102 protein-coding genes, 7 tRNA genes and 2 riboswitches are annotated in these 105,874 nt (G+C 52.6%); of the genes, 24 read left to right on the forward strand and 85 right to left on the reverse strand.

What is annotated here, in order from left to right:
* The 4 genes from ACE99V_RS05390 to ACE99V_RS05405 all read right to left on the reverse strand — a co-directional run.
* A partial coding sequence (locus ACE99V_RS05390) for a transposase (RefSeq protein WP_400489240.1) occupies positions 1–322 on the reverse strand: 322 nt, incomplete at its 3' end.
* 151 nt (positions 323–473) lie between these two features.
* Entirely contained in the window at positions 474–1,409 is a 936-nt protein-coding gene (gene coaA / locus ACE99V_RS05395) for a type I pantothenate kinase (RefSeq protein WP_400489241.1), read from the reverse strand.
* A gap of 73 nt (positions 1,410–1,482) precedes the next feature.
* Positions 1,483–2,139 (reverse strand): response regulator, encoded by a 657-nt coding sequence (locus ACE99V_RS05400; protein WP_400489404.1) that lies wholly within the window; start codon positions 2,137–2,139, stop codon positions 1,483–1,485.
* A gap of 4 nt (positions 2,140–2,143) precedes the next feature.
* Positions 2,144–3,745 (reverse strand): ATP-binding protein, encoded by a 1,602-nt coding sequence (locus tag ACE99V_RS05405; RefSeq protein ID WP_400489242.1) that lies wholly within the window; start codon positions 3,743–3,745, stop codon positions 2,144–2,146.
* Positions 3,746–3,871: 126 nt separating this feature from the next.
* Between ACE99V_RS05405 and ACE99V_RS05410 the strand changes: the two genes are divergently transcribed.
* Positions 3,872–4,918 carry a TRAP transporter substrate-binding protein gene (locus ACE99V_RS05410; RefSeq protein ID WP_400489243.1) on the forward strand — a complete coding sequence of 349 codons (1,047 nt, stop codon included), beginning with the start codon at positions 3,872–3,874 and terminating at the stop codon, positions 4,916–4,918.
* A gap of 552 nt (positions 4,919–5,470) precedes the next feature.
* Entirely contained in the window at positions 5,471–6,733 is a 1,263-nt protein-coding gene (locus ACE99V_RS05415; RefSeq protein WP_400489244.1) for a dicarboxylate/amino acid:cation symporter, read from the forward strand.
* 37 nt (positions 6,734–6,770) lie between these two features.
* Here ACE99V_RS05415 and ACE99V_RS05420 read toward each other — a convergent pair whose 3' ends face one another.
* The 26 genes from ACE99V_RS05420 to ACE99V_RS05545 all read right to left on the reverse strand — a co-directional run bounded on the left by ACE99V_RS05420 (position 6,771) and on the right by ACE99V_RS05545 (position 31,029).
* Entirely contained in the window at positions 6,771–7,637 is an 867-nt protein-coding gene (locus ACE99V_RS05420; protein WP_400489245.1) for an HpcH/HpaI aldolase/citrate lyase family protein, read from the reverse strand.
* 14 nt (positions 7,638–7,651) lie between these two features.
* A complete protein-coding gene (locus tag ACE99V_RS05425) occupies positions 7,652–8,206 on the reverse strand; it encodes a Fe-S-containing hydro-lyase (protein WP_400489246.1) in 555 nt (184 codons plus the stop codon).
* A gap of 12 nt (positions 8,207–8,218) precedes the next feature.
* Positions 8,219–9,061, reverse strand: a complete 843-nt coding sequence (locus tag ACE99V_RS05430) for a fumarate hydratase (protein WP_400489247.1) — start codon at positions 9,059–9,061, stop codon at positions 8,219–8,221.
* Positions 9,058–9,801 (reverse strand): succinate dehydrogenase iron-sulfur subunit, encoded by a 744-nt coding sequence (sdhB, locus tag ACE99V_RS05435; protein WP_400489248.1) that lies wholly within the window; start codon positions 9,799–9,801, stop codon positions 9,058–9,060. The genes ACE99V_RS05430 and sdhB overlap by 4 nt, the downstream gene beginning before the upstream one ends.
* 24 nt (positions 9,802–9,825) lie before the next feature.
* Positions 9,826–11,616, reverse strand: coding sequence for a succinate dehydrogenase flavoprotein subunit (gene sdhA, locus ACE99V_RS05440; protein WP_400489249.1), 1,791 nt, complete (start codon positions 11,614–11,616; stop codon positions 9,826–9,828).
* Positions 11,617–11,636: 20 nt separating this feature from the next.
* Positions 11,637–12,254, reverse strand: coding sequence for a succinate dehydrogenase/fumarate reductase transmembrane subunit (locus tag ACE99V_RS05445; RefSeq protein WP_400489250.1), 618 nt, complete (start codon positions 12,252–12,254; stop codon positions 11,637–11,639).
* The gene (locus ACE99V_RS05450; protein ID WP_400489251.1) at positions 12,251–13,603 is read right to left on the reverse strand and encodes an MmgE/PrpD family protein; all 1,353 of its coding nucleotides are present in this window, start codon (positions 13,601–13,603) and stop codon (positions 12,251–12,253) included. The genes ACE99V_RS05445 and ACE99V_RS05450 overlap by 4 nt, the downstream gene beginning before the upstream one ends.
* Entirely contained in the window at positions 13,604–14,515 is a 912-nt protein-coding gene (locus tag ACE99V_RS05455; protein WP_400489252.1) for a succinate--CoA ligase subunit alpha, read from the reverse strand.
* A 27-nt stretch (positions 14,516–14,542) separates the two neighbouring features.
* Positions 14,543–15,760, reverse strand: coding sequence for a succinate--CoA ligase subunit beta (locus ACE99V_RS05460; RefSeq protein WP_400489253.1), 1,218 nt, complete (start codon positions 15,758–15,760; stop codon positions 14,543–14,545).
* Positions 15,761–15,835: 75 nt separating this feature from the next.
* A complete protein-coding gene (locus ACE99V_RS05465; RefSeq protein WP_400489254.1) occupies positions 15,836–16,504 on the reverse strand; it encodes a GntR family transcriptional regulator in 669 nt (222 codons plus the stop codon).
* Between the two features lie 96 nt (positions 16,505–16,600).
* Positions 16,601–17,875 carry a TRAP transporter large permease gene (locus ACE99V_RS05470; RefSeq protein WP_400489255.1) on the reverse strand — a complete coding sequence of 425 codons (1,275 nt, stop codon included), beginning with the start codon at positions 17,873–17,875 and terminating at the stop codon, positions 16,601–16,603.
* Positions 17,863–18,354, reverse strand: a complete 492-nt coding sequence (locus tag ACE99V_RS05475) for a TRAP transporter small permease (protein ID WP_400489256.1) — start codon at positions 18,352–18,354, stop codon at positions 17,863–17,865. Before ACE99V_RS05475 ends, ACE99V_RS05470 begins: the two co-directional genes overlap by 13 nt.
* 95 nt (positions 18,355–18,449) lie before the next feature.
* Positions 18,450–19,472, reverse strand: coding sequence for a TRAP transporter substrate-binding protein (locus tag ACE99V_RS05480; RefSeq protein WP_400489257.1), 1,023 nt, complete (start codon positions 19,470–19,472; stop codon positions 18,450–18,452).
* 113 nt (positions 19,473–19,585) lie between these two features.
* Positions 19,586–20,101, reverse strand: coding sequence for a MaoC family dehydratase (locus ACE99V_RS05485; protein WP_400489258.1), 516 nt, complete (start codon positions 20,099–20,101; stop codon positions 19,586–19,588).
* Between the two features lie 117 nt (positions 20,102–20,218).
* A complete protein-coding gene (locus ACE99V_RS05490; protein ID WP_400489259.1) occupies positions 20,219–21,691 on the reverse strand; it encodes an SLC13 family permease in 1,473 nt (490 codons plus the stop codon).
* A gap of 82 nt (positions 21,692–21,773) precedes the next feature.
* On the reverse strand, positions 21,774–22,388 hold the full coding sequence (locus tag ACE99V_RS05495) for a precorrin-2 dehydrogenase/sirohydrochlorin ferrochelatase family protein (protein ID WP_400489260.1): 615 nt from the start codon (positions 22,386–22,388) through the stop codon (positions 21,774–21,776).
* Between the two features lie 149 nt (positions 22,389–22,537).
* On the reverse strand, positions 22,538–23,449 hold the full coding sequence (locus tag ACE99V_RS05500) for an ABC transporter substrate-binding protein (protein WP_400489261.1): 912 nt from the start codon (positions 23,447–23,449) through the stop codon (positions 22,538–22,540).
* A gap of 74 nt (positions 23,450–23,523) precedes the next feature.
* A complete protein-coding gene (locus ACE99V_RS05505; RefSeq protein WP_400489405.1) occupies positions 23,524–24,162 on the reverse strand; it encodes an ABC transporter permease in 639 nt (212 codons plus the stop codon).
* A gap of 4 nt (positions 24,163–24,166) precedes the next feature.
* Positions 24,167–25,306 carry an ABC transporter ATP-binding protein gene (locus ACE99V_RS05510; protein WP_400489262.1) on the reverse strand — a complete coding sequence of 380 codons (1,140 nt, stop codon included), beginning with the start codon at positions 25,304–25,306 and terminating at the stop codon, positions 24,167–24,169.
* Positions 25,307–25,417: 111 nt separating this feature from the next.
* Positions 25,418–25,563, reverse strand: a riboswitch (cyclic di-AMP (ydaO/yuaA leader).
* 76 nt (positions 25,564–25,639) lie between these two features.
* Entirely contained in the window at positions 25,640–26,503 is an 864-nt protein-coding gene (locus ACE99V_RS05515; RefSeq protein ID WP_400489263.1) for a MurR/RpiR family transcriptional regulator, read from the reverse strand.
* Positions 26,490–27,299 (reverse strand): nitrilase-related carbon-nitrogen hydrolase, encoded by an 810-nt coding sequence (locus ACE99V_RS05520; protein WP_400489264.1) that lies wholly within the window; start codon positions 27,297–27,299, stop codon positions 26,490–26,492. The genes ACE99V_RS05515 and ACE99V_RS05520 overlap by 14 nt, the downstream gene beginning before the upstream one ends.
* 32 nt (positions 27,300–27,331) lie before the next feature.
* Positions 27,332–28,057, reverse strand: a complete 726-nt coding sequence (locus ACE99V_RS05525) for an amino acid ABC transporter ATP-binding protein (protein ID WP_400489265.1) — start codon at positions 28,055–28,057, stop codon at positions 27,332–27,334.
* Positions 28,054–28,722 carry an ABC transporter permease subunit gene (locus tag ACE99V_RS05530; protein WP_400489266.1) on the reverse strand — a complete coding sequence of 223 codons (669 nt, stop codon included), beginning with the start codon at positions 28,720–28,722 and terminating at the stop codon, positions 28,054–28,056. The genes ACE99V_RS05525 and ACE99V_RS05530 overlap by 4 nt, the downstream gene beginning before the upstream one ends.
* 77 nt (positions 28,723–28,799) lie before the next feature.
* A complete protein-coding gene (locus tag ACE99V_RS05535) occupies positions 28,800–29,210 on the reverse strand; it encodes a transporter substrate-binding domain-containing protein (protein ID WP_400489267.1) in 411 nt (136 codons plus the stop codon).
* Positions 29,211–29,265: 55 nt separating this feature from the next.
* Positions 29,266–29,631, reverse strand: a complete 366-nt coding sequence (locus tag ACE99V_RS05540) for a transporter substrate-binding domain-containing protein (protein ID WP_400489268.1) — start codon at positions 29,629–29,631, stop codon at positions 29,266–29,268.
* A gap of 33 nt (positions 29,632–29,664) precedes the next feature.
* Positions 29,665–31,029, reverse strand: coding sequence for an aspartate aminotransferase family protein (locus ACE99V_RS05545; RefSeq protein WP_400489269.1), 1,365 nt, complete (start codon positions 31,027–31,029; stop codon positions 29,665–29,667).
* A 400-nt stretch (positions 31,030–31,429) separates the two neighbouring features.
* Between ACE99V_RS05545 and ACE99V_RS05550 the strand changes: the two genes are divergently transcribed.
* Positions 31,430–31,648: a type 2 periplasmic-binding domain-containing protein gene (locus ACE99V_RS05550; protein WP_400489270.1), complete on the forward strand. Its 219-nt coding sequence runs from the start codon at positions 31,430–31,432 to the stop codon at positions 31,646–31,648.
* A 93-nt stretch (positions 31,649–31,741) separates the two neighbouring features.
* Here the strand turns inward: ACE99V_RS05550 and ACE99V_RS05555 are convergent, their stop codons facing one another.
* Both ACE99V_RS05555 and ACE99V_RS05560 read right to left on the reverse strand, forming a co-directional pair.
* A complete protein-coding gene (locus ACE99V_RS05555; RefSeq protein ID WP_400489271.1) occupies positions 31,742–33,163 on the reverse strand; it encodes a SpoVR family protein in 1,422 nt (473 codons plus the stop codon).
* A 319-nt stretch (positions 33,164–33,482) separates the two neighbouring features.
* Positions 33,483–33,665 (reverse strand): hypothetical protein, encoded by a 183-nt coding sequence (locus ACE99V_RS05560; protein WP_400489272.1) that lies wholly within the window; start codon positions 33,663–33,665, stop codon positions 33,483–33,485.
* A gap of 172 nt (positions 33,666–33,837) precedes the next feature.
* Between ACE99V_RS05560 and ACE99V_RS05565 the strand changes: the two genes are divergently transcribed.
* Both ACE99V_RS05565 and ACE99V_RS05570 read left to right on the forward strand, forming a co-directional pair.
* Complete coding sequence (locus ACE99V_RS05565) at positions 33,838–34,212, forward strand: DUF423 domain-containing protein (RefSeq protein WP_400489273.1); 375 nt, start codon at positions 33,838–33,840, stop codon at positions 34,210–34,212.
* A gap of 14 nt (positions 34,213–34,226) precedes the next feature.
* Positions 34,227–34,793 carry a lysophospholipid acyltransferase family protein gene (locus ACE99V_RS05570; RefSeq protein WP_400489274.1) on the forward strand — a complete coding sequence of 189 codons (567 nt, stop codon included), beginning with the start codon at positions 34,227–34,229 and terminating at the stop codon, positions 34,791–34,793.
* Between the two features lie 221 nt (positions 34,794–35,014).
* Here the strand turns inward: ACE99V_RS05570 and ACE99V_RS05575 are convergent, their stop codons facing one another.
* The 3 genes from ACE99V_RS05575 to ACE99V_RS05585 all read right to left on the reverse strand — a co-directional run bounded on the left by ACE99V_RS05575 (position 35,015) and on the right by ACE99V_RS05585 (position 37,615).
* Positions 35,015–36,244, reverse strand: coding sequence for an MDR family MFS transporter (locus ACE99V_RS05575; RefSeq protein WP_400489275.1), 1,230 nt, complete (start codon positions 36,242–36,244; stop codon positions 35,015–35,017).
* A gap of 10 nt (positions 36,245–36,254) precedes the next feature.
* The gene (locus ACE99V_RS05580) at positions 36,255–37,169 is read right to left on the reverse strand and encodes an ArsR/SmtB family transcription factor (RefSeq protein WP_400489276.1); all 915 of its coding nucleotides are present in this window, start codon (positions 37,167–37,169) and stop codon (positions 36,255–36,257) included.
* Positions 37,170–37,240: 71 nt separating this feature from the next.
* Entirely contained in the window at positions 37,241–37,615 is a 375-nt protein-coding gene (locus ACE99V_RS05585) for a DoxX family protein (protein WP_400489277.1), read from the reverse strand.
* A 118-nt stretch (positions 37,616–37,733) separates the two neighbouring features.
* Between ACE99V_RS05585 and ACE99V_RS05590 the strand changes: the two genes are divergently transcribed.
* Positions 37,734–38,225, forward strand: coding sequence for an arsinothricin resistance N-acetyltransferase ArsN1 family A (locus ACE99V_RS05590; RefSeq protein ID WP_400489278.1), 492 nt, complete (start codon positions 37,734–37,736; stop codon positions 38,223–38,225).
* Positions 38,226–38,353: 128 nt separating this feature from the next.
* Positions 38,354–38,683, forward strand: coding sequence for an ArsR/SmtB family transcription factor (locus ACE99V_RS05595; protein WP_400489279.1), 330 nt, complete (start codon positions 38,354–38,356; stop codon positions 38,681–38,683).
* A gap of 39 nt (positions 38,684–38,722) precedes the next feature.
* On the opposite strand, the gene ACE99V_RS05600 is transcribed toward ACE99V_RS05595, so the two are convergent.
* A complete protein-coding gene (locus tag ACE99V_RS05600; protein WP_400489280.1) occupies positions 38,723–39,037 on the reverse strand; it encodes a hypothetical protein in 315 nt (104 codons plus the stop codon).
* Here ACE99V_RS05600 and ACE99V_RS05605 point away from each other — a divergent pair.
* The 3 genes from ACE99V_RS05605 (at position 39,018) to ACE99V_RS05615 (ending at position 41,385) form a co-directional block, all read left to right on the forward strand.
* Positions 39,018–39,884 (forward strand): permease, encoded by an 867-nt coding sequence (locus ACE99V_RS05605; protein WP_400489406.1) that lies wholly within the window; start codon positions 39,018–39,020, stop codon positions 39,882–39,884. The genes ACE99V_RS05600 and ACE99V_RS05605 overlap by 20 nt on opposite strands.
* A 15-nt stretch (positions 39,885–39,899) precedes the next feature.
* Complete coding sequence (locus tag ACE99V_RS05610) at positions 39,900–41,156, forward strand: M28 family metallopeptidase (RefSeq protein WP_400489281.1); 1,257 nt, start codon at positions 39,900–39,902, stop codon at positions 41,154–41,156.
* A 64-nt stretch (positions 41,157–41,220) separates the two neighbouring features.
* Positions 41,221–41,385, forward strand: coding sequence for a hypothetical protein (locus ACE99V_RS05615; protein ID WP_400489282.1), 165 nt, complete (start codon positions 41,221–41,223; stop codon positions 41,383–41,385).
* Between the two features lie 351 nt (positions 41,386–41,736).
* Here ACE99V_RS05615 and arsC read toward each other — a convergent pair whose 3' ends face one another.
* The 3 genes from arsC to ACE99V_RS05630 are packed head-to-tail and all read right to left on the reverse strand — an operon-like array spanning position 41,737 to position 43,848.
* Positions 41,737–42,162 carry an arsenate reductase (thioredoxin) gene (arsC, locus tag ACE99V_RS05620; RefSeq protein ID WP_400489283.1) on the reverse strand — a complete coding sequence of 142 codons (426 nt, stop codon included), beginning with the start codon at positions 42,160–42,162 and terminating at the stop codon, positions 41,737–41,739.
* A 35-nt stretch (positions 42,163–42,197) separates the two neighbouring features.
* The gene (locus ACE99V_RS05625) at positions 42,198–43,496 is read right to left on the reverse strand and encodes an arsenic transporter (RefSeq protein ID WP_400489284.1); all 1,299 of its coding nucleotides are present in this window, start codon (positions 43,494–43,496) and stop codon (positions 42,198–42,200) included.
* Positions 43,497–43,515: 19 nt separating this feature from the next.
* Positions 43,516–43,848 (reverse strand): ArsR/SmtB family transcription factor, encoded by a 333-nt coding sequence (locus ACE99V_RS05630; RefSeq protein WP_400489285.1) that lies wholly within the window; start codon positions 43,846–43,848, stop codon positions 43,516–43,518.
* Between the two features lie 190 nt (positions 43,849–44,038).
* Between ACE99V_RS05630 and ACE99V_RS05635 the strand changes: the two genes are divergently transcribed.
* Together ACE99V_RS05635 and ACE99V_RS05640 are read left to right on the forward strand one after the other, a co-directional pair.
* Positions 44,039–44,464 (forward strand): hypothetical protein, encoded by a 426-nt coding sequence (locus ACE99V_RS05635; protein WP_400489286.1) that lies wholly within the window; start codon positions 44,039–44,041, stop codon positions 44,462–44,464.
* The gene (locus ACE99V_RS05640) at positions 44,452–44,751 is read left to right on the forward strand and encodes a YxcD family protein (protein ID WP_400489287.1); all 300 of its coding nucleotides are present in this window, start codon (positions 44,452–44,454) and stop codon (positions 44,749–44,751) included. The genes ACE99V_RS05635 and ACE99V_RS05640 overlap by 13 nt, the downstream gene beginning before the upstream one ends.
* 55 nt (positions 44,752–44,806) lie before the next feature.
* On the opposite strand, the gene ACE99V_RS05645 is transcribed toward ACE99V_RS05640, so the two are convergent.
* The 19 genes from ACE99V_RS05645 to ACE99V_RS05735 form a co-directional block, all read right to left on the reverse strand.
* The gene (locus tag ACE99V_RS05645) at positions 44,807–45,484 is read right to left on the reverse strand and encodes an MgtC/SapB family protein (RefSeq protein ID WP_400489288.1); all 678 of its coding nucleotides are present in this window, start codon (positions 45,482–45,484) and stop codon (positions 44,807–44,809) included.
* A 72-nt stretch (positions 45,485–45,556) separates the two neighbouring features.
* Positions 45,557–47,137: an MDR family MFS transporter gene (locus ACE99V_RS05650; protein WP_400489289.1), complete on the reverse strand. Its 1,581-nt coding sequence runs from the start codon at positions 47,135–47,137 to the stop codon at positions 45,557–45,559.
* Entirely contained in the window at positions 47,124–47,576 is a 453-nt protein-coding gene (locus tag ACE99V_RS05655; protein WP_400489290.1) for a MarR family winged helix-turn-helix transcriptional regulator, read from the reverse strand. Before ACE99V_RS05655 ends, ACE99V_RS05650 begins: the two co-directional genes overlap by 14 nt.
* 137 nt (positions 47,577–47,713) lie before the next feature.
* Entirely contained in the window at positions 47,714–48,289 is a 576-nt protein-coding gene (locus ACE99V_RS05660; protein ID WP_400489291.1) for a nitroreductase family protein, read from the reverse strand.
* A gap of 19 nt (positions 48,290–48,308) precedes the next feature.
* On the reverse strand, positions 48,309–50,096 hold the full coding sequence (locus tag ACE99V_RS05665; protein WP_400489292.1) for a M3 family oligoendopeptidase: 1,788 nt from the start codon (positions 50,094–50,096) through the stop codon (positions 48,309–48,311).
* A gap of 91 nt (positions 50,097–50,187) precedes the next feature.
* The gene (locus ACE99V_RS05670) at positions 50,188–51,462 is read right to left on the reverse strand and encodes a Zn-dependent hydrolase (RefSeq protein WP_400489293.1); all 1,275 of its coding nucleotides are present in this window, start codon (positions 51,460–51,462) and stop codon (positions 50,188–50,190) included.
* Positions 51,425–52,786 carry an amidohydrolase gene (locus tag ACE99V_RS05675; RefSeq protein WP_400489294.1) on the reverse strand — a complete coding sequence of 454 codons (1,362 nt, stop codon included), beginning with the start codon at positions 52,784–52,786 and terminating at the stop codon, positions 51,425–51,427. The genes ACE99V_RS05670 and ACE99V_RS05675 overlap by 38 nt, the downstream gene beginning before the upstream one ends.
* Positions 52,787–52,788: 2 nt before the next feature.
* The gene (locus ACE99V_RS05680; protein ID WP_400489295.1) at positions 52,789–53,979 is read right to left on the reverse strand and encodes a M20 metallopeptidase family protein; all 1,191 of its coding nucleotides are present in this window, start codon (positions 53,977–53,979) and stop codon (positions 52,789–52,791) included.
* Between the two features lie 17 nt (positions 53,980–53,996).
* Entirely contained in the window at positions 53,997–55,523 is a 1,527-nt protein-coding gene (locus tag ACE99V_RS05685) for an AbgT family transporter (RefSeq protein ID WP_400489296.1), read from the reverse strand.
* A gap of 148 nt (positions 55,524–55,671) precedes the next feature.
* On the reverse strand, positions 55,672–56,970 hold the full coding sequence (locus ACE99V_RS05690) for a hypothetical protein (RefSeq protein ID WP_400489407.1): 1,299 nt from the start codon (positions 56,968–56,970) through the stop codon (positions 55,672–55,674).
* A gap of 132 nt (positions 56,971–57,102) precedes the next feature.
* Entirely contained in the window at positions 57,103–61,038 is a 3,936-nt protein-coding gene (locus ACE99V_RS05695) for a S8 family serine peptidase (protein ID WP_400489297.1), read from the reverse strand.
* A gap of 155 nt (positions 61,039–61,193) precedes the next feature.
* Positions 61,194–62,024 (reverse strand): MetQ/NlpA family ABC transporter substrate-binding protein, encoded by an 831-nt coding sequence (locus ACE99V_RS05700; protein WP_400489298.1) that lies wholly within the window; start codon positions 62,022–62,024, stop codon positions 61,194–61,196.
* A 30-nt stretch (positions 62,025–62,054) separates the two neighbouring features.
* Entirely contained in the window at positions 62,055–62,717 is a 663-nt protein-coding gene (locus tag ACE99V_RS05705; RefSeq protein WP_400489299.1) for a methionine ABC transporter permease, read from the reverse strand.
* Positions 62,710–63,726: a methionine ABC transporter ATP-binding protein gene (locus ACE99V_RS05710; RefSeq protein WP_400489300.1), complete on the reverse strand. Its 1,017-nt coding sequence runs from the start codon at positions 63,724–63,726 to the stop codon at positions 62,710–62,712. Before ACE99V_RS05710 ends, ACE99V_RS05705 begins: the two co-directional genes overlap by 8 nt.
* A 190-nt stretch (positions 63,727–63,916) precedes the next feature.
* A riboswitch (SAM riboswitch) is annotated at positions 63,917–64,026 on the reverse strand.
* A 34-nt stretch (positions 64,027–64,060) separates the two neighbouring features.
* The gene (gene mobB, locus ACE99V_RS05715) at positions 64,061–64,567 is read right to left on the reverse strand and encodes a molybdopterin-guanine dinucleotide biosynthesis protein B (RefSeq protein WP_400489301.1); all 507 of its coding nucleotides are present in this window, start codon (positions 64,565–64,567) and stop codon (positions 64,061–64,063) included.
* Between the two features lie 4 nt (positions 64,568–64,571).
* Complete coding sequence (locus tag ACE99V_RS05720) at positions 64,572–65,831, reverse strand: molybdopterin molybdotransferase MoeA (protein ID WP_400489302.1); 1,260 nt, start codon at positions 65,829–65,831, stop codon at positions 64,572–64,574.
* A gap of 22 nt (positions 65,832–65,853) precedes the next feature.
* Complete coding sequence (locus ACE99V_RS05725; RefSeq protein ID WP_400489408.1) at positions 65,854–68,202, reverse strand: FdhF/YdeP family oxidoreductase; 2,349 nt, start codon at positions 68,200–68,202, stop codon at positions 65,854–65,856.
* 204 nt (positions 68,203–68,406) lie between these two features.
* Complete coding sequence (locus ACE99V_RS05730) at positions 68,407–68,772, reverse strand: Na-translocating system protein MpsC family protein (protein WP_400489303.1); 366 nt, start codon at positions 68,770–68,772, stop codon at positions 68,407–68,409.
* Between the two features lie 47 nt (positions 68,773–68,819).
* Complete coding sequence (locus ACE99V_RS05735) at positions 68,820–70,094, reverse strand: L-lactate MFS transporter (protein WP_400489304.1); 1,275 nt, start codon at positions 70,092–70,094, stop codon at positions 68,820–68,822.
* Between the two features lie 548 nt (positions 70,095–70,642).
* On the opposite strand from ACE99V_RS05735, the gene fdhD reads away from it, so the two are divergent.
* Entirely contained in the window at positions 70,643–71,464 is an 822-nt protein-coding gene (gene fdhD, locus ACE99V_RS05740; protein ID WP_400489305.1) for a formate dehydrogenase accessory sulfurtransferase FdhD, read from the forward strand.
* 4 nt (positions 71,465–71,468) lie between these two features.
* Here the strand turns inward: fdhD and mobA are convergent, their stop codons facing one another.
* A complete protein-coding gene (gene mobA / locus ACE99V_RS05745) occupies positions 71,469–72,083 on the reverse strand; it encodes a molybdenum cofactor guanylyltransferase (protein ID WP_400489306.1) in 615 nt (204 codons plus the stop codon).
* Positions 72,084–72,240: 157 nt separating this feature from the next.
* Between mobA and ACE99V_RS05750 the strand changes: the two genes are divergently transcribed.
* The 6 genes from ACE99V_RS05750 (at position 72,241) to ACE99V_RS05775 (ending at position 79,947) form a co-directional block, all read left to right on the forward strand.
* Entirely contained in the window at positions 72,241–73,944 is a 1,704-nt protein-coding gene (locus ACE99V_RS05750; RefSeq protein WP_400489307.1) for a methyl-accepting chemotaxis protein, read from the forward strand.
* A gap of 164 nt (positions 73,945–74,108) precedes the next feature.
* Complete coding sequence (locus ACE99V_RS05755) at positions 74,109–75,929, forward strand: sigma-54-dependent Fis family transcriptional regulator (RefSeq protein ID WP_400489308.1); 1,821 nt, start codon at positions 74,109–74,111, stop codon at positions 75,927–75,929.
* 146 nt (positions 75,930–76,075) lie between these two features.
* Positions 76,076–77,149, forward strand: a complete 1,074-nt coding sequence (locus ACE99V_RS05760) for an ABC transporter ATP-binding protein (protein WP_491624837.1) — start codon at positions 76,076–76,078, stop codon at positions 77,147–77,149.
* 107 nt (positions 77,150–77,256) lie between these two features.
* Positions 77,257–78,057: an ABC transporter permease gene (locus ACE99V_RS05765; protein WP_400489410.1), complete on the forward strand. Its 801-nt coding sequence runs from the start codon at positions 77,257–77,259 to the stop codon at positions 78,055–78,057.
* A gap of 1 nt (position 78,058) precedes the next feature.
* Positions 78,059–78,838: an ABC transporter permease gene (locus tag ACE99V_RS05770; RefSeq protein WP_400489309.1), complete on the forward strand. Its 780-nt coding sequence runs from the start codon at positions 78,059–78,061 to the stop codon at positions 78,836–78,838.
* Between the two features lie 26 nt (positions 78,839–78,864).
* Positions 78,865–79,947 carry a polyamine ABC transporter substrate-binding protein gene (locus ACE99V_RS05775; protein WP_400489310.1) on the forward strand — a complete coding sequence of 361 codons (1,083 nt, stop codon included), beginning with the start codon at positions 78,865–78,867 and terminating at the stop codon, positions 79,945–79,947.
* Here the strand turns inward: ACE99V_RS05775 and ACE99V_RS05780 are convergent, their stop codons facing one another.
* Together ACE99V_RS05780 and ACE99V_RS05785 are read right to left on the reverse strand one after the other, a co-directional pair.
* Entirely contained in the window at positions 79,948–80,346 is a 399-nt protein-coding gene (locus ACE99V_RS05780) for a phage holin family protein (protein WP_400489311.1), read from the reverse strand. It lies immediately after the preceding gene.
* Positions 80,347–80,492: 146 nt separating this feature from the next.
* A complete protein-coding gene (locus ACE99V_RS05785) occupies positions 80,493–80,936 on the reverse strand; it encodes an ArpU family phage packaging/lysis transcriptional regulator (protein ID WP_400489312.1) in 444 nt (147 codons plus the stop codon).
* A 274-nt stretch (positions 80,937–81,210) separates the two neighbouring features.
* On the opposite strand from ACE99V_RS05785, the gene ACE99V_RS05790 reads away from it, so the two are divergent.
* Both ACE99V_RS05790 and ACE99V_RS05795 read left to right on the forward strand, forming a co-directional pair.
* Complete coding sequence (locus ACE99V_RS05790) at positions 81,211–81,648, forward strand: helix-turn-helix domain-containing protein (protein ID WP_400489411.1); 438 nt, start codon at positions 81,211–81,213, stop codon at positions 81,646–81,648.
* Between the two features lie 74 nt (positions 81,649–81,722).
* Complete coding sequence (locus ACE99V_RS05795) at positions 81,723–82,259, forward strand: ImmA/IrrE family metallo-endopeptidase (RefSeq protein ID WP_400489313.1); 537 nt, start codon at positions 81,723–81,725, stop codon at positions 82,257–82,259.
* A gap of 17 nt (positions 82,260–82,276) precedes the next feature.
* On the opposite strand, the gene ACE99V_RS05800 is transcribed toward ACE99V_RS05795, so the two are convergent.
* From ACE99V_RS05800 to ACE99V_RS05820, 5 genes are all read right to left on the reverse strand, one after another.
* Positions 82,277–83,515 carry a hypothetical protein gene (locus ACE99V_RS05800; RefSeq protein ID WP_400489314.1) on the reverse strand — a complete coding sequence of 413 codons (1,239 nt, stop codon included), beginning with the start codon at positions 83,513–83,515 and terminating at the stop codon, positions 82,277–82,279.
* A gap of 174 nt (positions 83,516–83,689) precedes the next feature.
* Positions 83,690–85,171 carry an aldehyde dehydrogenase family protein gene (locus ACE99V_RS05805; RefSeq protein ID WP_400489315.1) on the reverse strand — a complete coding sequence of 494 codons (1,482 nt, stop codon included), beginning with the start codon at positions 85,169–85,171 and terminating at the stop codon, positions 83,690–83,692.
* 12 nt (positions 85,172–85,183) lie between these two features.
* The gene (locus tag ACE99V_RS05810) at positions 85,184–86,548 is read right to left on the reverse strand and encodes a putrescine aminotransferase (protein WP_400489316.1); all 1,365 of its coding nucleotides are present in this window, start codon (positions 86,546–86,548) and stop codon (positions 85,184–85,186) included.
* A 499-nt stretch (positions 86,549–87,047) separates the two neighbouring features.
* Entirely contained in the window at positions 87,048–88,118 is a 1,071-nt protein-coding gene (locus ACE99V_RS05815; protein WP_400489317.1) for a phosphodiester glycosidase family protein, read from the reverse strand.
* Positions 88,108–88,620, reverse strand: a complete 513-nt coding sequence (locus ACE99V_RS05820) for a hypothetical protein (protein ID WP_400489318.1) — start codon at positions 88,618–88,620, stop codon at positions 88,108–88,110. The genes ACE99V_RS05815 and ACE99V_RS05820 overlap by 11 nt, the downstream gene beginning before the upstream one ends.
* 329 nt (positions 88,621–88,949) lie before the next feature.
* Between ACE99V_RS05820 and ACE99V_RS05825 the strand changes: the two genes are divergently transcribed.
* On the forward strand, positions 88,950–89,444 hold the full coding sequence (locus ACE99V_RS05825; RefSeq protein ID WP_400489319.1) for a DinB family protein: 495 nt from the start codon (positions 88,950–88,952) through the stop codon (positions 89,442–89,444).
* 33 nt (positions 89,445–89,477) lie between these two features.
* Here ACE99V_RS05825 and ACE99V_RS05830 read toward each other — a convergent pair whose 3' ends face one another.
* The 7 genes from ACE99V_RS05830 to ACE99V_RS05860 all read right to left on the reverse strand — a co-directional run bounded on the left by ACE99V_RS05830 (position 89,478) and on the right by ACE99V_RS05860 (position 98,502).
* Positions 89,478–90,686: a Ger(x)C family spore germination protein gene (locus tag ACE99V_RS05830; protein ID WP_400489320.1), complete on the reverse strand. Its 1,209-nt coding sequence runs from the start codon at positions 90,684–90,686 to the stop codon at positions 89,478–89,480.
* Positions 90,683–91,813 carry a GerAB/ArcD/ProY family transporter gene (locus tag ACE99V_RS05835; RefSeq protein ID WP_400489321.1) on the reverse strand — a complete coding sequence of 377 codons (1,131 nt, stop codon included), beginning with the start codon at positions 91,811–91,813 and terminating at the stop codon, positions 90,683–90,685. Before ACE99V_RS05835 ends, ACE99V_RS05830 begins: the two co-directional genes overlap by 4 nt.
* 33 nt (positions 91,814–91,846) lie before the next feature.
* Positions 91,847–93,451, reverse strand: coding sequence for a spore germination protein (locus tag ACE99V_RS05840; protein WP_400489322.1), 1,605 nt, complete (start codon positions 93,449–93,451; stop codon positions 91,847–91,849).
* 139 nt (positions 93,452–93,590) lie between these two features.
* Entirely contained in the window at positions 93,591–94,751 is a 1,161-nt protein-coding gene (gene yhbH / locus ACE99V_RS05845) for a sporulation protein YhbH (RefSeq protein WP_420998299.1), read from the reverse strand.
* A gap of 86 nt (positions 94,752–94,837) precedes the next feature.
* Complete coding sequence (locus ACE99V_RS05850) at positions 94,838–96,736, reverse strand: PrkA family serine protein kinase (RefSeq protein ID WP_400489394.1); 1,899 nt, start codon at positions 96,734–96,736, stop codon at positions 94,838–94,840.
* Between the two features lie 525 nt (positions 96,737–97,261).
* Positions 97,262–97,990 carry an HAD family hydrolase gene (locus ACE99V_RS05855; protein ID WP_400489395.1) on the reverse strand — a complete coding sequence of 243 codons (729 nt, stop codon included), beginning with the start codon at positions 97,988–97,990 and terminating at the stop codon, positions 97,262–97,264.
* Positions 97,991–98,031: 41 nt separating this feature from the next.
* Positions 98,032–98,502 (reverse strand): tRNA (cytidine(34)-2'-O)-methyltransferase, encoded by a 471-nt coding sequence (locus tag ACE99V_RS05860; RefSeq protein ID WP_400489396.1) that lies wholly within the window; start codon positions 98,500–98,502, stop codon positions 98,032–98,034.
* Positions 98,503–98,623: 121 nt separating this feature from the next.
* Here ACE99V_RS05860 and ACE99V_RS05865 point away from each other — a divergent pair, with 121 nt between their 5' ends.
* The gene (locus ACE99V_RS05865; protein WP_400489397.1) at positions 98,624–99,316 is read left to right on the forward strand and encodes a ferric reductase-like transmembrane domain-containing protein; all 693 of its coding nucleotides are present in this window, start codon (positions 98,624–98,626) and stop codon (positions 99,314–99,316) included.
* 42 nt (positions 99,317–99,358) lie between these two features.
* Here the strand turns inward: ACE99V_RS05865 and ACE99V_RS05870 are convergent, their stop codons facing one another.
* The 4 genes from ACE99V_RS05870 to rnhA form a co-directional block, all read right to left on the reverse strand.
* Positions 99,359–100,312 (reverse strand): amidase domain-containing protein, encoded by a 954-nt coding sequence (locus tag ACE99V_RS05870; protein WP_400489398.1) that lies wholly within the window; start codon positions 100,310–100,312, stop codon positions 99,359–99,361.
* Positions 100,313–100,401: 89 nt separating this feature from the next.
* The gene (locus ACE99V_RS05875; protein WP_400489399.1) at positions 100,402–100,944 is read right to left on the reverse strand and encodes a methylated-DNA--[protein]-cysteine S-methyltransferase; all 543 of its coding nucleotides are present in this window, start codon (positions 100,942–100,944) and stop codon (positions 100,402–100,404) included.
* A gap of 68 nt (positions 100,945–101,012) precedes the next feature.
* Positions 101,013–102,173, reverse strand: coding sequence for a tRNA epoxyqueuosine(34) reductase QueG (gene queG, locus ACE99V_RS05880; RefSeq protein WP_400489400.1), 1,161 nt, complete (start codon positions 102,171–102,173; stop codon positions 101,013–101,015).
* Positions 102,170–102,604 carry a ribonuclease HI gene (gene rnhA / locus ACE99V_RS05885; protein WP_400489401.1) on the reverse strand — a complete coding sequence of 145 codons (435 nt, stop codon included), beginning with the start codon at positions 102,602–102,604 and terminating at the stop codon, positions 102,170–102,172. The genes queG and rnhA overlap by 4 nt, the downstream gene beginning before the upstream one ends.
* Before the next feature lie 110 nt (positions 102,605–102,714).
* Between rnhA and ACE99V_RS05890 the strand changes: the two genes are divergently transcribed.
* Positions 102,715–103,389, forward strand: a complete 675-nt coding sequence (locus ACE99V_RS05890) for a B3/B4 domain-containing protein (RefSeq protein ID WP_400489402.1) — start codon at positions 102,715–102,717, stop codon at positions 103,387–103,389.
* Positions 103,390–103,514: 125 nt separating this feature from the next.
* Here ACE99V_RS05890 and ACE99V_RS05895 read toward each other — a convergent pair whose 3' ends face one another.
* The 8 genes from ACE99V_RS05895 to ACE99V_RS05930 all read right to left on the reverse strand — a co-directional run bounded on the left by ACE99V_RS05895 (position 103,515) and on the right by ACE99V_RS05930 (position 105,614).
* A complete protein-coding gene (locus ACE99V_RS05895; RefSeq protein ID WP_400489403.1) occupies positions 103,515–104,843 on the reverse strand; it encodes a purine/pyrimidine permease in 1,329 nt (442 codons plus the stop codon).
* Positions 104,844–104,962: 119 nt separating this feature from the next.
* Positions 104,963–105,045, reverse strand: a tRNA-Leu gene (locus ACE99V_RS05900).
* Positions 105,046–105,113: 68 nt separating this feature from the next.
* Positions 105,114–105,188 (reverse strand) — tRNA-Cys (locus tag ACE99V_RS05905).
* 9 nt (positions 105,189–105,197) lie between these two features.
* Positions 105,198–105,273 (reverse strand) — tRNA-Gly (locus ACE99V_RS05910).
* Between the two features lie 7 nt (positions 105,274–105,280).
* Positions 105,281–105,355 (reverse strand) — tRNA-Gln (locus ACE99V_RS05915).
* 12 nt (positions 105,356–105,367) lie between these two features.
* Positions 105,368–105,443, reverse strand: a tRNA-His gene (locus ACE99V_RS05920).
* A gap of 16 nt (positions 105,444–105,459) precedes the next feature.
* Positions 105,460–105,533 (reverse strand) — tRNA-Trp (locus ACE99V_RS05925).
* A 5-nt stretch (positions 105,534–105,538) separates the two neighbouring features.
* A tRNA-Phe gene (locus tag ACE99V_RS05930) sits at positions 105,539–105,614 on the reverse strand.
* Positions 105,615–105,874: the final 260 nt, after the last annotated feature.

Here is a 105,874-nt window from a genome sequence, read left to right on the forward strand (position 1 = left end):
TTTGAGCAAACACACGACTAAACGTTGCAATGGATGGAACGGGTCGATCGATGGGAAACCCACATTGGTAACGAAAGCGTAAATCACTGGTAAGTCTCAGATGAAGAGCAGAAAATTGAGAAATTCCTTCGAGAGGAGCCACCAACAAAGCCCGTAAAATAGCTTCGCGGCTGTGTCCCGTTGCACCTTGGGGCGTAATGCTTCTCAATTCTTTGGCGTACGGACGTAAGTCCAAAACCGAAAAAAACAGGGGAAGGCGTTCTTTGGATTCAAGTTTTTGCAGTTCCTCAAAGGAAAATAACGATGGCTGGAGAATATACAAGTGACTTCACCTTCCTCGAAAAGTTTTCGTGCGTGGTTGCTTGAAAACTTCTCCTTCTTGGGGTGAAGTCCTTTTTTTATGTTCGCAAACCCTTGTAGTGCAACGGGTCAGAAATCTGCAAAAGGCTCATTTAATAAATAGTTTCTCTGCTTTACAGCTTGCGCAGCTTGACGCTTTGCACGTAATGATTGGCTCCCTTTTCCAATATCAGGCGAGCACGGCCGCGCGTCGGCAGAATGTTTTTACACAAGTTGACACCGTTGATCTCATTCCAGATGCCCGTGGCCACTTCCGTCGCTTCCTCGTCGGACAGACCGGCATAACGATGGAAGTATGAGGCGGGATTGGAGAAAGCCGTTTTGCGCAGCAGCTTGAACCGTTCCACGTACCAGGTCATGATATTCTCTTCGTCAGCGTCGACGTAAATGCTGAAATCAAAGAAATCAGAGACGAACACCTCGGACACCTGCCGCTGGTTTTCGTCAACGGGTATTTGCAGGACATTCAAGCCTTCCACGATCAGAACGTCAGGCTGCCGCACCACCTGCACCTCGTTGGGAAGAATGTCGTAAGCCAGGTGAGAGTATACGGGGGCAACCACTTCCGGCAGACCCGACTTCACCCCTGCCAAGAATTGAATCAGTCTGCGTGTGTCGTAGCTCTCGGGGAAGCCCTTTCGTTTCAAGAGACCCCGTTCCTCCAAAATGCGGTTGGGAAAAAGGAAGCCGTCGGTCGTGACCAAATCCACTTTCGGATGATTCGGCCAACGTGACAGGAGGGTCTGCAAAATACGCGCCGTCGTGCTTTTTCCTACGGCCACACTTCCGGCGATCCCGATGATGAACGGCACCTTGGCAGTCTGATTCCCCAAAAACGTGTTGGTCGCCTGATACAGCTCCTGTGTAGCCCCTACGTGCAGATTCAACAGACGGGAAAGAGGCAGATAGATATCGGTTACTTCTGCCATCGACAGCGTTTCGTTCAAGCCCTGCAAACAGGCAAGCTCCGTGTCGGTAATGGTAAGCGGGGTAGAGGCACGTAAGCGTTTCCACTCCTCGCGATCAAATGTTACGTATGGCGATGCCATTTCTGGTGACACACCCTTTCTCCGGTTGTTGCCGTGACCCATTCAGTGTAGCACAAGAGGATGGCGATCGGCGTCAATTTTTCACAAAGACGTAGCGGTTGGTCGGCCTGCCTACTCCTCCGTATTCAATCGCTCTGTGGACCGTCCCGCTCTTCTCCAGATACTCGAGGTAACGGCGCGCAGTGACTCTGGCGATCCCTACTTGTTCCGCCACTTCTTCCGCACTCAGGGAACGATTTTGCTGCGTCAGGTATTGAATCACTTGCTGCAAGGTCAACGCGTTGAGACCTTTTGGCAGTTCTTCGGCAACGGAGGGGGACCCGGCAGATGTCTTCCGACGCAAAAGCAGCAGATCCACTTCCGTTTGCGATACGGTTCCCTCCTGCTGCAGCTGTATCCTGAAACTGCGGTAGTTTTCCAGTGCCTGCTGTATGCGTTCCAGTTTAAACGGCTTGATGATATAATCCATCGCGCCGTGACGAAGCATGGTTTGGATCGTCGCTTTGTCTTTGGCCGCGGTGATCACGATGACGTCAACTGCTTCGTTGTCCGAGCGCAGCTGCTGGATGGTTTGCACCCCGTCCAAAGCAGGCATAAAAATATCGATGACGACAAGATCAGGCTTCAGTGCTTTCACCAGCTTTACACCCTCTGCGCCGTTTCCCGCCATTCCTACGACTTCAAAACCAGGCACGCTTTCAATAAACTGACGATTTACCTCCTGCACCATCGGGTCATCCTCGATGATGATGACGCGAAACGATTGCTTGGCCACTTGCGCTCTCCCCCTCCTTCATCGGAAACGTAATCATAAAGCTTGTCCCGACTCCCAGCTCGGACTCGCACACAAGCTCGCCGTTCCCCTTTTTCACAAGCTGATGAACCAAATGAAGCCCGATGCCCCTGGTGGACCCACCCTTCGTGGAAAAGCCGCGTTCCAGCATCCGCTTCTGTGTTTCCTCACTCATGCCGATCCCGTTGTCTTCCACGAGAATGGAGCAGGTTTCTTCATTTTGCTCCACACTGATATAAACCTCTTTCTTCTCTCGTTCTGCCTGTTTAAGGGCATCGAACGCATTTTCAATGAGATTCCCGAGAATCAGGACAAAGTTGTGGCGATCCATGTAGGGAGGAAATCGTTCCATCTCGCTTCTTCTGTCAATCAACACGTCGATCCCCAGCTCTTTTCCGCGGCTTACCTTGCCGAGCAGCAATCCTGATATGCTTTCGTCGGAAAATTTACTCGATAAAAAGGACGACAGTTCCTCCTGCCGTTCACTCACATCGAGCAGGTACTGGAGCGCTTTTTCCGTTTGATTCAGCTGGAGCAGACCGGCGATCGTATGCAGCTTGTTCATGTGCTCGTGATTTTGGACGCGCAATGCATCGACGAAAGCTCTCACCCCGGTAAGTTCCTCTGCCATACGCGCTACCTCGGTCCGATCCTGAAAGATGGCGATGGCCCCGACCGTTTTCTCCCCCACCTTAATCAATAAGCGATTGGACCAGATTAACTTGTTTCCCACATGCAGCTCCTGGTTGATAAATGGCTGCTGATGCTCCAACACCTCAGGCAGTCGGGTATCGGGAATCACCTGCCGGATGGGCTGTCCGAGCACGTCTCCTTCAATTTCGAAGATTTGCTTGGCCTTGTCGTTAAAAATCGTAATCCTCTCTTCGTTGTCAATCGCGATCACGCCTTCGTGCATGGCATGGAAGGTTGCCGTCCGTTCTACCAGAATCCGGGCGATCTCCTGCGGCTCCAGATTCAGCATCTGCTTCTTCAAGTGTCTGGCCAGTTGATAGGAGCCCCATACACCAAACAGCGAGGACAGGATCAGGGTGATCGCGATGTTGTTACGATGCCTCAACACCATTTCAGAGATGCCCGGCATGACGTGTCCGACCATCACCACACCCACCTGCTGATGTTCGTTGTTCATGATCGGCGCATAGGCGCGGATCGCGGTGCCCATTTCACCTTTTACCTTTTGCACGTAGGTATGCTCTGTAAATGCCAGCTCTGCATTCCGATCGGTAAAGACGGTGTTCACGCGATCCTCCAACGGATCGGAAAAGCGGACGCGCCTCATGTCCATCACGACGACATAGGTGACGTCGTTGGCGATTCGAATGCGATTGGCCGTCGGATTAATGGTTCGCCATCCGTCAGGCTCCTCAATGCTTTGTTGGATCAGCGGAATTTCTGCCACCGTTCTCGCCGTGGTCAGAAGCCGCTGCCCCAGCTCCGCCTCTTCTAATTCAATCATGCTTCCCAGGACGATAATACCGCCGATCACGAGCGAGAAAAGGACAATGCCCACGGAGAGCAGCATAATTTTCCATTGGATTTTCAGAGTCTTGATCAGTGATTTACTTCCTTTCGCGATAGATTCCCTGCTACCATATATTTTAGGAACAGACAGTGAGGTAAATCAACCAGATTAGAGCAGGTGGAAATCATGAGGTCCTTTGTCAGCATCGGATTGTTTATCGTTGTCGGGCTGCTTGCCGCTTTGGCGACAGGCTTTCGCTCAGACTTGTTTACCCAGCTTGGGTACGACCAGGAGCAAGAAAAACTGCAGCAGCGCATTATCATCAAATTCAGCCACGTCGTCGCAGAAAATACGCCAAAGGGGTTGGCCGCTGCAAAATTTTCCAGTCTGGTCAACGAAAAAACCGGCGGCAAGGTGGAGGTACAGGTGTTTCCCAACGGCATTCTGCATTCCGACGAAACGGAAATTCCTGCCCTCCAGCGCGGCGATATCCAGATGATCGCGCCCGCCTTTTCCAAACTGTCCAATCTCATACCGGCTTGGCTGGCATTGGATCTTCCCTATGTCTTCCTCGATCAGCAGGACGTGGAGCGCGCCTTCCGCGGCGAAATTGGCGAGATGCTGTTTCAAACCCTCGAGCCGCACAACATGAAGGGACTCGCCCTTTGGAGCAACGGATTTAAACAGATGACGAGCAATAAGCCGATTCGCACCCTGGAAGACTTTGCGGGGCAGCGTTTCCGCATCATGCGAAGCCATGTTTTGGAAACCCAGTTTCAAGCCCTGAACGCCAAAGCAGTCCCCATTCCCTTCAACGAGACCTACTCCCAACTGGAAAAAGGCGTGATCGACGGCGGGGAAAATACCATTTCCAATATCTATACCAAGCGGCTCTATCAGGTGCAAAAATACATGACAACCAGCAATCACGGCTATTTGGGGTACGCGGTCATCGTGAATCAAGACTTTTGGAACAAGCTTCCAACCGACATCCAAGACAAGATTCTGGAAGCGATGAAAGAAACGACCGAGTGGAACTACGATCAGGCGGCGGCGATGAACGAACAGCAGCTCAAGCTGTTGAAGGAGAACTCCCGCCTGCAGATTTACGAGCTTGCTCCTGAAGAGCGTACGGTCTGGAAGCAAGCCTTGTACCCGATCTATGATCAATACACCCCTGTCATTGGAGAAGAAATCGTGTCCAAACTGAAACAGCTTCAAGAGCAGAGGTAATGCTCCGCTCCTTTAAGGTGTGGGGAAAGTTTCTGTAATGTAAGAAGCAAGTTTCCGATCTTCGCTCCGGTCTACGTCCTGCAATGAAGATAGAACTGTCCGCTCCGCAGGATTCGCAGGGGAGCGTCAAAGCCGTGTCGCTACGCAGCCTATCAGAGGTGACGGTGGTTTTTCAACAAGTTTAGAGCAGCTAGCCCACTGATGAGTTTGTCGATAAAGTGGATTGCGTATGATGAGGCGGTTTTTCCAGCCAAGCGACTTATGTAGCCCATCTTAGTGCCGCGACGTGGACGCAGGGAAAACGCAGCGCTACTCTGAAAAAACCTCATCGTGACGCTACTTTAGCGCTGCCCCTGCGATCGTCGCAAACGGACAGATTCACTTCCCTGCAGGGCGAAGTACGGAGCGCAGGTGGAAAAACCGCCTCTAGTAATTTTGAACGAAATCAGACCAAAATGAACAATATGACCGCATTCTTCTCATTCGTTCACAGAACTTTTACAATTGATCCATAACTAAAGCGCTTACAACTTATCAAGAGGGTGTGTAGAGATGCGGGTCAATTTTCGTAACCTGACCGTCCAGGTCGTCATCGCCATTGTCATAGGGATCCTGGTCGGCCACTTTTTCCCCAAATTCGGTGCAGAACTGAAGGTGCTGGCTGACGTTTTCGTCAAGCTGATCAAAATGATCATTCCACCGATCGTCTTCTTTACGGTTGTAAACGGAATCGCCGGAATGGGCGACATGAAGAAGGTCGGAAAAATCGGCGGAAAGGCCTTGATCTATTTTGAAATCGTTACCACGATTGCTCTCGCGATCGGTCTTCTCGTCGTGAACCTGGTGAAGCCCGGAGTCGGCTTTGACAAGAGCGCCGTGAGCGGCGGTGATATCTCCAAATACACCAAAGCGGCGGAAGAAACCAGCCACGGGTTTGTCGACTTTCTCGTCAACATCATCCCTGACAATGTCGTCGGCGCGATGGCAAAAGGAGAACTCCTGCCCATTCTCTTCTTCGCCGTCCTGTTCGGACTCTCGCTGGCAGCCATGGGTTCCAACGCTAAACCGGTTATTCAGCTGTTTGACAAGTTGACGCACGGCTTCTTCGGAGTCGTCAACATGATCATGAAGGTTTCTCCCATTGCCGCATTCGGTGCCATGTCTTACACCATCGGCAAATTCGGCCTCAAGTCACTGACTTCGCTGGGCATGCTGATGGCTTCCGTCTATATCACCATGTTCCTGTTCATCGTCGTGGTGCTTGGCCTCATCGCCAAATACTACAACTTCAGCATCTTTTCCTTCATCAAGTACATTCGCGAAGAGATTCTGCTCGTACTCGGCACGTCTTCTTCGGAATCCGCGCTGCCGCGCATGATGGAGCGGCTGGAGAAGTACGGCTGTTCCAAATCGGTCGTCGGTCTGGTTGTCCCGACAGGGTACTCGTTCAACCTGGACGGCACCTCCATTTACCTGTCCATGGCAGCCCTCTTCATCGCACAGGCATACGGCATTGATCTGACCATCTGGCAGCAGTTGACCCTTCTCGGCGTACTGATGCTCACGTCAAAAGGCGCAGCAGGGGTAACGGGATCCGGCTTCATTACACTGGCCGCGACACTGGCCGCCTTCCCGATGATCCCTGTGGAAGGAATCGCTCTTCTGCTCGGTGTCGACCGCTTCATGTCCGAAGCACGCGCCATTACCAACCTGATCGGAAACGGTGTGGCGACAGTGGTAGTTGCCAAGCAGGAAAAAGAGTTCCACCCGACAAGTACCGCAGATGTGAAAGATGTCTCGACCATGACAGCATAGGTAAAGGAGAAACGTGGAAACGCCTGATCGACGACGATCAGGCGTTTTTTGCTTTTCCCTGCCCCAGTATTCTCTTCGCGCGCTCCGCCACAGGATAATCAACCATTTTACCTCCGACCTGAACAGCAGCAAAACCGGAAGCCACTGCCTCGTCAAACGCTGCCGCTATTCTTTTCGCTTCCTCGATCTCCTCCTCAGTGGGGGAAAACACGTCGTTTACCACTTCGATCTGATGCGGGTGAATGACCAGCTTGCCTTGAAAGCCAAGCTGTCTGGCCAGTTTTGCATCAACCGCCAACCCTTCGGAGTCGTCCAAATGGATGTAGACGGCGTCTATGGGCGCTTCGATGCCGGCCGCTCTGGAGACGACGACCAACTGGGATCTCGCAAACAAGATCTCTGTCCCTTCTTTTGTCAGCTGTGCGCCGATGTCCAGGGTATAATCGACGGAGCCAAACGCCAGCCGCTTCACCCTGCTGTTCGCGGATGCGATCTCAAAGGCATGATAAAGTCCGAGAGCCGACTCGATCAGCGGAACCACTTCCATCGCACCTGTCTGAAGGCCGTGTTGATTCTCCCGCTTCGCAAGGAGGCAGTCTGCTAACGAAACATGTTCTTTGCTGGCCGCTTTCGGCAGCACGATACCGGCCAAATCGGGACCGGCAACAGCGCAGACGTCGTCCAAAAAGTAAGGTGTAGAAGGATCGTTCACTCTGACAAACTGAACCTTGCCGCGATTGTTGCGAAGCGCATGCGTTACCATGTCCCGCGCCTTCTCTTTTTCCTGGAGCGGGACGGCATCCTCCAAATCGTAGATGATCACGTCCGCCTGAAGTTCTTTTGCCTTTTCCAACCGCCGCTGATGATTGCCGGGGACAAACATCCAGGAGCGAAACAGAGACATTCTCCTCCCTCCATTCAATCTTCTCGATAGTTTTCAACGCCCTGCAAATAAAGGTCATTGCCGTAGATGTCATTGATTACAACCGCCGAAAACGAGTCTACGACAAGCTTTCGGATCGCTTCCGGGCCGAGGTCTTCATAGGCGACGATTTCCTGTGCCTGGATCGACTTCGCCAAAAGCGCTCCGGATCCGCCGACAGCGGCGAAATAGACGGCCTTGTTCCGGGCGATGGAGTCCCTTACTTCCTGATTTCGGTATCCCTTGCCGATCATGCCTTTCAGTCCAAGATCCAGGAGCTTTGGCGCGTACTTGTCCATCCGTCCGCTCGTAGTTGGACCCGCCGATCCGATTACCTGTCCGGGCTTGGCGGGAGTGGGGCCGACATAATAGATGACCTGCCCTTTTACGTCAAACGGAAGCGGTTCTCCCTTTTCCAAAAGCTCCATCATCCGCTTGTGAGCGGCGTCTCTGGCCGCATACACGACTCCGCTGATCAGGACCCGATCACCGGCACGCAAGCTTTCAATCACTTCATTCGACAAAGGCGTGGTGATGTGTTTACCCGACATAATCGATGCCCCCTAGAGTAGAACTTCCTTGTGCCGGCTGGCATGGCAGTTGATGTTCACGGCAACAGGGAGAGAAGCGATATGGCAGGGGTGTATCTCGATCTTCACGTCAAGCGCAGTCGTTCGTCCGCCCATCCCCTGAGGGCCGATGCCCAGCTTGTTGCACAACTCGGTCAACTCTTCTTCCAAAGCGGCGATCTCCGGCCGCGGGCTGCGCTCCCCAATCGGGCGAAACAGTGATTTTTTGGCCAGATAAGCGGACTTCTCAAACGTACCGCCGATTCCCACACCGACGATTACCGGCGGACAAGCATTGGGCCCCGCTTTTCGGACTGTGTCCAGGATAAAATCTTTTACCCCCTGCAGACCGTCAGACGGCTTCAGCATTTTGAGCGCGCTCATATTCTCGCTTCCTCCGCCTTTGGCGGAAAAGTGAATGGTGATTCTGTCTCCCGGCACCAGCTCCACATGTACGACGGCTGGTGCGTTGTCCCCTGTATTTACCCGCTCGAGCGGATGGCCGACGACAGAATTGCGCAGATAGCCTTCACCGTATCCCTTGCGTACCCCGTCGTTGATCGCGTCGTACAAGCTCCCCCCGACAATGCGGCAATCCTGCCCAAGCTCCACGAGAAAAACGGCATAGCCGGTATCCTGGCACATCGGCACCCGTTCCGTTGAAGCGATCTCGGCATTGTCTATCAACTGCTGCAACACGTCCTTTCCTGTCTCGGATACTTCCGTTTTCAGCGCGTTTTTGAACGCCTGCACGACATCCTCACCCAGGTCGTAGTTCGCCCGCTGGCACATGTCGGCCACCTTTTCCACAATCTCGTCATAAAGGACCTCTCTCATGTGAAAAACCACCTTTTCCATGCGTGTTTGTTGGCATCCCTGTTAAGCTCAGCCAGCGCATTCGTCAGCGGAATTCCTTTCGGGCATACCTGCACGCAGTTTTGCGAATTGCCGCAGTTCACAATCCCCGCTTCGCTGATCGCCACATCCAGGCGCGCCGCTTTGGACATGGCTCCGGTCGGATGGGCATTGAAGTACTTGATTTGCGCCATCGCCTGCGGACCGAGATAGGGAGAGTGGTCATTCACGTTGGGGCAGGCTTCCAGACAGCAGCCGCAGGTCATGCAAGTAGCGAACGCGTAAGACTCCTGCTGTTCATCCTGGGAAATTCTCGGTCCCGGACCCAATGCATAGGTTCCGTCTATGGAAACCCATCCCTTGATCGTTTTTAATCCTTCAAACATTTGCTTCCGGTCGACGCACAAGTCTTTTTCTACAGGGAAGGTGCCCATCGGCTCCAGGGTGATCGGCTGCTCCAGCTTGTCGACCAGTGCAGAGCAGGCCTGCCTTACTTTCCCGTTGATCACCATGCTGCACGCCCCGCATACTTCTTCCAGGCAATTGGACTCCCACACAATCGCCCGTACCTTTTTTCCCGACGTGTTTACCGGATTCTTTTGAATCTCCATCAAAGCGGAAATCACATTCATGTTTGCCCGGTACGGTACGGCAAACTCTTCCCAATAGGGGGCGCTGTCCGGGCGATCCTGCCGTTTCACTTTGATTTGAACCGTTATCATTCCCGCTTCCTCCTTCCTGCCAGTCTAATGGCGGGCAGCCGCCGCTTCCTCGGCAGAATCGGGACCGGCAGCTTCCTTGACGACGTCGTATCGGCGCTGACGCGGCTGAATGTAGGCGAGGTCGACCGGCTCGTAGTGGAATCGCGGGCCCTCCGGCGTATAGGAGGCAAGTGTCGTCTTCAGCCAGTTTTCATCGTCCCGCTCCGGAAACTCCGGCTTGTAGTGAGCTCCCCTGCTTTCGTTCCGGTTCAGTGCCCCCAGGGTGATCACCCGGGCCAGCTGCATCATGTTCCACAGCTGACGCACAAAAGTGACTGTCTTGTTGTTCCAGTCCGAAGTGTCATCCACGCCGATCCGCTGCCAGCGTTCCATCAGCTCCTGCAGTTTTTCATCCGTTTTTTGCAGGCGGTCGTTATAGCGGACCACCGTTACGTTCTCCACCATCCAATCGCTCATCTCCACATGCAGCTGGTACGGGTTTTCATTGCCGTCCATCCGGCAAATGCGCTGCAGGTACTCCTCCTGGCGCTTTCGTTCTGCGGCAAACACGTTGGGTGACAGGTCTTTGGCCGACTTTTTCAGGCCGCGTACGTACTCGATCGCTTTCGGTCCCGCTACCATTCCGCCAAAGATCGCTGACACCAGGGAGTTGGCTCCGAGTCTGTTGGCGCCGTGGTACTGAAAATCGCACTCCCCGCAGGCGAACAACCCGGGGATGTTGGTCATCTGATTGTAGTCCACCCACAAGCCCCCCATGGAGTAGTGCATGGCGGGGAAAATCTTCATCGGGAGTTTGCGAGGGTCTTCCCCGACGAATTTTTCGTAGATGTTTAAAATGCCTCCCACCTTTTGTTCCAGCACATTCTTCGGCAGATGGGACAAATCGAGGTACACCATGTTCTCCCCGTCAATCCCCAGCTTCAGATCGACACAGACGTGAAAAATCTCACGCGTCGCGATGTCACGGGGCACGAGGTTGCCGTACGCGGGGTACTTTTCCTCGAGAAAATACCACGGCTTGCCGTCCTTGTAGACCCAGACGCGTCCCCCTTCGCCGCGAGCCGATTCGGACATCAGGCGCAGCTTGTCGTCGCCCGGAATGGCGGTGGGATGAATTTGAATAAACTCTCCGTTGGCGTAGTGCACTCCTTGCTGGTACGCAATGCTGTGGGCGCTTCCGGTGTTGATGACGGAGTTGGTGCTCTTGCGGAAGATCATCCCGATCCCGCCGGTCGCCAGCAGCACCGCATCCGCGGGAAACTCCTTGATCTCCATCGACTTGAGATCCTGGGCGACGATCCCCCGGCACACCCCTTCGTCATCCAGGACGAGGGACAGCATTTCCCAATATTCAAACTTTTCCACTTGCCCTTCCACTTCAAAGCGGCGAACCTGCTCATCCAGAGCGTACAGAATTTGCTGTCCGGTGGTGGCGCCGGCGAATGCGGTGCGGGAATACTTGGCTCCGCCCAGGCGCCGAAAGTCGATCAGCCCTTCCGGCGTGCGGTTAAACGGCACTCCCATTCGGTCCAGCAGGTAGATAATCTCGGGAGCCGCTTCGCACATCGCCTTCACCGGAGGTTGATGGGCCAAAAAATCTCCGCCGTAGATCGTATCGTCAAAATGCTCCCAGGAGGAATCCCCCTCCCCTTTTGTATTTACCGCCCCGTTAATGCCTCCCTGCGCACAGACCGAGTGGGAACGCCGCACGGGAACGACAGAAAAGAGTTTGACTTTCCCTCCCGCTTCCGCAATCTTGATCACGCTCATCAGACCGGCCAGTCCGCCGCCGACAACAATGATGTTCTCGTTCATGTAACGCACCCTCCGTCTTTCTAAATAAATGCGAACAACGTACCGATCCCCACACCGGTCAGGACAACAAACAGAACGAGCCGGAGAGCGGAAGAGAGTCGCTGGGCAGCCCCCCCGCTGGTGATCCCCCAGGTAATCAACCCCGTCCACAGTCCGTTGGAGAAGTGGAAGGTCGTGGAGCTGACCCCCAGCACATAGAAGAGAAAGATCAACGGGTGCTGCAGATGGGCTTGCACCGCGTCGTAGTTGACCGGGGAGGCAAAGATCAGGCTGGACAGGCGAAAGACCCACAGGTGGTACAGCACAAACACCAGCGTGATCAGACCGCTTACCCTTTGCGCAAAAAACATCCAGTTTTGCGAATAGGAGTAGCGGTAGGGATTGTTTTTGGCCATCATGCCGATATAAATGCCATAGCCTGCATGGTAGAGCAGCGGCATGGCGATGAACAGCACCTCGATCACCGGCAAGAAAGGAATTCCCAAGAGCGCGCCTACATGACGGTCATACTCCGCTTTTCCCAGCATCGCGATGGCATTCGAGTAGAGATGCTCCAGCAAAAACAGGCCAAGCGGCACGATTCCGGCGAGAGAATGAAGGCGGCCGAGCAAAAAGCGGCGGCTGGACAGTTCTTTCACGACACCCGGCTCCTTTCGCTCCAGAAATCGGCCGCATCCGACAGGAATTCCAGCTGCAGGATCTGATTGATCCAACCGGCTCTTTTTTCCCCAGGCACATGAGCGGCCAATGCATTGAACTTCGCTGTCAGCTCCGCAGCCGTGACCGGATTTTCCGGGTCGCCTTTCGGATAATCGGTGCGCTGCCGCAGCACCTCACCTTGTTGTGTTTCCACCTCCAGAATGGAGCCCCATTGTTCCGGATAGGCGGCATCCACTTCGGGATCAAGTGTCAGCTCTACCCGTTGCATCAGCGAGCGAATGGCCGGATCGAACAATGCCTCTTCTGTGAAGTCGGTCAACCCTGCCGATCCTTTGACAAAAGCGAGGGCGACGCAGAACTGCAGGCTGAATTTGGAAGCGTACACGGTTTGCGGATTGGGATTGTCAGTGATGGCTACGACCGATTGATACCCGCCGACGCGAATGCAGCGGACATCCTGCGGAAGGATGCCGTGTTCTTTGCGCAACTGAAGTACCAGATCGACAGCCGGATGCGTGTGACGGCACGAGGCGTGAATCTTGAACGAGTTTTCCCGAATCTTAAAATGCTCGCCGAGTCTGTCAGTAATCCTGGATTCGTCAAAGGTCTCCGCCATCGCCCGGAAGAACCCGCGATCCCCTTCGAGGATTTTCGCGGGACCGGTGAAGCCTTTATGGGCGAGAAGGGAGGCCAGCAGACCGTTCATTGCCGCCTTGCCGGTGTGAAGCTGCTTCGACATCGCACCGTCCACTATAAACTCCCACAGTCCGGCTGCCTGCGTCCCTGCATTTCCCAGCGCATGCACGATCTGCCGCTCGTCAAGCTCCAACAGTTTTGCCACCGCCGCCGCCGCGCCAAACGTCCCGCACGTCGCTGTATTGTGCCAATAGTAGTAGTGGGAAGGACTCACCGCCTCACCGATGCGGAAACAGACGTCATAGCCGATCGCCACCGCGGCGATCAATTCCCTGCCGCTTTTGTGCAGCCACTCCGCCACCGCCAACGCTGCCGGAATCACGACCGTAGCGGCGTGGATAATCGACGCCTTGTGGATGTCATCCAGTTCCACCACATGGGACGCTGCACCATTGACAAGCGCCGCGTGTGCTACCGAGGTTTTGCCGCCGGTAACAAGCGATGCTTGCTCCGTGCCCCCCAGTTCCCTTGCCAGCTTGTCGATCATCTGAACCGGCGGTTTGTCAGCGCCCGCGACCGCCGATCCCAGCCAATCCAACAGGCACAGTTTGGTAAACTCCACTACTTCTGCGGGCAAATCATCATAGTGGGTATTCGCGATAAAATGAGCCAACCTGCTGCTGAGTGTCATTTATCTCGCCCCCTTCGCCGCCAAAACAGCCTGCAGGACATCCATCATCTCGTCGAAGCGATTGACCACGTGCGCCCCCGCTTCGCGAAGCTTTTCCGCCTTGCCGGAGGGACGTCCGACGCTGCCGGAGATGAATGCGCCCGCGTGACCGAAAACGGTTCCTTCCGGCATCTGTTCCGTAAAGCGGCCGGCGATATAGGAGATCAGCGGCTTGGTAAATCCACCCTGCTTGACGAAATCGGCCGCCTGCTCCTCGAACATCGTTCCCGGCTCCGAAAACGTCACCACCGCATGCGTCTCCTGATCTTGTTCAAAACATTCCAACAAATCGCGAATCGAGGTGCCGATCAACGCATCTCCTCCGATCCCGACGCTGGTGCTGACGCCGAATCCGGCACGTTTGACCATCCACGAAGTCTCTGCGGTCATTCCGCCGCTGCGGGAAATCACTCCTACATGCCCCGGAACGAAGCAACGGTCCGGGTTGTCCCCGCCGATTGAGCCCAGCTTCACGCGATCCTTCGGGTTAATCAGGCCCACGGTGTTGGGTCCAATGATGCGAACCTGATGCTGTCGCGCCAGATGCAGCATTTTGATCGTGTCCAGCTGCGGGATGTTTTCCGTGGTTACCACCATCACTTTGATCCCGTTGTCGATCGCTTCCCTGACCGCGTCCAATGCAAAGGCAGGCGGGACGACAATCAGACTGGTGTTGACCTGATGTTCTTCCACCGCTTCCCGCACGGTGTTGTATACAGGAACGCCGTGTACGTCCTGCCCCTTTTTTCCCGGTGTCACCCCCGCCAGGACCCTGGTTCCGTACTCCAGCGTATGCCGCGTCACCATGGTCGCCTCCCGGCCGGTAATGCCTTGAATAACGATGCGCGAGTGTTTGTCAATCAAGATTGCCATGGCACATCCCCCTTTCGATCGAGTCTCTCAGTACAAATCCGGATAGGCGGAGCGCATCCGCTCCATCATGATGGCTGCCGCTTCGCCAATGGTTACCTCTTCACCGTAATACTCTACTCCCGCCCCGATAAAAATTTGCTTGCCAACGGCGTCGTTCACACCCGCTTCCCGAACCACGACCGGAAACGTACTCAGATTGATATTAAGCTCCTCAAGCGCTCGCACGAGCCCTCTGGCCATCACGTCAATCTGCGTATTGTTCGTGATGTTGTGGGCGACGAACAGCCCCTTTACGCCGGGTTTGGAGACGATTCCCTTGGTCAGGCCGTACACTTTTTCTTCCGATGGATTGCCGCCTGTCTCCGTGTAGTTGGCCGGTCGTCCCCCAAGATCAACCAAAGCGTCGAAACTGAGCAGGCTGCCGCCGCCGCCTCCGCACATGAATCCGATGTCTCCGCCATCCATTTCGGTATAGCGAGCTGTGCCGCGATAGTCGGCATCGTTGACGGCAATCATCTGCTTTTCCAGCTCGGTGAGCGGGCGCCAGGTCCGTTCACTGCCAATCTCCACCATGCCCGCCAGCCCTTTCTGCCGGTACATGGCGGCATCGTCGACTGCCATGACGGAAGCCGCCGCCACGAGCCCCCCCTGTTTTGTGATCACCAGCGGGTTGATCTCCAACAGGTAGCAATCATAGTGCAGAAAGATGTGATACAGTTTGCTGAGAATGTCACCGGCAAGGAGCAGCTGTCTGCCGTTCAGGCCCAAACGGCTCCAGATCTCCTTTGCCTTGTATTCCGACAGCCCAAAGAGCGGATCGACGTGCTCGATCACAACCTTTTCCGGATACTCCGCTACGAGCTGCTCTACTTCCACTCCCCCTTCCGTCGTGGCAATGATGACAGGCATCTGGCGATTTTTATCGATCGCGATGGACAGGTACAGCTCTTTGTCGATGTCCACCTTCTCCTCAATGAGGAGTTTCTCTACGGGAAAATGGGAAACGGTCATCCCAAGCAGTGCCTGTGCGTGAGATTTTGCTTCTTCCGCCGTATCTGCAAATTTTATCGCCCCTGCTTTTCCCCGCTTGCCTACCGGAACGAGGGCTTTCAGTACGACCGGCCCTCCGTATCGTTGGACGATCATTTCCGCCTGCTCCGCGGTCTCCGCCACCCAATTCTGCGGGGTTGGCACACCCGCCTGGCAGATCAACTGCTTGCTGTGATGCTCCAGGATTTTTCCCACTTCGGCTCCCCCTCTTTGCTCAATATTATGGATTCAGGATATTGGATCCAATTTTAAAGCGTAAGGGATTGGAAATCAATCCCTAGCATCATGAAGGTGCTCTTTAAAAGCTTCACCCGTCCTCAAAATATGTTTGCGGATCACATTCTGGAGTTGACTCGCATCCCCTTTTTCAATGAGTTGCAGCATTTCCTTGTGCTCTGCGAGCGAACGTTCCATCTGGCCAGGCAGCATTCCTGGCGTGTGCGGCGGGAAGCCGTGCCACAGCATCTCGAGAATCATCTGAGCCCGCCGCCAGCGGCAACCCTTCCGCATCATGTGATGAAATTCCGCATTTTTCTGGATAAACTCTTCCACGTCATGTTTGGCTGCAGCCTGCTCCATGTCATCGGCCAACTGTCGCAGGGTCCGCTTATCTTCTGCGGTTAGATGGGGGAGCGAACGTTCGACCGCCATCGCCTCCAGCGTGGCCCGCAAATGGTAGATTTCCTCAATATCATCCGCCGTAACGGGTGTGACGATTGCTCCTTTGTGAGGCTCGAGGGTTACCAGCCCCTCTTTTTCCAGCTGCCGCAGCGCTTCTCGAATCGGCATCCGGCTTACCCCCATCGCTTCAGCCAACTCCTCTTGAACAAGCCGTTCCCCCGGTTTAAACTCTCTCTTCAGAATCGCCTCCCGCAGCCGGGAAACGACTCTCTCCAGTAATGTTGAACGGTCATTTAGTCGCAAGTGGCTTCGGTCCATGGGTGTCTCCTCCTGAAAATCATCAGCTTTCTTTTGTTCAGTTCAGCAACTATACCCCATTTTCTCTGACACACCTCGTACAAGTCAATTCCACAATCAATTGGACATGTTCTGCGGCAGCCAGAGAGACAGTTCCGGCCACACGACGATAATGGCGAGTACCACGATCATGAGAGCGACAAACGGCATGACTCCCTTGACGACTTCTTCCAGCTTCGCCTTGGTTATGCCGCTTACCACAAACAGGTTCAGCCCTACAGGCGGCGTCACCATGCCGAGCTCCATGTTGACGGTCATAATGATGGCAAAATGAATCACATCGATCCCAAGAAGCTTTAAAATCGGCAGGAAAATGGGGAGCGTAATCAGGATGATGGACGTCGGCTCGAGGAACATCCCCATGATAAAGAACAATAGATTCGCGGCGATCAGGAAGATCCACTTGTTGACCTCCCCTTCCATGATCCACCTGGCAATATCCTGCGGCACCTGTTCATTGGTCAGGTACAGGCCAAATACAGTCGCACCGGCGATAATCAAAAAGATCATCGAGCTGGTGTTTACGGTTTCCCGCAAAATGGTTCGCGTGTCCGACCATTTGATCTGCCGATAGATAAATACCGCTACCAGCAAGGAATAGACACACGAGATCACGGAAGCTTCCGTCGGGGTTGCAACCCCAAGATAGATCGTGCCAAGAATTAAAACGGGAAGAAAAGCCGCGGGAATCGCCTTTACGCTTAAAACAGCCCGATCCCGCCAGCTGGCTTTGGGCAGCCGGCCGAAGTTTTTGATTTTCGCATAGACGATAGCGACCACGACCAACACGGCGGTCAGGAACAATCCAGGCAAAAAACCGGCCATAAACAGCTTCCCGATCGATTCCTCCGCTACCGTCCCGTACACGATTAGCGGAATCGACGGGGGAATCAGGATGCCGAGTGTACCTGATGCCGCGACCAATCCCATCGCATAGCGCTTGCTGTACCCTGCTTCGACCATCCCGGGAATCATGATCGCGCCGATAGCGGCTGCCGTTGCCGGACTGGAGCCGGAGATGGCGGCAAATACCGCGCAGGCCAGAATCGTTACCACCGACAAACCGCCGGAAAAATGTCCCACCCACGACTTCAATGCGTCAATCAACGCATTGGATATTCCTCCGCGTGACATCAGTACGCCGGCGAAGATGAATCCGGGAATCGCCATCAGGGTGGAGACATTCAGCGAAGCAAAGATCTTCTGCGGCAACACATTGAGATTAAAGCCGCTCTCGAGCAAGGCGAGCGATGCCGAGATGACCAGCGCAACGGCCACCGGTACGCGAACCAGCAGCAGCAGGAAGAAGAGAAGAAAGATTATCCATTCCATTCGATCTTCACCTCTTTTTTCAGGCTGGCGAGCAGGCTGTCAAGGAAGCGGTAGCCGAGCATCAGACCGCTCAACGGAATGACGAGGTAGACGATCCAGAGATAAATCCCGGTGTCTGTCGACTGCTGCTGTGTTTCCAGATACATGGACAGCAGTTTTCCGCCGAAGAAGATGAAGAAAGCGCAGAACAGAACTCCCAACGCGTTGGAAAACAGGTTAAACGCCTTTCTCATACGAGGAGAAACGCGGTCATACAGGATATCCACCTGAATATGGTGACCCTCTCTCAGCGCCACGGCGGTGCCGATCAATGTCCCCCAAACGACAAAGTACGTTGAGATTTCATCCACCCATGCTTTTGGACTGTTCAAGACGTACCGGCAAACCACTCCGTAGAAAATCAGGCCTACACCAATGACGATCAGTGAACCGGAGAGATAATCTTCAAATGCGGCATATCGTTCACGCCATTTTGACATGCGCCTGCCCTCCCTGTTAATAATTGTTGAGCAAAAAAGGCACTTTCCGTAACGGGAAAGTGCCTGACCGTTCCTACGGAGCTGCTATACACCTGTTACAGTTTTTTAGCGCCGTCAATGATGTCCTTGCCCACTGTCTTTTCAAATTCACTGTAAACGGATTCCATCAGCTTCACAAAGCCTTCCCGCTCTGCTTCACTCAGTTCGATAATTTGAAACTTGCCGGACTTTCTCAGCTTTTCTTCCGAACCCTTATCCAGTTCCACGGCGAGTTGGCGTTCGTACTTCGTCGCTTCCGCCATCGCTTCATCAAACGCTTTTTTGATGTCTGCCGGAAGACCGTCATACCACTTTTTGTTGGTCAGAACGATATAGTCAATTCGTCCGTGGTTCGAGACAAGCAGGTTCTTTTGCACTTCCTCATATTTTTGGGTATCGATGTTGTTCCAGGTGTTCTCCTGACCGTCTACCGTACCTTGCTGCAGGGCAGTATAGGTCTCTCCAAACGGGATGGTCGCCGCTCCGGAACCGAGAGCCTTAAATTGAGCCTCCAGCACCTTACCCGCCTGCGTCCGGAACTTCTGCCCTTTAAAATCCTCAGGCTTGGAGATGGGCTTGTTTGATGTGAAAACCTTGAAGCCGTTTTCCCACATGGCGAGCCCCTGCATGTTTTTGCTTTCCAGGGAGTTCATCAGAGTTTTGCCCAGTTCGCCGTCCCAGAACTTCACCACTGAGTCATGATTTTTAAACAAGAACGGCATGTCGACAATCTGGAAGGAGGGGTTAAACCCTACCAGCTTCGTAGCGGATGGGGCAATCACCTGGACGTTGCCGGCCTGGAGTGCTTCGAGTTCATCCTTGTCGCCGTACAACTGGGAGGACGGGTATACTTCCACTTTCACTTTGCCGCCCGTTTTTTCCTGTAGCAGTTCGGCAAATTTGGTCGCTGCCTTGCCTTTCGGGCTTTCCGCAGTGGTTACGTGCGAGAATTTGATTACCAGCGGATTTTCCTTGGTATAACTTGCGCTTCCTTGTGTCTGTGAACTGCCGCATCCTGCCAATGCCAGGAGCGAAGCCGTTACGATTGTGGCCAACATCACTTTCATGCCTTTTTTCATGGAAAGTACCCCCTTCATCTAATTGGCTAATAAAATAAAATTTTTAGATAATTACAGTTGTAAAGCCCCCTTTCTTCCCCTGAATCGAGCTGCCCAACCATGTATGTAAAGGGTTACTGTTGCTTGACCAAACGTCGCACGCGATTGCTGATCGGCTCGGGACCGTGACCTCGTTTGTAGACCATAAAGGTCCGCGCAAACTGAATCACCACGTCATCGTTTTGGTTGTACCCGACGGTTTTCACTTTTACAATGCCTACATTCTGTCGGGACTTGGACTCGCGTTTTTCCAGGACCTCGCTGTAGGAGTAAATGGTGTCTCCTTCAAAAACGGGATGGGGAAGACGTATGTCATCCCAACCAAGATTGGCCATGACGTTTTGGGAGACATCGGTAACGGATTGGCCTGTGACCAGCGCCAAGGTAAACGTGGAATCAACGAGAGGGCGGCCAAACTCTGTCTTTGCGGAATACTCAGCGTCGAAATGTATGGGATTGGTGTTTTGGGTGAGCAGGGTAAACCAGATGTTGTCCGTTTGGGTTACCGTCCTGCCGAGCGGGTGAGGGTAAATATCGCCGACTTCGAAATCTTCGTAAAAACGACCGATCCAGCCTTCCTTGATCGCCATGCGCAACACCTTCCATTTCGTAAGCGTTTACATGGATATTGGATCCAGTTAACGATTACTATATTTTTCCTCAGCGGATTTGTCAACACTTTTTGTAAAGCGCTTACATTTTTCGAACTACAAGTATCCCAGCCACGACCACCAGGTAAATGACATCAAGTACGTTACGGCAGTGGTGACGATGGTCAGCCAAAAACCCGGCTTAAAAAAGTCCTGCTGGGTAATCCACCCGGTACCGTGCACCATCACGCCCGGAATGGTTTCCACAACCAGCAAAAAACCAAACAGGCAGGTCATCCCCGTGACAACCCCCAACAGCAGAACCGGCGCTTGCTCGGCGTGAGAAGAAAGGGCGATGACGACCGGAACCGTGGCGATCACCGCAGTAGAAACGTTGGATGTCACCTTGTGAATCAATTGGGTCAGGATGGCAACCGCCAGCACAGCCAGAGAAGGTGTGGAAAACAGGTACAGGATGAAATCGTTCTCCACCCATTTCGAAAGGTAGGCGATGACTCCCGTGTCGTACAACGCATACCCCAGGGACAACGTCACCCCCAGCATGATCAGCGGAGAGAACTTAATGTCCAGGATCCTTTCCCACTCGGCGACCTTGATCCCCGGCCATGCCATCAACACCGCGCCGATCAGAGCCGGAATGACCGGAGGCAAGCCGTGAATGCCCTCCAGTGCCCACATGAAACAGACAGTCAGAAGGATGGCCAACAAGCGCTTTTCCCTCGATGTGATCGGGCCCAACTCCGCAATCATTGCCTTCATCTGCTGCTTCAGTCCAATGGGTGCTTCCTCCTGCACGGGAAAACAGCGATACAGTACCCACCAGGAGGCGGGGATCAGGATCAGCCACATGGGAAAAGCCAGCACGAGCCAATCCACATAGGTGATGTGCTTATGTAAATAGGTATGGATCAGATCCACGGTGATCACGTTGCCAATCGCGGCCGGTAAAATCGCCGTACCGCTGATGCCGCACCCCACTACGACTGCCATCATCAATTGTTTGGCCCGTGTATCTCCAGCTTTCAAGCCCAGAATGGATGCGATGGAAAAAACAATGGGCAGCACCATTGCGGTCCTTACAGCGGCCGCCGGTATGAACAAGGCCATGACTTGCGGAATCAGGAGAATGCCGGCCAGGACACCGCCTTTTCTTTCTCCAAACCAATACAACAGCTGATAGGCCAACCGCTTGCCGAGCGCCGTCTGTTCTACCGCACTGGCAATCATCATGCCAGCCACGATGAGGAAAATGGCGGGGGAGGCAAATCCCGACAACACTTGTTCGGTTGATACCGCTCCCGAGATGGGGAGAAGAAACAAGACCAGGACAGCTGTCATGGAAAAGGGAATCGGCTCCAACACCCAAAGAACGATAACGCCAAGCGTGATGGCAAGCGTCACTCTGGGCTTGTATTCCATGTACCCCTCCAGCCCGAAAAACAGGAAGGCAAAGACGAGCAGAGACAAGCCAAAATAGAGGGTCTTCCTGGCCGACAGCCAGACGGACTTCCCCTTTGTCAGCGGTCGGGCTTCTTGTACATCCGTCTGTGGATTTCCCATCGTCTCCATAGACTCCCCCTAGAAAAAAATGCCTTTGCTCTCAGGATATTGTATCCAATTTCATTTGTCTATCTATTTCGACTTTTCTCTCTTATGTTTCCGAAAACAGCCGCTCTGCTTCCCGATTTCGCGCCTCGATTCTGCCTTCCATTGTCATCTGCAGAAAGCGGTCATCCAGCAGCTGCTCCAACAGCTTCCGCTTGCGCTCTTCGTTCAGAGGAAGGCCGAGCACTTTCGCTCTCATCCCGCCGAGAAATGAAAGGTAATCGCCGTATTCCTGGCCGACCCATGCTTCCAGTTGGCTGCGAAGCTTTTTTGCCAACCCCGGATTGTTTCCGCCGGTTGAGACGGCAATCTGCAGACTGCCCCTCTCCAGCGTGGATGGCACGAAAAATGTGCACAGGTCCGGACGGTCTGCGATGTTGATCCATTGCCACGGCTCCATCGCCTGATAGACGGATAGATTGACGGAAGGATCGTCTGTTGCAGCAATCAAAAGAGCGGCTCCCTTCACATCCTCGGGATGGAATCGGCGCCGATGAAGCGTTAGGCTTCCGTTATTCGCCCACTCTTCAATCCGGGAAGAGCAGGCGGGGCTCACCACCCATATGTCAGCCCCTGTGTCCAGCAAGGAGCTGATTTTCCGCTCCGCCACCTTGCCGCCTCCCACTACCAGGCAGCGTTTCCCTTTCAGCGATGTCATCATCGGATAGAGCCTCATCGTAGCCACCCCAGCTTGGTCAATCACTTCTTGTCTCAGTGTATGCTGATCAGACAGCTTTCCGCAAGAGATCCGCTCCGCGTCAGGCAGTGAAAAGGACGAAACAGGGATCTCCCGTCTCGTCCTTTCTCTTGTTACTGGATCAGTCCCTGTTCCTTCAGCCAGGCTTCCGCAACGTCTTTTGCCTTCTTTTTATCGACATCGACTTGCGCATTCAGCTGAGCCATCTGCTTGTCGTCTATCTTTCCGGCAAGCTTGCCCAGAACCTCTCTCAGCTCCGGATGCTTTTCCAGGGTTTCGCTGCGAACCAGCGGTGCCGCAAAGTACGGCGGGAAAAATTGTTTATCGTCTTCAAGCAAAACCAGGTTGTGCTTGACTAATTGTCCATCTGTTGAGAAGGCGTCAATCAGATCTACTTCTCCTTCGGAAAGCGCCTTGTACTTTAACCCGGGATTCATTGCTTTCTCATCCTGAAAGGAAAGCCCGTAGGTTTTCTCCAGACCCTTCAAGCCGTCTGACCGTTCCAGGAATTCCTGTTCGGTGCCAAATGTGAGCTTGCCGGCATGCTGCTTCAGGTCGGAGATCGTTTTCAGATTGTACTTCTGCGCTGTCTCCTGGGAAACAGCCAGGGCGTACGTATTATTAAATCCGATTGGCTCCAGCCATTCCAATTGGTATTTCTTTGAAAATTCTGTTTTTACCAGATCGTACACTTGCTGCGGATCGCTGATTGCTTCTTGACCCATGATGTTCACCAAACCCGTGCCGGTGTACTCCACGTACATATCGGCACTGCCGTTTTTGACGGCGTTGAAGCATACGTCGGTTCCGCCCAAAAACGACTTGATCTCAACCTTCAGGTCGGTACTTTTTTCAATCAATACTCCTACCAGATTCGCCAAGACGTCTTGTTCTGAAAAATCTTTTCCCACCACGGTTACCTTGTCAGACGCTGTAGTACCGGTTAGGGCGGAACAACCGGCCAATCCTGCCACAGCCAGTGCCAAAACCCCTACCCCAATCTTCTGCAGCCATCCTTTTCTCACAAAATCCTCTCCCTTCGAAAGTACACAATGATTTGTTTATGATGATGCGGCTCCATTCAGCTCTTCCCTTCCTGTCAGGATTGTTTACTGGTGCGGAGACCTTTTGGAGTGACGCGCCAATCCGCCCAAGCGAGCAGCATGTCGAACAAGATGGCCAAAACGGCGGCAGGTACGGCCCCGGCCAGAATGACTCCCGTATCGACCATGGAAATTCCCCGAAGGATCAGGTCCCCCAAACCTCCGGCTCCGATAAAGGCAGCCAGTGTCGCAACACCAATGATCATGACGGTCGCTGTCCGGATACCGGCAAAGATAATCGGACGGGCCATGGGCAGCTCCACCATCCGCAGCATTTGCGACTTGGTCATCCCCATTCCGCGTCCGGCTTCCAGGAGTGCGTCGTCCACGTCCAGAATTCCCGTGTAGGTGTTGCGAAGAATCGGCAGCAGAGCGTAAATGACCATCGCAATAATGGCTGGAACCGGTCCAATCCCAAACAGCGGAATCATAAATCCGAGCAGGGCAAGACTGGGGATGGTTTGAAAAACAGAGACGATACCCAGAACCGGTCCGGCCAAAAAGCGGTACCGAGTCAACAGGATTCCGGCAGGAACTGCGATCAGTGTCGCCCAAAACAAGGAGATGACGGACAAAATGATATGCTGCCGCGTAGCGTCCAAAATATCAGGCCAACGATCGATCAAGACATTCATGATTTCACTCACCCGATGTCCCTCCCTCCAAATACGGTTTTGCCAGTACATCGACCAGACTTGCCCTTGTGAGCAAACCGGCCAATTTGCCGTTTGGATGCACGACGGGAACATAGCCGTAGGAAGCCTCCTGAACCAGGGAAATCGCATCCGCCAAGGGCGTTCCGGTTGTTACCGCCACCGCGTCCGTTCGCATCACGTTTTGAATGGACAGCGACTCTTCCGGGTACCGGTTATGAATATCGCTGGTGTCTGCCATTCCCAGATATCGTCCCTCTCTATCAACGACGATCAGTCCTGTAACGCGCTTTCTGTGCATGATTTGAACAGCTTCCGCAAGACCTCTGGTCGGCAGGACGGTGACCGGATTTTGCAGCATGACATCATCCACCAACTGGCTCAAATGAGCGGACAATCGCTTCTCCCCAATAAAACCGCGAATGAATTCATTCGCAGGATGGCGCAGAATCTGGTCGGGCGTTCCTTGCTGGATCACTTTCCCGTTTTGCATCACGATAATTTGGTCAGCAATCTTCAACGCTTCATCCATATCATGCGTCACAAAAACGATCGTCTTGTTCAGCCCTTGATTCAGGCGAATCAATTCATCCTGCAGCTGTTCCCGGGTGATCGGGTCGAGAGCGGAAAAGGGTTCATCCATCAAAATGATCGGCGGATCACTCATCAAGGCCCGCGCAACCCCGACCCGCTGCTGTTGACCGCCGGACAGTTCAGACGGATAGCGATCACGGTATTGCGCTGGGTCGAGACCTACCCGTTCCAGCATTTCGTTCACTTTTCCGGTGTCAACCGCAGCTTTCCCTTTGCTCAGGCGCGGAACCAGCGAAATGTTTTCAGCGATCGTCATATGCGGAAAAAGACCGACTTGTTGAATCACATAGCCAATTCCTCTTCTCAATTGGACCGGGTCGATTTCCATCGTGTTTTTTCCGTTAATCAGGATTCTCCCGGCCGTCGGTTTGATCAGTTGGTTGATCATTTTCATCGTGGTGGTTTTTCCGCACCCTGACGGACCGACAAGCACCGCAATGTTCCCCTTCGGTATTTCCAGATTCAAATCTTCGATGACAACGGTTTGACCGTATTCCTTTCGAACATGGTCAAAAACAATGGCATTCGACAACTTCATCCCCCCTTCGAAAAAATAAATGACCCTACAAGCGCAGGGTCAAATAAAAAGAAAAGACCCTGCGAACATATAGGGTCAAAGAAGCATGTGGATAAAAAAACAGAAATTTGACCCATCTATCGCTGACGAGGTTAGCTGACGGACTCGGGAAAGATGGTTCCCTACGCTATCGATCGCGATAGCGATTCGCCCCAAAACGTGGTTCCCCCGCTTTCCGATATAAGCAATCGGAAATTAAGCGTTGTTTTATTATGTTCCAAATAGCTGGAAATGTCAAATTTGGTGAACGTCAGTCGTACATGGCCAACAATAAGGCAGTTGGCCCGATTATTTTTCTTTCATGTAAAAAATCCCGAACCGATCCCAGATCTCATCCAGTTTCTCAAGCCGTCCGTGAAACTCGTTGGTCTTTTCTTTTCCAACAAAAGTGATCAGGGCATTAATTAAACTAAGGGGAGCCACGAACGAATCAATGAACGTCGGCATTTGGCTGGAAGCCGTAAGAGAGATATCTGCATGTGCAATGAGTGGCGACAAGAGATTGTCCGTGATGGCGATGGTCGTTGCTCCTTTTTCTTTGGCATATGAGACGATGTTGATGGTACTGGCAGAGTATCTGGCAAAACTTATGCCTATCACAACATCGTTTTTGTTTAATTTGTACAACTTCTCCGCTATTGTCTCTACTGACTGAATCATTTCCGCATTACCCAAAATCATATTCAGGTAATACTGCAGAAAAATTCCGAGAGAAGCGGCGCTTCGATTTGCGACAATATAAACGTTTTCTGCATGAAGCAACAATTCAACCGCTTTTAGGAACGACGGAATGTCCAATTTTTCCATGGTCGATTTAATATTGGCGATATCATCCTGAAAGATTTCATAAACGCCCTTTTCTTCTTGCCCATACACCTGTATGGACATTTTCAGTCTTTCAGCGATCGTCAGCTGCTGCTTGACGGAGTCCTGCATGTACTGCTGCAGCTCGGGAAAGCCAGAATAACCGAGGAACATAGCAAATCGTACCACAGTCGCCTCGCTTACTTTCGCCATTTTTGCCAATTTGGCCACATTGAAAAACGGCACCGTATTCGTATTTTCCAAAATGTATCGGGCGATCTTTAGCTGCGATTTGCTCATCTGCGGCATCTGTTCAGCGATATGCTGATAAACATTAGAACGATTCATAGGCGATCTTATTTGTTTGCCCTCCCGGAATCAAAGTTTCATCGTAATCAGCCAGGTATGGAATATAGGCGCGAGTCTGCAAAATCAGAGAAGGATCTATGTCATGAAGCAGTACACACGCTTCTTCCCGCGGTGCTTCGCAAAGCACTTCTCCATTAGGCGCAACCAGCTTGCTTTTCCCACAGCTTCCCTCACCAACCGTATTTACGCCAAGTATAAATACCGTGTTATCCAAAGCGCGAGCAGGAAGTTGAATGTCCCACCTTGTTTCGGCACCGAAACTCCACACGGAAGGAACGACGATCAGCTCAGCCCCTTGCAGAGCAAGCAAGCGGGCAGGCTCGGGAAATTCAATGTCGTAACAGATCAACACGCCAATTTTGCCCAGCGATGTGCTAATTACATTGTATACTCTTTCACCTGGTAAAAAACTGTTCTTTTCCTTTCCCCACACAAAAGACTTTCGGTATGTTGCCGCCAACTCCCCTGTTTGCTCGATGACAGCTAATGATATATAGAGACGATCTTCTTCCTTCTCAGCGAAAGGCAGCACAATCACTGTACTCCATTTTCGCGCCAGTTCTTGAAACAGGCGAACAGTCTCTCCGTTCGGTGTCTCGGCCAGTTGTTCAAATTCATCTTTCTTTAAATGATAACCTGTCTTCCATAATTCGGGAAGAACGATTAAGTTGGCTCCCTCCTGCGCGGCCTGTTCAGCCATGAGAATCGCCTGTTGCAGGTTTGTTTCTGTCTGACCGGAAATTGGATTCATCTGAACAGCTGCTACCTTAAACAATGTTTCCACCTCAATTTCGCATTCTGTTTCTTCTACAGAACTTTTCGTAAAAACTCTTTCGTCCTTTCATTTTGCGGGTTCGAAAAAATGTGCTCAGGTTCACCTTCCTCCATTATGACGCCCCGATCCATAAAAATAATGCGGTCTCCCACTTCGCGGGCAAATCCCATCTCATGTGTAACCACTACCATCGTCATTCCTTCGTTGGCCAGATTTTTCATGACTTCCAATACTTCGCCAACCAATTCAGGATCAAGGGCCGATGTCGGCTCGTCAAACAGCATCACCTTGGGATTCATCGCCAATGCTCGGGCAATCGCAACCCTCTGCATCTGGCCGCCCGAGAGGTTGTCTGGATATACATCCGCCTTGTCCTCCAACCCAACCTTGCGGAGAAGCTCCATCCCTTTCTGAAAGGCGGCGTCCCTCGCTTCCCCACGTATCTTCATCGGGGCCAACATAATGTTTTCGATCACGGTCATATGGGGAAATAAATTGAACCGCTGAAATACCATTCCTACCTCAGCTCTCATCCGGTTGATGTCTGTTTTCGGATCGCTTACATCATAGCCGCTTATCACTACCTTCCCGCTGCTAATCTCCTCCAGTCGATTTAAACAGCGCAAGAATGTACTTTTTCCGGAACCGGAAGGGCCAATGACGCATACCACTTCCCGTTCCTTTATCTCACAATCGATTCCTTTTAGTACATGGAGTTCGCCGAACGACTTGTACAGCTCCTTTACCTCAATCATCAATTGACCTGTAACCTCCTTTCAAGGATTCGTAACACAATCGAGATCGTCAACGTCATGGTTAGATATAACAGGGCGACAATTGTATATATTTCTACGGCACGGAAATTCGCTGACACGACAATTGTCCCTTGTCGGGTAAGCTCTCCCACTCCAATCACTGTCAACAAGGAAGTGTCCTTCAAGCTGATGATAAATTGATTGCCAAGAGATGGTATCATTCTTCTGAATGCTTGGGGCCAAATCACGTAGCAAAACGTTTGTATGGAAGTAAGCCCAAGAGAACGACCGGCTTCCACCTGACCGCGATCAATGGATTGAATTGAGCCCCTGACGATTTCGGCGATATAGGCGCCTGCATTAATTGCGATTGACATGACTCCGGCGACGATTGGATCGATTTTGATGCCGAGCATCATCGGCAAGGCAAAATAGATGTACAACGCTTGAACCATGATCGGGGTTCCGCGGATCACTTCGACGTACACGGTGGCCAAGCCAAAAATGAATTTATTTTTGGCGGTACGAGCCAATCCCATAATGGTTCCTACCAGAAATCCAATAAGCAAGCCGGCTAATGCAATCAAAATGGTATACTGGATGCCCTCTAGCAATACGGGAATCGCTTCGACAGCATAACTCCAATCCAACGTAAAGTTATTGTTCATGAGCACCTCCCCTTTCTTCAGAAAAATGGTGTAACAATTACTGTTACACCTCTTCTCTCAAGCGTTTCAACTGAATTCTATTTTTTCGGCTTTTCGCCAAACCACTTTTCATACAATTGATCGTACGTTCCGTTTTGCATCAGCTTTTCCAAAGCTGCATCCACTTTTTGGCGCAACTCACTGCCCTTCGGAAACGCTATGGCAAACTGCTGACCCTGCAATAGATCTCCAACTGCCTTTACCTTTCCTTCACCCTTGGTTTTTATGTAATACTGGATATTGGGGGAATCAAAGATCACCGCATCGGCAGAGCCTTTTTCCAGCTCCATATAAGCCTGGTCGATATTGGGGAACGGAACCACTTTCCCAACGCCTTCTATTTTTGTGGAATAATCATAGCTTGCTGTTCCCTGTTTCGTTGCGATCACTTTTCCCTTCAAGTCTTCTACTCCTTTTATCGCCTGCTCGTCTGCGCGTACGAGAATCAAAGTTCCGGCATCATAATAAGGGCGGCTAAAATCAATGACTTGCTTCCGTTCCTCTTTAAATGACTTGCTTCCGTTCCTCTTTAATGGTCACTCCTGCAATGACCATGTCGAGATTGTTGGTTTGCAGGGCAGGAATGAGTCCACTAAAATCCATTGGCTTCAACTCGTACTCAAACCCGACCTCTTTGGAAATCGCGTCCAGCAGCTCGATATCAAAGCCGTCATATTTTCCCGTCTCCTGATTTAAGAATTCAAAGGGAACATAGCTTGTGTCGGTTCCAACTGTTATCTTGCCGGAAGTTTTCTGCGATGTTGGATTTGCCTCTCCTTGGCCTGCAGGATTTGCCCCGCACCCGGCGATGCCGAGACTGAGCAAAAACGCGAACAAGAACATGCCGCTTTGCTTCAAACGCTTTTTCATAAACAACTCTCCCTCCGTTCATCATTATGAATTTTATTTACGCTTTTTTACCCGCTTGATCGCCGCTTCGTGCGCTTCTACCGTTCGAATCAGATCTTCCCTGCTGTGAACGATGGACATCGAATAGCGATTCAGCGGCTTCGTGTAAATCCCCAGATTCAACAACTCGTAATCAATTTCTTTTCGAAGCTGGCTGTCGGAATGATTCATATCGCGGTAATTCTTGATCGGTTGATCAGTCAAGATCACATTAAAGATACTGCCAAGTCCCACCGTCTGCATAGTTACGCCATAATCTCTATACACGTCTTCCAGCATGTTTCGAAGCAGATGGGTATTCGCGATCAATTCCTCCATCTTGCCTTCTTCTTCCAAAACGTCAATCGTAGCCAAACCTGCCGCCAGTACGGTGGGATGACCGTTATACGTTCCGCTGTGGAACAACACGTCCGTCTTCATTCTCTGTTTACCGCCAAAGGTTAAAATATCCCGTCCCTCATTAGGAGCACTGACCAGCATGATCTCTTTTTTGCCGCCAATCGCTCCTACTGGAAAACCGCCGCCCAACACCTTGCCGAGTGCAGTCAGATCGGGCTTGATCCCATAAACTTTCTGTGCCCCGCCGATGGACAACCTGAAACCGGTCTTCACTTCGTCAAAGATAAGAAGGATCCCCAACTCCTCCGTGACTTTGCGCAGTCCATCCATGAACTCCTGGTCAGCTGGAATAAATCCTCCCTGAATCGGCTCCAGGATTACCGCTGCCAGCTCATCCGCGTGAGACTTTAGAATCTGTTCCGTCGCCTCCAAATTGTTAAACGGCAGGATGATCGTATTCTCTACGTAATAATCTGGTATCCCTCTTGAATCCGGCACGACCTGAGGCTTGTCCGCACTGCCGGCTTTTTCGATATCCGGATTCACACTGAGTAGAACCTGATCATATCCTCCGTGGTAATGCCCCTCAAACTTGGCCAGTTTTCTCTTGCCCGTATACGCCATTGCAGTACGGATCGCCAAAAGTGTTGCTTCCAGACCTGAATTGGTGAAGCGAACCATCTCGATACCCGGATAATGCTTGGTCAGTTTTTCCGCCATGACCAGTTCCAATTCATGCGGGGTCCCAAATATGGTCGTTCCCGCAGTTTGCATCTGGTTCCATACTGCTTCGTACACCCGCGGGTGTCCATGACCTAATATGAGTGCACCATAACAAAGCAAATAATCGATATATTCTTTCCCATCCACGTCGTAAAGCTTGCTTCCATTCCCCTTGCTCATGAAAAGAGGATGGGGTGAAAAATATTTGATATTTGCGGTCACGCCTCCCGGGATTAATTCGCAAGCTTTTCGAAACAATTCCGCTGATTTGATCGAATGCTCCGACAAAACGTTCATGCTTTGCCAACCTCCACATTAAATATTTTTTTCTTAATAAATTGTCTTTGAAATATTTATTTCATGAACTGCAAAAAAAAAATGATGCCAATGGTTACTTTTGACATTTAAAATATAATGTAATATTCAGAAAAAATCAATATTAATTTCATATTGAATTATAAATTGAATTTTTCATTTCAAAACTATTGTCCGTTCAACTTTCGAAAACCGAAAAAGGCAGTCCATAATCATCCCTGATTATATGTTGCTCGCCATCTATCCAGATCATCTTTTTCAAAATCGTCAGCACTTTACCATCGTGGATGTTTCCAAGGAACGATTCTTTTGTTACGCCGCGGTACTTTTGGATTGGACCTTGATCAACGGGGCCTTAAGCCATTACCAGGTGGAGAATACCGTGGTGATGGAAGCAGATAAAATCGAAGTCGAGAAAAAGGATCTCGAACTGTATGAGCTTAAAGAGGTCGACGTAGTTGATTTGCAAATCAACCGACATTTTAAACCCATCTTTTTGAAAGACGCTTCGATCAATGGTATCATGAAAGCTTTTAATGATTTCCTATGCAAAACCCAGCCTGACGTTTCGATTGAGAAGGATTCGGCAAGACAACCGTAAGTGGCTACTCCTGATTAAAGATGAGAAATTATTATTGTTAGTCTTTTGACCTAAAAAACCGCCAATATTTGGCGGTTTCAAGTCAAATGAAAGTCACAAAAACCTCCGATGCACTTTCTTCCCGTCGTAGGTAAACAGCACCGGCCGTTCCTCGACTACCGTTTCCAGATGGACGTTTTTGCCCCAGAGCGTGTAGATGTGTGGAACGGTTTTCTCCACGTACTTCACATCCAGCTCCAATCCTTCGAAATGGTGCTTCAAATACAACTCGCCGGCCCGCAGATGATCGCCGTCCTGGACGGTGACGTAGGGGAACCCGCCGTTGACCCGCGTGTTGGCCAGGCCGTCCCGCACCTGCTCCCACGCTTTTTCCGTCACCACCCATTCGTTGCCCTGCTTGCCAAACATGTAAAGATCGAGCTTGCTGACGAGATCTTGAGTCATGTAGTTGCGAATAAAGCTGAGGTCCGAGTCCAACTCGCGCACCTCAAAGATTTTGGCCCACCCCTGTCCCGGTTTGCGGCTGAAGCGCTCCTGCTCCTCCGGGGTCGGATTGTCCCAGCGCCGCTCGATGTCTTCGAATATCTTCAGTCCGAGATGATAGGGGTTAATACTCGTCGCCGATGGCTGAATGACCGACGAGTGCAGTTTGGCAAAGTCAATGGTCTCCGCCTCGTTCAAGTCCATTTCTCGCAAAATCCGCATATGCCAGTAGCTGGCCCAGCCTTCGTTCATGATCTTCGTCTCCAGCTGCGGCCAGAAATAGAGCATCTCGTCGCGAATGATGGTGAGGATGTCCCTCTGCCACTCTTCCAGTATCGTGCTGTACTCCATGATGAACAGCACCAGGTCTTTTTCCGGCTGGGGCGGAAAGCGCTTCGTTGTCTTCACCGGGTCGATCTCATCCTGTGCCTTGCTGTCCATACGCCACAAGTCGTCGTACGGAGTGCTTCTCTCCATTTTTCCTCGCTGCTGGCTGTCATCCGTTTCCCGTTTCCAGCGCAATTTCGGGCGCATCAGGCTTGGATCGATGTGCTCCTGGATCGCGAGGCAGGCGTCCAGAACGGTTTCCACCGCGTCCTTGCCGTACTTGATTTCGTACTGACGAATGCGCTCCGAGCTGGCCGCCATGCTTTCCACCATGTTCCGGTTGGTGTTGGCGAACCGCGCGTTGTTCTTGAAAAAGTCGCAGTGGGCCAATACGTGGGCGACGATGAGCTTGTTCTGGATCAGGCTGTTGCCGTCCAATAGAAAGGCGTAGCAGGGATTGGAGTTGATCACAAGCTCGTAAATCTTGCTTAAATTGAGATCGTACTGCAGCTTCATGCGATAAAAGGACTTTCCGAAGCTCCAGTGGGAAAACCGCGTCGGCATTCCATAGGCCCCAAACGTATAAATGATGTCGGCAGGACAGATTTCATAACGCATGGGGTAAAAGTCCAGGCCAAACCCTTTGGCAATTTCCGTGATCTCATCGATTGACTTTTCCAGTTCTTTGCGTTCGTCGTTGGTCATGCCGCTCCCCCTCACTTTCCACAACTCTTACCTTATGTATATGGGGGAGAAGGAAAAATGACGACCAAGAATTACCCACTCGTTCATTTGCTAACACTGCGCTCAGCTGGACCTCTTAGAAAACCCACCCGGCATGAGCTATCCTCAACCCACTCGGATAAAAGCTACAGCTGAGCCGAGTGGGGTCCCTTTCTTCGCCGGGCGGGGCCCCAAACACTTTCCAATTGGCTGTATGGGATGTCCAAATTTATAAATTCTTATACACTGAAAAAAGGCCGGGTCCCAGGAGAAGGACTCGGCCTGCCGTGTGCTGGATCCGTTATCGGTTGAAAAATTCGCGAACACCGTTATAAATAAGTGCGCCGGAAAACACAACCATGGATACTACGCCGATGAAGTCGACAATTGGATCGAGGCCGGTGAGGAACGATCCGTCCAGAGGCGCTTTCATCATAGCCCAACCGCCGAGCAAACCGCCAGCCCATGTCGTCAGTCTGTTCACGTTTGTTTCACCTCCGCTCTGGTGCAGCTGCTATATACTATGAAAAAGAGCTCCGGCCGGTTTGGACAGGAGCTTAAAAACGCTTTCCCGCAAGTAAAATTAGGCATTGGCCCCTTGAATGCGGTACAATAGCACTGCAGCCTCACACGTATGATAAAAGGAGAGATTCACGTTGCGGACTTTTTTGTTTCTCGGCAGCATCAACGGTCTTCTGGCAGTGGCGCTCGGAGCGTTTGCCGCGCACGGCCTGAAATCGAAACTGGACGAGTACCTGCTGGGCGTATTCCAAACCGGCGTCCACTACCAAATGGTCCATGCGCTGGCGTTGGTACTGGTGGCCATCCTTCTGAAGCTATCTCCCGGATCTTCCCAGCTCGCTTGGGCCGGCTGGTGTTTCTTCGGCGGGATCGTGCTTTTCTCCGGCAGCCTGTACGCTCTCAGCCTGTCGGGAATCAAACCGTTGGGGGCGATCACTCCGTTCGGCGGCGTTTTGTTTTTGGCCGGATGGCTGCTGCTCGCTCTGTACGCGTGGAAATCGGTATCGTAGAAAGGGGGCACCCAATGGTATACCACATCATTCGCTCACTGGTGGACTTGTTTCTGCGCATCCGTTTTCGCATGAAAGTGGAAGGAGCACACCACATTCCCGAGGGAAGCTGCATCCTCGCCATGAACCACACCAGCAACTTCGATCCGCTCATGGTTGGCACTCGTACACCGCGAAAAATGTACATCATGGCCAAGGAGGAGCTGTTTGCCAACCGCTTTTTCGCCTGGATAATCACCGAGATGGGAGCCTTCCCAATCAAGCGCGGACAGGCCGATCTCAAATCGCTGAAGCATTCGTTGAAAATTTTGGAAGAAGGCAAAATCTTCTCTATTTTCATTGAAGGAACCCGCTCCAAAACCGGAGAGATGCAGGAGCCGAAAAAAGGGATCGGGTTTCTCGTGAAAAAGAGCGGCGCCCCTGTCATTCCCACGTACGTCTACGGGGCGAAACGGGGATGGTTTCAGCCCGCAGGCGTCGTGTTTGGCCCGCCCGTAACCTTTGATGACGAGGCGGATTACGAGGAAATCGCCGCACAGGTGATGGAGTCCATCCAGCAGCTCTCCAGACTGGACCGGTAACAGGCGGGTGTATTTTTCCAAGAGGAACGGGGGAATCAGATGATGCAACATCGGGAACGGTTGCCGCTGTGGGCGACCCTTGGAGAACTGGGAGTGGACGCCTTCGCGCCTGCAACCGGTCCCAATTGAATGCATGCATCCTTTTGAGCCTGAGCAAGATTGGATCGAGCGACTTTAAAACGGCAAAACGCCTCCTTGCAATAGGGAGGCTCTCCTATTTTTCAGACCGAAACCGTCTGCCCGGCCTGCCCCGCCCTCAGCCGATGCAACTTGCGCCCTTTCCAGAAAAAGTAGAGACTGGCCACGGCAATGACCGCCATCGTCGTGAACATCGCTGGTCCGCCGTACACGGACAGAATCATCCCTCCCGCCCATGGCCCGAGGAAGCTGCCGAACTCGCCAAAACTCTGCGCCCCATAGTAGGTGCCGCGCATGCCCTGCGGGGTAATTTGATCGACCTGCGCGTACTCGGCGGGTACAATGAGGATTTCACCCAACGTAAATATGACCATGGCCACAATAAAACCGGACCAACCGGCGGAAGTGGCAAACCCAATCTCCCCCAGCGCCAAAAGCATGCTGCCAAGCACGATACGTTTAAACAGCGACAGCCTTTCGGACCAACGGGTGAGCGGTACCTGTACGAGAAAGACGGTTATCCCGTTGAGGCTCATCAAGAGTCCGAACAGTTTGACACCATCGGACAGGTTATCTGTCAGATATTGTGACAGCGTAACCGACATCTGTCCATGAACGGTCATCAGAAGTACGCCGCCAATGGTAAACAGAAACAGAACCGTATCGCGGCGGAGCACCTGCCAAATGCGGGAAACGGTGACCGCTTCCTCGCGATCCCCGGACATCGCCTCCTTTACCCTGAAGGCGCGGAAGCACAGGATCAGGGCTATGGCATAAACGACATACACGGCCGCCGCCAAAGCAAAGGCAAAGCTGCTGCCGCCGATCCCAAGAAACGCCCCAACCATCGGGCCGATGGAAAATCCCAGGTTGATCGCCATGTAGCGGTTGGAAAACACGCGAAACCGCTTCTCTTCTGGCGTTAGGTCTCCCATCAGCGCCTTGGAGATGGTTCCAAAAAAAGAGCCCGCCAGCCCCCTCAGGACGCTGATGATGAGCAGTGCAGCAGGATTTGCGGTGGAGACGAATCCGATGCAGGCGATCGCAAGCCCCAGCAGTGATAATATCATCAGCTTTTGTCTTCCGAGCAGGTCGGACAACACCCCGCCGACAAAACCGCCGATCGTGGCTGCCAAGGGTCCCGCACCGATGATCAAACCGATGGCAGGAATGCCAAGCCGAGTGGTTTCACTGAGGTAGATCGCGAGAAACGGCATGCTCATCGAGCTGGTCAACGTCACGAACACGGTTCCTGCCATCAACAGTTGCACAATAGGATGATAGGCCTGCAAATACCCGCGCCATTCTTTCATAGAGACACTCCTAGCTCCACAAAAATTGTTGTAATTCGGTGTTCAAGCGGTCGACAAACGGTTCGCGGAGGCTGTACCAGGCTGCAGTCGTACTATCGCTGTAATGGCTGCGAACCATACCCGCCCGACGCAGCGCGGTAAGATGGTGGTGCACCGTGCTTTTTGCCAGTTTGACCTGCTTCTGAATATCCGATAAAGTCTGCGGCTTCTGCGCAAGACAGCGAAGGATCTGGAGGCGCTTTTCGTCGGCCAGGCACTGTGTGACGGGAAGCAAGCGGGAAATCGAATCGTCCTCTCCGCCTCCCTCCTGTGAAGAAGGATACAAACAGGTGGCGATGCCGCGGTAAAAGTCCAGAATAGTCGCCGGACTGCAGTGATACTGAGGGGCGAGAATGACCTGCCGCAAATTCTCTGTCGGTTCAATTCGCAGTCCGTGCGTGGCTTCTTCCACGAGGTCAATTGGTGATACGGTTTGAGCTCGTTCGGCCAGCCGCTCGGCATCCCGCTCCAATCTCCGCAATATGTCTGCATCCAGCCGGGAGAAGTAATGTTCATGCCATTTTGATAACAGATACAAGCTGCGGTCGCGAACTTCTCCCAGGTTTAACGGGATGGAACTGACCCATGGAGCGAGCCGTTCGTAAATCTCTCCTGGGGGAAGCCTTTCCAACCAGGCGAGAAACTTTTCTACCGTGTCTTTCTCGGTAGACTGGGCGATCAGAAGGACGATCCGATGCATCACTTCCCATCGTTCGTCTTCCAGCTCGGCGGCGAATCCGGCCGGGAGTTTGCGGACTGTTTCCTTCCGCCAGTCGTTGCCCAGCCTGATGTTCTTTCGATCCCGTTGATGGATGTAAGCGTATAGGCTAAGGACCAATTCGTATGCAGGCGAGTATTCGATTGTCATAGAATATTGATTATTCATTCGATCACCATCGAACTTTCTGAGTAAGTATCTGTATTTTACTGATCCTCCCATTTTTTGTCAACGAATATTCATATCGTTTCGTCCTTCTTCGCCACACTGAGGTACACCGCGATCACCAGCAACGCCAGATCCAGCTCGTAGCCCGCAATCCTGCCGTCAGCCAGCAGCCCCGCTCCAGCCGGCAGCTTTACGGTCACAACGGCTCCCAGCATCAACACGGCCATGGCGAGAGAAACGTATCGCGTTGCCAAGCCGAGTACCAGGGCAATTCCGCCCGCAAGCTCCAGCCAGGTAACCGGATAGGCCAATAACTCCGGCAGACCGTAACCGCCAAATGAGCGGGCGACTTCGTCCACTCCCATTTTCCACTTCGCCAGGCCATGGGCAAAAAAAATGACGCCAAGCACGATGCGCAGTAGCGAAAACCCCATTTTTTCCAGCATGAGAGCATCCCTCCTCTCTTACCCTATGCGGAAGATGTCCCCAAAAATGAGAAAGCCCAGATTTTCAAAGTTTCTGATAAAATTAGTTGCAATCAGAACGAGTAAGGAGCTGATCAACATGCTTGTTCGCAAGGCAGCCGAACGGGATTTGCCTGACATCCTGCTGATCTACAATCAGGGAATTGAAGACAGGATCGCAACATTGGAAATGGACATGAAAGACATGCTGTTCATGTCAAAATGGTTCGAGCAGCACAAAGGGAGATATGCCGTATTGGTTGCTGAGATTGACAGTAACGTGGTGGGCTGGGCATCCATCAATCCCTATAGCAACCGGTGTGCTTATGACGGCGTGGGGGATTTGTCCGTCTACATCCATCGCGACTTTCGCGGGAAAGGGATCGGTCAGAGACTGCTTCAGGATTTGGAGGCTGTCGGCAAAGAAAACGGGTTTCACAAATTCGTCTTGTTTACCTTTCCGTTTAACGGCCTGGGGCAGGGATTGTATCGAAAAGCCGGCTTCCGTGAAGTCGGGATATTTCGAAATCAGGGAATGTTAGACGGAAAATTTGTAGATGTAATGGCAATGGAAAAGCTGCTTATGGATTGATTTCCAATAGGTTTAGGTGATACGGAAAAAATCAAAAAAATTTGATGAAACCTATTGCACATTTTCCATCCATGGAATATAGTGTTATTACATCAAAAAAATTTGATTATACAAAGAAGGTGACAATCTTGAAGAGTCTCCCCCTGCTGAATCAACCGACGGAAGAGGCCTTTTTTGAAGCCTATGAAGCCAAGTTTAAAGCGCTGGCTGATAAAAAGCGCCTCCAAATCATGTATGAGCTAACCCAACGGGGGAAGGTATGTGTCTGCGATCTTTGCGAAATTGTAGACATGGCACAGTCAAAGCTGTCCTACCACCTAAAGATCCTGCTGGATGCCAATTTGATTAAAAAAGAAGTCCTGGGCACCTGGAGCTACTACGAAATTAACCAGCAGGAAGTAAACCATCTGCTCTCCGAACAACTGTGCTGCATCTTCCGTCCCACCAACTGCTGCTAATTTTTTTAAAGGCTAAATCAAATTTTTTTGATGAATTGATTACAAGGAGGAATCGAAAATGACAAACTTCATCAAAAAACTCATCGGAGGAAGCTCCGACAAGAACCAGGGAAACTGCTGCGGGGTAGAGATTAAAGAAGTGACTACCGAAAACAAAGAGGCTGCTTCTGAATCCTGCTGCGGCACTGGTTCAAGCGACAGCAACTCATCTTGCTGCGGGTAAGGCTGAGGGATCCCCTCAGCTTTGCCACTCAACCGGGCTGCCTTGGAATCTATATCAATTTTTTTATACAATAAATCAAATTTTTTTGATGAAGAAGAAAGGTTGATGATGATGTGGTTTGAAGCAGCCAAGAGCTTTTTCTATATCGCTCTCGAACTTACGGTATTGTTTTTCGTGATCTCGTTTCTGATCAGCTTGCTGCAGGGAATCATTCCGTACGAAAAGCTGGAAAAGTGGATGTTTCACAAGAATCCGCTGCTGGGTGCCGGCTTTGCCCTTCTGCTGGCCTTCGTCACTCCATTTTGTTCGTGCTCCACCATTCCCATGGTCGTCAGCATGCTGAATAAACAGATGCGGTTTGGGATTGTCATGATCTTCTTATTCGCTTCCCCTGTGCTCGATCCAACCATCCTCAGTCTGATGACCGTTACCCTGGGATGGAAAGTGGCAGCGATCTACACGGCGGCGACCAGCATCTTCGCAGTGGCGATCGGGTTCACATTGGAGGCGCTCGGCTTTGAAAAAGCGGTAAAAAACGTCATTGTCAACGGCCTTAAGGAACCTGTCAAAAAACTCGATGCTCGTCTTGCCTGGCAGGAAACATTATCCCTGATGAAAACCGTATATCCGTACCTTCTCATCGGGGCCGCCATCGGCGCTGTGATTCACGGCCTCGTCCCGACGGAATGGATTGCCGGAACCTTTGGCGGAGATCAATGGTGGCTCGTACCGGTAGCAGCCATAGTCGGTATCCCGTTGTACATACGCCTCTCCACCATGATTCCGATCTCCCAGATGCTCATCGCGAAAGGAATGGCGTTGGGTCCCGTAATGGCGTTAATGATCAGCTCGGCCGGTGCCAGCCTGCCGGAGATTACGCTGCTCCATTCCATCTTCAAGAAAAAGCTGGTTTTCGCTTTTGTGGCTTCTGTTTTCACGATGTCCACCCTTTCGGGGCTACTCTTTACTCTCTTGTAAAAAGGAGATCTGCACATGCTCACCCTGGGTAACCTTTCAGAAACAATGGAACGGATCAAACAATATATCGCATTTCTTGGCGGTCCCGAGGCAGGAGGGCGATTATCAGGGACGGAAAGTGCCCGCAAGGCAGCCGACTATCTGGCAGCATTCCTGCAGCAAACCGGGTACTCCCCTGCGGGGATTGACGGGTATCTGACACCCGTCGAGGTTTCTGCTGCCAGGCTCACCGGTCCCGCTCAATTAACCATCGGGGAAAAAAGATTGCGGCACCGGATCGATTTTGCTGAAATGGCTCCCTTCTCCTCCGGCGGATCCGTAACAGGAACCCTGGTAACGATTCGGGACGGCGAAGAGATTGATAGCGACAATCTCGCAGGAAAGGTTGTTCTCATTCCGGAACGCCCGGATCGTTTTGATTTGAAAAAGACGGCGGAAGCCGCCGTCGTTCTTGGGGTCGCTGCGTTGTTAATCGAGTTCGGAGATCCGCACTGGTTCCCGAAAACGATTTTTGGCTCAAAAAACAACAAGATTCCGGTCATTCGGATCCGTCGTTCGCTGGCTCAAGAGTTCGCCGATCAGGAAGTACAAGTTCATCTTGAACTGCCATTGGAAACGGAAACAATGGTTTGTAACAACGTATATGGATTTCTTCCTGGGGCAAAAACAGACCGCACGCTCGTCTTAACCGCCCATTACGATCACCTTGGCGATGATCCGGGAGGGGTACGCTTCCCAGGCGCTATCGATAATGGATCCGGTGTCGCCGTCATGATGGAAGTGGCCCGAAGCCTGAAACAAAACCAAAGGTCTCTCCCCTTTCATGTCCTGGTTGCATTCGTCACAGGAGAAGAGTCCGGGTTGTGGGGATCCCGTCACCTGGCTGCGAATCCGCCTGTCCCGTTATCCGCCGTGATTAATCTGGATTGCCTGGGGTTTGAACCGATCCTCAACGCCATGCGGGTGGGTCACAAGTCTCCTGGTCTCTGGTTGGCAGATTTGGCTGCAGCCGTCATCTTGGATCACGGAGTTGAGCCAAAGTGGATTTACGGCGGAGAAGATTCCGTGGCATTCACGGAAAAAGGCATTCCTGCGGTCGGATTCGGGCAAAAACCCACTCTCTCCGACTCGATCGCCATTCATACCCCGAACGACAATCCAGAGAACCTGCATGACAAACCGATTGAACTGGGATTATCCATTGTTTCTGAACTGATCAACCGGCTTGCGATCCTGGAAAGTTGGGAACCAGAAATGGAACGAACCGGTTAGATGGTCACAAATCCGAAACGGTTTGGGATCTATATAACAAAAACCATTGAAGGAGGAATAAAGGATGGCAAACTTTATGAAGAAACTAGTAGAAGGAACGAAAAAGGAACAAGGCAGCTGCTGCGGAGTGGAAATCAAGGAAGTCGCAGCAGAGAAGCAGGAATCCGCCTCTGAATCCTGCTGCGGAACGGATACGAAGGATGGCAGCAGCTCTTCCTGCTGCGGGTAATGGTTGTAGGCAATGACAATAGGCAGGCTGGGACCTTTCAGTTCCAGCCTCTGTTTGTTGAGAAAACAATGGTTTGTAGAGGGACCGGTTTCTCCAGCTACCCGCGAGCTGTGACGACCTGCTAGCGCAGCGAGGTGGGCGCGGGCATAAAGCAGCGCCACCCTGAGAAAACTTCGTAGAGACGCGGCTTTGGCGATGCCCCCGCGAATCGTCGCGGAGCGGACAGTTGACACTTCCCTGTGGGGAGGAGGGCCGAGCGGAGGCGGAGAAATCGGTCCCGAATAGGCACGAATACCTTTTTCGACAGTCTCAGGCTGGGACCTTTCAATCCCAGCCTTTTCCCGTTCCTTCTTACTTTCCTTCCTTCAGGAATTGCTCGATACGACTCTTGATGGCATCACGCACAGTACGGAAGCTTGTCATGATCTCTTCCTCCGTACCCGTGGCTTTTGCCGGATCATCAAAGCCCCAGTGCCATTTCACCGCGTTTTTGTTCGGGATCGCCGGGCAATGCTCATCGGCATGGCCGCAAAGGGTAATCACGAAATCGGCACGATTCAAAATTTCAGGGTCAATTACGTCAGATGTTTGCGAGCTGATATCAACCCCGGCCTCGTTCATGGTTTGCACAGCACGCGGGTTCAGCCCATGCGCTTCCAGACCCGCACTCTTTACTTCATAGCGATCTTTGCCCAACGCTCTCAAAAAGCCCTCTGCCATTTGGCTGCGGCAGGAGTTTCCTGTGCAAAGGAAATATACCAACGGTTTTTTATCCATGTTCTTTCAGACTCCTTTTCATGTGTTATGTTTTGTCAGGCCACGATTTGCAGCCATACATACAATCCCGCCAAGGTGATAAACAAGGTGGGAATCGTAAGAATGATCCCTGTCTTGAAGTACTGTCCCCACGTAATCGATACGTCTTTGCGGGACAGGACATGCAGCCAAAGCAATGTCGCCAGGGAACCGATCGGGGTAATCTTCGGCCCGAGATCGCATCCGATCACATTGGCATAAACGAGTGCTTCGCGAATCACACCGGTCGTTTGGGTTCCCTGAATGGCCAACGCATCGATCATCACCGTAGGCATGTTATTCATAATGGAGGACAGGAAGGCAGACAAGAAGCCCATCCCGATGGTAGCCGCGAACAGCCCGTGATTGGCGAACGCTTGAATGACCTGGCCCAACATATCGGTTAAGCCAACGTTGCGCAGGCCGTACACCACGACATACATGCCGATGGAAAACACCACGACGGCCCAGGGAGCCTCCTTGATAATCTGCCTGATCTCAATCGCCTTGCTGTTTCTTGCTGCCAGCATAAATACAATCGCCGCAATTCCCACCGTAACCGATACGGGAATGGCAACCACTTCATTCAAGAGATATCCGGCTAACAGCACCCCAAGGATGATCCAAGACAGCCGGAACAACCTCACGTCTTTCAAGGCTTCGTGTGGTTTTTTCAGCTGTGACAGGTCATAGTCTTTGGGAATGTCCTCGCGGAAGAACCCATACAGCACAAGCAGACTTGCTCCCAGCGAGAAAAAGTTCGGAACAATCATGCGGCTTGCGTATTCCACAAACCCGATGTCAAAGTAGTCAGCGGATACGATGTTTACCAGGTTGCTCACAATGAGCGGCAGCGAGGTAGTATCAGCGATAAATCCGCTCGCCATGATAAAGGGGAGGATCATTCTGTCGGGCAGCTTCAAGGCTCGAACCTGCGCCAACACAATCGGTGTCAGGATCAACGCCGCTCCGTCATTTGCGAAGAATGCGGAAACCGCTGCACCCAAGAGAACGACATACACGAACATAAGTCGGCCGTTCCCTTTCGCCACCCTGGCCATATGCAAGGCGGACCATTCAAAAAAGCCGATGTCGTCGAGGATCAGGGAGATGAGAATGATCGCCACAAACGCCAAGGTCGCATTCCACACGATCCCCGTCACGGTGATTACATCAGAGAAGCTGACCACTCCAAACAATAACGCCAAAATAGCCCCGGCTGACGCCGACCAGCCGATGTTCAACCCTCTCGGCTGCCAGATGACAAACGTCAGCGTAACGGCAAAAATCAATACGGCACTCCATACTTGAAACATGTTCTCTCTCCGTTCCTTGTTACTCTTCGCAGGTCACGAGCAGTCCCTGCTCTTCCATTTTTGCAAACTCATCGGTGTAATCGGGCAGATTGCCTAATGCAGCCCTGACCCATTCCAGCTGCTCCCGATTCAACGAGTAGAAAACCCACTGCCCTTTTCTTGATTCCGTTACCAGGTCAGCATGCTTTAACCGGCTCATATGCTTGGAAATCGCCGGTTGCGATATCCCAAAGATCGGCACCAATTCACAAACACAGCAGCTGCGCGTGTTTAACAGCGCGATGATTTTCAGCCTCGTAGGATCCGCAAGTGCTTTTAACGCATTGACCAAAGGTTTCGTATCCGGTTCCATATCCTCACCTCACCCTCCTATAGTATAGCATAACATTATAACTATATGGTTATGTATTATTTCACAAAATGCACATTCGCCCAGTCATACACGTTCCTCGCAAAATGGGCCATGTTTGATTCCTGCGCAGCGTTATATTAGAATGGGCTTATATAGAGACTCGCAAAAAAGAGGAGGAACCAACACCATTATGAAAAAATGGATCATGCTGCTGATCGCTTTCGTTCTCGTCCTCGCTCCGAACGGCATGGGCTATGACCAGGCGGACGCGAAGAAAAGCTACAAATCCGGTCCCAAACCATTTGATTCCAACACAACTCCGAACAAAACCGACTCCCATGTAAACTCATCCACTCCGAATAACACGACCTCTCCGGTCAAGAATACGTCTGCCGCCGCTCCCGGCAAAGGCGGTTTTATAAAAGGGCTTCTGTTTGGCGGGCTGGCCGGCTTGCTCTTTGGCAGTCTGTTCAGTGATCTGGGAATCCTGGGGGCCATTTTTGGTTTCTTCCTTAACGTTTTGGCGGTTTGGGCTGTGGTGATTCTGATGCGAAAAGCGTACACCTATTTTAAAAACCAACGCAAAAAACAGGAATGGAACGCATGGAAACCATAAAAATCTCGGAACAAGAGCTGATCAATGCGATTTGTTTGCACGTTGCCCATAAAAAACAGATTCAACCTGGCGACGTAACCGTTGAATTAATGTGGGACGAAGACTATGGCTTTTCTGCCGAAGTGCACGCTCTCAACAGACAACAAATCCTCATCGAAGCCAACCTGCTGGAAGCGATTCGATTTTGGCTGCAAACCCAGCTGCATCGCGACCCCTTTTCCGCCGGTCTGAAACTTGTTCTGGACGATGACGAGGGAATTATCGCTTTCGCCACCTATCACCGGTAATCAAACAGCAAGCCAACCGTCTCCGAACGAGAGGGCGGTTGGCTTTTTCTTCTTTTTATCTGCTTTCCACTTCCACGGACACAACATTGCTTACAGATTTTAGAGAGGTGTATATATCGGTTGTGTATAGTTTTTCCGAAGCAGAAATCAACATTTCCAGACGCTGCTGTCCATTATCCAGATCCTTGACTTTCACCCGGTTGACTCGCATACCGAGGTGCTTGATCTGCTTGAAAACGTCATTGAGTTCTTGATTCTCTTTCACGACCATTTTGATCGACAAATCTCTGCGTCGCAATGTATGAGGTCCAACCAGCTTCAACACTAACGGAAACAGGTTAATGGCCAATATGATCAGGATCGTGGCTGTGATCGCCTCCATATAAAATCCCGCCCCGGTCGCAATTCCCAGACCGGATGCAGCCCAAACCATGGAAGCCGTAGTCAATCCGGAGATCACGTCATTGCTTCTTCGCAGAATGACCCCCGCGCCAAGAAAGCCGACTCCGCTGACAACCTGTGCCGCAAGACGCATGGGATCCATATTGGTGTGTCCAGGCAGCGAGTATCTGTTTACCGATTCGATGGAAACAATTGTGATCAAGCAACTCGCCACGGAAATCACCATGCTGGTTTTGACCCCGAGCGGCTTGTTTTTAAGCTGACGATCCATTCCAATAAACAACCCAAGAAAAAGGGATACTCCCAATTTGAATAAAAAATCGTACGTCACCGTTCACTCCTCCTTCCTTTTTGTATCATAAACGAAAAGAGCCTCACCGATAAAGAGAGGCTCTTTCCCATTTCATGATCTGCTGTTTGCCGGCTGGGGATTCACTTGCGGGTTACCTGCAGGAGGCATCTCCCGCTTGGTCATTTTGGCATTGCCGTAGAACAAAGCGACGATGATGCCGATCGCGGTAATGGCGAGGGCAACAAGAAAGACATGGTTGATCGACACTGTCAATGCTTGCTGCAGCAGCACCAGCAGTTCCTGGGGAATCTGCCCGCGTACGTCCTGGTTCAACAACAGCTGCGGATCGGTGAATTTTTCCAACTGCGATGCCAGCTGCGGCGGCACATGGGCAACCACTTTTTGCAGTTGGGCAGACAGTTCATGATTGAGGAATACCCCCATCACCGTTACTCCAACTGTACCGCCGATGGAACGGAAGAAGGCAAGCGAAGAGGTAGCAATGCCTCGGGTAGCCGCATCCACTGTCGATTGAACGGCGATGTTCAGTACCGGGTTCATCGGCCCCATTCCCAGTCCGATCATGACCATGCAGACAATTACCTGCCACATGGGCGTATCCACCTGTACAAGGGAGAGCAGGTAGAAGCTTGCAGACATCACGATCATGCCGTAGAGAACGATAGCTCGATAGGACACCTTGGTTATCATCCGCCCGGAGATAATGCTGCTCGCGATCATGGAGAGCATCAACGGGGTCAGGATGTATCCCGCCAACGATGCACTTACGCCGATTACCCCCTGAACGTAAAGCGGAATGTAGCTTACTGCAGCAAACATCGCCGCGCCTAACAGAAAACCGAGAACGGCACTAACGCTGACGATGCGGTTTTGGAACAGAGTAAGCGGCAACAGCGGTTCAGGCACCTTGGTCTGAACGAACAGGAACAGCCCGGTCATGATCACACTGGCTGCAAACAAGCCGTAAATTTGCCAGGAGTTCCAAGGGTACTCGACGCCGCCCATGATCAGTCCGAGAAGAAGTGCCGTCATCCCCCCCATCAGCAGTGCTGCCCCGGTGTAGTCCACATAGCGTTTTCCTTCACCCTTGGATTCTTTCAGCGCGTAGGCAATCACGGCCATCGCCGCCAAACCAAAGGGAAGGTTGATCCAAAACGTCCACTCCCAGGAGAGATAGTCCGTGATAAAGCCGCCCAAAGCCGGTCCGGCCACACTCGCCAAACCAAATACGGCGCCAAAGACCCCCTGTATCTTCCCGCGCTGCTCCGGGGGATACAGGTCCCCGACAATCACGATGGCAATGGGCATCAGCGCTGCAGCTCCCACCCCTTGCAGCGCACGGTAGACAATCAGCTCCACAATCGTGGTGGAAAAACCGCACAGAGCGGAGCCGAGCATAAACAGTCCCAATCCGATCTGGTAAATCAATCGTCGTCCGAAGAGGTCGGACAGCTTTCCGAACAACGGAACAAAGATGGTAGAGGTCAGCATGTAGGCGGAAAATACCCAGCTGTAGTAGGTAAGCCCCCCCAATTCCGCGATAATTTGCGGCATCGCTGTAGACACAATCGTCATGTCCAGCGCACCAAGCAGCATGCCCAGCATCAGGGCCACCATGACCCAGCGCACGGACGTCTCGCTTTTGCCCGGCAGGGTGTTACGATTTGTCATTTTCTTCTCCTCCCGCATGTTTTTGCATGGTCTTCGTTATCTCTTGGACGGTTTCAATCATGTCCTGAAGCCGCTCCTCCGGTATCTCGTAAAGGGCTTGGAACGCCAGTTTTTCAAAATTATGGCGAATCTGTTCCAGCCGGGCCTTGCCTTCTTCCGTAAGCACCACCTGCACGATCCGGCGATCTTCCGCGCTGCGAACCCTTTGCACCAGCCCTTTTTCCTCCAGTCTATCGGTCATGCCGGTAGCGGCTCCGGCGGTGCACCCTAATTCCTCCGAAATATCCGTAATCTTGAGAGCACCCGCCTGTGAAAGTCGAAACAGCAGGAAAATCAGTCCCTGCGACAGCGATTCGTCTTTGGCGGCCAACGTCATCAGCCGTTTCGTTTGCATCTGAAGCGCGCGGATGCCAAGCAACAGCTCCCGAATCTGACTCATGTATTTCCTCCCTAAACACTTCAATAGGTAAATGTTTTATAAAGTAAAACATTCAATGATAGAAATCATAAAACGATTGTATGCAGCTGTCAACAAAAAAATCGACCCGTTACGGTCGATTTTTCCTGTAAAACGTTTTATTGGTTGTCCAGCCAGACGGTCTTTTCCGTAAACGGCGTTCGCCGGGGAGGCTGTTTGTTGCCCTGCGGATACCCGATGTAGACAAACCCCAGCAGCTGGTCGTTCGGACCCAGATTGAAAAAGTTTTTAAGGACAGGTTCATAGGTGATGTCACCCGTGCGCCAGATCGCTCCCAGCCCCAGGCCGTGAGCAGCCAGCAGCATGTTTTGGACGGCGCATGCCACGGCCTCAATCTCTTCCAGCAGAACCACCCGTTTCTGATCAGAAGGACTTGCTGCGACCGCAATCACGACCGGCGCGCGGAGCGGATTTTGCCGATGCTTAACCAGCTTGCTTTGCGATTCAGGGTCGTCCGGATTCGCCATCCGGGCTGCGGCTGCATCCGCCATTGCCTCTCCCAGACGAATTCGGGCGTCACCTGTCAGGACGAAAAAGCGCCACGGCTCCGTCAGGAAATGGTTGGGCGCCCAGGTGGCTGCCTCCAGCATCTTTTCGATGTACTCCCGCGGAGGCATTTCCGGTTTGACCACACCGATCGAGCGGCGCCCACGCAATGCTTCCCACAAGTCCATTCTGATCACTCCTTACGAATTATTGCGTCAGGCGGAGAAACTCCTCGATGTCGGCTACAGCCAGATCGACCGCTGTCTGCCAGAATTCTACCGTCGTAATGTCTGCACCCAGATGGCGCCGGGCCAGCTCCTCTACTGTCATCCGTCCGGTGTCACGCAAGAGAGCGTCGTACTTTTCCGCGAAGCCGGGGCCTTCCTGCATCGCCCGGGCGTAGACGCTCAGACTGAACAGATAGCCGAACGTATACGGGAAGTTGTAGAACGGATACGACGTGATGTAGAAATGAAGCTTGGATGCCCAGAAGTGCGGCTCGTATTCTGCCAGCGCGTCACGGAACGCCTGCTTCTGCGCATCAAGCATCAGGTTGTTCAGTGCGTCCACGCTGAGGAGACCTTTTTTCCTCGCCTCGTAGAAGTTTTTCTCAAAGAGAAAGCGGGCATGTATGTTCATGAAGAACGCCACCGTCTGCTGCACCTTGTCTTCCAGGAGCACCAGACGCTCTTCATCGGACGAGGTGTTTTTCACCGCTGCGTCGGCCACGATCATCTCGGCAAAAGTGGATGCGGTCTCCGCCACGTTCATCGCGTAATTTTGCGCCATCGGCGGCAAATCCCACATCACGTGCTGATGATAGGCATGCCCCAGCTCGTGAGCCAGCGTCGAAACGTTTTGGGCGTTCCCAGCGTAGGTCATAAAAATACGGGACTGCCTGCTTACCGGAAAACTGGTGCAGAATCCGCCGGGACGTTTGCCTGGCCGGTCTTCCGCTTCGATCCATGCTTCCTTGAAGGCCTTTTCGGTGAAATCAGCCAGCTTGGGGCTGAATCGCCCGAACTGCTCCAGAATAAACGAGGCTGCTTCATCGTATGTAACCTCTTTGGTCACGTGTCCGATCGGGGCGGCCACATCATACCAGCTCAGCTTTTCGATGCCGAGCAGTTTGGCCTTGCGCTCCAGGTAGGCGACGAGGCGGTCTTTGCGGTTCTCGATCGCCTGCCACATGGCGTCCAGCGTCTCTTCCCGCATACGGCCGATATCCAACGGCTCGCGGATCACGGAATCCCAACCGCGATGGCGGTAGAGGTTGAGGCGGAATCCGGCCAGATGATTCAAAGCCTGGGCGCACAGCTCCGCTTCCTTGGCCCACGCTTCCTGCCACTTGGCGAACACGTCGGCACGTACCGCACGGTCAGGATTGACCATCATGTTGGACGCCTGCCCAACTGACAGATGCACGGTTTCTCCGTTACGCTCCACCGGGATGGTCATCCGTCCGACCACGGCGTTGTACAGATCCTGCCAGGCATGATATCCGTCTACTGCCAGATCATTGGCCAACACTTCCTGCTCGGGCGGCAGTTTTTCCTGGGCGCGGCGGCGCCGCTCGTTCAGCGGAAAAGCAACCGGTTTTACCTGCTCGTTTTCAAGCAAGGCGTGCCATGCCGCTTCATCAATGCGAAGCAGCTTTTCCTCCCACTTGGTCAGCACGGAAGCAAGGGCAGCAGAAATCGTTTTGACCCTGCCCGACAGCAGCTTCGCCTGTTCATCCTTGACGTTCTGCGCGGTGAGGCAGGAGATGAACGCTCCCGCTTCCTTCAGCCGGACGGCCAGGCTTTGCACCTCGTTCAAAACGCGCAAAAAAGCTTCTTCCTGTGCAAGCGACACCTCTGGGGCTGTCACTTGGGCTTGCAGCGCGGCGATATCCGCCTCCAGCCGGTCGAGAAAAGCGGCAAACTGCTTGGATTCGCTTCCTCCCGGAAACAACACATCCAAATCCCAACGTTGCGGCAAATGACGAATTTCCATTTTTATCCCTCCCAGGACATTGTAACATAAATACCCACTCGGCATTCGCTAACGCTGCGCCGAGCGGGGCCCATAAAATGGGAGAGGCTCTCTACCTCTCCCGTGCATCCAACTTGTATCCATTTTCTTTCAGTACGGTTCGCAGCAGAATCTCCGTTCCTTTTATCCAGCCATTTTCGTCGATTCCTTCTTCCGGGTGATGACTGACTCCGCCCGGACAAGGGACAAAAATGAGTCCCGCGCGAAATCGGGAAGCCATGTTCATTACGTCGTGACCTGCGCCGCTGGGAAGCTTGGTATACGTAACCCCGGCTTCCAGACAGGATTCTTCCAACTGTTTGACGACCTGGGGATCCAACTGAATCGGTTCATCCTGAATCAAAATCTCTGTATGCATGCGGAAGCCTTGCCTGTCCCATTTTTCATTCCAGACAGCCTGCCATTCAGTGGACAGCTCTTTGACAAATGCTCGAACGATTCCCGGTTTGTGACTGCGGATATCTACACCGAGCACCGTGCTGCCTGGGATTACATTCATATTGTTAGGATGAATGTTCGCCATGGTGACAGAGGCGACCAAGGGTTCGCGGCGGCTCCATTCGTGCGCTTTTTTATCTACAAACAACATGTACTCGGCAGCGGTCACCAAGGCATTTCTTCTGCGGTTCATCGGGGTTGAACCGGAATGTGCCGCTTTCCCCTCGAACGTCACCCTCAATCGCCACGGCTTGGAGATCGCTGTCACCAATCCGACGGGCAGTTGTGCTTCCTCCAGCACACTTCCTTGCTCAATATGCAGCTCCAAAAACAGATGCACATCATCTGACGCCCGCTCCGCTTCGGCCAGCCGTGAAAGATCAAGACCATACGCTTCCATCGCCTGCTTGAGGCCAATGCCATCGGTGTCCTCGTAAACATCCCATTCTATTTCTTTTAGCATTCCCGCCATACCTTTACTGCCGACGGTCGAGATGCCAAACCGGGAAGACTCTTCGCTGGAAAATACGATTACCTCAAACGGAAATGGAAGTGTGAGATTGTTCTCCAGCAGACAGGACAGAACTTCCAGACCGGATATGACCCCGGCCTGTCCGTCATATTTTCCTCCATTGGTAACCGTATCGACGTGTGATCCAATGGCAATTGCGGGTCGTCTTCCGTCACCCTCCATCCGCAGTATGGTATTGCCGCAGGCATCTTGTCTGATCGATACGCGTTTTTCGTCGGCAAACCAGGAGCAGATCAGACGATGTGCCTCCTGTTCTTCTGCGGTAAAACCAAGTCTTGTGACGCCGCCTGTTGCCGGGTTATAGCCGATGCGATTAAGCTCACTGATACGGTTCTTCATCCGTTCTGGTCGAATCAATGGCTTCTCCCCCACTTTTCTCCATTGATCTGATGAGGACATGAGCCAATATCTCTACGGCCTGAGGCAACGCATCTTCATCAAAATCAAAGGAATGATGGTGATGACCTGCTTTCAATTCCGTTCCAAACAACATGTAGGTAGCCTTCCCGCCTCGGTCTTGTACGGCTCTCATCATGTACGTAGCGTCTTCGGAAGCGCGGAATGGCAGGGAATCGATCACTTCCAACCCTTTTTCCATATGATGGACTGCATCCTTGACCACTTCAGCCAATTCGGCATCACACGGAGCCGCAATTGCTTGCCCGACCAGTTCGATTTGTTCCTTGACACCATACATGCCGGCAACAGAACGTATGATACGAATCGCTTCTTCCGTCATATAGTCATTCACTTCATTGGGATAACCTCGCGTTTCCAGCTTTAAACTGGCTCGTGAGGCAATGATGTTCCTTCCTTCGCCCGCCTGCATCATCCCTACGTTGATCCGTGAATCGCCCTGTCCATGTCTGGAAATTGCCTGCAGTTGAACTGCGATGGTAGCAGCCGCCAACAATGCATTTCTTCCTTCCTGGGGCGCAAAAGCTGCGTGGGCGGGTACGCCTTCCAGCTCCACATCGATCTTCGTGGAAGCGAAAAAATGGGTGACGCTGCAAACAACCTGGTTGTTCTTTCGAGCCGTTAGGCCAAGATGACCGGCGAAAAAGAAGTCCACGTCATCGAGAACCCCGGCCTCCACCATCGCTTTCGCACCTCTTCCGCCTTCTTCGGCAGGCTGAAAGATCAATTTGATTCTTCCTGTCAAATGTTCCTTTATGCTTGAGATAAGAGAAGCAAGCCCAAGGCCGATTGCCGTATGTCCATCGTGACCGCAAGCGTGCATCGCTCCGTCAAACTTTGAGCGGAACCCCTCACGAACCGGTACATGCACGATCTGCGTGTCCTCTCTAATCTCCAGCGCATCCATATCAAACCGAAAAGCGACAGTCGGACCACGCTTCCCGGTGTCCCAGATTCCCACTACTCCCGTTAAACCATCCTCCATCTTGTTCAGCCACAGTGGGTTTCCGCCATTTTGCAAGGCACGCTCTTTGGCTCTGGACAATATCGCGGGATCCGGAACCCCCATTCTCGCCTCAGGTTTCACAGCCTCTTTGCCTGTCTTCACTTCAAATCCCAGATCAGCCAATGTGTTTGCGACGACGGAAGCGGTTCGAAACTCTGTCCATCCTACCTCCGGATGCTGATGAAATTCTCTTCTCCAGCGGATGATGTTCGGCTTTATGTGTTCTACGTGTTGAGAAATACGCTCTTTCGTGACCATGCTTATCGTCCTTTTTGCCAGATATATTGCAGCGCTGTCTCCGCCAGCATTTGCGCACCGAGTGGAAGCACTCTTTCATCCACAAGAAACTTGGGATGATGGAGAGGGTAATTTTTGCTTTCATCGTGAAAACCGCATCCCAGCCAAAAGAATGCCCCCGGAAAATGCTCCAGATAGACGGCAAAATCTTCGGCAACCAGGGCAGCTTCGATCTCAGGCAAAGCGTTTTCCCCCAATAGACACGATGCAGCGGAACGAACCACTTCTACGGCTGCCGGGTCATTTTGCAGAACAGGATATCCACGTTGATACGTAATTTCGGCTTGAGCGCCCATACTTTGAGCAACATGTTCGACAATTTCCGTAAAGCGCCGCTCCAGAAGATTTCGCACCTCGGGTCGCAAGGAACGGACAGTGCCTTCCATAATGGCCTCGTCGGCGATCACATTGTATCTGTTTCCCGCTTCGATTTTGCCGATCGTAACCACTCCTGCGTCCATCGGATTGAGATTACGGCTTACGATGGTTTGAAGCACTTGGGCAATCTGCACCGCGACCAAGGCTGCGTCGATTGTCTCATGGGGCATGCTGGCATGCCCGCCTTTTCCCTGTACGCGAATGGTAAATCGATCCGAGGCACCCATGAAATAACCCGCTTTAATCCCCAGCTGTCCGACAGGCAAGCCCGGCCAGACGTGCAATCCAAACACGGCATCAGGTTTGGGATCATCAAGGGCGCCTGCTTCCAGCATCGGTCTTGCACCGCCAATGGGCGCATTCTCCTCTGCCGGTTGAAAAATCAGGACAACCTGCCCCGACAGCTCATGTTCCATCTGCTTGATGATCTTGGCCGCCCCCAACAGCATCGCGATATGAGCATCGTGACCGCATGCATGCATGACGCCATCGTTTTCAGAAAGAAACGGTACATCCGTTTGCTCTTTGATCGGGAGAGCGTCCATGTCAGCACGCAGGGCTACGATCGGTCCTCCGCCGTTCCCTATGACAGCAACCAACCCATGCCCTGCAATGTTCCGTCTGATGTCGGTAATCCCTGCTTTTTGCAACTCCTCATAGACACGTCCAGCCGTTCGTACTTCCTGGCCGCTTCGTTCCGGATATCGATGAAATTCTCTGCGCAATTGAACAAGGTACTCCAGGTCCGGCTTGATATCAACAGTCCTAAACGGCATGCCTAACTCCTCCAACCTTAGTTGACATATACTCCTGGTCCGATTGGCAATCCAAGCAAATACCAAATGATCATAAACACGGTCCATACCGCCAGGAACAGAATCGCAAACGGCATCATCATGGAGATTAATGTTCCAAGTCCTGCGTCCTTCTTGTATTCATGCATATACAGAAGAATCATCGGCATGTATGGATTGAGCGGTGAAATTGTATTCGTCGCCGACTCCGCAATACGGTAAGCCAATTGAATAAAGGCCGGGTGGTAATCCAACAGCATAAACATCGGAATGAACACCGGTGCCATCAGTGCCCATAGCGCGGAACCGCTGAAGATAAACAAACTGAGAACGGCAGTTAACATCGTGAAACCGACGATAACCGGCAAACCTGTCATGTTTGCACTTTTCAGAAACTCGGCACCATTGACGGCCATAAATACGCCTACGTTGCTCCAGTCAAAGAACGCGATGAATTGGGCTGCAGCAAAGACCATCACGATAAAACCGGACATGTCCTTCATCGCTGCTGTCATGTGTCCGGGAACATCTTTTTGCGACTTGATCTGACCTGTCTTCAATCCGTATATAGTAGCGACAGTGATAAAGAAAAACAGGATGATCGGAATGATACCCTTCATGAAAGGAGACGTCATGATCGAGCCAGTCTTTGGATCACGCAGAATCGCACCTTCCGGAACAACAAGCAAAGCCAACACGGCGACAAAAATCAGGGCCGCAATTCCCGTTGCACGCAGAGCTTTGTTCTCTGCTTCACTCAGGTTGTCCAGGCGAGCCGTTTTCTCCCCGCTATAGGTTCCCAATCGCGGTTCCACAATCTTCTCCGTAATCCAAGTGCCGAGAAACGATAAAAAGATGGTGGAGAAGACCATAAAGTACCAGTTGTCCAATGGTGTAACCGATACGTTCGGGTCGATCGTTTTGGCAACTTCAGAACTGATACCGGCCAATAACGCATCCGTACCCGCGATGAACAAGTTCGCCGTAAATCCGGAGCCCACACCGGCAAATCCTGCAGCCAGACCTGCCAACGGATGTCGTCCCAGCGCCAGAAAGACCATTGCAGCCAATGGAGGAATAATAACGAATGCGGCATCGGAAGCGAGGTTTCCGAGAATTCCGGCAAATACAACCGCAAAGGTGACGATCTTGGCCGGGACCTTAAGAATCATCTTGCGCAAGACAGCCTGAATAAGTCCTACCCTCTCAGCAAGTCCGATCCCTAATGCCATCGACAAGACAAGCCCAAGCGGCGCAAAGCCGGTGAAGTTTTTCAGCATATTGGTCAAAATCCAATGAAATCCCTCCGTGCTTAAAAGGCTTTGTACTGCGACAGTTTCCCCTTTTCCCGGATGGACAACCGTCACGCCCATTGCTGCCAGAATCGCGGATAAGACCATCATCCCTGCCGCTAGATAGACAAACAGCATAAACGGATGAGGAAGTTTGTTTCCGACGACCTCCACCCATCGTAAAAAACCCTTGTTTTCGCCCTGCGGACTTGGCTGCAACGCTGCTTTTGCCATACAGCTCCCCCTTTTCACATACGGAATAATTAAGGAATATTTCCTTTATTTTTTCATATAATATTTGAAAATACGATAGATTTCAACAATTAATTTTTTTCTACAAAAAACATCCGCACTGCGTACGGATGTTTGGATCCCTCTGCTTTTATTTTCGCAACGTATAGATTTTACTTGGTCTTCCCCGCGCAGCATGCAGTTCTTCGCCGATGCATTCCACAAGACCCCATTCACAAAGGCTGGATACGATCCGTCGTGCATTGCGATCGGTCATGGCGAGGTGTGCCGCCAGGTCTGAACTCGTAAACCGATCCCAGCCCATACGGTGAATCAATGCTTCTATCTTTTTGTAGGTCTTCACGCTGACATTGGCCTTATTGCATTTCTCCACCAGTTCCTTGTCATCAGAACGATAGGAATACGTTAATTCTTCCTCTTCTCCCACAGATTCGACGATCAACCCATCCTCCTGAACAATGACGATGCCCCGATCTACCTTTTCCTTTGCGTGCTGAACAGCGCGTCTCCCGTTGATTTCTGCCGAAAAAACGGTCTCCCCAAAGCCAATGCCGACCGCAACGGGCACATCCACCTCAAGTGACAACTGCTGAACGGTATCGCGAAGCATCGGGATTTCACGTTCGATAGCTCCGCGCGAGCTAAAAATCACATACCGCCCGTTGCCCTTCTCCTGAAGGGATCCGTCCAGCCTTTCGCATAGCTTCAGCAGGGTTTCCTTCAATTTCAACTCCAGATACTGCAAATGATAAGGCGTTTTTGCCTGTTCGATAATCTTGTCAAAATGCTCAATTTCGATAATCTCCACACCAATTTGCATATCTTTGAAATACGACGTTCGTACCTTTTCAGAAATTAATTTTAACGTTTGCCGAATGACCATTTTGGTAGGGGAGATCCAATATACGGGAAGCCCTTCTTTTTGCAGGGCTTGGTACGTGGCTTGATAGCAAGTGAGCGCTGCCTCCGTCTTTCCCGCTTTCCATAATTGAAGGTGGAATTGGATTAATTCTTCCGGATTAAGATAGTCATCATATGATTTTACATAGATTTCGCGAGTGGGAACCCCTAATTCAGACAGCGCTTCTTCGACATCTTCCGAGTGCACCATGTCAATGGAGACACGATCCAACAGTTTTTTTTGGTAGTAAGCCATGTGTAAGAGGCACTTGTACAGACTGGACCCGGTATGTGGGATATAAATCAGATTCTCATCCGAACCGATCGTCTTTTTGGCAATCATGTACGGAATCTGTCCGGAAAAAAGCCACACATCCACTTCAGAATCATGTTTCTGAACAATTTCCTCTGTTTCTTCGGTTTCCACATAAGGATAAGGGATAAATTCCATTTCATGACGAAATTCTTTGGCTACGCCCATGATTCGCTCGACCGAAGGCATTGGCCCTACAACCCCGACTTTATGCAGCATAGATTCGATTCCCTCTCTATCCGGTTGCCCATGTGATCTTCTTTCTATCCTATAAAAAAATCGGGAAAGAAACAAATTCTTCGACGATGAAATGAAAGCGGATGGTTTGCTCCATCCGCTTCCTGTTTTCTATCTTTTCCGAACAGCGATTTCCTTGCTCGCTTCCATTTGGAACGGTCCTTCCAATGAGAACAACAGCTTGTAGGTGCCTGACTTCAGATCTTTCGGAAGCTCAACCTCATAACCGTTCCAGTTGTACACAGACCTGCTTTGGTCAATTACTTCGTCGCCGTACATCAGCGTAAACTCCGGAGCCACTTCCTGCATGGAGAGGGACTCGAACCGGCGTTTTTGTGCGTCGTAAGCGTAGAGCGCGAACTCTCCGTCTTGATTCACGGTACCGCGACGAGGCACGCTGATCTCGGCAAGCGGATCGGGCGTAATCCAGTACACGCTGTTCAGCCTGTTGCCTTGCGAGTCCGTCACCACTGCTTCTGCTTCGATCAAATCCCCTGCCCGGTAGCCATTCTTGTTCGTTTTTACTTCCGCCCGATAATCTTCATCCAGCTGAAAAACATAGCCGTTTCGGGTCTTTCTCGGTTGGACGTCCAGCTCGACTGCAGCATATCCGTGGTCTGTTTGATAGGTTCGCAACATGACGAACTCGTAATCGCCGGATGTCAGATAGAGACGATCGTCCGATTCCACCGTAAAGAATGTGTAGTACGAGTCAGCTCCGGCGGATCTTACCCCGATTTCGTGCTCCCCGTCCGACTCCACCTGGACCGCCTTCAATTGGCTCAAATCCGGGTGTATGCTTACTTTTTGTTTTTTTCCTTTTTCCTTGTGTTCTATTTTCAGTTTGGTACGGTACAGGTACTGGTCATCCCCTTGCGCCTTGGTAACGATAGCGGTGTACGTCCCTTTGTCGATCCAGAGCATATCGGTGCCAGATTCTATGAAGAAGTCCGGGATCACTCTCCCGCCTTTTTCCAGCTCCATTACTGCCCCTTCATCCAACTCGACCGTGACCTTGGCAGGCGGGTTGGCCGACAAGTCGATCTCCATGCTGCCCTCCGATACTTCCAGTGCCCGCTCCACAAAAATCGGCACTTCTGCCTCGGTTATGCCGGAAATACGGAAGCGGTAGCTCTTTCCGCGCTCAAGTCCGGTCAGCTGCAACTCATCGCCGGAGTAATCCCATGCTACCACCTCGTCCGTATCAGAATCGATGGCTTCCACGCCAAGATAATAGATTGGATCGTTCTTATCGGGAGGCAGCACCTTCAGCGAAAGGCTCTGGTCCGTCCTGACCTCAATGTCCCGAAGCGTCTCCGAATCGGAAGCCTTAACCGGGAAGGTCAACCCGGTAAAGTCAGCCACGATCTTATAGATTCCGCTATCGATCTCTTTTGGTATTCGGAAAAAATCCCACGTGCGAGTAGCCCAGACGTCTGAACCCTCCTCGTTGACCAGGATCACCTTGACGGAGTCTTCCAGAGTTGACTCTTCCTCTTCCGATTGGAAGACCAGTTTTTCGTTGCGGTAGATTTGGATTGCACCGGTATCGCGATCCTTTTTGTAGGTGATATTTGAGCCCAAATCCCGCAGTAACTCCAGGAGCCAGAGCGGAAAATCGTAGACGTAATCAAGTGTGAGCCCCTGTTTATAGCGAATTTCATAGTTGAGGTCGACCCAATCTCCCGGCTGGTAGATCTCGTCTTCGTCCTCCACGGGCAGCACCTTGACAACCGGTTTTTGATCAAGCTGTATGACATGATCTTCCTTCAGCTGCATCGGTTCGTCCTGACTCAGCTCGTATACCCTCACAAACTCATCCTCAAAGTCCAGCAGATGGATCCAGAAGCTGTCCAGCTCGTCGGCGGTGAGCAGCAGTTTTCCCTCTTTGGAAAGCTGAACGGCAGGGCCCATATCGTTGTGCGTGCCCCATATCGCCGTATCCACGGACGGAGGGAGTTCAAACGTCAGTTCCTTTGCCTGATCGAGGTCGAATTCCAGTCGGTCGGTTTCCTTGTCGACCGTGAACGTCTGGCGCAGATAATAGGCGGTTCCTGTCTCAGCGTGACGTACGGCCAACCCGATGTACTCTCCCTCCGGAAGATTCAACTCCACCCGTCCGTCTTTGGCTGCACTCGCTGCCATCGTGAATGGCTCCAGAATCGTTCCGTCCATCACGGGTGTGAAAGAAAAGAAAACATCCTCCAGCGATTGGCTCTGCCCCTCGGCGAGCACATTCACGTCCACCTTGACGGTTTCACGCAAATCGACGGTGACGGCCTGTGCCTGTCTGTCAAGCTTGCGGAACTTCATGTGCATGCGCTCGGTGTCATAGTCCGTATACAACACGACCGCGTAATACGATTCCTTCGGCAGCAGGGCGGAATAAGGAATCAAGGCTTGTCCCTGCCCGTTGGCGTATACCCGCATGACTTCATCATAGTACCCGTGGCCCTCAACGCGCAGCAGACGCACCTCACTTGACCTGGCCGGTTCTCCCTCTGGATCGACAATTTGCAGATGAACACCGGCTTCCAAACCGTTTTTCACCTGCAGGAAAAGGGTTTCATCCCGCCCCAGTGCCTGACCGTCAGGGCCGAAAGCCTGCAGTTTCAGCTTGTGACTGCCATCGCTGACGGCGGTCGAATCCCACTGAATCGAGCCTCGTCCCTGTGCCAAGGGGATCTCCGCCACCTTTTGACCATTTTCATCGTACACGTTTACCTGTGTCGCACCTGCTTGCTGCACACGAACACGGATGGGAACCTTCCCCCATACCTGGCTTCCCGTGCTTGGTGTTACAATCTGCACGACTTGTTCCTGCATGTAGGAAAGCGCAGGTGCCGCCTGGACCAAACCGTGACCGGTCGCGGCGTCATAACCGGGGCGATCCAGGTCTCGTGCCGTATTTTCCAGAGCAGCCCGGATCTCCTGCGCGCCCCATTCCGGATGGGCCAGCTTCACCAGAGCCGCAACTCCAGCCACGTGAGGTGTCGCCATGGAGGTTCCGTCATAGTATTCATAATCGTTGTACAGCACCGTGCTCAATACTTCCTCCCCAGGCGCTGCGATGTCGACAGGGCTTCCGAAATTGCTGAACTCGGAACTCTCCAGCTCGCTGTTGACGGATGCTACCGTCATAGGTTCGGCATACCCGGCCGGCCAGTACCCTTCCGCGTTGTCAAATTCGTTGCCAGAGGCCACGACGACCAGCACACCTTTGTCGGTCGCGTTTTTGATCGATTCTTCCAAGAGCTTGCTTCGGCCGGGTCCGCCGAGGCTCATGTTAATGATGTCCGCTCCCATTTCCACCGCCTTGTCCACACCTGCAGCGATGGAAAGCGTAGTTCCCCAGCCTCGCTCGTCCAATACCTTGATCGGCAGGATTTTGACGTTTTCCTTGCCTGCCACGCCGGCAATTCCTTCCTCATTGTCCGCGTGGGCAGCAATAATTCCTGCTACGTGGGTACCGTGACTGTTGTCATCCGTCCAATTCGTGCTGTTGTCCAGGGTATTGAAACCGGGCAGCACGCGGCCTGCCAAGTCGGGGTGGCCGGCATCCACACCGGTGTCGACCACAGCGACGATTACCTGGTCCTTTTTCTGATCCGTCCAGGATGCCAGCTTGTCCCACGCCGCTTGTGCTCCCACTGCGGAAAGACCCCACTGTTCCTCCACCATCGGGTCATTCGTCGCCGGCGGCTGATCGGAGGTTTCGGCTATGGTGTACACGTAGTTGGGTTCCACAAATGCGACGTCCGGATCATTTTGCAGCTTGCGGGCAATCTCGGCCAACCTGCTTTCGTCTGCGCGGACCAGCGCCGTCTTCCCCATCCGCTTGACCGTCCGGAACCCCAGCTTTTCTCCCAGGACTTCCGAGCTGTTCGTTCCTTTCTGCTTGTAACGGACAATCAATTCACCCGCTATCCCCTTCTGCTTTTCCGGCCGCGTCCTCTCTTCAGCCAGACCTGGAGCAGCGAAACCGACTCCCAACAGAGGTACGAGAATGCTCGCAACAATGATTTGCTTCCACTTCCATCTTCTCATTTTTGCACGTCCCTATATTGATTTATGGATGATATCAGAACCCTATTATTCTACAGAATATGGAAAAAACATTCAATCCTCTGATTATTTTCCGTTACATGATAAAAAGTGCCAACCGATGACGGAGGCACTTTTTCACTATGGATCAGCCGTGTTTATTGCTTCATCCACTGCGGCTTGAAGAATGAGCTGAATTCCTTGTCGATGAAGGCTTCAAATTCTGGAGATTCGATCACTTCTTTCATATCTTTCACAAACTGCTTGTCTTTGTCGGCGGTGCGAACGGCAACCAGATTGAGGTAGTGCTCTGGCATGTTTTCGAGAACAAGTGCGCTCTTCAGATCCATTTTTGCGGCTAAAGCGAAGTTGCCAGGCACCAGGGAAAGATCCTGGCTGTCCACCGCACGCGGCAACTGAGCAGCTTCAACAGGTGTGATGACGAGTTTTTTCTTGTTTTCTACGATATCTTTTTCCGAAATTTTAATAGGATCCGCATCTTTCTTTACCGTGATCAACCCTGCTTGCTGCAGTACAACCAAAGCGCGTGCCAGGTTGGTAGGGTCATTGGGAATGGATACGCTGGCTCCGTCTGCAACCTCTTCAATGGCTTTGAACTTTTTCGAATAGATCCCCATTGGGCCTGTTGGCACCTTGATGATGCCGGTCAAATCAAGATTCTTATCCCGCGAGAAATTCGTTAGATAGATTTCGTTCTGGAACAGGTTTGCGTCGATGGAACCTTCCGCCAGGGTCAGATTCGGTTGGATGTAGTCGCTAAACTCCGTCACTTTCACGGTGTAGCCCTTTTTCTCAAGCAGGGGCGCAATGCCGTTTTTCACCATGTCCGTAAAAGGACCCGCGGTTGCTCCAAAATTGATTTGCTTGGTTTGGTCCGCGTTCCCGGCGGTCTCGCTGCTTCCGCACGCGGTCAACAATACGGAAGATGCCAAAAGTGTTCCTGCGATGATACCCCAGAGCTTTTTCATGGTCGTTTCTCTCCTCTTTCTTCTATATTATTATCGTTTATCCAACTTTTTGGCGAGCTTGTCACCCGCTGTCTGAATCAGTTGAACGAGAACGATCAAAACAACAACGGTGGTAAACATGATCGTATTGTCAAACCGGTAATAACCGAAACGGATGGCCAGGTCGCCGATTCCTCCGCCCCCGACAATACCGGCCATGGCGGAAAAGCCCAACAAACTGATCGTCGTAACGGTAAGACCCAGGATGAGGCCGGAGCGAGCCTCTACCAGCAGTACCTTGAAAATGATTTGTCGGGTACTCGAACCCATGGCCAATGCTGCTTCAATCACTCCTCGGTTCACATCCTTTAAGGATGCTTCCACCAGCCGAGCGTAGAACGGAATCGCAGCAATCGTCAAAGGTACGGTAGCCGCTTTCGGCCCGACTGTTGTACCGGCGATCAGACTGGTTAACGGAATGAGGGCAACCAGCAAAATCACAAACGGCGTCGAGCGAATCACGTTGACCACGAAACCGCATATGCGATTGATCCACGGCCTCTCTCCCAACAGACTGTTATCTGTGGTAAACAGCATCAACCCCAGTGGAATGCCCAACAGCGCAGCCAGGCTAACGGAAATGCTCATCATGAAAAAAGTTTCAAAGAACGCTTTCTGCAAATCAGGCAGAATCAGAGCGATGGACTCAAGCATACGGAATCACCTCCGTTCCCGCTGTCTCTCGATTGAGGAATTCCAGTACTTTGGTCCGCTCCGTTGATTCTCCGATCAGCTCCATGATGAAAATGCCAAGCGGAATGTCCTGTATGTATTCGATATTTCCATGGAGGATGTTTGCTTCCACGGAAAAGGAACGAAGCATGGTCGAGATAATCGGTTTTTCTGCCCGCTCTCCCTGGAAGATTACCTTGACCAGTTCACTGTCTGGAGTGCGACGTTTCAAAAGATGACCGGGCAGTTTTACTTCCAGGACGGATTGGACAAATTGTCGCGTCAGCTCCGTTTTCGGCGTGGCGAAGAGCTCATAGACCGGTCCTTCCTCCACAATTTTGCCGTTCGCCATGATGGCCACGCGATGACAGATTTCTTTTACGACTTCCATCTCATGTGTGATCAACACGATGGATAGTCCCAGTTTTTGATGAATCTCTTTCAGCAAATTGAGGATCGAGCGAGTCGTTTTCGGATCGAGCGCAGAGGTCGCTTCGTCACAAAGCAGGACTTTCGGAGAGTTGGCCAGTGCCCGTGCAATTCCCACCCGCTGTTTCTGTCCTCCTGATAGCTGGGCAGGATAGGCGTTCGCTTTATCCGACAGCCCGACCAAATCCAACAGTTCTGTGATTCTGGTTTCAATCTCTGTTTTGCTTTTGCCCGCTACCTCCATCGGATAGGCGATGTTTCCCGCCACGGTACGATTGGCCATCAGATTAAAATGCTGAAAAATCATCCCGATGGACTGACGGACCTTGCGGAGCTCCTCATCGGAAAGAGCAGTCAAGTCGGTTCCCTCAATCAATACCTGACCGCTTGTCGGTCTTTCCAGCATGTTGATACAGCGCAGGAGCGAGCTTTTCCCAGCCCCGCTGTACCCGACAATCCCGTAAATTTCCCCTTTCTGTATTTGCAGGGAAACATGATCAACAGCAGTCACTTCTCTCTCTTTTGAGCTGTACACTTTCTGTACATGGCGAAGCTCAATCATCTCGACACTCCCTTTTTTTATAACCCAGCCGACTTAAGCAAACGCTGGTGTCGGCTGGGGCCCCGAACACTTTCCAAGTAGCTTCATGAAATGCCGAACTTCTATAAGTTCTGAAACACTAAAAAAACCGCCTCTCCTGACGAAGCAGAAGAGGCGGGACGTTATTACGAAAAGTAAAAAACGGCGTCGCTTCTTATCTTCCAGGAGTACTCCTGCAGGAATTGGCACCTTCATCTGTCATGGACAGAATGGGTTGCCGAGGTATCTTCGGGCCTGTCCCTCCACCTCTCTTGATAAGAAAAGGTTATTCATTTTATGAAAAGTTGTTCCTATCTTACTTTGAATATTCGATTATGTCAAACAAAAACTGCACAATCTCCTCAACCTGATCGGCCAGAAACACCGGGAGTACGGGATGGACGAACTGCTCCCGGCTGATGACCGCCACTACATCGGACAGCGTATCCAGCAGTTCCGCATCGGATGGGTCCCGCAGCATGACCAGCTTCGGGTAACCCTCACGCTTAAACCCTTCCACCAGAACCAGATCCGCTCCCGCTTCCCCCATTCGTTTCACCAGCTGCTGAAGGGGAACGGGCCTTTGCTCCACCATCGCCGTTTTGGTCGCTGACTGGATGGCCACGATGGATGCGCCCGCTTCCCGGAACCGATAGGTGTCCTTTCCGGGCTGATCCCACTCAAAATCATGGCCGCCATCGTGCTTGATGACGCCCACGCGGATGCCCTCCCGCTCCAGCCCGGGAATCAGTTTGGCCAACAGTGTGGTCTTTCCCGAGTTGGAATAACCGACGAACTGAACAACACGCGGCTGGTCTCCCATCGCTTTACTCCTTCCTGCTCCAGCTGGGGGAGCGGTGGGGGATGACGTCCACCGTTTCTCCGGCCTGTTTGCCCCTGCCTCCTGCCGGGATGACGATGAAACACTCGCTTTCCTTCAGGGTGCTGAGATTGCCGGACTTGTCGTTGCAGTCGGGATAGGCGTACAGAACGGCTTCCTTCTCCATCAACCGTCCACGCAGAAAGCGAGGGTACGGACACGGTTTCTCATAAGAAGTCGCCAACACGGCGCGTATTTTGCGAACACCCTGATCCCGCTGCCGAAGCATGTGCGCTAAAAACGGGCGGCCAAACAGCTCAAAGCCAAGGAAGCAGGCCCCTGGATTGCCGGACAGCCCGAGTAAGAGCTTGTCTCGAAAGACGGCTGCGGTAGTGGGACTGCCGGGCCGCATCGCCACCCGATTGAACAACAGCTTCACATCGGGTTCGTCCGTCAGGGAGGCGATCACGTCAAAGTCGCCTACCGAGACACCGCCCGTGGTGATCATGGCATCCACCTGTTCCATGTAATTTTCCAGTGCCCGTTTGGCTTTCGTCAGGTCGTCGGGCAATCTTCCGAACCATACGGGAATGCCGCCCGCCTCGGCGATCATGGCGGACAGCATCACCCCGTTGCTGTTGCGGATTTTCCCCGGAACAAGCGGCTGGTCTGCGTCAAGCAGCTCGCTGCCGGTGGCAAGCAGACCGATTCTTGGCTTTCGAACGACGGGTATCCTGGTGCAGCCGAAAGTGGCCAACAGTGCCAGCGTGCCTGCGTTGATCAGCTCGCCGGCAGCGGCAATTTTCGTGCCCTCGCACAGTTCTTCCCCCCGGCGGGAGATGTTCTCTCCCGGCTTCAGCTCCTTTTTTACACCGACGAGGGGGGAGAGGGTCCCGGGATGTACTGTCTGTTCGAACATCACGACGGCGTCCGCCCCTTTGGGCAGCATCGCGCCGGTCATGATGCGGCTTGCCGTGCCCGGTACAAGCTCTGCCTGCGGCACTTGACCTGCGGCGATCGTTTCCACGACCGACAAAAATACCGGTTGGTCCACCGTCGCTCCCCTGGTATCCGCCGCTCTCACGGCAAACCCGTCCAGCGGAGAGCGGTCAAACGGGGGCAGATCGCAGGTCGCATACAAGTCCCGTGCCACTGTCCTGCCGTATGCCTCATGGATGTCCACCTCTTCTTCCGGCAGGGAAATGTCTTCCGCCAGAAGCAGGTGCGCCGCTTCGTCCACATGAATGGTTTGCCGATGAAAACGCATGTTGTCCTCCCTAACGATCGCCCTATCCGACGCTTGTCTCCAGTTCTTCGATTCGTTTCTCCACATATTTGGTATCTTTGTGGGCGTGATATGTGTCCGCCTTTTCCACAACCACGGTTGTGTTGTACTCCGGAATACCCGCGTACTTTTCGTAGACACCCTTTGGAATCAGCACGTTTCCTTCCGGCCAGTACACCTGGATGTTGCCCTGTTTCGTCTCCGCGTACTTGGCCCGTCCGTGAAACGTTCCATATCCATTATAGACGACAACCGCTTCACCGTCTCGAATATCCAGCGGCTTGGCGTCATCCGGATGAATCAACACATCGTAGCGGTCCGCTGCGTTAAACGGATCTGTTTCACTGTAGATCATCGAATTAAACTGCTTGCCCCGGCGGGTCGTCACGTAGAAGTGCCCTTCCGGCTTTCTAAGCTCCGGCACCACAATGGGAATGAGATTGCCGCGGCCGTCCGGTGTCGGACAAATGCCGTCCTCGCACAGCCACGCCCCGCCCCATTGGAATACGTCTCCGCGGTTTTTCAGGTGCTGAATCCCGTCGTAGTTCGGGTTGGCAACGGCGATCTCGTCGCGAATCTGCTGTGCGGAGGTAAAGCTGATCAGGTGTTTTCTCTCCGGATGCACACGGGAGGCCAGATCGACGAATATCTCCCATTCTGGCCGCGCTTCACCAATCCGGGGGCCCTCAATTTCCGCACTGAAATAGACCATCCGCTCCGTGCTGGTCGAGGTTCCTCCTCCCGGCTGTTCATAGCGCGTCATCGCCGGCAGCACGATCACTTCCTCCTTGGCATCAACCAGCGTCGAGGTGTTGAAAATGATGTCCTGATGCACGCGCAGTTCCACGTTTTCCAGACATTTTCGCATAAAATCAGGGTCAGGCATCGTCTCCAAAAAGTTACCGCCGCTGGTGTAGAACAGTCTCGTCTTTCGTTCATGACCGTCCGGCAGCAGCGCGTTTTCCAGAGAAACCCCGACGATGTCCCCCTGCCATTTGGGTATCTCAAAGCCCCACACTTTTTCAACCCGCGTCCAGGACTTCTCTTCAAAATCGCCGCCCGGCAGGCTGAATGGATCCGCCCCCATCTCACCGGAACCTTGCACCCCGGAGTGGCCGCGAATCGGCATCAGGCCGCAGTGCTGTCGTCCGAGAAACCCGCGCAGCAGGGCGAGATTGGCCACCTGCGAGATGTTGTCCGTCCCAAAACGGTGCTGCGTCAACCCCATGCTCCAGACGAATACGGCGGATTTGGATCGGGCCAGCAATTGGGCAAACTCCAGCATTTTTTCACGACTCGCGCCAGAGGATTTCTCAAGCAATTCCCAGTCCTGGCTCATTACATGGGCCTTCAGTTCTTCATAGCCGTTGACGTGCTTCTGCACAAACTCATGATGGATGGCCGATCCCGGTTCGCGCTCCTCCATCTCGAACCAGTGCTTCATGACACCGTTCATGAAGGCGATATCGCCGCCTATGTTTACCTGAAAAAACTCGTCGACGATCTTGGTGCCGAAGACCGCACTTTCCGGAATGGACGGAATCCAGTACTTCTCCATCGCCGGTTCGCGGTACGGGTTGATCAGGACGATCTTCGTTCCCGCCTTCTTGGCCGCGTACATGTACTTGGTCGAGACCGGCTGGTTGTTGGCGGGTACCGACCCCCAGAAGACCAGCACATCGGTGCCGATCCAGTCCTTGTAGTTGCAGCTGGAAGCACCGATGCCGACCGAGCGTTTCAAGGCCGTCTTGCTGGGCGAGTGGCAGATGCGGGAGGCGTTGTCGATATTGTTCGTGCCCAAAAAGCGGGCTACCTTCGCCGCTGTGTAGTACACTTCGTTGGTAATGCCGCGCGCTGTCAGGAAAAAGGCGAGCTGCTTGGGATCGATCGACTTGATCTTGGCGGCGATACGGTTGAGCGCCTCGTCCCAACTGATTCGTGTAAACTTGTTTTCACCCGGTTTCCGGGACAGTGGATACGGAATGCGACCCAGCTTTCGCAGCTGGCTGCTGTCCAGCTTCCGCATCTCCTCTACATTTTCCAGCCACTTCGGGTCGATGGCCGGCATGGTGTTCAGCCGCAGGACGTTTAGCCGCGTCGTGCACAGATGCGGTCCCGTCAGCGTCTGGTCGTACAGCCCCGACACCCCGAGCGCACAGCCGTCGCATACTCCCTGTGTAAGGATGCGATAAGCGTAGCTGAGGTTGTCTCTGTTTTCATACACCACCTTCAAGGTGTCACGGATGTGATGCGGCTTGATCTTCCCCAATCCCATCGGCGCCAGTGAAGCCCAAAGCGACGGCTTCAGAGACGTATCCAGTTTGATCGGGCCAGTATGTTTTGTCTTTCCCATGAGGTACACTCCTTCCTGTTGATCCGCATGAATCGGCTTGCTGGAGAAAGAGAAAACCACCATGAAGCTGCCTCCCTGTTTCCCAATGGAAGGACTGTTCACGGTGGTTGCTCATTGGCAGGTTCGCTACCAAGCGTCAACTACACGCGCCATGGGTGAACGCTTAAGTCCAACCGGTAGGCAGGGACGCTGCTTCGCTTGGGCTTAGGGTTCGCTGCTGAATTTGTTCTGGATGTTTTGGTCGAACACAAAGATGGACATGCCAAAGTCTCGTTCAATGTCGATATCGACAAATAAATCAATCAAGTTTGCTCCGACAAGTGCTTCCATTTCGACCGGTCGATTTTTACGATACATTTCCTTGACCATTTCCGTCCGAGCCGCGCGGAGCATTTGCTTGCCTTCCTCAGCGGTCGCAATGAACTTTTCAACAGGCGAGAGGTTTCCTTCCATCTCACAAATGGCCCAATTTTTGCAAAACGTCGTGACGATTTTGCTGGGCCCTTTGCCCATGTGACGCTTGCGAAAGGAGCGAACCAGATTGCTGAACTCAGCTTCAAATTTATTCATCGATGCGAGTCACCTTTACGCCTAGTTTACCTAAACCTTATCATTGTTTAGCCTGCCAAATCAACAGAAGATTCGTTCGTATTTGCTTGTTCCCTCAATTTTTTTATGTCGAGGCGAATGAGCAGGGAGATCAGGAGTGCTACGCCCATCATCCCTACAAATACGCTGAGCGTGCCTGTGTAGCTGCCTGTCGTTTCACGAACCCAGGCGGCGAAAATGGGGCCTGCAAGACCTGCTGCCGCCCATGCCGTCAGGATGTAGCCGTGAATGGCGCCCAGCTGCTTCGTTCCGAACAGATCGCCGATGTAAGCTGGAATCGAAGAGAAGCCGCCGCCATAGCAGGTCATTACCAGGAACAGCAGGATCTGAAACAGGAGAGCGTTGGCCATATTCGGCAGCAGGAAGTAGGAAACGATTTGGATTGCGAAAAACGCCGTATAGGTGTTGGGACGTCCGATGTAGTCCGACAGGGAAGCCCAGGCGATGCGTCCGCTGCCGTTAAACAGGCCAAGCAAACCGACTACGGCTGCCGCAGTTGCTGCGTTCATACCTGCAATCTCCTGCGCCATCGGTGACGCAACGGAAATAATGGCGATCCCGCACGTCACATTAATGAACAGCATCAGCCACAGCCAGTAGAAGCGTCTCGTTTTCACGGCTTCGTTCGCGGTCAGTTGGGACAGATCTGTCTTGATCTGCTTTTTGCCCGCGTGCACCTGTGCGCGAAACCCTTCCGGCATCCAGCCTTCAGGCGGCGGCGAGAGGTATTGGGCTGAGGCAAACATGATGACGAAATAGATGATACCCAGAATGAAAAAGGTGTTTGCGATGCCCACGCTGGTGATCAACGCGTTCATGATCGGACTGCTGATCAGGGAAGCAAAACCGAAACCCATAATCGCCAAACCGGTTGCAAGACCGCGGCGGTCGGGGAACCATTTGACCAAGGTGGATACCGGGGTGATGTAGCCTACCCCCAGACCGATTCCGCCCAGCACGCCGTAGCAGAGGTACAGCAGGGGCAGATTCTCCAGGTGAATGGCCAGGCCTGAACCGGCGATCCCGATGCCGAAAAAGATGGAGGACAGCGTCCCTGATTTGCGCGGACCATGCTTTTCCACGTAGTGACCCAGAAAAGCAGCCGATAAGCCAAGGAACAGAATCGCGATACTGAAGGTCAACTGCACGTCACTTAGTCCCCAGCCGAATTGCTTCGTGATCGGTTTGGTAAAGACGCTCCAAGCGTAAACCGAGCCGATCGAAATGTGGATGCCCACGGATGCTGCCGCGATCAACCAGCGGTTTTTGGTTTTTTGCTGCAAGGTTCTCATCTCCTTAAATTTTTTTTGATTAAAGTGAGCGTTTAAAAAGAGGAAAAACAGAGCCAAGGTCGGCTAAAAGCGCCCCATCCATGGGGCAACGCCGACACTGGCACATCCTGTGCGGCGCACATCGAGGCGCGGAAGTCGCGAGCAGCCGAGAGTAGGCCAGTCTACGTGAGCAGCGGAGCGACAACGCAACGAAGAGATGCGACGGCAATGTTTCCGGACTTTTTAAACATCCTCTAATAGAAAAACTGCCGTACGTTCACACATCTTCCGAAAGACACAAAAAGCCTTTCGGCGAAGCATGTGAAAGCACGACAGTTAATCATCGGCAGGTGCGCTACCTCAGCATCAACAGCGAGTGTGCGTGTTTGACAGACAAATGGACCGGCGACAGGTACGCTATCCCGTGTCAATTTGTTCCCAAGTCAACTCATAAAAGAGAAAATTTTGTGACAATTCCAATTACACATAGTATACTACCATGGAAACGATTACAGTGACAATATGTCCCATAGAATAATTTTCAGAAAGGGTGCATCCATATGTCCGAGCTTCCTGTAACCATAACGCGAAACGTACTGAAAATACACGACGGGATCTCCTGTTGGGAAGAGGATGAAATCGTGACGGAGTACCCGCTCACGATCTTCCTGAACGACGAGGAATTTGCCACCATCGTCTGCACGCCTGCCGATCTGAAAGAGATGGTGATAGGCTTTCTCGCTTCGGAGGGTGCCATTCGCAGTTACGAGGAGATCAAGCATCTAGCCGTGGACGAGACCAAAGGGTTCGCCTACGTGGATCTCCACCAGCAAACCGTGTTGGCGCAAAGCTTTTACTCCAAACGGAGAATTACATCCTGCTGCGGGAAAAGCAGGCAGTCGTTTTACTTTTTCAGCGACGCCCGCACGGCCAAACCGGTGGAGAGCTGCGTCGCCATCACTCCAGAGCAATGCTATCGCCTGATGCACGAACTGCAGGCCTCCTCCGACATTCACCGCCAGACTGGCGGGGTGCACAACGCGGCATTGTGCGTGCCGGATCGGGTGCTGTTCACTTACTCGGACATCGGGCGGCACAATGCCCTGGATAAAATCTACGGTTACTGCCTGCAGGAAGGGATTGCCACAGCTGACAAAATCCTCGCCTTTAGCGGCCGCATCTCCTCGGAGGTTTTGCTGAAAGCGGCCAAAATCGGCGCCGGGATCATCATCTCCAAATCGGCACCGACGGAGTTGGCCCTGCAGCTGGCAGAAGAGCTGAATATCACCGCCATCGGCTTCGTGCGAAATGACAAGATGAATGTCTACACGCACAGCGGCCGGGTTTTGGTTGAGGAACACTCGGCAAAAGGGAAAGGCTGACAGTCTACGGCTGTCGCTTCTCCCTTTTTTGCTGTTCAAGCAGCGCTGTCTCAAATTCTTCCGGGGTATTGGCATTGAAAGCAGCCCACGGGTCGAACAGATCTTCCGGAATCGCCGTCACCCTTATCTTCTCCAGCACCGTCATCAGCCGATAGCTGCCCTGTCTCAAGGCTTCTTCCCAAAGGGGTTGCGTACGTCGACGGTAAAGGCCAAACAAGGGGTGCACCCGTCCGTTCGCCTGGACGACGAGCCCATCCCAATCGCTCCTCTTTTCGCCGAATTCCTGCAACCGGGCAAGATGTTCCCGATGGACAAACGGCAAGTCACAGGAGAGGACCAGCAAGCATTCTTCCGGACGCACGCGAAAGGCCGTAACGATTCCGCTGATCGGTCCCCGTGAATCCACCTGGTCTCTCACAACGGTTACGTTTGGATGTTGGAACAACGCGCCTGGAAGCTGCTGCGGCTCGTTGGATACAATCAAGCAGGTCATCCCCGCTGCTGTCACCTGTTCCGCCAGATGTTCCACCAGCGTTCTGCCTTTCCACTCCAACAGCTCTTTTCGCCGTCCCATTCGGCTGCTCTTTCCTCCGGCCAGTATGACTCCACAGATATTCATCCCCGTCTCCTCCCTGTTCATATTGATTAAATTCTATTCATTTACCCTATTCTCACAAAAATAAACTCTTCATTTTTCATAAAGTTTTACGATAATACCTATAACTGCCAAATATTATTTCATTTTCGTACCATTCCGAAGGGAGAGAGTAATAATCGTGCGCTTTATTTCCAAACTCACCATTGGGACCAAGCTGAACTTGTTTTTTTTCTGTATCCTGATTCTCTTTGCCGGCGTCATGTTTACCTTTGTCAGCATCGAACTGAAAGAAGGGATCAAGGCCGCCGCCCTGGAGAAGGCGAAGTCGGATCTCGCTCTCGGAGGTCGCTACCTGAACGAAAAATATCCGGGGGATTGGACTGTCCGCGACGGTCTGCTGTATAAAGGCGAAACCAAAATCAACGACAACTACGACCTGGTTGACGAAATCGGCCAGTTGACCGGCGGCGATACGGTAACCATTTTTCAGGGTGACACGCGGGTCACCACAAACGTGTTGAAAGAAGACAGACAGCGCGCCGTAGGAACAAAAGTGTCGGAAAAAGTGGCCAATGTCGTACTCAAGGAGGGGAAAACCTTTTACGGAGAAGCGAACGTCGTAGGAAAATTCTATCAAGCCGCCTACGAACCGCTTACCAATTCCTCCGGTGAGATCATCGGAATCTGGTACGTGGGAGCGCCACAATCCCTGATCGATACGACTCTCGCCAACGTTATGAAGACGTTCGGGGTCGTTCTGGTCGGAGCCATCCTGATCGCTCTCCTGTTTGTCGCCGGGTTCACACGCTTTTTGAAAAAGCGGCTGAACGCGATCGCAACTGCGCTGATGAAGGCGGGTGAAGGCGATTTCACCTGTACGGTCAATGACCGTGTTCAGGACGAGATCGGTCAAATTTCTACCCACTTCAATCAAATGTGCCAGCAGCTGCGCCAATTGGTCAACCAGGTCTCTCAAACAGCACAGGAAGTTTCCATGGCAGCCGGAAACCTTTCCGCCGGAGCCGAGCAAATCAGCCAAGCGACGCAGCACATTTCACAAAACATCTCGGAGGTTGCAGCGGGTACCGAAACGCAAGTCCACAGCGTGGGAAGCAGTTTGCAAGCCGTTCAGGAGATTTCCGCCAACGCACAGCACATCGCTGCAAACGCCCATGACGCCTCCGTCGTGGCGACATCGGCCGCCGAAAAAGCGACGGAAGGCACTGCCTCCATTGAAAACGCTATCAGGCAGATGGATCTGATCCAACATACGATGAAACAGCTTTCCCAGGTGGTTCAGGGACTGGGAGAACGTTCGCAGGAAATTGGCCAGATCATCGAGGTGATCACCAGTATTGCCGACCAGACCAATTTGCTTGCCCTCAATGCGGCGATTGAAGCGGCACGGGCAGGCGATCACGGCAGGGGCTTTGCTGTCGTTGCGGACGAAGTAAGAAAATTGGCGGAACAATCCTCCCAGTCGGCACAGCAAATCTCACTTTTGATCAGTGCAATCCAGCAAGAAACGGTAACAGCGGTAGAAGCCATGACGACAGGCAGCAGCGAGGTAACCTCCGGGATCCAGGTAGTCAACGCGGCCGGTTCTTCCTTTACAGCCATACAGTCGGCGATTCGGGACGTGGCGGAAAAAATCCAGGAGGTTTCCGCGGCCGCCCAGCAGATGACAGCCTCTACGGAACAAGTGGTGGAAGTCGTCTCCGTTATCTCGAAGATTGCAGGCAAATCGGCGTCCCGGACGCAAAACGTTTCAGCTGCTTCCGAGGAACAGCTCGCCTCTATGCAGGAAATTACTTCATCGGCGATATCGTTATCGAGAATTTCAGACCAACTGCTCGAACTAACAGCCAAATTCCGTTCGTAGACTGGCATCCGCCAGTCTTTTTTCATTGGTTGAAATTTTTTAGGAAAATTCTCAAAATTGGGAGGATTCATCACTTCTCAAGTCGTATTACTAGTAGCAGAATCTGATACGCCCGAAATGATTGTCGTTTCTGCCTTTTTATTATACAGCAAGGAGGAGATGCGATGAGCTTTCTAAAGGAGTTTCAAGCCGTCACCCAGCAGGTAGCCGAAGCGATCTCCGCTGCCCTGCAGATTGAGACGGAAATCGTCGACGACACCATGACCATCATTGCGGGAACCGGCAAGTACAAGGATCGCATCAACGCAAAGGAAGAAGGGGGACAGATCGAAGCCGGCTACCTTTATGGACGGGTGATAACCACCAATCAACCGTTTTTCATTGAAGACGCGCAAAACGATCCGTCTTACGACCCGTCCGTCCAGTACGGAGAGACGGAAGAGCTTGCGGAATTATGCACGCCCATTCACTACAAGGGAAAAGTTATCGGCGTCATCGGCCTGATCGCCTTTACCGAGACGCAGCGCCGGCTGCTGATTCACAATCGGCTCCCCTACCTCACCTTTTTGCAGCGAATGACAGAGCTTCTCACAGGCAAAATTGCCGAGCAGGAGGCGTGGAACAACTGGAAAAAGACCTTCCTCCAGCTAGAGACGCTCATTGAATCGATCCATGAAGGGATCATCGCCATCGACGAACACGGCATCATTACCACATGCAACGCTACTGCCCAACAGCTCATCCAAAAAGAGAAGCACCTCTTGATCGGCGTTCCGCTGGAAAAGGTCTGGTCCAGCTCGCCCATGCTGCAGGTATTGACGACAGGCAAAGGCTACATCGAGCAGGAAGAAATCTACCGGCTGGACGACCATGAGATGCACTTCATCGTCACCGCCCGCCCCATCCTGGTCAACGGGCAGGTAGCAGGCGTCGTCGCCTCGTTCCGACGGATGGCTGACATGCGCCGGCTTGCCTACGTTCTCACCAACGAGCACAAGGATCTGCACTTTTCCGAGATTCACGGCAAAAGCCGCGCCCTTTCCCTCGTCATCAAGCAGGCGGAACAGGTGGCCCGGGGCACCTCGAACATCCTGATCACCGGCGAGAGCGGCACCGGCAAAGGAATGCTCGCCGCCGCCATCCACTCCGCCAGCTCCCGCCGCAGCGGTCCGTTCATCATCGTCAACTGCGGCGCCATTCCGGAAACGCTACTGGAGAGCGAACTGTTCGGCTATGCGGCCGGCGCCTTTACCGGTGCAAAACGGGAGGGAAAAGCAGGCAAGTTCGAGCTGGCCGACGGCGGCACGATCTTCCTGGACGAGATCGGCGACTTGCCGCTGCACCTGCAGGTCAAGCTGCTTCACGTCCTGCAGAGCAAACAGGTGGAACGGGTCGGCTCCAACCAGCTGGTCCCCGTCAACATCCGGGTGATTTCCGCGACCAACAAAAACCTGGAAGAGATGGTCCGCAACAAGGAGTTTCGGGAAGATCTCTACTTCCGTCTCAACGTCATTCCCCTGCATATGCCATCGCTTCGGGAACGCACCGAGGACATCCCGCTCTTGATGGACTATTTCCTGGCCAAGTACAGACAGCTGCTGGGCCACCCGATTCTCGACTTCACGCCAGAGGTAAAAAGCCTGTTTACCCAGTACCACTGGCCGGGGAACGTCCGCGAACTGGAGAATGCGATCGAATACGCGGTTAACATGGAGACCTCCACCTGCATCGGCATGGACAGCGTCCCCGTCCGCATACGTCAACATCACAGTGTCAGTGTCATCGCGGAAACCTCGGGCATGGATCTGCCGTTAAAGGAACGGCTTCTCTACCACGAGAGACACATTCTCCTGAGCATGCTGGAGCAGTACGGCCATTCACTGGAAGCAAAACGGCTGGTCGCCGAAAAACTTGACATCGGATTGGCCACCCTCTACCGCAAGCTCGAAGGACATAAACTTCTCAACAATGAGAAGGTATTCTAATTTCTAGGAAGCATCGGGCAGTCTTGCATCCCCGCTGCTTCTTGTTTTTTAGGATTTTCAGAAGCACAAGAGAACGATAGTAATTTTGGCACTTTTCTTGCTAGTGAAAAAATTAGATATACTCTACAGGAGGGGGTCTACACTTGATTGGTCCTATGGTAAAGCTGCAAAACGTGATAAAACGGTTCGACCAACATACAGTTGTCCACGACCTCTCCCTTGACATCCAGAAGGGAGAATTCCTCACCCTGCTTGGGCCGAGCGGCTGCGGTAAGACGACAACACTGCGAATGATCGCCGGCTTTGAGCACCCTACCTCCGGCCAGATTATGCTGGACGGCGAATACGTGCAGGAAATGGCCGCCTACGAACGGAACGTGAACACCGTGTTCCAGAGCTATGCGCTCTTCCCGCACCTCACCGCCTACGAGAACGTCGCTTTCGGCCTGCGCGTGAAAAAGGTGGCCAAGGCTGAGATCGATCAGCGGGTGAAACAGGCACTGCGGTTGGTTCAGTTGGAGGAGTACGCCTCCCGCAAGCCGGATCAGCTGAGCGGCGGACAGCGCCAGCGGATTGCCATCGCCCGGGCGCTGATCAACAACCCCAAGGTGCTCCTGCTCGATGAACCGCTGGGAGCGCTGGACCAGAAGCTTCGCAAGCAGATGCAGGTGGAGCTCAAGCACCTGCAAAAGCAATTGGGCATTACCTTCATCTTTGTTACCCATGATCAGGAAGAAGCGCTGACCATGTCTGACCGGATTGCGGTCATGAACAAAGGCTTTCTCGAACAGGTGGGAACTCCTACGGAGATTTACGAGCAGCCCGCCACCCGTTTTGTCGCCGAATTTATCGGAGAGACCAATATGCTGACCGGAACCGTGCGGGTGCGGACCTCTCAGCGCATTCTCGTGGACTGCGAGGGCCTGCAGGTGTCTGCCTCCCCTTCCTCTGTTGCCGAAAGTGATACGGTGACGGTAGCGATCCGACCTGAAAAATCGACGCTCTCACTTGTGCCGTCTGACGACAGACGGCTCGTACAGGTACCCGGCCGTCTGACCGAGCGAATCTACTGCGGGGGGATGACGAAAACGGTTGTTACCCTGCGCAACGGCAAGCAGTTCGTTGCTCTGGAAAAGACCGACCAATTGCTGCCGGTTGTTGAAGGAGATGAGCTGTTCGTCCATTGGGATCCGCAGCACGGGGTGGTGTTAACCCGATGAAAACAGCCATCAGCCCAACCACCTCCCCCCAAGAGACCGCCTTGCCAGAGCCCAGGCGCTCCCGAGACTACAGCAAGGTATGGACGATTGCTCCGGTAACCGTATGGATGGGCCTGTTCTTTCTCCTTCCTCTGCTGCTTGTGCTTGGCGTCAGCTTTTTTACGAGAAGTTCGTTCGGCGGAATCGATGTGCCGCTCACCTTGGAGAATTACATTCGCTTTGTCGACCCGCTCTACATAAAGATCCTATGGGTCTCCTGTGTACTTGCTTTCGCCACGACAGTCCTTTGTCTCGTGTTCGGTTATCCGTTTGCCTACATCATTGCCCGCTCCCCGGCGAGGTACCGCAACATTCTGCTGCTCTTGATCATCGTGCCGTTTTGGACCAATTCCCTGATCCGCACCTACGCCTGGATCGTTCTTTTGCGAACGGAAGGGGTGATCAACACGCTGCTCCTGCAGATCGGCCTGATTGACAAGCCGCTGTCGCTCTTATACAACGAAACAGCTGTGCTGATCGGTCTCGTCTACACCATGCTTCCGTTTATGGTGCTGCCGCTGTACGCCTCCATCGAGAAGCTGGACAGGTCTCTTCTGGAGGCCGCCGCTGATCTTGGAGCGAAGCCACGGCAGGTCTTTTGGAAAGTGACGCTGCCGCTTACGGCCCCCGGCATTATGGCGGGCTCTCTGCTCGTGTTCATTCCGTCACTGGGCCTGTTCTTCATCCCTGATCTGATGGGAGGCAGCAAGACGGTCCTGGTCGGCAACCTGATCAAAAACCAGTTCCTGACCGCGCGAGACTGGCCGTTCGGTTCTGCCAGTTCCATCATTCTGATGGTGTTGACACTCTTGTTCATAACCGCCTACATCCTGACACCCATGGCCAAGCAAGGAAAGGAGCTGGTGTAGCGTGCGCCTCTCCCTTGGCGAAAAACTGTCTGTCTTGTACGCTTCCGTCATTTATCTGTTCCTCTATTTACCGATTGCCATTCTCGTGCTGTACTCATTTAACCAGTCAAAGCTAAACGCGGTCTGGACCGGATTCACCTTTGACTGGTACGTCAAGCTGATGCACAACAGCGCCGTTCTCGAGGCGACCAAAACCTCGCTGGTCGTAGCCCTGATCAGCACGATCGCGGCCACCATGATCGGAACACTTGCGGCAGTAGGCATGTACCGCTACCACTTCCGCGGCAAATCGGTACTCGACGGCATGCTTTACCTGCCGATCGTCATTCCGGAAATCGTCATGGGGATCTCCCTGTTGGCCCTGTTTGCCCAGTTGAAAGTGCCGCTCGGCTATTTCACGCTGATTGCGGCGCACATCACCTTTTCCGTGCCGTTTGTCATCGTCGTCGTCAAGGCGCGGCTCGCCGGCTTTGACCGAAGCATCGAGGAGGCCGCCATGGACCTCGGAGCCACGCCCTGGCAAACCTTTGTGAAGGTGACGATTCCTGTCATCGCTCCGGGTATCGTCGCCAGCGCACTGCTCGCTTTTACCCTCTCCATCGACGACGTGATCATCAGCTTTTTTGTAGCGGGTCCGGCAAGCGCGACGCTGCCGCTGAAAATCTTCTCGATGGTCAAGTTTGGGGTGACGCCGGAAATCAACGCGCTTTCCACCCTGATGCTGTTCGTTACGCTGTTTATTGTCATCATCGCAGAGCGCATACGCATGCGAAAAAATTAAGCGGGAAATAAAAGGGGGAAGTCAAGATGAAAAAAGGTTGGAAACGATTAGCGGTTACTGGTTTGACGGCATTGTCTCTGGTTACGGCTGCGGGATGCGGCTCCGAACCGGCAGGTCAAGGCCAGGCGGCAGACAACGGGCTGGACAAGGAGCTGAACGTGTTCAACTGGTCGGAATACCTGCCTGAATCCGTCCTGCAAAAGTTTGAACAAAAATACGGCGTGAAGGTGAACTACAGCACGTTCTCCTCCAATGAAGAAATGCTGGCGAAGGTATCTGCCGGCGGAGGCATATACGATCTGGTTGTAGCCAGTGACTACTTTATCCAACCGATGGCCAAACAAGGACTCATTCAGGAGATGGATCTGAACAATATTCCCAATAGGAAGAACCTGGCACCGGAGTATGTCAACAAGGAACATGACCCCGGCAACAAGTACAGTGTCCCGTACATGGGCAACACAGTATCGCTCGCGTACAACCCGGACAACATCAAGAAAGAGATTACCAGCTATGAAGATCTGTGGAATCCAGACCTGAAAGGCCAAATCGTCATGGTGGATGACCAGCGTTTTATCCTGGGCATGGTGCTGAAAACGCTCGGCTATTCCGCCAACGACACCGATCCGGCCCACCTGGAGGAAGCGAAGCAGAAAATGCTGAAGCTGATGCCCAACATCAAGGCCTTTGACAGCGACAGCCCCAAGACGCTGATGATCAACGGCGAAGTGAATATCGCCTACGTCTGGGGCGCCGAAATTGCCCTGGCCCAGCGGGAGAAGCCGCAAATCAAGACCGTTCTGCCGAAAGAAGGCCTGATGATCACCTTTGACAACTTCGTCATTCCTGCGGGAGCCAAGCACAAGAAGACGGCTGAAGCGTTCGTCAACTTCCTGTTGGAACCGGAGATCAGCGCGGAGATCGCCAAAGAATTCCCGTACATCAATCCGAACAAGGAAGCGCACAAGCTGATCGACAAGGAGATCATGGAAAACATCGCGATCTACCCGCCCGCCGAAGAGATGAGGCGAGCAGAAAGCTTGCTCGACATCGGCGACGGAGTGACACTGTACGACCGTGTCTGGTCAGAAGTGAAGAGTTCGCAGTAATCATTCGGGAGGATGCGTCTTTTTCAAGGCCCTGTTCGTCTGTGATTTCATTGTCGAACGGACAAATTCCACCACCTGCGGCGGAATGAACCGGCCCCATCCCGCCCGCACCGCGTTGGCCGTCATGGAGTTGAAGGTGTGATAAATCAGTCCGAATGTCACTCCGTAGAACAAAAAACCAGGTGTCTCCACGGCCCGATCCAGCATGTTGCCGATCGCCGGGAAGGAGAGGATGAACAACGTTCGCAGGATGCCGCTGATACGATAGTCGGACGAGTGCTTCTTGTCTTTCAGCGAGGCGGCGATCCCTGTCATCCAGTCGATCAAGATCAAGCCAAGCAAGACGACCAGGAGATCGCCCCGTCCTTCCCCGTAGAGGTAGTGGATCAAATCATTCATGTCTATGCTCCTCCCATCTTCTCAAGAATGAAAACAGCCGCCCGATTTGTCGTCGAGCGGCTTTCTTTTTTGTTCACGATACAATCGTAACACCGTTTTTTCAAAAATGTGTATCGGATTTGTCTCATCATCGTCACAAAAATGTATCACTCTTCCTCATAAACCTCTACGCCCAGGGCAAATGCGAGTTTGTAAAAGGCCCTGCTGCGCGTTCGATAATAGGAAGCGTGCGTCATGTTTAACTGAATGTACGTCTCCACATCTGTCCGGTCGTCCGCACCGAACCAACGGGCCAGTATCAATTCCTGCTCGCGCGTGCCGAGGCGTCTTACAGCCGCAATCACCTGCTGCACGTGCGCGCTTCTTTCCTGTTCCATTGCGGCATTCCTGACAGCCGCTTGTTCAGTGCCGCTCTGAAACCGGTTGGTTTTCGAGAAGGGAACGGGAAGGGGGTGCGCCGTCGTCTTTGCCTCTATGCCAGGGTGAAAACCCATACAAATATAATCACGGGCCAAATCCAGCATTTTTTTCACGTTTCGTTCCGTAGCCACGCGATCCACTTTGAGCGGAACCTGAACCTGATGTCTCATCGTTTACTCCTCCTCCAATCTTCCTGTTTCCATCACAACGAGCGCAATCTGGCAGATATTGTAACCGTGTTCCTATCGTAATGTACAAGAAACTTGTATGTCAACGAAAAAGTATGGCGATATAATACCTGCGAGAGCATGGCAAAAGTGCTCTCTTGCGAAGCGGCTTTGCCACCCTGCCAGCATAGAGACGTAGAAAAAAATTTCTTCTTGTCCCGCTCCCTCATGTACAATATACTTGTACTCAGATAGACAAGAAGGGAACGGGTTGCTCATGTTGGCCCAGCGCTTACGATTCGCCCGCAAAGCAAGAGGTCTTACACAAGAAGAACTGGCTGCAAAAGTCCAAACAACCAAGGGAACGATTAGCAATTACGAGAACAATTACAGTTCCCCTCCGAACGAGATGCTGAGTATGCTTGCAGATGTGCTGGATGTGTCAACCGACTGGTTGTTGGGACGGGTAGATGACGGTGGAATCTCTTCCGAAAAAACACTGGATGAACTTCTGCAGGCAAAGATTGACGACCCGGATGACTACTTCTTTCTGGACGGTTATTTGGAAGCCTCCGAGGAAGAAAAGAAAGAGATTCGGCGCTACTGGTACGAGTTGAAACGGCAAATGAACGAGTATAAAATAAAGGAATCACGCCCTCTGTCGCTCTTTGAGATTACCGAGGGGATGAAAAAAGATTCGCCGCACAACAAATAACAAGCCCCATGCCAGGGGCTTTTCTTTCACACATGTATACGAACGTATGTTCTGAATTCCAGGAGGGATGTACCTTGTTTGATAATGCCTGCAAACCTCATACATGGCTTGAATCAAGAGTATATATGCTGCTTCGCTATCACGGGATGGAGCTGCCGGAACAAATCGATCTGAAAAAGCTCTGCTCGTGCTATCGAATCGAGCTGCAAACGATTTGCGGACGGAGTCGCACACACACCCATCCCATGAAAGAAAACCATTACGTGATTGCCGTTGACCAGTCTCTGGATCCTCTTTCCATGAGGGTCAAAATTGCCCATGAATTCGGTCATTTGGTGCTGCATGAAGGAGTGCAGCCCAAAAGCAGCGACTTGATGATCGACTGGCAGGAGGCGCAAGCCAACCACTTTGCTGAACATCTATTGATGCCCTTTTTCATGTTTGCGCCATTGATCAGCAAGCTTACCCTATACAATGCTCCCCAATACCTCTCAAGCGTTTTTCTGGTGCCGGAAGCATTGGCCAAAAAGCGGTTCGACCGGTTCCTGAACAGATTGTATCTGAGTGGATACACGCATCTGCTGGAAGGAGGATCCGGCTGCCAAAGTTGATCGGCAGCCCTCAGCCGTTATTTCACGTGATCAAGCACGCTTTTGATTACTGCAGGTGAATCCTGTCGCAGGTAGAGATTGTAGTGATTGCGCACCTTCTGGTAAACGGCGTTAAGCGCTTGCGGACTTTTTGTTTTGCGGTAGAGCGCAACCTCATGCGCGAAAAGCGGATGGGAGACCAGATCACGCTTCCAGTCCCACGCGCGCGGTTTCAATGCGTCTTGACGGGCGGTCTTCAGCATCTGCTCGAAGCGCGGTGTTACCAGGGAAGCAATTTGGCGGTTCGTTTGATAGAAGCCCGCCATGCTGTAAAAATTCCAGTTGGATGTGACAGCCTGTCGGAATGGCTTTCCATTTACATAGATGAACTCTTCTGCTCGAACCGGTACCATTTTGGGCAGCAGCTGTACCTGATAATACTCCCAGCCATTTGCCGTCTTTTTCCCCGGAAGGATCAGGGTGATAAAGTCAAAGAGCCGGGAATATGTGTACTCTTCTACCAAATCTTCCGGGCCGGCCGTTTGACGCAGGCGGGTATTGGGATAGATGTTTCCTTTGCCGTCTGCTTCAAAACCGGGCAGACCTGTTTCTACGGCCCACAGCAACGCCACATCGTCCGTATCCTGTAGCTTGACACTGCCTTTATACGGGCGTACGTCTTGAAACATCCGATAGAGAACGTTGGCCACAAACTGTTTGGTCGCCGGTTCGTCATCTATCTCTTCCGGAGTAACATATCCGGCGTTGATCAGTGCCTGCAGTCTAGCCTGCAGGTTGATTTGCCCCCGCTTTTGAAGCAATTCGGACCATCTGCCGCTGTATGGATTCGTTGGGTCCTGTTTGGCTTGTTCTTGATTGATTTGCTTGTCTAGTTCAATCAGATCGATTCCTTCCCGATAGACGGGGGACAGGATGCCAATCCAATGGAACACATCCAGGAGAAATCCCTTTTTCGACGTGCGAAAGTGTACTTCGTTCATGTACATCGTCTTCTCCGAAAAATAGCCTCCGTCACGATCTATCAGGTAGCTGCCGTACCGATGTTTGGCTGCCAATTCTTTCGGTTGGGGATTTTGAATGGAAACCATGTTTCTGTTTACAGACAGGTACTTCTCCAAATTGGCTGGAACCTTGTAGGTGAAGGCATAACCTGCTGCTTGTGCCGTTGGAACTGACATCCCCGGCAAAACCATGCCGATGCCGGTGAACAGAATGCTGCATGCCGCAGTTACCACTGCCAGCTGTTTTTTTACCATGTTCTTCCCATCCTTTTTTTGGATTCACCACGTATGACGCCTCATCGATAAAAAAAGTTTCTGTCGAAGCCCTTTCGAAGAAGCTGGTTCTTCCTTAGAGGAAGCTTTTTATGCGTTCCGGAAAGTGTAAGACACAAGAAAAGCGGAGGATATGCTCCCCCGCTTTCCCTTTGTTTAGTTGCGGAACCAGCCGCTCGGCTGCACCTTCAGATTCACGTTGATCTGCTTGACCTCCGTGTACGCCTCGTAACCGTAGGTGCCCAGCTCGCGTCCGATGCCGCTCTGCTTGTATCCGCCCCACGGCGCTTCGTTGAAGGTCGGATGGTACGTGTTGATCCAGGTGATGCCGGCCCGCAGCTTGCGAATCACACGCTGCGCCTTGGCCCCGTCATTCGTGAAAACCGCTCCTGCCAGACCGTATTTGGTGCTGTTGGCCAAACGGATGGCCTCCTCTTCACTGCGGAATTTCTGGACCACCAGGACCGGTCCAAAGATTTCCTCCTGAACGATCCGCATATCGTTTCGATGGGCTTCAAAGATGGTGGGGGCAAGGAAGTATCCATTCTCCAGACCGCCGCCGGTGAGTCGTTTGCCGCCGCACAACAGCCTGGCGCCTTCATCCAGTCCGATTCGAATGTAGTCCAGGACCCGCTCCAGATGGGCTTCGGAGATCAGCGGTCCCATCTCCGTCTCGGGATTCACCCCGTCTCCGACCGTGATTTTTTGCGCCCTCTCCACGAGCCGCGCCATAAACGGTTCGTAGATGCTTTCTTCGAGCAACAAACGGGAACCGGCGGAGCAGACCTCACCCTGATTGGCAAAAATGGCAAACAGCGCGTAATCGACAGCCGTTTCAAAATCGGCGTCGGCAAAGACGATGTTGGGGGACTTGCCCCCCAGCTCCAGCGACAGCTTTTTTACAGTATCTGCCGCATTTTTCATGATGGCGATACCCGTTTCTGTTCCACCGGTGAAAGCTACCTTATCTACCAGCTCGTTTTTGGAAATCTCGTCGCCTACCACACTGCCCGGACCGGTCACGAGATTGGCCACGCCGGCCGGGAGCCCTGCCTGTTCCAGGCATTCAAACAGCATGATCGTAGACAGCGGAGTGAGATCAGCAGGCTTGAGTACCAGCGTATTTCCCGCCGCCAGTGCGGGAGCCACTTTCTGTGCGTTCATCACCAAGGGATAATTCCAGCAGGTGATGGCTCCGACGACGCCGATCGGCTCCCGTACCACCATCGCCTGAATCTCGTCCGGCACATCGTACGTTTGTCCCTGCGGCTTGGTGCACAGACCGGCGTAGTAACGGAACTGATTGACCGCGTCCGAGACGTCGTAGCGGGATTCGCGAAGCGGCTTGCCGTTGTTGCGCGTGTCCGTCTGGGCAAACTCCTCTGCCCGGGCTTCGATCAGATCGGCCACCCTCCACAGCAGTTCGGCCCGATCACGCGCCTTGCTCTCACCCCAGCCGCCCGGCTCGTCAAAAGCACGCCGCGCCGCTGCAATCGCACGCTGCGCATCCTCCCGCGTCGCCTTGGTGACGTGTGCCAGTACTTCTCCCGTTGCCGGATTGCGAACCGGAAACGTTTCCCCCGACGAGGAAGCCACCCACTCTCCGTCAATAAACATCTTTTTCACCTGATCGGACATACGGACTCCCTCCTAGCGAGCCACTTTCAATTCTTTGGCCAGTTGGGCCACGCCTTCCTCGATGCAGGCCAGCACATAATCGATCTGCTCATAGGAGATGATGGCAGGCGGCTCGATTCGGACCACGGTCGCATTGTTGATCGTTCCGCCGACCAGAATCTTTTTGCCGAACAGAATTTTGGCCAGCGAGTACCCCAGGCTGTTGGAGGCGAATTCCATACCGATCAACAGTCCTTTGCCGCGCACGTCGACGAGCACTTCCGGGTGCTTTTCCTGAATGTCACGCAGGTTGACCATGAAGTAGTCTCCTTTTTCCTTGGCCATCTGCGGAATGTTGTCTTCCAGAATCGTGCGGATGCCAGCGATAGCCCCGGCGCAGCAAAGCGGGTTGCCCCCGAACGTGGACGAACCGAGCAGGAAAGGATTTTCCTCCATTTTGTCCCACCATTTGCGTTTTGCCACCATGGCTGCGATCGGCATGACGCCGCCGCCGAACGCTTTGCCCAACGTCATGATATCCGGCACGACGTTCCAGTGGTCCACGCCAAAGAGCGTACCGGTCCGCCCCATACCAGTCTGTACCTCGTCGACGATCAGAAGACACTCGTACTTGTCGCAAATCTCGCGCAATCGCGGCAGGTAATCGTCAGGCGGGATGTTGACTCCGCCTTCTCCCTGGATCGGTTCAACGATCACCCCGGCAACCGTTTCACCCGTGGCAATCAGCATGCGGATCGCTTGCTCGACGGCGTCGGCGTCCCCGTACGGCACATGCTGGAAACCTGGCACCAGCGGGAAGTACGGCTCACGGAAAGTAGACTTGCCTGACGCGGAGAGGGAACCAAAGGTTTTGCCGTGGAAGCCCCGCTCCGTAGAAATGAAGTATTTTTTGCCAGTCGCCAGACGAGCCAGCTTCAGCGCCATTTCGTTGGCTTCCGTACCGCAGTTGACCAGGTAAGTGTGCTGCAGATCGCCTGGCGTGATGTACGCCACCAGCTTGGAGAGGTATCCACGCAGCGGGTCCACCATCTCCTGGCTGTGCAGCGCGTAACGTTTCAACTGTGCCTCGACGGCCTTCACCACGTTGGGATGACGGTGGCCCAGCAGGTACACCCCGTATCCGCCCAGACAATCAATGTACTCGTCTCCCATCGTGTCGCGAAATACTGCCCCTTCATCCTCCCACTCCACGACGGAGAAATCCGTCGACACCGACTTGCGGTGCGCCAAGATCGCCTTCGTGACATGGTTCGTGAAGTTCTCAATTGAATCACTGACAATCTGTTTCTTTTGATCCACCGTCAAAGTCTCACTCTCAATAAATCCGAGAATTTCTTTGGCCAGTGCCAATGACTCCTCTCGCGACTTTCGTTCCATTTTACCCCACCTTTTCGCAGAATGAATTTTCGAAATAATTTGTAAGCAAGTATGATGCCATTCTACGTAATCCCGTTTTGCACGGATTTTTACGATCTGGAGGTAATTTTCATCGATGAAAGTGAGAAATCACTTCTCATAAATGAGAATTTTTGACGTGTCTTGATCTTACGGTACCAATCATGATGAATCGTCGCATGTACGAAAAGCGAGAAATATCCCTGAAGCCGATCTAATCCTGCACGCGGTCGGCTATTCAGACGACACAGATTTTTCGCTTCTGGAGATCTTCCAGATCGAGAACAACTTCGTCAAAGGACATCTCGGTCCCATACTCGCCCCAAAGGTTGACGAGATTCTAACGGACATTCTCAAAGATCCTCTTTGCAAGGGATTTCGTTACACTCGTACGGTATGGTGGATATGAGGGACTTGTGGTTTAAAAGATAAAACCCGTATCGGTACACACGATACGGGTTTACACCTTTTGAGAATCCATTCACGGCATGATGACGATATTGCTTACCACCGGCCGCTCCCTGCCGTCAGAGGGGCGATTCAGGATTCGTCCCTTGTAGTAGAAGGCACTTGAGCCGCCACCGTCCAGGTTGTAGGCGTCAACAACATGAAACTCCTGCAGTTTTCGCTGCGCTTCCTCCAGGGTGACGCCGCTGCTCCAGCCTTTTCGTCTGCCGTCGATGACAATCAGCAGCAGATCTCCGTTGTCGAAATGACCAATCAAGGTGCGAGGTTGTTTGGTCTGGGCCCAATCGCGGGGGATCGGCATGCGTTTGCCGTCCTTAAGGAGTGTGGGCAAAAAGCTTGCCCCTTGGAGAATCCCCATTTGATTGATCTGGTCCTGCGAGGTGATTTTTCCCCCGACCAGTCTGCCTTTGTTGTTAAACCCAACAAAGCTTATCCGCTGATCGTTCGAAAAGGTCCGAATCTTGCCGTCAACGACCGTAATGCCGATGGGAGACAAGAGACCGTTTTTGCCCTTCATGAAGCCGCCGGCGTTGATTGCGAGCACTGCCCCTGTTCGCTTGCCGGCGTGGCTCGTCGTCTCCCCTTTGCCTCTTATGGAATCGTTGGCCAGCACCATTTTCAATGCCCGAGGGTTTTTCAGACGCACTTTGGCCATGTACCCCCGGTAACCCGATTCCTCCAGCGAATACACCTTTACGTTGGCGTTCGGTCCAAAGGTTTGTCCCACAGGATCGCCCAACAGGTTCGAGAGGATGGTGTCGAGCACGTCAGCTGACTTTTTCGTCTGGGACTGGCTGTCGGCCAACAATTCGTGAATCTTTTTGTTTTGTTCTTCATACTCTTGCTTTTCCTCAGCCGCTTTCCCCTGGATCTGTGCAATGGCCTCCTCCGTCTCTTCCAACACTTTCCTTGTTTCCGCCAGACGGTTTTCCAGTGCGGCAGTCTGTTCACTGGAAGCCTTGGCCACAAGTGTGAGTGAATTCAGCGGAAGCTTGTCCGCAGGAGCGGCTTGGGCAAAAGCGACCATAAACCCAAGTGCAGGTGCAAACAAAAAGGCAAAAAAGCGATGAACCCTACCAAGCACGAGCGGCATCCTCCAGCTTTTTCAAGGAAGCTTTCAGTTCGATCAGCTGCTTGTTCAACTGGTCGATTCTCACCTGCAAAGCCTGCTTGGTTTCGTTGGTCCCGCCGATGGTCTCACCCGTAAGCTGCAGCTCTTCTTCAATCGATGTCAATCCGTCTTGAACGCGTTTCATCTCTTCTTCCACGAGAACCAGCTGCCCTTGCAGCTGCTCCATCTGTTTCTGGTTGAAGGCTTGTACCTCTTGAATTCGCTGGTCGATATGACGCTGATGCATCTCCAGCGTATGGTTGGCATAAACGTACCCTCCATAGGCCAATCCTCCCCACAGCAGTACGGCCAGCAGAACCGGCAGCACGCTGCGTTTCCCTTTCGTTTGGACCATGTCCTTCGCCGGGAACAGACCTGGAAAGAAGCTGTCTCTCCTGCGCCTTCTCACTTTTTTCTCGGCTGCAGGAGCGTGCAGTGAAGTGGAATGCGAAGCGGGAACGTATTCTTTGCTCACCGCTATCCTCCTCCTTTCCTGTGACAAAGGATGAGGTTTTATTATATCATAAAACAAAATTCGACAGCCATTTTATTTATCCATCGGATCCCGGGATCGATAGGTCCAATTTCTCAATTGTCGCGAACCATGCAACCTTTCCCTTTATGAGAGTCGTCTAAGAGGGTACCGTAACCGTGTCACGTACTATCCTTCCCTCTTTGTGCAGCCGCTCAAGTCGCTTGGGCGGCTGTTCTTTTCTCGCCTGCTGTTAAGATTGTCCTCCCCATCATCCAGCATATGGTAAAATATAGTCGTATGAATATTTGATTAGTTGAGGAGGTCTCTAAATGAACCGCATGGAGTTGCTTCTGCATGAACTGGAACTGACATTTGACAAAGAAGGATGGTTTCCGCCGTTGAAAGATGCGTTGAAAGGGCTGACGGCTGCACAGGCCAGTTGGCGGCCGCCGGGCGAAGCGGCCAACACCATCTGGGAGACCGTGAACCACATGCTCTTCTACAAGGAACGCCTGCTTCAAGTGATACAGGGTATCGATCCAATCCATACAGCGAACAGCAATGACGACACCTTTGCCGTCGATCACACCGTTGACGATGAAGAGGCTTGGCAGGCAACGATCAATCGTGCAGAGCGCATCCAACGGGAACTTCACAATTTGCTCTCCGCCATGTCGGATGCCGATTTCGACCGCCTCTTTTCTCAGACATCTCTTGGACTCAGCACCTTCAACATCATCATGCATGACGCCTTTCACACCGGCCAGATCGTGCAGACCCGCAAACTGCAGGGTTCCTGGCCCGCCCGACGGTCATTTGATTGAAAAAACGGAGTGTTCATCACCACCCCGTTTTCGTTACGGCCTCCATTCCCGGCTGGGTGTTTCAAGAGTATTGCCGATATTGCGGATTTTCAAGTCTACCGTTACATCGAAGACGAGCTTCCGGAAAAATTCACTCGGCTGTTTCCGGATCTCCTCGTACATTTCCGGTTCATTTTTTAGCCGGGTCGTCAGCCGAAACACGTCTGCCTTGTACCTGTTTTTCAGCTCTTCAGCGGTTTTCAACAGCCGATTTTTCAGCATGTCGGAGACCCGTTGTTCCAATCGTTCAATCTGCTCCGGCTTGTCAAAGGATGCCCCCAGGCACTGGTATTCCATCATTTCCGAATCCAGCTCCACTTCAAACGTGACGTGAGGACGGCCCTGTCGAAATTCCGGTCTGATTTTGCAAACCCCCGCAAGAATCTGCAGCCCTGCTTTTTTGCCGCCGTAACATGGGAAGTGCAGGACCCCTCGTTGAATCTCATCCTGCAGGATGGAAATGTCCAGCATTTGATCCCTCGACAGGGAACCGACCATCTTGAAGTTGTCAAATACCGCAGCTTCATTGATCACGATCTGTTTTTTTTGGTCCAGAGAGGCTTTGAGCAACAGAAACGGCATTTTGGTCCGGACGCTTTTGCTAACGGTACCCAGATTGGATTCCGGCACGAGCAGCGTCTGTTGAACGTTATTCGCCAATTCCGCGATGTGCAGGGTCGGGGTAGGTTCAGATATGCTCGGTGTTGAAAAAATCTCGAGAATGGAGCCCTTACCCACGATGATCTCCGTATGGCGGCGCATCTGGGGAAACCGGGTGAAAAAGTCGTACAGTTCGTTGATTCCCTTCCTGGCCACCTTTTCGCTCAGGACGATGGCCTGCAGGTGCGCCAGATTCGGCATGCGATCGACTCGCGTCACAATCCGCTCAATTCCTTCTGTGATGGAGGGGGTCTCGATTTCGAAGTTTGTATAGCCCCTTTGCTGCTGACCCTGGGTACCGCCTCCCCCTCCCATCTGTCCTCCAGTGCTTTCTGCGGCCGATTCCACGATCTGTACGACAACCTGGTACATCCGCATCTCTTCTCCTTTGTAACGGGCAGGAGGCAGTTCGTCGATGCCCAGCCCGACCACGATAGCGCGGTTTTCCAGTTCCCGGTAATCCCAGCACCCCGCAAGCAGAGCACTGATAACGCTGATGATCGCGGCAGCAAAGCCCCATTTCTTTGTCAAGTTCCGTATCATTTTGGCTCACCTTCTTTTCCAGGAGGAGGGTGGAGTCCCAACATGCGTCGAACAAACACACCCGCAAAAAGCAGCAGTGGATAGCCAAACAGGAAAACCATCCCGGCCTGGCCCACGCGGTCCGACCACTTCGCCATCACGATCAGATTATCCGGAATCTGTGACAGGAAATAAATCACCGGAACCAGCAAACCCATCCAGATCCGAAACGAAATGACAGGAACCATCCGATGCAGCGAAAAAGCTGTCGAGTAAAACGTAACAAGATGGGTGGTGAAGGCCAACGGCAGCCACAAGACCAGGAGCAGCAATTCGGCGCGCTCCACAAATTGCCGAACCACTTCAATGACTTTTGCCATGGTCACAACGGGGTACACTTGGGCAATGGCCACATCAGCACCAAGCGTAACCAACGTTCCCAACACGATAAAGCCGTAGAAACCCCCGGCCAGGGCAATCCCGGCAGCAGCATGGCGAAAGCTTTTATCCTTTTTGACCACAAATGGGTAATAGAGGAACAGAATTTCGAAACCAACGTACGAATAAGCGGTATTGGGAAGGGGCTGGATGATCGGGAGAAGGCCGTTCGTAAAGGGAACCCTCAGCTCGGACCAGTCCGCTTCCAGGTAAGCGAACAGGAAAAAGAACATCATCAACAGAAAGGTGATCGGTTGACCTGATTCGTTGATGCGGACAATCGTCATGAGTCCATCCCAGGCGGCGTACAAGAGGGTGAGCAGCATGCCAAAAATGATCGCTTCCGTGGGCGTAAACGGCAGCATTTCCGCCCGGACCACTTCCGCCATCGTCCGCACACCGGTAATGGTAAAAAACAGGAGGTAGACGCCAAACATCAGGTTGATCACGAAGCCTGCCACGCGGCCGAAGACTTTCACATTGTACTCAATCAGAGTATCTTCGGGAAAGAGACGGGCCGCGCGCAGCACCAGCCATAGCGCCACAAGCAAAAGGGCACCTGCCAGGATGACCGTCAGCCAAGCGTCCTCGCGCGCTTTTTCAATCACGACCCGCGGCAGCGTGAGGAAGCCGACCCCGACGACTGTGCCGAACACGAGCAACACAAGCTGGATCGGGCTGATGGCGGGGCTCCCTTCATATCCTTTCATCGACACCATCCTTCCCTCTGAGAGATTGAGCCGCTACTTCTTCCGTTGTTCCTTGGTAGTCATCGGCAGTGTCTTGGCTTTCGTCGAATCGAGCGGAGCGAGGAACGTCGGCCGATTCGTCAGCTTCTTGAATGACAACCGCACGAGCGTGTCCTTCCAATCCCGTATGCGAAGCGGAGAGAGCGGCGCCAAATAGGGAACGCCAAACGAGACCAGCCGGGCCACATGGGCATGAATGAAGAAGAGCCCCAATAAAAATCCGTACAGTCCGAAAATGGAGCTGCACAGCAGCAGAAAGAAGCGCAATATCCTGTACGTGATCCCCAGCAGATACACAGGTGCCGTAAACGAGGAAATGGCCGTCAAGGAGACGATGACAACCGTGACAGGGCTGACCAGATTGGCGTTGACAGCTGCTTCCCCGATGACAAGACCGCCGATGATGCTGACTGCCTGTCCAACAGGCTTGGGAAGCTTGACCCCAGCCTCCCGCAAAATCTCGATCATGATTTCCATTACAAAGATCTCCAGCACAATGGGCAGCGCCACTTTCACGCGGGCCGCATCCATGGAAATGACCAGCCGGGTCGGAATCAATTCGGGGTTGTACGCCACGAGCGACAGGTAGAGCCCGGGTATCGCAATGCTGAAGAGCAAGGCTAATATCCGCACAAACCGAATGAGTGTGGCGTACTGCCAACTGTTGTAGTAATCGTCCACGGTGTCCAACAGCTGGAAAAACGTAATCGGCAGGATCAGCGCATGAGAAGCGCCATCCACCATCACCACCACGCCTCCCTCCAGCAGGTAGGAACAGGCGACATCCGGTCGCTCGGTGGGCCGAAGTTGGGGAAATACGGAAAACGTGTTGTCTTCAAGCAGTTCCTGCAAATGGAGCTGTCCTTGCAATGCATCCGTATCGATGGAGGAAAGGCGCCTTTTTACTACTTCCACGATGCCGGGGTTGGCCACATCATGTAGATACAAAGTCGCTACTTGCTGTTTGCCCCGCCTTCCTATATGAACAGACTCGACACACAAATGCGGGTCGCGCAGTCGCTGACGGATCAGCGTGATATTGGTAGCGAGGATTTCCACAAAGCTTTCTCGCGGCCCAATCACGCTTTGTTCCGTTTCCGGAGCAGTGATGCCCCGCTTTTCTACTTTCTCTACGCGGATGGCAAGACCAGCTGCTGTTCCGTCTACCAGCAAGAGCGCTTTTCCGTTCATCAACTCCCCCATGGCGCTATGCCAGTCTTCCACTCTGCGCGTGTCACTCACTGCGATCCGTCGCCCCATTACCGCCAGCGGATCGGGTATTGCGGCCTCCTCCGGCAAACAGGTCTCGTCTTCCTTTACGCCGTCGTCCCATTTCTCTTGCAGCGGAAACACGACGCGTTCACTCAACAGTTTCACATCGACAAGGGTAGTAAAATAAACCAACGATGCGCGCCATCCGGCGCAAATCAACGGATTCGTTGCAAAATCCGTGTTGCTTCCCAGCCATTGGGTAAGAAATTCGACGTTTTCCTGGAGAGATTGATGAATGGGTCCAGAGGGAATTGAGTCTTTTCCTCTCTGTTTCTTCATCAGAGACGCTTTTGCTTTGCTCATGAATTTTCGTTGAAAGCTCCTCATCAGCTCATGACACTTCTTTCTGGCGCTTCCTCTTCTCGTGTGGAATAGTGTCTCCAGACAAATGGATATTCATGCAGAAGCTGGAAGGGTCAAAACCGCACAAAAGCCGCTGGCGTCTTGTTTCGCCAACGGCTTTTGCTTATCGTACCGTTTCTTCCTTCTTCCCAAAAAACGTCTTCAGCGCCTTGTAAACCTCGCCCTTTTCCCGGATCACGCAGTGCATGAACTTCGGTTCCTTGATGTGCCGATAGGCGGACATCAGGGTGGAGTGGCGGTTGTACTGATTGACTTCACCGTAGCCGAACATGTTGCAGCGTTCCATCAGTTCCTTCACCAGTTTGACGCAGCGCTCGTTGTCGGACGTGAGGTTGTCGCCGTCGGAAAAGTGGAAGGGATAGATGTTGAATTGTGATTTCGGATAGCGTGCATCGATAATCTCCAGGGCTTTCCGGTAAGCAGAGGAACAGATCGTTCCGCCGCTCTCCCCTTTGGAGAAAAACACGTCCTCTGTAACTTCCTTGGCGTCCGTGTGATGGGCGATAAAGGCGATCTCCACTTTTTCGTACTTGGTGCGGAGAAACCGCAGCATCCAGAAGAAGAAGCTGCGGGCGATGTACTTTTCAAATACGCCCATGGAACCGGATGTATCCATCATGGCGATAATCACTGCGTTGGAGTGAGGCTTGATGATGTCCTCCCAGGTTTTGAACCGCAAGTCGTCATTGGATATCCCCAGCTCCAGGTCGCTGTATCCGGCCAGGGCATTCCGCCGGATGGCGGCGAGAAGCGTCCGCTTCTTGTCGATGTTCCCCATCAAACCTTTTTTGCGAACATCGTTGAACCGGGTCTCTTCAATGATGATGTGATCCTCTTCCTTGCGCTGCAGATGGGGCAGCTCCAATTCGGAAAACAGCATCTCCTGCAGCTCTTCGACGGTAATCTCCGCTTCGTAGTAATCAACCCCCGGCTGGTCGCCGGCTCCCTGGCCCTTGCCCGGTCCTTGGGCAGGGTCACCGTCCTTCGCGATGACATCTCCCACCTTGCTGTTCCCCTTTCCCTGGCCGCCGTGCTGGCCCTTTTGGAAGTTGAAACGGAGGCGGTACTCATCCAGGGAACGGATCGGTATTTTGATAACCTCTCGCCCATTTGACATGATGATATTCTCTTCGCTTACGAGATCAGGCAGGTTCTTCTTGATTGCTTCCTTTACCTTTTCCTGATGGCGATTCTGGTCTTGATGTCCTTTTCGATGCAGCGACCAGTCTTCCCGGGAGACGACAAACGGGGATGGTTCTTCCATAATGCGCGCCTCCTACCTTCTGGCGCAACGGCGCCGGATTTACCTCCTGGCAAGCCGGATCCGGGTGCCCGGAGGGTGCTTTGTCCCTATCTGTTCAGCAGACTGCCCACATAACGGAGAAGTTCATTTGCGCAGACAGGGCAGTAGTTGTGCTCCTCCATTAAACGTTTCGTTACCTCGTTGATTTTTTTCAACTGATGCTCATCCGGGGTCTTGTTGGAGGTCGTAATTTTGACAACGTCTTTCAAATCGGCAAACAGCTTTTTCTCTATCGCTTCCCGCAAGCGGTCGTGCGTGCTGTAATCAAAACGTTTCCCTTTTCGGGCATAGGCCGAAATGCGAATCAGGATCTCTTCGCGGAAGGCCCGCTTCGCGTTTTCGGAGATGCCGATCTGCTCTTCGATCGAGCGCATCAGGCGTTCATCCGGATCCAGTTCTTCGCCGGTGACCGGATCGCGCAGCTTGTTCATGTTGCAGTAGGCTTCCACATTGTCCAGATAATTGTCCATCATCGTCTTGGCCGATTCTTCGTAGCTGTAGACGAATGCCTTTTGCACCTCTTTTTTCGCCAGCTCATCGTACTCCTTGCGGGCCATGGAGATGAAGTTGAGAAAACGCTCCCGCTGTTCCTTGGTAATCGATGCATGCTGGTCAAGGCCCTCTTTCAAGGCACGGAGTATGTCGAGCGCATTGATGCACTCCGTGTCGCGGCGAATCAGCGCACTGGAAATGCGGTTGATAACGTAACGAGGGTCGATTCCCCCCATTCCTTCGTCAGGATGTTCGTTCCGCAGTTCTTCCAGATCGGCCCCTTTAAAGCCTTCCACCGAATCTCCGTCGTACAGGCGCATTTTCTTCAACAGGTCGGCTCCCTGTTTCTTGGACTCTTTCAGGCGGGTCAATATCGAGAAGATGGCGGCCGCCCGCAGCGCATGCGGTGCGATATGCACATGGCCCAGATCGGATTGCCGAACCAGTTTGGAGTAAATTTTTTCCTCGGCGCTCACCCGCAGGTTATACGGGACCGGCATCACGATAATCCGCGACTGCAACGCCTCGTTTTTCTTGTTGGCGATAAACGACTTGTACTCGGCTTCATTGGTATGAGCGACGATGAGTTCATCTGCGGAGATGAGGGCAAAACGGCCTGCTTTAAAATTTCCTTCCTGCGTCAGTGAAAGCAGGTGCCAAAGGAATTTTTCATCGCATTTCAACATTTCCTGGAACTCCATCAGCCCTCGGTTTGCCTTGTTCAACTCGCCGTCAAAGCGATAGGCGCGCGGATCCGACTCCGAACCATATCGTGTAATCGTAGAAAAATCAATGCTTCCCGTGAGGTCTGCGATGTCCTGTGACTTCGGATCGGACGGGCTGAACGTGCCAATCCCGACACGCTGCGACTCGGAAAACAGGACGCGCTTGACGGGAAAGTCTTCGATACACCCGCCGTATTCGGTTTCCAGCCGCATCCGGTTGTAGGGTGTGAGCTCCCCTTCAATTCTCACGCCCAGCTCCGCCTCGATTTCCGGCCGCAGCTCGTGCGGAATCAAGTGCAGCGGTTCTTCCTGCATCGGGCAGCCGTCCAGCGCATAAACGGCGCCATCGTCGGTACGGCTGTAGTCTTCCAGGCCCCGCTTCAGCATCGTGACAAGGGTCGATTTACCGCCGCTGACCGGCCCCATCAAGAGCAGGATCCGTTTGCGAACATCAAGCCTGCGGGCAGCCGAATGGAAGTATTCCTCCACCAGCCTTTCAATCGCCCGATCCAGACCGTAAATTTCCCGGCTGAAGAACTTGTAGGTACGCGATCCGTCTTCGTTTTCTTCCACACCCGCGCTTTTGATCATGTTGTATACCCGTGAATGGGCAGTTTGGGCGATCTGGGGATTTTTGCGAACCAGCTCGAGATATTCGGCAAACGTGCCTCTCCATGTTAACTTTTCTTCACGGGCCCTGTGCTCGGCGATGCGTTTCAAAATGTCCATGCAAGTCTCTCCTCCCTCTTAAGCCCATCTCTTCGCGAACGACAATGTACTTCCATGTATATGTCCTTTTTCGGGGTCACATTCGTGATCCGCTTGTCGAATGGCGCCAACAGGCTATTGGAGCCCTTTCCTATTTTTATGCGCCAAGGCAATACATGTTTCCCTGTAAACGGCGAAAAAGAGCGTCTATCGGATACAAAACTGTCATGGATCTCATGGTTAACACCCTTGCAAACAGGAAAGTCTACGCTATAATGGGAGTAGTTTGGTTACGAAAGGAGTTGTCCAGCATGGGCACATTTATCGTAGCGTTGGTTTTCGGCGCGTTTCTGTTCTTCATTCTTACGGCTGGATACAACGAGGACAAAACCTGGAATCTGTAAGGTCTGAAGCAGCGCATTCTGCTTGCGCAATAGTGCTCTCCCAGGAAAAAAAAGCAGGCTGCCATCCGGCACCCTGCTTTTTCTCGTTGTAAGGGCCCCGCCCGGCGCAGCGTAAGCTTTCGCCGGGTGGGTTATTCTTGTATTAACCGGCAAATACCCCGGTTTTGTTACGAATCGCCTCGTACAGCTCCTCGAGGGAACCTCGCTGATCTACCTGGTACTGCGGTTCACCGCGATCCTCCAAGTAATTGGTGACGAGGAATGTCTTCATGCCGAGCTTGCTTGCCACCATATCCTCCTGCATGTGGTTTCCGACCATGACGCACTCCATCGGCTGCACACCCAGCCTGGAGCAGATTTCCTGGAAGTACCCCGGATTTGGTTTGGTGAAGTGGGATTCCTCGTACACCGTAACCAGATCGAATTCCTCGGGAGCCAGTTCAATCCAGGCCAGACGGTTGTGAATCGCCATCCGCGGAAAGACCGGATTGGTCGCCACCGCAACGCGATAACCCTGTTGTTTGGCTGCTTCAATAATCTTTTTCGCCCACGGAGACGGATAGGTCAGGTGGGACAAGGTTGGAAATACATCACGGTAAAAAGCATCGAATATGGGCCACACTTCCTCCTTTTTGAGACCGCTATGGGCGATGAAGTGTTCAAGAAACACCTGCTCGTTTGTCTTGTCCGGTTCCTGGCTGACAATCATCGCTTTGGTGGCGTCCCAGATGAGAGCAAGCAGCTTTTCCGCATCGTAACGGTCGCCGATGTAGCGGCCCAACTCCTGTAAATAACGTTTGACAAAGGGCTCCGTGTGCATTTCCAGAAGGGTTCCGTCCAGGTCAAACAGGATCGTGCTCGGTTTTGACATTTGATTCCTCTCCCTTGTTTTGATCGATCAGCAGGTTCACCTTACTTCAAACCGGGAAACCCAAGCTGCCGCAGTCCCTCAAACAGGACGATCGCAGCGCAGTTGGACAAGTTGACCGAACGGGTCGCACCGCCCATGGGGATGCGGATTGTCTGTTCACGGTACGCATCCGTCAGTTCCCGCGGCAGTCCTGTTGTTTCCTTGCCCAGAATAATGTAGTCCCCGTCGCAGAAGGAAACCTCCGTATAGAGCTTCTCTCCCCACGTTTCAACAAAGTAAAACGTACCCGCTCCTTCTCCCTGCTCCTTTGCAAAATGCTCAAAGCTGTCGTAGTGATGAACCGTTACGGCATGCCAATAATCAAGCCCGGCGCGCTTCAGATAACGGTCATCCGTGGAAAAGCCAAGCGGATGAATCAGGTGCAGGTGGGCACCGGTTGCCGCGCAGGAGCGGGCAATGTTGCCCGTGTTCGCGGGAATGAGCGGTTCGTGCAAAACGATATGTAATGGCATGGTGTTTATCTCCTCAAAGCGACTCCAATCTTCAGCAAACAATCATTCTTATTATACAAATTGTCTTTCTCGATTACCACTTTGTAACACGCTGCCCCTCTCTTGCATCTAACGAGAAAACGTGAAAGGAGAGGTTCTTATTTTTCGCATCTGGACCTATTTCATCGTCCTGCTGCTGCTTGCCTTGTTTTCTTATCTGCTCAAGACAGAATTTGCGTTTTTCCCTCCTCTGGAAACATGGAGTATGATTTTGGGGTATCTTTCCTTCGTATTGATTGGGCTCACGCTGCTTATCGGTCCCGTCAAACAGTGGCTGCCGCCCGCTTATACCACGTTCTGCCTCAAACTGCGGAGGGATCTTGGCATTCTGGCGGGTGCAGCCGGGGTGCTGCACGTTGCCATCGTCCTGTATCTGTTTGAAACAGGCAATGATTTGTTTATCATCGGACGGGAAAATGTCCACGATGGATGGTTGGGTATGTTTTTCTCCAATCTGGATGACACCGCTCACTTGTACCCCAATACAAGCAAGACGGGCATCGCCAATTATCTGGGAGCTGTCGCCTTTTTCGTTCTGCTTGCTCTCTGGCTCACCTCGTCGCGGCGAGCAGAGCTTCTGCTCGGCGGTGCAGGATGGAAAAGGCTTCACCTGCAAAATCCGCTGCTGTTTCTTTTGGTTTTGTTCCACGGCGTTATCTACATCCAATCGATCAAAGGCCACCCGCACACGCTAAGCGATTTTCTTTGGTTGGCCGGGTCTGTTTTTGTTCTTCGCGGTGTGTGCTTCGTCTACACGATATGCAGGCGCCGATAATAGAAAAAACCAGTTCCGTTTCCTTGGAACTGGTTTTTTTCATCATGAGCCGCGAATGTGAAAAAAGGCGTAGCGGATTTTCGGCGTATAGGCCGTAGAATCCCTGTATTCCCAGTAACGCCTGCTGCTGTTGGTCGTATGGGCGTTGACCAGCGGCATGCCGTCAGTGTCTTTCGCCACGACGATGGTGTTGTGCTGCCACCGTCCGTCCCCGTCAAAATCATAGCAAATGATATCTCCCGGAAGAAGCAGGTCCGGAGTGAGCAGTTCCACCGCCCGAATAGGTGCTTTTCCGGACTTGAGCTGCAGGTAAAAGCTGTGCGCGACGGTCCAGCTGTAGCTCCAACCGGGATTTTTGCCGCCGCGAAACCACCACCCCTTGCCTTTCTGGCCGGTAAAGGCCATCGGGATCCCCCCGGCATGCACACACTGGGAAATAAAGTTCGTGCAATCATCCTTAAAACGGGGATACGCGGGATTCGCCGAATTCCAGTAACGTTCCGCATAGGCGACAGCCTGTGCGCGGTTGTAACTTCCGCCGTACACCACTTCTTGCACAGATTCCCCTTGATCTCCCCCGTCCTCAGCCGGTACCTGCTCCATCTGGTGATAGTCGAAATACCAGCCCCACGGCCAAAGAAAGGCCCAATCGTCACCGCTCTTTTTCAACTTCACCCGCTGCAGGCGGCGATTTTCTTGGGTGTAGGTGAGATCCTTTATGTGATAGGTAATTTCAGCATGCAAAGAGAGGGTAGTCTCCACCTGGTCTCCCACTCTCACGACAGTCAGGGGTGTCACTTTTGACCTGACCGAAACGGGAGTGATTCCTCGGCTGACCAGCTGATGCCGCTCCCGTTCCCACCATTCACGTTCGCGTTGGGCGGCGGCTTCATCACCGCCGTAAAAGGGGAGCAGCCGTTCATGACAGCCGTCGACGCAGGTTTGATGAATCGCCTCCAGATATCGTTTTAGCGCTTCCTTCCACTCTTCGCTCACGATTGAACCTCCTTTTCCTGTGACCCATGATTCAACAGAGTATATGAACGGAGAAGGAATTTCAGACAAAAAAAGAAAAAGCCATCCTGTTAACGGATAGCTTGTACGCCTACAGATTGATCGAAATATCCCTCCAGCTTGAGGAGGTGCTCCTTGATGGCCAACCCGCCTCCATACCCGACAAGCGCCCCGTTGGACCCGATGACACGGTGGCAGGGAACGACGATGGGAATGGGATTGCGGTTATTGGCGCCTCCGATGGCGCGGACGGCCTTAACCGCCCCGATTGAGAGGGCAATGTCTTTGTAGGATCGAGTTTCACCGTAAGGAATGCGGGTGAGTTCGGTCCACACCGCCTTTTGGAACGGCGTCCCGTACAATCTAATCGGCAGGTCAAAAGCGGTACGCGTTCCGGCAAGATACTCTTCCAACTGCTGTTTGGCCGCGCGATTCATTTCGTCATCCGGAATCGGAACCGCTCCGAGAAACGTTTTGCGGCACCAACGCTGCAGGTTCGGCAGCGCTATTTCCTCTTCGCCGAATTCAATAAAGCAAAGTCCCTCTTCTGTCGACGCAAGCAGCAGCGGCCCGATTGGCGAGTTCATCACGGTATACCCCACCCTTTTTACCATCCAACGTTCCTCCCTACCTTGAAAAATTTTTGCTCACAAACATGATAGCCCATGGTAAACCAAGCTGGCTACTTGGAGGAGAGCGTTTCTCGGAAGAATGCCAGTCCTTTTTCCACCTCTTCCAGCACCTCCGGAGTTTTTTCGCACTCTTTTGCTTTTTCCAGGGCAGCCTTTGCCGTCTCACCGCCTATTTTGCCCAGAGCCCAGGCAGCTGTCCCGCGAATGACCGGACGCGGATCGTTTTCCATCAATCGAATCAGCTCAGGTACCGCTGTTTTGTCCTTAAAATGGGCCAAAGCCAGTATGGCATTGCGCTGGATTGGTTTCTTCCCTCGCCACGACGCAGACGAAGCGCCGAATTTTTCCTTGAACTCCTTGTTCCCCATGGTTAAGAGCGGAAGCAGGAGCGGTTTGGCAATCTCCGGATCCGGACGAAACGCTTCCTGGTGGGCAAAATGCTTCCCCTTGTTCTTCGGGCACACTGTCTGGCAAGTGTCACATCCGTACAGCCGGTTGCCAATCTTGGCCCGATACTGGTCGGGAATAAAATCCTTGACCTGCGTCAAGAAGGAGACGCACTTTTGTGCATTCAACTGGCCGCCCTGTACCAGAGCCCCCGTTGGACAAGCTTCCACACAAATATTGCAATCTCCGCATCCCTCCTCGACAGGGGTATCCGGCGGCAGCGGCAGATTGGTCACAAGCTCCCCCAGATACACCCAGGAACCGAATTCCGGTGTGATCAACGCGCAATTTTTCCCGATCCAGCCCAAACCCGCACGCTCAGCCACAGCACGGTCGGAGAGCGCCCCCGTATCAACCATGGATTCTACTCGAGCGTTCGGCTCCAATTGACAGATGAACTGCGTCAACTTGTCCAGCTTCTCGCGCAGGACGTGATGGTAATCGGTTCCCCAAGCGGAGCGGCTGAGAATTCCTCTGTAGGCTCCCGGCTCCGACTTGGGCGCGTTCTCCATCTTGGAAGGATACGCCAAAGCGATGGATATGATGGACTTGGCACCTGCCAAAATGAGTTCCGGTTCCGTTCGCTTTTCCAGGTCGCGCTCTTCAAATCCGGACTCGTAGCCCTTTTCCCGATGCTCTCGCAGCCGCTGTTTCAACTCGACGAATGGGTCGGCGCTGGCAAAGCCAATCTTGTCTATGCCAATCTTCTTCGCATATTCGGCAATGGCCTGTTTCGTCTGCTCCCAGTATGCCCGTTCGCTCACAGCTGTTTGATCGCCCCCGTCGCCAATTCGTCGCATCGGTTGTTCCAGAAATTGTCGGCGTGCCCCTTTACTTTTACGTATTGAACTTGGTGTATTTCCATCAGACGGAGCAATTCCTTCCACAAATCCTGGTTCTCTACAGGTTGGTTTTTGCTGTTTTTCCACCCGTTTCGCATCCAGCCCTTATACCAGCCCTGTTGAAAGCAATTCACCAAGTAGGCGCTGTCACTGTATAGTGTTACCTTGCACGGCTCTTTCAGCACGGACAATGCTTCGATCGCCGCCTGCAGCTCCATCCTGTTGTTCGTCGTGTTCTGAGCGGAACCCGACATCTCTTTTTTATGTTCGCCGTACAGGAGCACCGCTCCCCAACCACCCGGTCCCGGGTTTCCCGAACAAGCTCCGTCTGTGTAGATGGTTACTTCACGCATAGTCAGACATTCCTCCCGTTCTCCTTTATTGTATCGAAGGACAGTCGCTTCTACAAAAAAATCTGTGATATACTACCAAAAATAGGTGGAATGAAAGGGGACACAAACAAATGAAAGTGCGGATTGACGACGCCGTTTTTGAACATCTGCCCCATTTTTCGCTGGGCGTTCTTCATTATTCAGGCGTGTCTCTTACCGATTCACCCAAACTGCTTCAGGGGCGAATCAACCTGTTTGTCGAATCGCTCAGACTGGAGCATGAGGCGGGAAAACTGACAGAAATCGAAGGCGTACGCGAATGGCGCGCCTGTTTTAAAAAATTGGGCATCGATCCATCCCGATACCGTCCCTCTTCCGAGTCTCTGCTTCGCCGCCTGCTGCAAGGAAATGCCTTCTTTTGGGTCAATTCGGCAGTCGATGTCAACAACTTCCTGTCGGTTCATCACGCACTTCCGTACGGCATTTACGACGAGAACAAGCTGACCGGCAGCGTCGTTTGCCGATTGGGACAAGCTGCTGATCAATACGAAGGCTTAAACGGCCGAGAGGTTCACATGGAAGGCAAACTTCTGCTCGCAGACGACCAGGGCCCGTTCGGCAGTCCGATTGTTGACTCCGTCCGTACTCGCGTGACAGATCAAAGCAGGAACCTGATGCAGGTCATTTTTTTCCATGAACAAGTCTCGCCAATCAAGCGTGACGAAATTCTCGGCTCCACGGCCCGCATGTTTACGGAAATCAACGGGGGAGAAGTCGCTCTCAGCTACATCGTCACTTCGGGATAATTCCTCTATAAAAAGCGGCTCTCTGTCACAGAGAGCCGTCTTGTTCGTGTATAAGAATTTATAAATTTGGACATCCCATACAGCCGCTAGAAAAGTGTTCGGGGCCCCGCCCGGCGAAGCGTTAGCTAATGCCGGGTGGGTTTTCTTAATGTTGCGGTTGATCGGTGCCTGATGACAACATGCTCCAAAAACAAACAGACCAATACTCCCAAAAGCAAACCGTTGCCAAACAAAAAACTGAACAGCGGATGAAGCTGCTTCCAGGCCGCAGCCGGAACGAACATGACGCCAATTCCCAGCAGAAGGGAACTGCCCACGATGGTGATCGACCGATCGTCCAGCCTCACAGAGGCCAAATCCTTTATCCCGAAGCCTAGCAGTTGAGTAAACGAGACGAACATAGCTGCATAAGCGACGGGTGTTGGCATCGCCGCAAGGAATTGCGAGACAGCTGGCAACACGCCAATGACCATCATGACCAACATGGCCACCATAAACGGCAGTCGAGCCGCCATTTTCGTCGTTTTAATCACGGCAGCAGCCAGAGACAGCGGAATCATCCCCACCACCCCGGCAAGACCGGACAACATGTGCGAGACTCCGGTAAAAATGCCGCCCCGGTTCAACTGCTGAACGCTCGCCGGTTCATTTGTCGCTTTTCCAACCACCACCATACTGGTAATCAGATTCGTCAACAGGACAAACCCGGTTAATATGCTAGTCAGGACGACTCCCCAGTCCAAGCGCATCGGTCCCCAAAAGAGCAGGCTTGGCAATACCACTGCTTCCTGTGATCGGCCAACCGGTTCTGTCCAGCCGAGCAAAGCGTATGCTCCCCAACCGAGAACCATGCCAAGCAGCACGGCAAAACTAGCCACGCTGGGAATCCGCATAATAAGGATGACCAGCGCGATAATCCCAACGGAAACAAGAGAAATGTCGGACTGTACATACTCTGCTTGCTGGTAACCGATCCCCAGCAAACCGGAGACAAAGTTGCTGCAGAGAGAGACTGCCAACAGGATCATATACGTCCCAGAGACCAGCGGAGTAAACCACTGCTGAATTTTCCCGATCCACCCCGCCATTCCCAGGGCCACAAAAAGCCCCCCGGCCACCAGCAAGCCGAGCTGAAATGACTGCCCGATGAGACGGGGATCCAGTCCTGCACTCATCCCAATCTGCGCTAAAATGATAAAGATGCCCCACCACAATCCCGCAGGTGCCTCCATCATCGGAAAGCGATGGCCGATCCAAACTTGCAAAAAGGAAGCCAGTCCGACAAAAAAGATCGTCTGCTGCATAAACCGACTGATTTCTTCATGCTGTAACCCGTAAACATCACCGACGACGAGTGGAACCACTACGCTGCTGGAAACCGTTACAATTAACCATTGCAGAGCAGAGAGAATCGTAATGCTCCACGGAGGTCTGTCATTCAGCCCGTAATACATCAGAAACACCTCCTTTTTTGTGAAGATGCTTTTTACGAGAAACCCTTTGTTATCATTCGGCGAAAAAAATGCGCTTTCCCGCTTATACAAGCGAAAAAACGCATCTGGTGTAGTATGTATGGTGCCGGTAGAGGGACTTGAACCCCCACGGTTTCCCTCACGATTTTGAGTCGCGCGCGTCTGCCAATTCCGCCATACCGGCATGTATTATTTTGTTTGCTAAACACAATTTAGCATATGTTAAACAAAGTAGTCAATAGGAATTTTTTGTGGAGGAGGCACCCGGATTCGAACCGGGGGATAAGGGTTTTGCAGACCCGTGCCTTACCACTTGGCTATGCCTCCAGAAACAAGTGGAGCGGACGACGGGTCTCGAACCCGCGACCTTCGCCTTGGCAAGGCGACGCTCTACCAATTGAGCTACGTCCGCATGGAAATGGCTGGGGTACTAGGATTCGAACCTAGGAATGACGGAGTCAAAGTCCGTTGCCTTACCGCTTGGCTATACCCCAATATGAGATTAATGGGGCGATCGATGGGAATCGAACCCACGAATGTCGGAGCCACAATCCGATGCGTTAACCACTTCGCCACGACCGCCATTGAATGAAAAAAGTGGCAGGGGCAGTAGGAATCGAACCCACACCAAAGGTTTTGGAGACCTTCGTTCTACCGTTAAACTATGCCCCTATAAATGGTGGCTCGGGACGGAATCGAACCGCCGACACGAGGATTTTCAGTCCTCTGCTCTACCGACTGAGCTACCGAGCCAGATTTATTGGTTTGCTGCCACCATAAAAAGGATGGCGGAGCTGACGGGACTCGCTTCCACTGGCGATGCAGCGTCGAAACAACTTCTTCGCGAGCCAGATCTGCAGTACCCGGCATTTTTCCACGAATCACCCCGAGGGTGAACCCGTTTACGGGTGAGAGGCCCGAAAATTTCCTTCATAGAAATGGCGGAGCTGACGGGACTCGAACCCGCGACCTCCGGTGTGACAGACCGGCGTGAACTCCAACTTCACCACAGC

This window comes from Brevibacillus soli (assembly GCF_044759095.2).
Classification (GTDB): Bacteria; Bacillota; Bacilli; order Brevibacillales; family Brevibacillaceae; genus JBIYSM02.

Bases quoted from the DNA above. Each gene is read 5' to 3' on its own strand.
- ACE99V_RS05875 (WP_400489399.1), bottom strand. From the start codon at position 100,944: ATGGTAAAAAGGGTGGGGTATACCGTGATGAACTCGCCAATCGGGCCG.
- sdhB (WP_400489248.1), bottom strand. From the start codon at position 9,801: ATGATAACGGTTCAAATCAAAGTGAAACGGCAGGATCGCCCGGACAGC.
- ACE99V_RS05710 (WP_400489300.1), bottom strand. From the start codon at position 63,726: ATGATTGAGCTTCGCCATGTACAGAAAGTGTACAGCTCAAAAGAGAGA.
- yhbH (WP_420998299.1), bottom strand. From the start codon at position 94,751: ATGGAAGAACCATCCCCGTTTGTCGTCTCCCGGGAAGACTGGTCGCTG.
- ACE99V_RS05675 (WP_400489294.1), bottom strand. From the start codon at position 52,786: ATGGTCACGAAAGAGCGTATTTCTCAACACGTAGAACACATAAAGCCG.
- ACE99V_RS05555 (WP_400489271.1), bottom strand. From the start codon at position 33,163: ATGACCAACGACGAACGCAAAGAACTGGAAAAGTCAATCGATGAGATC.
- ACE99V_RS05720 (WP_400489302.1), bottom strand. From the start codon at position 65,831: ATGCGTTTTCATCGGCAAACCATTCATGTGGACGAAGCGGCGCACCTG.
- ACE99V_RS05685 (WP_400489296.1), bottom strand. From the start codon at position 55,523: ATGGCAAAAGCAGCGTTGCAGCCAAGTCCGCAGGGCGAAAACAAGGGT.
- ACE99V_RS05495 (WP_400489260.1), bottom strand. From the start codon at position 22,388: ATGATGACATCGCTGAAAGGGAAACGCTGCCTGGTAGTGGGAGGCGGC.
- ACE99V_RS05505 (WP_400489405.1), bottom strand. From the start codon at position 24,162: ATGAATGTCTTGATCGATCGTTGGCCTGATATTTTGGACGCTACGCGG.
- ACE99V_RS05810 (WP_400489316.1), bottom strand. From the start codon at position 86,548: ATGGAACGAAAGTCGCGAGAGGAGTCATTGGCACTGGCCAAAGAAATT.
- ACE99V_RS05530 (WP_400489266.1), bottom strand. From the start codon at position 28,722: ATGAACAATAACTTTACGTTGGATTGGAGTTATGCTGTCGAAGCGATT.
- ACE99V_RS05605 (WP_400489406.1), top strand. From the start codon at position 39,018: ATGTGGTTTGAAGCAGCCAAGAGCTTTTTCTATATCGCTCTCGAACTT.
- sdhA (WP_400489249.1), bottom strand. From the start codon at position 11,616: ATGAACGAGAACATCATTGTTGTCGGCGGCGGACTGGCCGGTCTGATG.
- ACE99V_RS05420 (WP_400489245.1), bottom strand. From the start codon at position 7,637: ATGTCTCTGTTTCGCTCCTGGATGTTTGTCCCCGGCAATCATCAGCGG.
- mobA (WP_400489306.1), bottom strand. From the start codon at position 72,083: ATGAATATCTGTGGAGTCATACTGGCCGGAGGAAAGAGCAGCCGAATG.
- ACE99V_RS05840 (WP_400489322.1), bottom strand. From the start codon at position 93,451: ATGAGGAGCTTTCAACGAAAATTCATGAGCAAAGCAAAAGCGTCTCTG.
- ACE99V_RS05615 (WP_400489282.1), top strand. From the start codon at position 41,221: ATGGCAAACTTTATGAAGAAACTAGTAGAAGGAACGAAAAAGGAACAA.
- ACE99V_RS05635 (WP_400489286.1), top strand. From the start codon at position 44,039: ATGAAAAAATGGATCATGCTGCTGATCGCTTTCGTTCTCGTCCTCGCT.
- ACE99V_RS05625 (WP_400489284.1), bottom strand. From the start codon at position 43,496: ATGTTTCAAGTATGGAGTGCCGTATTGATTTTTGCCGTTACGCTGACG.
- mobB (WP_400489301.1), bottom strand. From the start codon at position 64,567: ATGGGAGACCAGCCGCGTGTTGTTCAGTTCGTCGGTTATTCCAACTCG.
- coaA (WP_400489241.1), bottom strand. From the start codon at position 1,409: ATGGCATCGCCATACGTAACATTTGATCGCGAGGAGTGGAAACGCTTA.
- ACE99V_RS05545 (WP_400489269.1), bottom strand. From the start codon at position 31,029: ATGAACGTTTTGTCGGAGCATTCGATCAAATCAGCGGAATTGTTTCGA.
- ACE99V_RS05580 (WP_400489276.1), bottom strand. From the start codon at position 37,169: ATGAATAATCAATATTCTATGACAATCGAATACTCGCCTGCATACGAA.
- ACE99V_RS05730 (WP_400489303.1), bottom strand. From the start codon at position 68,772: ATGAATAAATTTGAAGCTGAGTTCAGCAATCTGGTTCGCTCCTTTCGC.
- ACE99V_RS05470 (WP_400489255.1), bottom strand. From the start codon at position 17,875: ATGGAATGGATAATCTTTCTTCTCTTCTTCCTGCTGCTGCTGGTTCGC.
- ACE99V_RS05610 (WP_400489281.1), top strand. From the start codon at position 39,900: ATGCTCACCCTGGGTAACCTTTCAGAAACAATGGAACGGATCAAACAA.
- ACE99V_RS05830 (WP_400489320.1), bottom strand. From the start codon at position 90,686: ATGATACGGAACTTGACAAAGAAATGGGGCTTTGCTGCCGCGATCATC.
- ACE99V_RS05825 (WP_400489319.1), top strand. From the start codon at position 88,950: ATGAACCGCATGGAGTTGCTTCTGCATGAACTGGAACTGACATTTGAC.
- ACE99V_RS05790 (WP_400489411.1), top strand. From the start codon at position 81,211: ATGTTGGCCCAGCGCTTACGATTCGCCCGCAAAGCAAGAGGTCTTACA.
- ACE99V_RS05665 (WP_400489292.1), bottom strand. From the start codon at position 50,096: ATGGAAATTCGTCATTTGCCGCAACGTTGGGATTTGGATGTGTTGTTT.
- ACE99V_RS05455 (WP_400489252.1), bottom strand. From the start codon at position 14,515: ATGGCAATCTTGATTGACAAACACTCGCGCATCGTTATTCAAGGCATT.
- ACE99V_RS05410 (WP_400489243.1), top strand. From the start codon at position 3,872: ATGAGGTCCTTTGTCAGCATCGGATTGTTTATCGTTGTCGGGCTGCTT.
- ACE99V_RS05450 (WP_400489251.1), bottom strand. From the start codon at position 13,603: ATGACACTCAGCAGCAGGTTGGCTCATTTTATCGCGAATACCCACTAT.
- ACE99V_RS05485 (WP_400489258.1), bottom strand. From the start codon at position 20,101: ATGGCGATCAAGGAAGGCTGGATCGGTCGTTTTTACGAAGATTTCGAA.
- ACE99V_RS05890 (WP_400489402.1), top strand. From the start codon at position 102,715: ATGAAAGTGCGGATTGACGACGCCGTTTTTGAACATCTGCCCCATTTT.
- ACE99V_RS05400 (WP_400489404.1), bottom strand. From the start codon at position 2,139: ATGGTGCAGGAGGTAAATCGTCAGTTTATTGAAAGCGTGCCTGGTTTT.
- ACE99V_RS05800 (WP_400489314.1), bottom strand. From the start codon at position 83,515: ATGGTAAAAAAACAGCTGGCAGTGGTAACTGCGGCATGCAGCATTCTG.
- ACE99V_RS05705 (WP_400489299.1), bottom strand. From the start codon at position 62,717: ATGCTTGAGTCCATCGCTCTGATTCTGCCTGATTTGCAGAAAGCGTTC.
- ACE99V_RS05570 (WP_400489274.1), top strand. From the start codon at position 34,227: ATGGTATACCACATCATTCGCTCACTGGTGGACTTGTTTCTGCGCATC.
- ACE99V_RS05515 (WP_400489263.1), bottom strand. From the start codon at position 26,503: ATGAATCGTTCTAATGTTTATCAGCATATCGCTGAACAGATGCCGCAG.
- ACE99V_RS05860 (WP_400489396.1), bottom strand. From the start codon at position 98,502: ATGCCATTACATATCGTTTTGCACGAACCGCTCATTCCCGCGAACACG.
- ACE99V_RS05540 (WP_400489268.1), bottom strand. From the start codon at position 29,631: ATGAAAAAGCGTTTGAAGCAAAGCGGCATGTTCTTGTTCGCGTTTTTG.
- ACE99V_RS05480 (WP_400489257.1), bottom strand. From the start codon at position 19,472: ATGAAAAAAGGCATGAAAGTGATGTTGGCCACAATCGTAACGGCTTCG.
- rnhA (WP_400489401.1), bottom strand. From the start codon at position 102,604: ATGCGTGAAGTAACCATCTACACAGACGGAGCTTGTTCGGGAAACCCG.
- ACE99V_RS05575 (WP_400489275.1), bottom strand. From the start codon at position 36,244: ATGAAAGAATGGCGCGGGTATTTGCAGGCCTATCATCCTATTGTGCAA.
- ACE99V_RS05855 (WP_400489395.1), bottom strand. From the start codon at position 97,990: ATGTCAAAACCGAGCACGATCCTGTTTGACCTGGACGGAACCCTTCTG.
- ACE99V_RS05780 (WP_400489311.1), bottom strand. From the start codon at position 80,346: ATGAATGATTTGATCCACTACCTCTACGGGGAAGGACGGGGCGATCTC.
- ACE99V_RS05755 (WP_400489308.1), top strand. From the start codon at position 74,109: ATGAGCTTTCTAAAGGAGTTTCAAGCCGTCACCCAGCAGGTAGCCGAA.
- arsC (WP_400489283.1), bottom strand. From the start codon at position 42,162: ATGGATAAAAAACCGTTGGTATATTTCCTTTGCACAGGAAACTCCTGC.
- ACE99V_RS05425 (WP_400489246.1), bottom strand. From the start codon at position 8,206: ATGTCGGGTAAACACATCACCACGCCTTTGTCGAATGAAGTGATTGAA.
- ACE99V_RS05660 (WP_400489291.1), bottom strand. From the start codon at position 48,289: ATGGACTTGTGGGAAGCATTGCGTGGGCGCCGCTCGATCGGTGTGGTC.
- ACE99V_RS05680 (WP_400489295.1), bottom strand. From the start codon at position 53,979: ATGCCGTTTAGGACTGTTGATATCAAGCCGGACCTGGAGTACCTTGTT.
- ACE99V_RS05725 (WP_400489408.1), bottom strand. From the start codon at position 68,202: ATGGGAAAGACAAAACATACTGGCCCGATCAAACTGGATACGTCTCTG.
- ACE99V_RS05465 (WP_400489254.1), bottom strand. From the start codon at position 16,504: ATGGACCGAAGCCACTTGCGACTAAATGACCGTTCAACATTACTGGAG.
- ACE99V_RS05405 (WP_400489242.1), bottom strand. From the start codon at position 3,745: ATGCTGCTCTCCGTGGGCATTGTCCTTTTCTCGCTCGTGATCGGCGGT.
- ACE99V_RS05475 (WP_400489256.1), bottom strand. From the start codon at position 18,354: ATGTCAAAATGGCGTGAACGATATGCCGCATTTGAAGATTATCTCTCC.
- ACE99V_RS05430 (WP_400489247.1), bottom strand. From the start codon at position 9,061: ATGAGAGAGGTCCTTTATGACGAGATTGTGGAAAAGGTGGCCGACATG.
- ACE99V_RS05700 (WP_400489298.1), bottom strand. From the start codon at position 62,024: ATGAAAAAGCTCTGGGGTATCATCGCAGGAACACTTTTGGCATCTTCC.
- ACE99V_RS05785 (WP_400489312.1), bottom strand. From the start codon at position 80,936: ATGAGACATCAGGTTCAGGTTCCGCTCAAAGTGGATCGCGTGGCTACG.
- ACE99V_RS05640 (WP_400489287.1), top strand. From the start codon at position 44,452: ATGGAAACCATAAAAATCTCGGAACAAGAGCTGATCAATGCGATTTGT.
- ACE99V_RS05895 (WP_400489403.1), bottom strand. From the start codon at position 104,843: ATGTATTACGGGCTGAATGACAGACCTCCGTGGAGCATTACGATTCTC.
- ACE99V_RS05805 (WP_400489315.1), bottom strand. From the start codon at position 85,171: ATGTCCGATCAGGTGAAAAAGATGTTTATTGACGGAGAGTGGGTGGCT.
- ACE99V_RS05490 (WP_400489259.1), bottom strand. From the start codon at position 21,691: ATGGAGACGATGGGAAATCCACAGACGGATGTACAAGAAGCCCGACCG.
- fdhD (WP_400489305.1), top strand. From the start codon at position 70,643: ATGTCCGAGCTTCCTGTAACCATAACGCGAAACGTACTGAAAATACAC.
- ACE99V_RS05590 (WP_400489278.1), top strand. From the start codon at position 37,734: ATGCTTGTTCGCAAGGCAGCCGAACGGGATTTGCCTGACATCCTGCTG.
- ACE99V_RS05630 (WP_400489285.1), bottom strand. From the start codon at position 43,848: ATGGAACCGGATACGAAACCTTTGGTCAATGCGTTAAAAGCACTTGCG.
- ACE99V_RS05765 (WP_400489410.1), top strand. From the start codon at position 77,257: ATGGGCCTGTTCTTTCTCCTTCCTCTGCTGCTTGTGCTTGGCGTCAGC.
- ACE99V_RS05775 (WP_400489310.1), top strand. From the start codon at position 78,865: ATGAAAAAAGGTTGGAAACGATTAGCGGTTACTGGTTTGACGGCATTG.
- ACE99V_RS05655 (WP_400489290.1), bottom strand. From the start codon at position 47,576: ATGAGTCAGATTCGGGAGCTGTTGCTTGGCATCCGCGCGCTTCAGATG.
- ACE99V_RS05695 (WP_400489297.1), bottom strand. From the start codon at position 61,038: ATGAGAAGATGGAAGTGGAAGCAAATCATTGTTGCGAGCATTCTCGTA.
- ACE99V_RS05850 (WP_400489394.1), bottom strand. From the start codon at position 96,736: ATGGACATTTTGAAACGCATCGCCGAGCACAGGGCCCGTGAAGAAAAG.
- ACE99V_RS05835 (WP_400489321.1), bottom strand. From the start codon at position 91,813: ATGAAAGGATATGAAGGGAGCCCCGCCATCAGCCCGATCCAGCTTGTG.
- ACE99V_RS05415 (WP_400489244.1), top strand. From the start codon at position 5,471: ATGCGGGTCAATTTTCGTAACCTGACCGTCCAGGTCGTCATCGCCATT.
- ACE99V_RS05585 (WP_400489277.1), bottom strand. From the start codon at position 37,615: ATGCTGGAAAAAATGGGGTTTTCGCTACTGCGCATCGTGCTTGGCGTC.
- ACE99V_RS05650 (WP_400489289.1), bottom strand. From the start codon at position 47,137: ATGACAAATCGTAACACCCTGCCGGGCAAAAGCGAGACGTCCGTGCGC.